This window comes from Mesorhizobium sp. B2-4-12, from assembly GCF_006441575.1.
Lineage (GTDB): Bacteria > Pseudomonadota > Alphaproteobacteria > Rhizobiales > Rhizobiaceae > Mesorhizobium.
This window is the reverse complement of sequence record NZ_VFVC01000003.1, coordinates 1-113,238: the sequence shown is the minus strand read 5'-3', so window position 1 is coordinate 113,238 and position 113,238 is coordinate 1. Positions and strand designations below refer to the sequence as shown.

General features: G+C 62.5%; 106 protein-coding genes, 1 tRNA gene and 5 pseudogenes (1 of these 112 only partly in view). 50 read left to right on the top strand and 62 right to left on the bottom strand.

The window, feature by feature from the left end; translation table 11 throughout:
* From FJ934_RS03080 to FJ934_RS03040, 11 genes are all read left to right on the top strand, one after another.
* Nucleotides 1–517 carry the 3' end of an acyl-CoA dehydrogenase gene (locus FJ934_RS03080; RefSeq protein ID WP_140607178.1) on the top strand. It extends 680 nt beyond the left edge of the window, so the window shows 517 of its 1,197 coding nt (coding positions 681–1,197); the start codon falls outside the window, past its left edge; the stop codon is at nt 515–517.
* A 344-nt stretch (nt 518–861) separates the two neighbouring features.
* Nucleotides 862–4,221 (top strand): transglutaminase family protein, encoded by a 3,360-nt coding sequence (locus FJ934_RS03075; RefSeq protein ID WP_140607177.1) that lies wholly within the window; start codon nt 862–864, stop codon nt 4,219–4,221.
* A 6-nt stretch (nt 4,222–4,227) separates the two neighbouring features.
* Nucleotides 4,228–6,633 carry a circularly permuted type 2 ATP-grasp protein gene (locus tag FJ934_RS03070; RefSeq protein WP_140607176.1) on the top strand — a complete coding sequence of 802 codons (2,406 nt, stop codon included), beginning with the start codon at nt 4,228–4,230 and terminating at the stop codon, nt 6,631–6,633.
* A 59-nt stretch (nt 6,634–6,692) separates the two neighbouring features.
* Complete coding sequence (locus FJ934_RS03065) at nt 6,693–7,577, top strand: transglutaminase family protein (protein WP_140607175.1); 885 nt, start codon at nt 6,693–6,695, stop codon at nt 7,575–7,577.
* A gap of 147 nt (nt 7,578–7,724) precedes the next feature.
* Nucleotides 7,725–8,099: a glycosyltransferase gene (locus tag FJ934_RS28285; protein WP_246671424.1), complete on the top strand. Its 375-nt coding sequence runs from the start codon at nt 7,725–7,727 to the stop codon at nt 8,097–8,099.
* Nucleotides 8,096–8,266, top strand: coding sequence for a hypothetical protein (locus tag FJ934_RS28280; RefSeq protein WP_246671423.1), 171 nt, complete (start codon nt 8,096–8,098; stop codon nt 8,264–8,266). Before FJ934_RS28285 ends, FJ934_RS28280 begins: the two co-directional genes overlap by 4 nt.
* A 28-nt stretch (nt 8,267–8,294) precedes the next feature.
* Nucleotides 8,295–8,666 (top strand): hypothetical protein, encoded by a 372-nt coding sequence (locus tag FJ934_RS28275; protein WP_246671422.1) that lies wholly within the window; start codon nt 8,295–8,297, stop codon nt 8,664–8,666.
* Between the two features lie 102 nt (nt 8,667–8,768).
* Nucleotides 8,769–9,860: a DNA topoisomerase IB gene (locus FJ934_RS03055; RefSeq protein ID WP_140607174.1), complete on the top strand. Its 1,092-nt coding sequence runs from the start codon at nt 8,769–8,771 to the stop codon at nt 9,858–9,860.
* 91 nt (nt 9,861–9,951) lie between these two features.
* The gene (locus FJ934_RS03050) at nt 9,952–10,326 is read left to right on the top strand and encodes a YciI family protein (protein ID WP_140607173.1); all 375 of its coding nucleotides are present in this window, start codon (nt 9,952–9,954) and stop codon (nt 10,324–10,326) included.
* Nucleotides 10,323–11,597: an RNA polymerase sigma factor gene (locus tag FJ934_RS03045; RefSeq protein ID WP_140607172.1), complete on the top strand. Its 1,275-nt coding sequence runs from the start codon at nt 10,323–10,325 to the stop codon at nt 11,595–11,597. Before FJ934_RS03050 ends, FJ934_RS03045 begins: the two co-directional genes overlap by 4 nt.
* 183 nt (nt 11,598–11,780) lie before the next feature.
* On the top strand, nt 11,781–13,295 hold the full coding sequence (locus FJ934_RS03040) for an aldehyde dehydrogenase family protein (RefSeq protein ID WP_140607171.1): 1,515 nt from the start codon (nt 11,781–11,783) through the stop codon (nt 13,293–13,295).
* Between the two features lie 285 nt (nt 13,296–13,580).
* Here the strand turns inward: FJ934_RS03040 and FJ934_RS03035 are convergent, their stop codons facing one another.
* The 4 genes from FJ934_RS03035 to FJ934_RS03020 form a co-directional block, all read right to left on the bottom strand.
* Nucleotides 13,581–14,429 carry a hypothetical protein gene (locus FJ934_RS03035; protein ID WP_181165500.1) on the bottom strand — a complete coding sequence of 283 codons (849 nt, stop codon included), beginning with the start codon at nt 14,427–14,429 and terminating at the stop codon, nt 13,581–13,583.
* Between the two features lie 175 nt (nt 14,430–14,604).
* Nucleotides 14,605–14,922, bottom strand: a complete 318-nt coding sequence (locus FJ934_RS03030; RefSeq protein WP_140607169.1) for a hypothetical protein — start codon at nt 14,920–14,922, stop codon at nt 14,605–14,607.
* Nucleotides 14,923–15,045: 123 nt separating this feature from the next.
* The gene (locus FJ934_RS03025; RefSeq protein WP_140607168.1) at nt 15,046–15,846 is read right to left on the bottom strand and encodes an endonuclease/exonuclease/phosphatase family protein; all 801 of its coding nucleotides are present in this window, start codon (nt 15,844–15,846) and stop codon (nt 15,046–15,048) included.
* Nucleotides 15,847–15,943: 97 nt separating this feature from the next.
* Nucleotides 15,944–17,392, bottom strand: a complete 1,449-nt coding sequence (locus FJ934_RS03020; protein WP_140607167.1) for a phosphatidylserine/phosphatidylglycerophosphate/cardiolipin synthase family protein — start codon at nt 17,390–17,392, stop codon at nt 15,944–15,946.
* A gap of 191 nt (nt 17,393–17,583) precedes the next feature.
* Here FJ934_RS03020 and FJ934_RS03015 point away from each other — a divergent pair.
* Nucleotides 17,584–18,040 (top strand): annotated as a pseudogene (locus FJ934_RS03015) (YadA-like family protein); the annotation flags it as partial.
* A gap of 19 nt (nt 18,041–18,059) precedes the next feature.
* A pseudogene (locus FJ934_RS03010) lies at nt 18,060–18,642 on the top strand (invasion associated locus B family protein).
* Nucleotides 18,643–19,385: 743 nt separating this feature from the next.
* On the opposite strand, the gene FJ934_RS03000 reads toward FJ934_RS03010, so the two are convergent.
* From FJ934_RS03000 to FJ934_RS02990, 3 genes are all read right to left on the bottom strand, one after another.
* On the bottom strand, nt 19,386–19,682 hold the full coding sequence (locus FJ934_RS03000) for a DUF1236 domain-containing protein (protein ID WP_140607164.1): 297 nt from the start codon (nt 19,680–19,682) through the stop codon (nt 19,386–19,388).
* Nucleotides 19,683–20,398: 716 nt separating this feature from the next.
* The gene (locus tag FJ934_RS02995) at nt 20,399–20,617 is read right to left on the bottom strand and encodes a hypothetical protein (protein ID WP_140607163.1); all 219 of its coding nucleotides are present in this window, start codon (nt 20,615–20,617) and stop codon (nt 20,399–20,401) included.
* 218 nt (nt 20,618–20,835) lie between these two features.
* Entirely contained in the window at nt 20,836–21,102 is a 267-nt protein-coding gene (locus FJ934_RS02990; RefSeq protein WP_140607162.1) for a hypothetical protein, read from the bottom strand.
* Between the two features lie 48 nt (nt 21,103–21,150).
* On the opposite strand from FJ934_RS02990, the gene FJ934_RS02985 reads away from it, so the two are divergent.
* Complete coding sequence (locus FJ934_RS02985; RefSeq protein WP_246671421.1) at nt 21,151–21,744, top strand: inorganic diphosphatase; 594 nt, start codon at nt 21,151–21,153, stop codon at nt 21,742–21,744.
* Nucleotides 21,745–22,447: 703 nt separating this feature from the next.
* Nucleotides 22,448–22,666 (top strand): hypothetical protein, encoded by a 219-nt coding sequence (locus FJ934_RS02980; RefSeq protein WP_140607161.1) that lies wholly within the window; start codon nt 22,448–22,450, stop codon nt 22,664–22,666.
* Between the two features lie 482 nt (nt 22,667–23,148).
* Here the strand turns inward: FJ934_RS02980 and FJ934_RS02975 are convergent, their stop codons facing one another.
* The 5 genes from FJ934_RS02975 to FJ934_RS02955 form a co-directional block, all read right to left on the bottom strand.
* Entirely contained in the window at nt 23,149–23,430 is a 282-nt protein-coding gene (locus FJ934_RS02975) for a DUF982 domain-containing protein (protein WP_140607160.1), read from the bottom strand.
* Between the two features lie 21 nt (nt 23,431–23,451).
* Nucleotides 23,452–23,751 carry a DUF982 domain-containing protein gene (locus FJ934_RS02970; protein ID WP_140607159.1) on the bottom strand — a complete coding sequence of 100 codons (300 nt, stop codon included), beginning with the start codon at nt 23,749–23,751 and terminating at the stop codon, nt 23,452–23,454.
* A 275-nt stretch (nt 23,752–24,026) separates the two neighbouring features.
* Nucleotides 24,027–24,557, bottom strand: a complete 531-nt coding sequence (locus FJ934_RS02965) for a DUF1003 domain-containing protein (protein ID WP_140607158.1) — start codon at nt 24,555–24,557, stop codon at nt 24,027–24,029.
* Between the two features lie 179 nt (nt 24,558–24,736).
* Complete coding sequence (locus FJ934_RS02960) at nt 24,737–25,681, bottom strand: alpha/beta hydrolase (protein WP_246671420.1); 945 nt, start codon at nt 25,679–25,681, stop codon at nt 24,737–24,739.
* 204 nt (nt 25,682–25,885) lie between these two features.
* Nucleotides 25,886–28,207 carry an FdhF/YdeP family oxidoreductase gene (locus FJ934_RS02955; RefSeq protein WP_140607277.1) on the bottom strand — a complete coding sequence of 774 codons (2,322 nt, stop codon included), beginning with the start codon at nt 28,205–28,207 and terminating at the stop codon, nt 25,886–25,888.
* Nucleotides 28,208–28,640: 433 nt separating this feature from the next.
* Here FJ934_RS02955 and coxB point away from each other — a divergent pair, with 433 nt between their 5' ends.
* From coxB to FJ934_RS02935, 4 genes are read left to right on the top strand one after another with little or no spacing between them, the layout of a single operon-like run.
* Nucleotides 28,641–29,654, top strand: a complete 1,014-nt coding sequence (gene coxB, locus FJ934_RS02950; RefSeq protein ID WP_181165491.1) for a cytochrome c oxidase subunit II — start codon at nt 28,641–28,643, stop codon at nt 29,652–29,654.
* The gene (ctaD, locus tag FJ934_RS02945; RefSeq protein WP_140607156.1) at nt 29,651–31,582 is read left to right on the top strand and encodes a cytochrome c oxidase subunit I; all 1,932 of its coding nucleotides are present in this window, start codon (nt 29,651–29,653) and stop codon (nt 31,580–31,582) included. The genes coxB and ctaD overlap by 4 nt, the downstream gene beginning before the upstream one ends.
* On the top strand, nt 31,579–32,181 hold the full coding sequence (locus FJ934_RS02940) for a cytochrome C oxidase subunit III (protein ID WP_140607155.1): 603 nt from the start codon (nt 31,579–31,581) through the stop codon (nt 32,179–32,181). Before ctaD ends, FJ934_RS02940 begins: the two co-directional genes overlap by 4 nt.
* Before the next feature lies 1 nt (nt 32,182).
* Nucleotides 32,183–32,746, top strand: a complete 564-nt coding sequence (locus FJ934_RS02935; RefSeq protein WP_140607154.1) for a c-type cytochrome — start codon at nt 32,183–32,185, stop codon at nt 32,744–32,746.
* On the opposite strand, the gene FJ934_RS02930 is transcribed toward FJ934_RS02935, so the two are convergent.
* A complete protein-coding gene (locus FJ934_RS02930; RefSeq protein WP_181165490.1) occupies nt 32,731–34,095 on the bottom strand; it encodes a cytochrome c in 1,365 nt (454 codons plus the stop codon). The two genes, FJ934_RS02935 and FJ934_RS02930, sit on opposite strands and share 16 nt — an antisense overlap.
* Before the next feature lie 357 nt (nt 34,096–34,452).
* Here FJ934_RS02930 and FJ934_RS02925 point away from each other — a divergent pair, with 357 nt between their 5' ends.
* Entirely contained in the window at nt 34,453–34,668 is a 216-nt protein-coding gene (locus tag FJ934_RS02925; RefSeq protein ID WP_140607153.1) for a hypothetical protein, read from the top strand.
* Nucleotides 34,669–34,685: 17 nt separating this feature from the next.
* Here FJ934_RS02925 and FJ934_RS02920 read toward each other — a convergent pair whose 3' ends face one another.
* A complete protein-coding gene (locus tag FJ934_RS02920; RefSeq protein WP_319022920.1) occupies nt 34,686–35,039 on the bottom strand; it encodes a low affinity iron permease family protein in 354 nt (117 codons plus the stop codon).
* 91 nt (nt 35,040–35,130) lie between these two features.
* Between FJ934_RS02920 and FJ934_RS02915 the strand changes: the two genes are divergently transcribed.
* Genes FJ934_RS02915 through FJ934_RS02895 form a run of 5 tightly spaced genes read left to right on the top strand, consistent with a single transcriptional unit; the run spans nt 35,131 to nt 38,035 of the window.
* Nucleotides 35,131–35,484, top strand: coding sequence for a DUF768 domain-containing protein (locus tag FJ934_RS02915; RefSeq protein WP_140607152.1), 354 nt, complete (start codon nt 35,131–35,133; stop codon nt 35,482–35,484).
* A 55-nt stretch (nt 35,485–35,539) separates the two neighbouring features.
* Nucleotides 35,540–36,124 carry a hypothetical protein gene (locus FJ934_RS02910; RefSeq protein ID WP_140607151.1) on the top strand — a complete coding sequence of 195 codons (585 nt, stop codon included), beginning with the start codon at nt 35,540–35,542 and terminating at the stop codon, nt 36,122–36,124.
* Nucleotides 36,121–37,341 (top strand): Nramp family divalent metal transporter, encoded by a 1,221-nt coding sequence (locus FJ934_RS02905; protein WP_140607150.1) that lies wholly within the window; start codon nt 36,121–36,123, stop codon nt 37,339–37,341. Before FJ934_RS02910 ends, FJ934_RS02905 begins: the two co-directional genes overlap by 4 nt.
* Nucleotides 37,341–37,700, top strand: coding sequence for a hypothetical protein (locus FJ934_RS02900; protein ID WP_140607149.1), 360 nt, complete (start codon nt 37,341–37,343; stop codon nt 37,698–37,700). The genes FJ934_RS02905 and FJ934_RS02900 overlap by 1 nt, the downstream gene beginning before the upstream one ends.
* Nucleotides 37,701–37,702: 2 nt before the next feature.
* Complete coding sequence (locus FJ934_RS02895) at nt 37,703–38,035, top strand: hypothetical protein (protein ID WP_140607148.1); 333 nt, start codon at nt 37,703–37,705, stop codon at nt 38,033–38,035.
* Nucleotides 38,036–38,054: 19 nt separating this feature from the next.
* On the opposite strand, the gene FJ934_RS02890 is transcribed toward FJ934_RS02895, so the two are convergent.
* The gene (locus FJ934_RS02890) at nt 38,055–38,933 is read right to left on the bottom strand and encodes a cytochrome c oxidase assembly protein (RefSeq protein ID WP_140607147.1); all 879 of its coding nucleotides are present in this window, start codon (nt 38,931–38,933) and stop codon (nt 38,055–38,057) included.
* A complete protein-coding gene (locus FJ934_RS02885; protein WP_246671419.1) occupies nt 38,930–39,187 on the bottom strand; it encodes a hypothetical protein in 258 nt (85 codons plus the stop codon). Before FJ934_RS02885 ends, FJ934_RS02890 begins: the two co-directional genes overlap by 4 nt.
* 416 nt (nt 39,188–39,603) lie before the next feature.
* Here FJ934_RS02885 and FJ934_RS02880 point away from each other — a divergent pair, with 416 nt between their 5' ends.
* Entirely contained in the window at nt 39,604–40,179 is a 576-nt protein-coding gene (locus FJ934_RS02880; protein WP_140607145.1) for a sigma-70 family RNA polymerase sigma factor, read from the top strand.
* Here the strand turns inward: FJ934_RS02880 and FJ934_RS02875 are convergent, their stop codons facing one another.
* From FJ934_RS02875 to FJ934_RS02830, 10 genes are all read right to left on the bottom strand, one after another.
* On the bottom strand, nt 40,180–40,365 hold the full coding sequence (locus FJ934_RS02875) for a hypothetical protein (protein ID WP_140607144.1): 186 nt from the start codon (nt 40,363–40,365) through the stop codon (nt 40,180–40,182). It lies immediately after the preceding gene.
* Nucleotides 40,366–40,645: 280 nt separating this feature from the next.
* Nucleotides 40,646–41,566: a class I SAM-dependent methyltransferase gene (locus FJ934_RS02870; protein ID WP_140607143.1), complete on the bottom strand. Its 921-nt coding sequence runs from the start codon at nt 41,564–41,566 to the stop codon at nt 40,646–40,648.
* Complete coding sequence (locus tag FJ934_RS02865; RefSeq protein WP_140607142.1) at nt 41,563–42,558, bottom strand: GNAT family N-acetyltransferase; 996 nt, start codon at nt 42,556–42,558, stop codon at nt 41,563–41,565. The genes FJ934_RS02870 and FJ934_RS02865 overlap by 4 nt, the downstream gene beginning before the upstream one ends.
* The gene (locus FJ934_RS02860; protein ID WP_140607141.1) at nt 42,555–43,619 is read right to left on the bottom strand and encodes a glycosyltransferase; all 1,065 of its coding nucleotides are present in this window, start codon (nt 43,617–43,619) and stop codon (nt 42,555–42,557) included. Before FJ934_RS02860 ends, FJ934_RS02865 begins: the two co-directional genes overlap by 4 nt.
* Nucleotides 43,620–43,631: 12 nt before the next feature.
* Nucleotides 43,632–44,564: a beta-xylosidase gene (locus FJ934_RS02855; RefSeq protein WP_140607140.1), complete on the bottom strand. Its 933-nt coding sequence runs from the start codon at nt 44,562–44,564 to the stop codon at nt 43,632–43,634.
* Complete coding sequence (locus FJ934_RS02850; RefSeq protein WP_140607139.1) at nt 44,557–45,318, bottom strand: TIGR04290 family methyltransferase; 762 nt, start codon at nt 45,316–45,318, stop codon at nt 44,557–44,559. The genes FJ934_RS02855 and FJ934_RS02850 overlap by 8 nt, the downstream gene beginning before the upstream one ends.
* 1 nt (nt 45,319) lies before the next feature.
* Nucleotides 45,320–46,123, bottom strand: coding sequence for a sugar phosphate nucleotidyltransferase (locus FJ934_RS02845; RefSeq protein ID WP_140607138.1), 804 nt, complete (start codon nt 46,121–46,123; stop codon nt 45,320–45,322).
* Complete coding sequence (locus FJ934_RS02840; RefSeq protein WP_140607137.1) at nt 46,123–47,223, bottom strand: glycosyltransferase; 1,101 nt, start codon at nt 47,221–47,223, stop codon at nt 46,123–46,125. Before FJ934_RS02840 ends, FJ934_RS02845 begins: the two co-directional genes overlap by 1 nt.
* A gap of 13 nt (nt 47,224–47,236) precedes the next feature.
* Complete coding sequence (locus tag FJ934_RS02835) at nt 47,237–47,833, bottom strand: histidine phosphatase family protein (protein ID WP_140607136.1); 597 nt, start codon at nt 47,831–47,833, stop codon at nt 47,237–47,239.
* Nucleotides 47,830–48,933 (bottom strand): inositol-3-phosphate synthase, encoded by a 1,104-nt coding sequence (locus FJ934_RS02830; protein WP_140607135.1) that lies wholly within the window; start codon nt 48,931–48,933, stop codon nt 47,830–47,832. The genes FJ934_RS02835 and FJ934_RS02830 overlap by 4 nt, the downstream gene beginning before the upstream one ends.
* Before the next feature lie 152 nt (nt 48,934–49,085).
* Between FJ934_RS02830 and FJ934_RS02825 the strand changes: the two genes are divergently transcribed.
* Nucleotides 49,086–50,834, top strand: a complete 1,749-nt coding sequence (locus tag FJ934_RS02825) for a hypothetical protein (RefSeq protein ID WP_140607134.1) — start codon at nt 49,086–49,088, stop codon at nt 50,832–50,834.
* Between the two features lie 10 nt (nt 50,835–50,844).
* Here FJ934_RS02825 and FJ934_RS02820 read toward each other — a convergent pair whose 3' ends face one another.
* The 9 genes from FJ934_RS02820 to FJ934_RS02780 form a co-directional block, all read right to left on the bottom strand.
* Nucleotides 50,845–51,030, bottom strand: a complete 186-nt coding sequence (locus FJ934_RS02820; protein ID WP_140607133.1) for a hypothetical protein — start codon at nt 51,028–51,030, stop codon at nt 50,845–50,847.
* Nucleotides 51,031–51,240: 210 nt separating this feature from the next.
* Entirely contained in the window at nt 51,241–52,287 is a 1,047-nt protein-coding gene (locus FJ934_RS02815) for a UDP-glucuronic acid decarboxylase family protein (protein WP_140607274.1), read from the bottom strand.
* Between the two features lie 23 nt (nt 52,288–52,310).
* The gene (locus FJ934_RS02810; RefSeq protein WP_140607132.1) at nt 52,311–53,420 is read right to left on the bottom strand and encodes a glycosyltransferase; all 1,110 of its coding nucleotides are present in this window, start codon (nt 53,418–53,420) and stop codon (nt 52,311–52,313) included.
* Nucleotides 53,417–54,511: a glycosyltransferase gene (locus FJ934_RS02805; protein ID WP_140607131.1), complete on the bottom strand. Its 1,095-nt coding sequence runs from the start codon at nt 54,509–54,511 to the stop codon at nt 53,417–53,419. Before FJ934_RS02805 ends, FJ934_RS02810 begins: the two co-directional genes overlap by 4 nt.
* Complete coding sequence (locus tag FJ934_RS02800; protein ID WP_140607130.1) at nt 54,508–55,638, bottom strand: glycosyltransferase; 1,131 nt, start codon at nt 55,636–55,638, stop codon at nt 54,508–54,510. Before FJ934_RS02800 ends, FJ934_RS02805 begins: the two co-directional genes overlap by 4 nt.
* 2 nt (nt 55,639–55,640) lie before the next feature.
* Nucleotides 55,641–56,702, bottom strand: a complete 1,062-nt coding sequence (locus tag FJ934_RS02795) for a glycosyltransferase family 4 protein (RefSeq protein ID WP_246671418.1) — start codon at nt 56,700–56,702, stop codon at nt 55,641–55,643.
* A gap of 23 nt (nt 56,703–56,725) precedes the next feature.
* Nucleotides 56,726–58,018: a TIGR04295 family B12-binding domain-containing radical SAM protein gene (locus tag FJ934_RS02790; protein WP_140607128.1), complete on the bottom strand. Its 1,293-nt coding sequence runs from the start codon at nt 58,016–58,018 to the stop codon at nt 56,726–56,728.
* On the bottom strand, nt 58,015–59,079 hold the full coding sequence (locus FJ934_RS02785; RefSeq protein ID WP_181165489.1) for an NAD-dependent epimerase/dehydratase family protein: 1,065 nt from the start codon (nt 59,077–59,079) through the stop codon (nt 58,015–58,017). Before FJ934_RS02785 ends, FJ934_RS02790 begins: the two co-directional genes overlap by 4 nt.
* Complete coding sequence (locus tag FJ934_RS02780) at nt 59,076–60,182, bottom strand: SDR family NAD(P)-dependent oxidoreductase (protein WP_140607126.1); 1,107 nt, start codon at nt 60,180–60,182, stop codon at nt 59,076–59,078. The genes FJ934_RS02785 and FJ934_RS02780 overlap by 4 nt, the downstream gene beginning before the upstream one ends.
* 188 nt (nt 60,183–60,370) lie before the next feature.
* Between FJ934_RS02780 and FJ934_RS02775 the strand changes: the two genes are divergently transcribed.
* The 4 genes from FJ934_RS02775 to FJ934_RS02760 all read left to right on the top strand — a co-directional run bounded on the left by FJ934_RS02775 (nt 60,371) and on the right by FJ934_RS02760 (nt 62,678).
* On the top strand, nt 60,371–60,643 hold the full coding sequence (locus FJ934_RS02775; RefSeq protein ID WP_140607125.1) for a hypothetical protein: 273 nt from the start codon (nt 60,371–60,373) through the stop codon (nt 60,641–60,643).
* A gap of 61 nt (nt 60,644–60,704) precedes the next feature.
* On the top strand, nt 60,705–61,727 hold the full coding sequence (locus FJ934_RS02770) for an SDR family oxidoreductase (RefSeq protein ID WP_140607124.1): 1,023 nt from the start codon (nt 60,705–60,707) through the stop codon (nt 61,725–61,727).
* A gap of 364 nt (nt 61,728–62,091) precedes the next feature.
* On the top strand, nt 62,092–62,463 hold the full coding sequence (locus FJ934_RS02765) for a hypothetical protein (RefSeq protein WP_140607123.1): 372 nt from the start codon (nt 62,092–62,094) through the stop codon (nt 62,461–62,463).
* Nucleotides 62,464–62,492: 29 nt separating this feature from the next.
* Nucleotides 62,493–62,678 carry a hypothetical protein gene (locus FJ934_RS02760; protein ID WP_246671417.1) on the top strand — a complete coding sequence of 62 codons (186 nt, stop codon included), beginning with the start codon at nt 62,493–62,495 and terminating at the stop codon, nt 62,676–62,678.
* A 48-nt stretch (nt 62,679–62,726) separates the two neighbouring features.
* Here FJ934_RS02760 and FJ934_RS02755 read toward each other — a convergent pair whose 3' ends face one another.
* From FJ934_RS02755 to FJ934_RS02745, 3 genes and pseudogenes are all read right to left on the bottom strand, one after another.
* Nucleotides 62,727–62,966 (bottom strand): hypothetical protein, encoded by a 240-nt coding sequence (locus FJ934_RS02755; RefSeq protein WP_140607121.1) that lies wholly within the window; start codon nt 62,964–62,966, stop codon nt 62,727–62,729.
* Between the two features lie 90 nt (nt 62,967–63,056).
* Nucleotides 63,057–63,308, bottom strand: a pseudogene (locus FJ934_RS02750) (alcohol dehydrogenase catalytic domain-containing protein); the annotation flags it as partial.
* 59 nt (nt 63,309–63,367) lie between these two features.
* Nucleotides 63,368–64,153, bottom strand: a complete 786-nt coding sequence (locus FJ934_RS02745) for an SDR family NAD(P)-dependent oxidoreductase (RefSeq protein ID WP_140607120.1) — start codon at nt 64,151–64,153, stop codon at nt 63,368–63,370.
* Nucleotides 64,154–64,581: 428 nt separating this feature from the next.
* On the opposite strand from FJ934_RS02745, the gene FJ934_RS02740 reads away from it, so the two are divergent.
* On the top strand, nt 64,582–65,013 hold the full coding sequence (locus FJ934_RS02740; protein ID WP_140607119.1) for a hypothetical protein: 432 nt from the start codon (nt 64,582–64,584) through the stop codon (nt 65,011–65,013).
* Between the two features lie 54 nt (nt 65,014–65,067).
* Here the strand turns inward: FJ934_RS02740 and FJ934_RS02735 are convergent, their stop codons facing one another.
* Nucleotides 65,068–65,649 carry a response regulator gene (locus tag FJ934_RS02735; protein WP_140607118.1) on the bottom strand — a complete coding sequence of 194 codons (582 nt, stop codon included), beginning with the start codon at nt 65,647–65,649 and terminating at the stop codon, nt 65,068–65,070.
* Nucleotides 65,650–66,051: 402 nt separating this feature from the next.
* On the opposite strand from FJ934_RS02735, the gene FJ934_RS02730 reads away from it, so the two are divergent.
* Complete coding sequence (locus FJ934_RS02730) at nt 66,052–69,162, top strand: CheR family methyltransferase (RefSeq protein WP_140607117.1); 3,111 nt, start codon at nt 66,052–66,054, stop codon at nt 69,160–69,162.
* Between the two features lie 5 nt (nt 69,163–69,167).
* Nucleotides 69,168–69,548, top strand: coding sequence for a response regulator (locus tag FJ934_RS02725; protein WP_140607116.1), 381 nt, complete (start codon nt 69,168–69,170; stop codon nt 69,546–69,548).
* A 442-nt stretch (nt 69,549–69,990) separates the two neighbouring features.
* Here the strand turns inward: FJ934_RS02725 and FJ934_RS02720 are convergent, their stop codons facing one another.
* A complete protein-coding gene (locus tag FJ934_RS02720; RefSeq protein WP_140607115.1) occupies nt 69,991–70,281 on the bottom strand; it encodes a hypothetical protein in 291 nt (96 codons plus the stop codon).
* A gap of 677 nt (nt 70,282–70,958) precedes the next feature.
* On the opposite strand from FJ934_RS02720, the gene FJ934_RS02715 reads away from it, so the two are divergent.
* Complete coding sequence (locus FJ934_RS02715; protein WP_181165488.1) at nt 70,959–71,471, top strand: hypothetical protein; 513 nt, start codon at nt 70,959–70,961, stop codon at nt 71,469–71,471.
* A 395-nt stretch (nt 71,472–71,866) separates the two neighbouring features.
* On the top strand, nt 71,867–72,844 hold the full coding sequence (locus tag FJ934_RS02705) for an ATP-binding cassette domain-containing protein (RefSeq protein ID WP_246671416.1): 978 nt from the start codon (nt 71,867–71,869) through the stop codon (nt 72,842–72,844).
* Between the two features lie 160 nt (nt 72,845–73,004).
* Here the strand turns inward: FJ934_RS02705 and FJ934_RS02700 are convergent.
* The 6 genes and pseudogenes from FJ934_RS02700 to FJ934_RS02675 all read right to left on the bottom strand — a co-directional run.
* Nucleotides 73,005–74,453: pseudogene (locus FJ934_RS02700) on the bottom strand (NAD(P)-dependent oxidoreductase); the annotation flags it as partial.
* Nucleotides 74,454–74,586: 133 nt separating this feature from the next.
* Entirely contained in the window at nt 74,587–75,918 is a 1,332-nt protein-coding gene (locus FJ934_RS02695; RefSeq protein ID WP_140607113.1) for an FAD-binding oxidoreductase, read from the bottom strand.
* A complete protein-coding gene (locus tag FJ934_RS02690; protein WP_140607112.1) occupies nt 75,915–77,432 on the bottom strand; it encodes an aldehyde dehydrogenase in 1,518 nt (505 codons plus the stop codon). Before FJ934_RS02690 ends, FJ934_RS02695 begins: the two co-directional genes overlap by 4 nt.
* Entirely contained in the window at nt 77,425–78,336 is a 912-nt protein-coding gene (locus tag FJ934_RS02685; protein ID WP_140607111.1) for a dihydrodipicolinate synthase family protein, read from the bottom strand. The genes FJ934_RS02690 and FJ934_RS02685 overlap by 8 nt, the downstream gene beginning before the upstream one ends.
* 482 nt (nt 78,337–78,818) lie before the next feature.
* Complete coding sequence (locus tag FJ934_RS02680; protein WP_140607110.1) at nt 78,819–79,505, bottom strand: GntR family transcriptional regulator; 687 nt, start codon at nt 79,503–79,505, stop codon at nt 78,819–78,821.
* Nucleotides 79,506–79,658: 153 nt separating this feature from the next.
* Nucleotides 79,659–80,657, bottom strand: coding sequence for a helix-turn-helix domain-containing protein (locus tag FJ934_RS02675; RefSeq protein ID WP_181165487.1), 999 nt, complete (start codon nt 80,655–80,657; stop codon nt 79,659–79,661).
* Nucleotides 80,658–80,787: 130 nt separating this feature from the next.
* Between FJ934_RS02675 and FJ934_RS28740 the strand changes: the two genes are divergently transcribed.
* From FJ934_RS28740 to FJ934_RS02665, 3 genes are all read left to right on the top strand, one after another.
* Complete coding sequence (locus tag FJ934_RS28740; protein ID WP_348642477.1) at nt 80,788–81,921, top strand: hypothetical protein; 1,134 nt, start codon at nt 80,788–80,790, stop codon at nt 81,919–81,921.
* A complete protein-coding gene (locus tag FJ934_RS28735) occupies nt 81,831–82,592 on the top strand; it encodes a hypothetical protein (protein ID WP_348642478.1) in 762 nt (253 codons plus the stop codon). Before FJ934_RS28740 ends, FJ934_RS28735 begins: the two co-directional genes overlap by 91 nt.
* Nucleotides 82,593–82,748: 156 nt before the next feature.
* Nucleotides 82,749–84,401 carry an ABC transporter substrate-binding protein gene (locus FJ934_RS02665; RefSeq protein WP_140607108.1) on the top strand — a complete coding sequence of 551 codons (1,653 nt, stop codon included), beginning with the start codon at nt 82,749–82,751 and terminating at the stop codon, nt 84,399–84,401.
* A gap of 212 nt (nt 84,402–84,613) precedes the next feature.
* Here FJ934_RS02665 and FJ934_RS02660 read toward each other — a convergent pair.
* Nucleotides 84,614–84,893, bottom strand: a pseudogene (locus FJ934_RS02660) (leucine zipper domain-containing protein); the annotation flags it as partial.
* 205 nt (nt 84,894–85,098) lie between these two features.
* Entirely contained in the window at nt 85,099–86,130 is a 1,032-nt protein-coding gene (locus FJ934_RS02655; protein ID WP_140607107.1) for a LacI family DNA-binding transcriptional regulator, read from the bottom strand.
* A gap of 362 nt (nt 86,131–86,492) precedes the next feature.
* On the opposite strand from FJ934_RS02655, the gene FJ934_RS02650 reads away from it, so the two are divergent.
* The 5 genes from FJ934_RS02650 (at nt 86,493) to FJ934_RS02630 (ending at nt 92,330) form a co-directional block, all read left to right on the top strand.
* Entirely contained in the window at nt 86,493–87,395 is a 903-nt protein-coding gene (locus FJ934_RS02650; protein ID WP_140607106.1) for a substrate-binding domain-containing protein, read from the top strand.
* Between the two features lie 150 nt (nt 87,396–87,545).
* Nucleotides 87,546–89,090: a sugar ABC transporter ATP-binding protein gene (locus FJ934_RS02645; RefSeq protein WP_246671415.1), complete on the top strand. Its 1,545-nt coding sequence runs from the start codon at nt 87,546–87,548 to the stop codon at nt 89,088–89,090.
* Nucleotides 89,087–90,082 carry a ribose ABC transporter permease gene (locus FJ934_RS02640; protein WP_140607104.1) on the top strand — a complete coding sequence of 332 codons (996 nt, stop codon included), beginning with the start codon at nt 89,087–89,089 and terminating at the stop codon, nt 90,080–90,082. Before FJ934_RS02645 ends, FJ934_RS02640 begins: the two co-directional genes overlap by 4 nt.
* 11 nt (nt 90,083–90,093) lie before the next feature.
* Nucleotides 90,094–91,041, top strand: a complete 948-nt coding sequence (locus tag FJ934_RS02635) for a sugar kinase (RefSeq protein ID WP_140607103.1) — start codon at nt 90,094–90,096, stop codon at nt 91,039–91,041.
* The gene (locus FJ934_RS02630; protein ID WP_140607102.1) at nt 91,038–92,330 is read left to right on the top strand and encodes a D-tagatose-bisphosphate aldolase, class II, non-catalytic subunit; all 1,293 of its coding nucleotides are present in this window, start codon (nt 91,038–91,040) and stop codon (nt 92,328–92,330) included. The genes FJ934_RS02635 and FJ934_RS02630 overlap by 4 nt, the downstream gene beginning before the upstream one ends.
* Nucleotides 92,331–92,848: 518 nt before the next feature.
* On the opposite strand, the gene FJ934_RS02625 is transcribed toward FJ934_RS02630, so the two are convergent.
* From FJ934_RS02625 to FJ934_RS02595, 8 genes are all read right to left on the bottom strand, one after another.
* Nucleotides 92,849–95,515: a nitrate reductase gene (locus FJ934_RS02625; protein ID WP_140607101.1), complete on the bottom strand. Its 2,667-nt coding sequence runs from the start codon at nt 95,513–95,515 to the stop codon at nt 92,849–92,851.
* A gap of 4 nt (nt 95,516–95,519) precedes the next feature.
* The gene (gene nirD / locus FJ934_RS02620) at nt 95,520–95,849 is read right to left on the bottom strand and encodes a nitrite reductase small subunit NirD (protein ID WP_140607100.1); all 330 of its coding nucleotides are present in this window, start codon (nt 95,847–95,849) and stop codon (nt 95,520–95,522) included.
* A 5-nt stretch (nt 95,850–95,854) separates the two neighbouring features.
* Nucleotides 95,855–98,305, bottom strand: a complete 2,451-nt coding sequence (gene nirB, locus FJ934_RS02615) for a nitrite reductase large subunit NirB (protein WP_140607099.1) — start codon at nt 98,303–98,305, stop codon at nt 95,855–95,857.
* 19 nt (nt 98,306–98,324) lie between these two features.
* Nucleotides 98,325–99,626: a nitrate/nitrite transporter gene (locus FJ934_RS02610; protein WP_140607098.1), complete on the bottom strand. Its 1,302-nt coding sequence runs from the start codon at nt 99,624–99,626 to the stop codon at nt 98,325–98,327.
* Between the two features lie 60 nt (nt 99,627–99,686).
* Entirely contained in the window at nt 99,687–99,857 is a 171-nt protein-coding gene (locus FJ934_RS27890) for a hypothetical protein (protein WP_181165486.1), read from the bottom strand.
* Between the two features lie 359 nt (nt 99,858–100,216).
* Complete coding sequence (locus FJ934_RS02605; protein ID WP_181165498.1) at nt 100,217–101,455, bottom strand: CmpA/NrtA family ABC transporter substrate-binding protein; 1,239 nt, start codon at nt 101,453–101,455, stop codon at nt 100,217–100,219.
* Nucleotides 101,456–101,457: 2 nt separating this feature from the next.
* Nucleotides 101,458–102,060: an ANTAR domain-containing response regulator gene (locus FJ934_RS02600; RefSeq protein ID WP_140607096.1), complete on the bottom strand. Its 603-nt coding sequence runs from the start codon at nt 102,058–102,060 to the stop codon at nt 101,458–101,460.
* Between the two features lie 454 nt (nt 102,061–102,514).
* Nucleotides 102,515–102,591 (bottom strand) — tRNA-Met (locus tag FJ934_RS02595).
* Nucleotides 102,592–102,831: 240 nt separating this feature from the next.
* Here FJ934_RS02595 and FJ934_RS02590 point away from each other — a divergent pair.
* The gene (locus FJ934_RS02590; RefSeq protein ID WP_140607095.1) at nt 102,832–103,797 is read left to right on the top strand and encodes a Gfo/Idh/MocA family oxidoreductase; all 966 of its coding nucleotides are present in this window, start codon (nt 102,832–102,834) and stop codon (nt 103,795–103,797) included.
* A gap of 66 nt (nt 103,798–103,863) precedes the next feature.
* On the opposite strand, the gene mnmA is transcribed toward FJ934_RS02590, so the two are convergent.
* Nucleotides 103,864–105,054: a tRNA 2-thiouridine(34) synthase MnmA gene (gene mnmA, locus FJ934_RS02585; protein ID WP_140607094.1), complete on the bottom strand. Its 1,191-nt coding sequence runs from the start codon at nt 105,052–105,054 to the stop codon at nt 103,864–103,866.
* A gap of 285 nt (nt 105,055–105,339) precedes the next feature.
* On the opposite strand from mnmA, the gene FJ934_RS02580 reads away from it, so the two are divergent.
* On the top strand, nt 105,340–105,615 hold the full coding sequence (locus tag FJ934_RS02580; protein WP_006203587.1) for a DUF1153 domain-containing protein: 276 nt from the start codon (nt 105,340–105,342) through the stop codon (nt 105,613–105,615).
* A gap of 89 nt (nt 105,616–105,704) precedes the next feature.
* On the opposite strand, the gene FJ934_RS02575 is transcribed toward FJ934_RS02580, so the two are convergent.
* On the bottom strand, nt 105,705–106,631 hold the full coding sequence (locus FJ934_RS02575) for an NADP-dependent oxidoreductase (protein ID WP_140607093.1): 927 nt from the start codon (nt 106,629–106,631) through the stop codon (nt 105,705–105,707).
* An 89-nt stretch (nt 106,632–106,720) separates the two neighbouring features.
* Here FJ934_RS02575 and FJ934_RS02570 point away from each other — a divergent pair, with 89 nt between their 5' ends.
* Nucleotides 106,721–107,119, top strand: coding sequence for a helix-turn-helix domain-containing protein (locus tag FJ934_RS02570; protein ID WP_140607092.1), 399 nt, complete (start codon nt 106,721–106,723; stop codon nt 107,117–107,119).
* A 108-nt stretch (nt 107,120–107,227) separates the two neighbouring features.
* Here the strand turns inward: FJ934_RS02570 and FJ934_RS02565 are convergent, their stop codons facing one another.
* The gene (locus tag FJ934_RS02565; RefSeq protein ID WP_140607091.1) at nt 107,228–107,605 is read right to left on the bottom strand and encodes a flagellar export protein FliJ; all 378 of its coding nucleotides are present in this window, start codon (nt 107,603–107,605) and stop codon (nt 107,228–107,230) included.
* 451 nt (nt 107,606–108,056) lie between these two features.
* Between FJ934_RS02565 and ctrA the strand changes: the two genes are divergently transcribed.
* Nucleotides 108,057–108,752 carry a cell cycle two-component system response regulator CtrA gene (ctrA, locus tag FJ934_RS02560; protein ID WP_006203583.1) on the top strand — a complete coding sequence of 232 codons (696 nt, stop codon included), beginning with the start codon at nt 108,057–108,059 and terminating at the stop codon, nt 108,750–108,752.
* A gap of 114 nt (nt 108,753–108,866) precedes the next feature.
* Here ctrA and FJ934_RS02555 read toward each other — a convergent pair whose 3' ends face one another.
* On the bottom strand, nt 108,867–109,235 hold the full coding sequence (locus FJ934_RS02555) for a response regulator (protein WP_140607090.1): 369 nt from the start codon (nt 109,233–109,235) through the stop codon (nt 108,867–108,869).
* Between the two features lie 249 nt (nt 109,236–109,484).
* On the bottom strand, nt 109,485–110,114 hold the full coding sequence (locus tag FJ934_RS02550; RefSeq protein ID WP_140607089.1) for a histidine phosphotransferase family protein: 630 nt from the start codon (nt 110,112–110,114) through the stop codon (nt 109,485–109,487).
* A 389-nt stretch (nt 110,115–110,503) separates the two neighbouring features.
* Between FJ934_RS02550 and FJ934_RS02545 the strand changes: the two genes are divergently transcribed.
* Together FJ934_RS02545 and FJ934_RS02540 are read left to right on the top strand one after the other, a co-directional pair.
* Nucleotides 110,504–111,040, top strand: a complete 537-nt coding sequence (locus FJ934_RS02545) for an EipA family protein (RefSeq protein ID WP_246671414.1) — start codon at nt 110,504–110,506, stop codon at nt 111,038–111,040.
* A gap of 156 nt (nt 111,041–111,196) precedes the next feature.
* The gene (locus tag FJ934_RS02540; protein WP_140607087.1) at nt 111,197–112,348 is read left to right on the top strand and encodes a hypothetical protein; all 1,152 of its coding nucleotides are present in this window, start codon (nt 111,197–111,199) and stop codon (nt 112,346–112,348) included.
* Between the two features lie 33 nt (nt 112,349–112,381).
* On the opposite strand, the gene FJ934_RS02535 is transcribed toward FJ934_RS02540, so the two are convergent.
* Entirely contained in the window at nt 112,382–113,179 is a 798-nt protein-coding gene (locus FJ934_RS02535) for an RNA methyltransferase (RefSeq protein ID WP_140607086.1), read from the bottom strand.
* Nucleotides 113,180–113,238: the final 59 nt, after the last annotated feature.

Sequence of the window (113,238 nt, the reverse complement as noted above, 5' to 3'; positions counted from 1 at the left end):
GGTGATGGAAGGCGTCGAGGTCGGCGAAGACGCGCTGCTGCCCAATGTCTCCGGGCTGAAGGGCCCGTTCGGCTGTCTCAACCGCGCCCGCTTCGGCATTTCCTGGGGCTCGATGGGTGCGGCGGAAGATTGCTGGCATCGCGCCCGCCAGTATGGCCTGGACCGCAAGCAGTTCGGCAAGCCGCTCGCCGGCACGCAGCTTTACCAGAAGAAACTCGCCGACATGCAGACCGAGATCGCGCTCGGGCTGCAGGCATCGCTGCGCGTCGGGCGTCTGCTCGATGGAGGCAAGATGGCGCCGGAGATGATCTCGATCGTCAAGCGCAACAATTGCGGCAAGGCCCTCGACATCGCCCGTCAGGCCCGCGACATGCATGGCGGCAACGGCATCCAGATCGGCTATCACGTCATGCGCCACGCGCAGAACCTGGAAACGGTCAACACCTATGAAGGCACGCATGACGTGCACGCGCTGATCCTCGGGCGGGCGCAAACAGGGATACAGGCCTTTTTCTGAGCCAGGCAGTGCCATAAGGCAATTCGCCCCTGAATGGATTACTGATCGGGTTACTACAATGCCTGCGCGATTGAGAACCGCCTTCCCCCACTCCGTCTCGGCTTCGCCGAGCCACCTCTCCCCCCTCCGGAGGGAGAGGAAAGGAGCCAGTTTGGGATAGGTTCACGCCCTTCCTCTACCCCGTCGATCGGGGGAGAGGTGGCTCGGCGAAGCCGAGACGGAGTGGGGGTCGACCTGCTCGGGAGAAGGCGTTCGACTGGGTGCACCGCAACATCCGCTTGGAGATCGGCTACCATCTGTGTCAGGGTCTAGTGTTCGTTTGAAACGCCGACCTCCGGGGCCCCATGGCAATTCTGGCAGCCGTCTACCACCTGACCCACTACAAATACGACCGGCCGGTGGTTCTCGGCCCTCAAATCATCAGGCTGCAGCCGGCGCCGCATTCCCGCACCAAGGTGCTCAGCCATTCGCTCAAGGTCGAGCCGGCGAACCATTTCGTCAATCTGCAGCAGGATCCCTACGGCAACTTCCTCGCCCGCTTCGTCTTTCCCGAGCCGGTGAGCGAGCTGAAGATCGAGGTCGATCTCGTTGCCGACATGACGGTCTACAATCCGTTCGATTTCTTCGTCGAGCCTGCGGCCGAGACATTTCCGTTCGAGTATCCGGAAGAGATCAGGGACGACCTCGCCATCTACCGGACACCGGAGCCGGCGGGACCGCTGCTCTCGGCCTTCCTGAAAACCGTCGATCGCAGTGCGCCCAATACGGTCAATTTCCTCGTCGACCTCAACGCCCGCCTGCAGCGCGAGATCGCCTACATCGTGCGCATGGAAACCGGCGTGTTCTCGCCGGAGGAAACGCTGGCCGCCGCAAAGGGCTCCTGCCGCGATTCAAGTTGGCTGCTGGTGCAGATCCTCAGGAATCTGGGCATCGCCGCACGTTTCGTCTCCGGCTATCTGATCCAGCTCAAGCCAGATCTTGTCGCGCTTGACGGTCCGGCCGGAACCGCTGTCGACTTCATCGATCTGCACGCCTGGTGCGAGGTCTATCTTCCGGGCGCCGGCTGGATCGGCTTCGACCCGACCTCCGGCCTGCTGACCGGCGAAAGCCATGTGCCGCTGGCGGCAACACCGCATTTCCGCAACGCCGCCCCGATTTCGGGCATGGCGAGCTTCGCCAATGTCGAGTTCGGCTTCGACATGCGGGTCGACCGCATCGCCGAACATCCTCGCATCACCAAGCCGTTCTCGGACGAAAGCTGGCAGGCGCTCGACGCGCTAGGCAACCAGGTCGATGCGGCACTCGAGGCCGGGGATGTGCGGCTGACCATGGGGGGCGAGCCGACCTTCGTGTCCATCGACGATTTCGAGGCGGCCGAGTGGAACACTGCCGCCGTCGGTCCGACCAAGCGCGAAAAGGCCGATGCGCTGATCCGACGCTTGCGCGAACGTTTCGCGCCGGGTGGCTTTCTCCACTACGGCCAGGGCAAGTGGTATCCCGGCGAGAGCCTGCCGCGCTGGACCTTTTCGCTCTACTGGCGCGCCGATGGCCAACCGGTGTGGAGCGATCCGTCGCTGATCGCGCGCGAGACGAGCAACGCCGAGGTCGGGCCGCAGCAGGCGGAAAGCCTGCTCACGGCAATCGCCGATGAACTCGGCATCGACAGGTCGATGGTCAGCGAAGCCTATGAGGATCCGGCCGAATGGCTGCTCAAGGAAGGCAAGCTGCCCGACAATGTCGATCCGTCCAACTCAAGGCTGGAGGATCCGGAGGAACGCAGCCGCATGGCGCGTGTGTTCGAGCGCGGGTTGACCAAACCGTCGGGCTATGTCCTGCCGGTGCAGCGCTGGAACAGCCAGGCATCGGAACCGCGCTGGCGTTCTGAGAGATGGACGACGCGGCGCGGCCGCCTGTTCCTGGTGCCGGGCGATTCCCCGGTCGGCTATCGCTTGCCGCTGGGCACACTGCCCTATGTGCCGCCGGCACAGTTTCCCTACATCGTGCCGGTCGATCCGTCACTGCCGCGCGGGCCGCTGCCGGCGCGCGAGGCGATTCTGCCCGCAGCGGCCCCGGCCGAACGCGAAGGCGCCGACGAAATGGCCCGCCGCCAGCAGGCGGCATCCTTCACGGCGGCGACCGGGCAGCAGGACCGGGTCGAGCAGGAGCTCACCGAGATCGGCGGCGCGGTGCGCACAGCGCTTTCGGTCGAACCGCGCGACGGGCGTCTGTGCGTGTTCATGCCGCCCGTCGAGGCGCTGGAAGACTATCTCGAACTGGTTGCGGCGGCCGAGAATGCGGCAAAGGCAATAGGGCTTCCCGTGCATATCGAGGGCTATGGCCCGCCTCATGATCCGCGCCTCAACGTCATCCGCGTCGCGCCCGATCCGGGAGTCATAGAGGTCAATATCCACCCGGCTTCCAACTGGCAGGATTGCGTGGCGACGACGACGGCGATCTATGAGGAGGCGCGGCAGACGCGGCTTGGTGCCGACAAGTTCATGATCGATGGCCGCCACACCGGCACTGGCGGCGGCAACCATGTCGTTGTCGGCGGCGCGACGCCGAACGACAGCCCGTTCCTGCGCCGGCCAGACCTGTTGAAGAGCCTGGTTCTGCAATGGCAGCGGCATCCCTCGCTGTCGTACCTGTTCTCGGGCCTGTTCATCGGGCCGACCAGCCAGGCGCCGCGCTTTGACGAGGCGCGCCATGACTCTCTGTACGAGCTCGAGATCGCGATGGCGCAGGTGCCGCATCCGGACCAGGGTGCGGCACCCTTGCCGTGGCTGGTCGACCGGTTGTTCCGCAATCTTCTGACCGATGTCACGGGGAACACGCACCGCTCGGAAATTTGCATCGACAAACTATTCTCACCGGATGGGCCGACCGGGCGGCTGGGGCTGGTGGAGTTCCGCGGCTTCGAGATGCCGCCCAATGCGCGCATGTCGCTGGCGCAGCAATTGCTGGTGCGCGCCATCATCGCACGGGCCTGGAAGGCGCCGCTCGACGGCCGCTTCGTGCGTTGGGGCACCTCTCTGCATGACCGGTTTATGCTGCCGCACTATGTCTGGGCCGATTTCCTCGACGTGCTCGACGACCTCAAGCTCAACGGCTTCGAGTTCCGGCCTGAATGGTTCGACGCCCAGCTCGAATTCCGCTTCCCGTTCTGCGGCGAGGTCCGGCATGCTGGCATCAAGCTGGAACTGCGCCAGGCGCTGGAGCCTTGGCATGTCATGGGCGAACAGGGCGCCATCGGCGGCACCGTACGCTTCGTCGATTCCTCGGTGGAAAGGCTGCAGGTCAAGACCGAAGGGCTCAATCCGGAGCGTCACGCGATCGTCTGCAACGGCCGCGTCGTACCGATGAAGGTGACCGACAACAGGGAGGTCGCGGTGGCCGGCGTGCGCTTCAAGGCTTGGCAGCCGGCTTCTGGCCTGCATCCGGCGCTGCCGGTCAACACGCCCCTGGTCTTCGACATTTACGACCGCTGGTCGGGCAGGGCGATTGGCGGTTGCGTCTACCATGTCGCGCATCCGGGCGGGCGTAACTACGACACGTTCCCGGTCAACGGCAACGAGGCCGAGGCCCGGCGGCTCGCCCGCTTCGAACCGCGCGGCCACACGCCATCCGGCTATGTGATGCGCGAGGAACAACCGGCACAAGATTTCCCGATGACCCTTGACCTTCGGCGCCCGCCAAGACTGTGATCCGACATGGCAAAGGGGAATCACAAGAGGGTACGCGGCAAGCCGCAGACCCACAGCCTGCTGGAGCACTACCAGCCGATCGACGGCGTTGTCGACGAGATGGTCGACGCGTCAGGCAATCCCCGCCCGGCCTGGAAGGATTTCATCGAGGCGCTCGACGAATTGGGGCCTGAAAAGCTCGGTCAGCGCTTTGCCCGCGCCGACCAGTATCTGCGCGATGCCGGCGTCTACTACCGCGTCTACGACAAGGCAGGCGCCAATGAGCGCGAATGGCCGCTGGCGCATGTGCCCCTGCTCATCGAAGATACCCAATGGGCCGCGATCAGCGCCGGCCTCGTCCAGCGCGCCGAGCTGTTCGAGGAAACCGTCGCCGATATCTATGGCCGCAACCGGCTGATCGAAAAGGGCGTCCTGCCGGCAGGGCTCATCGCCGCCAGCCCTGAATATTTGCGGCCCGTCGTCGGCACCAGGCCGGCCGAGGGACATTTCCTGCATTTCTGCGCCTTCGAGCTTGGCCGCGGGCCCGACGGCCGCTGGTGGGTGCTGGGTGACCGAACGCAGGCGCCGTCCGGCGCCGGCTTCGCGCTGGAGAACCGCGTCGCCACCACGCGCGCGCTGTCGGACATCTATGGCGAGATGCATGTGCACCGGCTCGCCGGCTTCTTCCGCCGCTTCCGCGATGCGCTGCTCGGCATGGCCACCGACGGCCGCGTCGCGATCCTGACGCCGGGACCGCTCAACGAGACCTATTACGAGCACGCCTACATCGCCCGCTATCTCGGCATCATGCTGCTGGAGGGCGAGGATCTGACCGTTTCCGGCGGCAGGCTTATGGTGCGGACCGTTTCCGGCCTGATGCCGATCAGCGTGCTCTGGCGGCGCCTCGATGCCGCCTTCGCCGATCCGCTCGAACTGCGCTCGGATTCGCAGATCGGCACGCCGGGTCTGGTCGAGGCGATCCGGCAGGGCTCCGTGTCCACCGTCAATGCGCTGGGGTCCGGCCTGATGGAAACGCGGGCGCTGCTCGCCTTCCTGCCCAAGATCGCGCGCGAACTGCATGGCGAGGAATTGTTGCTGCCGAGCGTCGCGACATGGTGGTGCGGGCAGGAGGCCGAGCGCGCCCATGTGCTTGCCAACATCGACCGTATGGTGATCGGCCCGGCGCTGTCGACCAGGCTCGCCTTCGAGGATGACGGCCAGACCAAGCTCGGCTCGGCGCTGTCGGCCGGGGAGCGGGCGGAGCTGGTGGCGCGGATCGAGCGCGATGGCGACGCCTTCGTCGGCCAGGAAGCAGTGACGTTGTCGACGACGCCCGTCTATGTCGATGGCTGGCTGGAACCAAGGCCAGCGAGCCTGCGCGTCTATCTGGCGCGTACGCCTGAGGGCTGGACGGTGATGCCGGGCGGGTTCGCCCGCGTCGGCCTGTCCCTAGACCCGACCGCGATCGCCATGCAGCGCGGCGGCCAGGCAGCTGACGTCTGGGTGGTCAGCGACAGGCCGGTGGAGCGCGAGACGCTGCTGCCGCAAGAGGGCGACAGCTTCAGCCGCACCAGGCCGGGCAGCCTGCCCAGCCGTGCGGCTGAGAACCTGACATGGCTCGGCCGCTACATCGAACGCTCGGAAGACACGGTGCGTATATTGCGCGCCTATCACGTGCGGCTGGCCGAAACGTCGGACCCGGACATGCCGCTGCTGGCCGACGTCAGAGACTATCTCGAACCGTTCGGCATCGATGTCGGCACGGCGATCCCGTTGGGGCTGATCGGTACGCTGGACAGCGCGGTTTACAGCGCGGGCCAGATCCGCGACCGTTTCTCGCCCGACGGCTGGCTCGCGCTCAAGGACCTGTCGAAGACCATCCACCAGTTCGCCACGACGGTGGCGCCGGGGGATGACGCGACACGGGCAATGACCGTCATCCTGCGCAAGCTCGCCGGGTTTTCCGGCCTGCTGCACGAGAACATGTATCGTTTTGCCGGGTGGCGGTTCCTCGAGATCGGCCGGCGGCTGGAGCGCGGCATCCAGATCGCCCGCACGCTCGCGCGGCTGACCGGCGCCCAGGCGCCGGAAGGGGCTCTAGACATGATGCTGGAGATCGGGGACAGCGTGATGACCCACCGCCGGCAATATCCGGTGCAGGCCGGCCGGCGCACGGTGATCGATCTTCTGGCGCTCGATCCGCTCAATCCGCGCTCCATCCTGTTCCAGCTCGAAAGGCTGAAAGCCGAGATCGGCCTCTTGCCGTCGATCGGCGGCGAGGGGCACATGTCGCCGGCGGCGAAGGAGATCCTGCAGCTCAATACGGCCATCGCCATCAAGGAGCCTTCGGACATGACTGCCGCCGCACTTGACGATCTCGCCAACGAGATAGGCGGTCTCTACAACAGCCTCGCCAAGGCCTATTTCGGCTAGGCAGGTTCCGCAAAGCCTCGCGCGGTCAGAAACCTGCTCCAGGACAAGAAAAATAGCGCATGCTTTACGACATCAGGCTTCATCTCCACTACGACTATGCAGCCGCGGCCGGCGGCGGCCGCCACCAGATCCGCGTCCTGCCGTCGACGATTTCCGGTGTGCAGCGCGTCATCGCGGCATCCCTGTCCTGTGTGCCGGCGCCCAACGAACGTTCCGATTTTTCGGACTTTTTCGGCAACAACGTCACCTCGATCGCATTTCGCGATGCGCATGACGCGCTCGACATCAGGATGAGCGCGCGTGTGTCGGTGTCGCGGCCTGAGCCGGGGCTCGACGTGTCGCCGGATATCGGGCGGCTGAGGCAGGAACTGGCGGCGGTACGGTCGCTGGCGCCGGATGCACCGCATCACTTTCTGTCCGCCAGCAGCCATGCCGGCATCGACGCGGCGATCACTTCATATGCGCACGATAGCGTCGGCAACTCGGCCGCCGGCACGGCCATGAACCTGTGCAACCGCATTCACCGCGATTTCACCTATGATGGCGAGGCGACCACGGTGCGCACCCGGGCCAGCGATGCTTTTAGGCTGAAGCGCGGTGTCTGCCAGGATTTTTCGCACATCATGATCGCCGGGCTGCGTGGACTGGGCATACCGGCCGGCTATGTCAGCGGCTTCCTGCGCACCATCCCGCCGAAGGGAAAGCCCCGGCTGGAAGGCGCCGACGCCATGCATGCCTGGGTCAAGGTCTGGTGCGGACGCGATGCCGGCTGGCAGGAGTTCGACCCGACCAACGGCATGCGGGCCAGCAACGACCACATCACCGTCGGCTACGGCCGCGACTATTCCGACGTCGCACCGATCGTCGGCGTGCTGAAGACCACCGGCGGGCAGGTCGGCGAGCAGGCCGTCGACGTCATCCCGGTCGCGCTCGAAAAGGCGTGAAAGCGGGCCTGTAAGTGCAAGGCGCCCCGTTGCTGCAATTCAAGGTGAACAAGGCGACTTCTCAAACATCGACGAGGCCGTTACTCTATGCTCGTTTTGAGGCGACAGTCATTGTATTGCTAAAGCGCGCAGGCGCGGGGTTCGTAATTGAGAGCAGTCAGCATCGTCATCCCTGCCCACAATGCGGCCGCAACTATCGCGACAACGCTGGCGTCGCTCAGCAGTGAGGCCGAAGTCATCGGCCAGATCCTGCTGATCGACGATGCCTCGACGGACGACACGGCTGATGTGGCACGGCAGGCGACGGCACAACTGTCTCTGCCGTTGCGTGTGCTGCCGGCCGTTTGCGGCGACGCCGGTGCTGCGCGCAATGTCGCCCTGGCTCAGGCGCTCCATCCCTGGGTGTACCTGATCGACGCCGACGATCTGCATCTTCAGGGCGGATTGCGCGCGCGCTGCTGCGGCAGGCGGACAACCAGCCGAAAGCCGACATGGTGGTTGGCGCCTACCGGCGACGCGTGAACGGCCAGGATCGGCAGATCAAGGTGCCGAACGGCTACCAGGCCGCGTGCCTGGCAAACGCTTCGGCCTATGTGAAGGGCGATATACGCTCGGTCGCGGTGGGCAGCGTGCTGGCATCCCGGCGCCTGATCGGGGGAGACGCGGTTCCCGGTCGGGCTGGCCTATGACGAGGACACGCTGTTCTGGGCAAGGCTGATGAGCAAGGCATCGCTGGCCATGATTCCGCAACCCGTGATGGTTTACGAGGTTTCGCCGGCCCGTTCCGACGACCGCTTTACGATCAACCCGGCGCGGCGCTTCCTCGAGTGGCGCCGGGAATTGCGCACGCTCGCCGATTGCGACATCCCGATATCGGCACTCAAGACCAGGGAAGGGCTCGTCGCCCTCAAGATTGCCCGCGTCCACTATGCACGCGGCGACCTGAACACGGCCGCGCGCTTCCTGGCGGTGGCCGCCGCCGCACCAAAGCGGCGGTCGGAGGCTTGGCGCTGCCTGCGCTACAGGCTCAAGCTCGCTGCAAGGCGCCGCCTGTCGGCTCCGCAGATAGAACTGCAAGGCGCCCTTTAGGCAATATCCCATCATCGGCGGACGATATCGCGCAGCTTTCGGGCAGCAGTGGAACCAGCTGTCAACCAGCGGCTTATTTACGGATACCTCCGTGGAGCCCTCATGCTGCAAAGATCCGTATCGTCGCCCAGCCGGCCAGCTGACGGTGAGGCTGTCCCAAGGAAGAGTGGGCAAAGCTCGGCCGACCACACCGCGCTGACCTATGTCAGCGATGCCGAGCCCGGTATCCGCCGGCTGAGGGCAGGCAAGCGATTTTCCTACAAGGGACCGGACGGGCGGCCTGTCTCGGATACCACTAGGGCGCGTATCGAGGCGATCGCCATTCCGCCAGCCTGGACGGACGTCTGGATTTCGCCCGACGCCGATGGCCACATCCAGGCGACCGGTAGGGATCAGCGGGGACGCAAGCAATACCGCTACCATCCGCAATGGGCGCAAGAACGCGACAGCGCCAAATATTCGAGCCTCGTTGCCTTTGCCGAAAGCCTGCCGGACCTGCGGCGCACGATAGACAGCGACCTGCGCCGTCACGGCCTGCCGTTCGAGCGTGTCGTCGCCGCGGTCGTCTGGCTGCTCGACAACACGATGATCCGTGTCGGCAATACCGCCTATGCACGCGACAACAAGAGCTTCGGCCTGACGACATTGCGCGACCGCCATGTCGACATCAGGGGATCGAGCTTGCGGTTCGCCTTCAAGGGCAAGTCCGGCAAGGAGTGGAGCCTAAAGCTGGTCGATCGGCGCATCGCCGGGATTGTGCGGGGCGCGCAGGACCTGCCGGGTCAGAAACTGTTCCAGTATCTCGACGAGCAGGACAATAGGCGCCCGGTCCGCTCCGAGGACGTCAACCGCTATGTCCGGGACGCCGCCGGCGATGCGTTCAGTTCGAAGCATTTCCGCACCTGGGGCGGCACCATCCATGCCGCGTCGCTGTTTGCGCAAACGGAGCTGCCCGAAAGCCAGGCTCAGCAGAAGCGGGTGATGAACAGCATCATCGACGAGGTGGCCAAGCGGCTGGGCAACACGCGCGCCGTCTGCCGCAAATGCTATATCCACCCGCAGGTTTTCGAAGCCTGGTCGCAGGGGCGGCTGCTTGCGGAAATGGCGGAAGCCAACAAGCGCAAGCGGGCGATAGATGGCCTCGACGACGAGGAAGCCCTCGTGCTGAGATGGTTGAGAACCCACGAAGGTTGACCGCTGGCGGAATTGGCGTCGGGATTTTTTTATCGACGCCGTGTCGGGATCGGTCCTACTGTTTCGTCCTTTGATACAGAAAGGACCGACCATGCTCTACGCCATCCTCTGCTATGCCTCCGAAGACGTCGTCAGTTCCTGGAGCAAGGCGCAGGACGATGAAGTCATGGCCAATCTCCTCAACGTTCAGGAGAAATACGCCCAGGCTGGGCGGCTTGGTCCGGTGGCGCGTCTCTTGCCCACGACAGCGGCGACGACGCTGAGGAAAGTCAAGGGCGAGCCGGTCGTCATCGACGGGCCGTTCGCCGAGACCAAGGAACAATTCCTCGGCTTCTACACGCTCGAATGCGCAGACCTCGATGAGGCGGTCGAGTTCGCCCGCGAGCTTTCCGAGGTCAACCCGAGCGGCGGCTCCTACGAGATCCGGCCGGTCTCCATCTTCAATCCCGCCAGGATTCCCGCATGACCGAACTCGCCTGGATCAGCTCCGCCATCAGCGCCGCCCGCCCGCAGGCGATGGGCGCGCTGCTGCGCTATTTCCGCGATCTCGACACGGCGGAGGAAGCTTTCCAGGATGCGTGTCTCAGGGCGCTGAAGAACTGGCCTCAGAACGGGCCGCCACGCGATCCGGCGGCCTGGCTGATCTTCGTCGGCCGCAACAGCGGCATCGATGCGGTGCGCAAGCGCGCCAAGCAGGCGCCGATGCCGGAAGAAGATCAGATCTCCGATCTGGAAGATGCTGAAAGCGATATCGCCGAGCGGCTGGACGGCGCCCATTACCGCGACGACATCTTGCGGCTGCTGTTCATCTGCTGTCATCCTGATTTGCCTGCGACGCAGCAGATCGCAGTTGCGCTGCGCATTGTCTCCGGCCTCACCGTCAGGCAGATCGCCCGCGCCTTCCTGGTTGGCGAAAGCGCCATGGAGCAGCGCATCACACGCGCCAAGGCGCGCATCGCGGATGCCGGCGTGCCGTTCGAGACGCCAGGCGCGGTCGAGCGCTCGGAACGGCTCGCCGCTGTGGCGGCCATGGTCTACCTGATCTTCAACGAGGGATACTCGACCAACAGCGGCGAGGCACCCGCCCGTGCGCCGCTGTGCGAGGAGGCGATCCGGCTGGCCCGGCTGCTGCTCAGGCTGTTCCAGACCGAGCCGGAAATCATGGGGCTGACGGCGCTGCTTTTGCTGCAGCACGCGCGCGCACCGGCCCGTTTCGACGCAGAGGGCGAGATCGTGCTGCTCGAGGATCAGGACCGTAGCCTTTGGAGGCGCAAGATGATCGACGAGGGACTGGCTCTGATCGATAAGGCATTGCGCCATCGCAAGCCCGGCCCCTACCAGGTGCAGGCGGCCATCGCCGCCCTGCATGCCCGGGCTGACAAGGCCGAGGACACAGACTGGGTGGAGATCGACCTGCTTTATGGCCTGCTCGAGCAGATGCAGCCGTCGCCGGTGATCACGCTCAACCGCGCGGTGGCGGTCTCCAAGGTGCGCGGGCCTGAAGCGGCGCTTGCCATGATCGAACCGCTGGAGTCGAGGCTTTCCGGCTATTTCCACTTCTTTGGCCTCAAGGGTGGGCTGTTGATGCAACTCGACCGGGGTGAGGAGGCGCGTATCGCCTTTGACCGCGCCATCGCGCTTGCCAACACGGCGGCGGAAGCGGCCCATATCCGCATGCATATCGACCGGCTGATGAAGGATGGCGCCGTGCGGACGCTGGCGAAAAAGGCCAACTGACCACCATCGCCTGGCTGGCTCAATCGTGCAGCTTGGGCTTGGACCATGCCGGGGTGGCGATTTTCCCCTGAAACAGGTAATGGCACGCCATGACAGCACCTCCTGTGCCTGACGGCACCGGGAAGGCATGGCGGCAGGCCGTGGCCGACGCCATATGAGCGATGGGATCTGAAAGGAATAAATATGATCATAGCGAAGGAAACGGCCGAACTGCTGGCAAAACTGGGCGTGGCCAAGGACGCGCTTGCGGGCGGCGACCTCATCGTGCGCAGTCCGGTGACTGGTGAGCAGATCGCGGCGCTGAAGACGATCTCGCCGGCCGACGCAGCCAAGACCATCGGTGCCGCGCACAAGGCATTCCAGTCCTGGCGGCTGGTGCCAGGCCCGAAGCGCGGCGAACTGGTGCGTCTGCTCGGCGAAGAATTGCGCGCTCACAAAGCCGAGCTTGGCCGGCTGGTATCGATCGAGGTCGGCAAGATCCCCTCCGAAGGGCTGGGCGAAGTGCAGGAGATGATCGACATCTGCGATTTCGCCGTCGGTCTGTCCCGGCAATTGTATGGCCTGACCATCGCCACCGAGCGTCCGGGCCACCGCATGATGGAAACCTGGCATCCGCTCGGCGTGGTCGGCGTCATCTCGGCCTTCAACTTCCCGGTCGCGGTGTGGTCGTGGAACGCCGCCCTTGCCCTGGTCTGCGGCGACGCGGTGGTGTGGAAGCCGTCGGAAAAGACGCCGTTGACAGCGCTTGCCTGCGAGGCGATCTTCAAGCGTGCGGCCAAGCGGTTCGGAGCCGACGCGCCGGACGGGCTGGCGCCGGTGCTGATCGGCGACCGCGCCGTCGGCGAAATCCTGGTCGACCATCCCAAGGTGCCGCTGGTTTCGGCCACCGGCTCGACCCGCATGGGCAGGGATGTCGGGCCGCGCCTGGCCAAGCGCTTCGCGCGCGCCGTGCTGGAACTCGGCGGCAACAATGCCGGCATCGTCTGCCCGACCGCCGACCTCGACATGGCGCTGCGCGCTATTGCGTTTGGCGCCATGGGCACGGCCGGGCAGCGCTGCACGACGCTGCGGCGCCTGTTCGTGCATGACAGCGTCTACGACGCCCTGGTTCCGCGCCTGAAGAAGGCTTATCAGAGCGTTTCGGTCGGCAATCCGCTGGAGACCTCGTCGCTGGTCGGTCCGCTGATCGACAAGGCCGCCTTCGACGCCATGCAGAAGGCGCTGCAGGAAGCCACCGCCCATGGCGGCAAGGTGACCGGCGGCACGCGGGTCGAGAACGGCCACCCGGATGCCTATTATGTGCATCCGGCGCTGGTCGAGATGCCGAAGCAGGTTTTGCCGGTGACCGAAGAGACCTTCGCGCCGATCCTCTATGTGATGAAATACTCGGATTTCGACGCCGTGCTCGACGAACACAATGCGGTCGGCGCCGGCCTGTCGTCGTCGATCTTCACCCGCGACCTGCAGGAATCCGAGCGCTTCCTCGGCGTCGACGGTTCGGACTGCGGCATCGCCAATGTCAACATCGGCACATCGGGAGCCGAGATCGGCGGTGCTTTCGGCGGTGAAAAGGAAACCGGCGGCGGCCGCGAAAGCGGCTCCGACGCGTGGAAGGCCTATATGCGGCGCGCCACCAACACGGTGAACTATTCCAAGGCCCTGCCGCTTGCCCAGGGTGTCTCGTTCGACATCGATTGAGAGCGCCGGGGCTTAGCCAAAGCCAGTGTCGTTCAGGCTCGGCGAGCATCAATCGACACAGGTGGAAGGCGTACACGCCGCTGTAACACTGGACAGCTCTTGAGTTTGTCCAGCGTCGGCTTTGCGACGCTGGCCGAGCCAGTCAACGCAGCCGAGATCCCCGGCATCGCGCAGCTTGCGTGCCAGCGGGACCGCGACAGCTCCAGTCATCTGGCGAATCACTTTTCGAGGCGATGCCGGTCGGGATTCGGTCGAGGCCGGCATGCTCGGGATCGACACCCGATATCAGCCAAAGCAGGCTTCGAAGGCGCTGTCGACAACGGCAAGCTTGGCCGCCTGGACGGTCATGTATTCCTCATAGAACCGGTGCGATACCCACATCACTGAATGGCCGCGCTGACCAAGCCAGCCAATGCTGCCGAGTTCCTCGGCCATGCGCAGTTTGCGGCCGAGATGGGTCCGCGACAATTTAAGCCATTTGGCGAAGTCGCCGATCGAAACCACACTGGTTGGAATCCGCTCGAGGCCAGCATGATCGGGATCGATGCCCGACATCAGCCAGTCCATGACTATGCCGCCATTGTTGAGCCAGATGAACAGGGAAAAGGTCTGGTTGGGCTCGCGCACCGGCTTTGAAGCGAGCAGGCCGTCGGCGACCAGGGGCTGCAGCGTCGCAAGCATGTCGGGCCGCTCCAGGTATCTGGCCAGCCGGTCGCCGCCGTCGATATGGTCAAGCGTGCGCAGATGGGCGATGACCCAGCCGGTGAACCTCTCGATGGTGGCCGCCGTCGGTTGCAGCGGATGCGTGCGGCCATCCCCGCCCGCCACATACTCGGCGATATTGTAGTGCAGCATCTCCTTGATGAAGGCGTCGGCCGTATTGCGGCTGGCCACCGCGTTGCGGTGCACGACCTCGATGAAACGCGATACCGTCAGTTCCTTGCGGCGGTCGTTCGGGTCGCGCCTGAAATGCATGGCAAGGCCGACATGACCCATCAGCCAGCGCTGCTGCGTGGCAAAGATGGAAGCCAGTCGGGGGCTTTCCTCATAGATTCGGATCAGGGACTGCGACTGTTCCTGAACGTAGCGGTGCAAGGCCGGATGGGCGGCTATGTCTTCCAGATGCAGGGCTATTCTCCCGATGCTTTGAACCACCCGGATGGCGAGGTTGCGTTCCCTATTTTTCAGCCTTCAACATTTGTGTCCAGACATAGCAAAAGCGGCGTACAGGGCCAGTCAAGCACATAAGGCCTATCCCGACTGATACGGGATAGGCCTTATGTGCTCTTCGAGATGAGTTCCTAAGCGGTCAGCCGCAGACGCGAACGTCTTCGATCACCTTGTGATGGTGGCGCCAGTGCACGACCGTTTCGATATGGCAGCGGTGGCGCCGATGATAGCGGCGATAATCGCCATTGCCATAGTCGTCATATTGCACATTCTCGTCACCATACTGATTATAGTGCCGGTGATGGTGGCGGCGAATGACGATTCCACTATCGGATTGGTCATCCGAATATTGGTTGTCGTCGTCGGATTGGATAACCAGACTTGCGGCTTGCGTCGGCGCGATGACTGCGGCTGTTGCGGCCAAAGTCAGCACGGAAGCCAAAATGAATTTTTTCATGTTTCGTCCTCCTGCGGTTCTAAGCCATATCAACTCGTGGAAAGACTTAGCGTTCCAATACCAATCGGTAGGCTACTCGTCGCCGCGGACGCCACGCCGGTCGGAGCGGCCGGGACTGTGGCCTTACAGCCGAACAAAGGCCGTCAACGGCAGGTGATCGGAAGCCACGCGCGAAAGCGGCGTGTCATGCGCTTCCACAGCCGAGATCATGCCGTGCCGGTTACCCATGATGCGATCGAGTGCCAAGAGCGGCAGGTTCGACGGGAAGGTGGGAACGGCCGGCGGCAGCGGTCCAAAGGTCAAGTGCAGCGTGTTCAGCGCGGAGCGGTTGCCGAGCCGCCATTCGTTCAGGTCGCCGAGCAGCAGCGTCGGCGTTTCGTCGGGGCTGTTCATGATATCCAGCACGACCTGGGCCTGCTGCGAACGTGAGCGGCGCAGCAGGCCGAGATGGGCGGCGATGACGCGCAATGTCCGGTTTCCGTCGAGATCGATCTCGGCCACCACCGCGCCGCGCGGCTCCAGGCCCGGAAGCCTGATCTGATGCACGTCGCGAACGACGCCCTTCTTGAAAAGCAGGACGTTGCCATGCCAGCCATGGCCTTTGCCATTGGCTGCGATCGGCACCGGCACCAGGCCTGTTTCCCGTTCGAGGTGGGGCAGGTCGAGGAGTCCGTCACGGTCGCCGAAACGGTTGTCCGCCTCCTGCAGCGCAATGACGTCGGGGTCGATTTCGCGAATGACGCGGCTGGTGCGGTCGGGATCGAACCTGCGGTCGACGCCGATGCATTTGTGGACGTTGTAGGAAGCGACCAGCGTCCCGGTGGCGCCGGCCTTTTTGGGCGACGCGGCATTGGCCTTGCGCATCCGCCGGTCACGGATGGACAAAAGCATGCTCGCCGGCAGGCTGCGCCCGTTCATCCGCATGGCATGCCTGTCCCTGCTTTTCTCACCATGCACCTCAAATAGAGTCTTCCGGCCGATGTTCCATGGGTGCACGCTATCCGCCAAACACGTCGTTTTGTTAAAGATAGGGTGAACCGAGCCACAATATACGATCGAAGAGGCGGATGATGAACGGGCGGGCCTGCAACGCTTCCAGCGTCACGGGTGTGGCCGTTTCGATCGCTGCTTCAATGCGAGCCTCGATCTCCTCGGCAAAGCCGGCATCGAGAACCTCGAGATCGATCTCGAAATTCAGCCGCAACGAGCGGGCGTCCAGGTTGGACGACCCGACATAGGCCCACAGCCCGTCGATCGAAAGCAGCTTGGAATGATCGAACGGCCCTGCGGTACGCCAGATCCGGCAATAATTCTTGAGCATCTGGTCGAATTGCGCGGTCATGGCGCGATCGACGAGGAAGAGATTGTTCTTCGCCGGCACCACGATGTCGATCTCGACTCCGCGCCTGGCAGCGGTGATCAGCGCACTGATCAACTCGCGGTCCGGCAGGAAATAGGGCGACATGATGCGGATCGACTTGCGGGCGATGGAGAAGGCGCCGATCAGCAATTTGTGGTTGGTTTCGTTGCTTGCATCGGGCCCCGAGGCGACCGCACGCACCATCATCGACTGGCCGGCGGTGGACGAAAATGGTGTGATCCGCCAGGCATCGCCCTTCAGCCTCTCATTGCCGGCGAAACGCCAATCCTCGGCAGCGACCGAGAACAGGTCGGTCACAACAGGCCCGCTGACCTGAAAATGCGTGTCCCTGGCGCTGGCAAGGCCGGCGAACTCGGCCGAGAATCCCTTGCGTATGTTCATGCCGCCGGTAAAGGCGATCGCGCCGTCGATGACCAGGATCTTCCTGTGGGTCCTCAGATTGGCGTAGGGCAGGCGCAGGCCCATGACGATGTTGCCGTTGAAGAGATCGGCGGTGATGTTGGCGCGGCGCAGATGGCCAAGGATACTGGGCACGGAATAACGGGCGCCGACGGCATCGATCAGCACGCGGACGGTGACGCCGCGCTTCACGGCTTGTGCCAGCGACTCGACGAAGAGCAGGCCGACGGCGTCATTGTCGAAGATATAGGTTTCCAGAAGGATGCTGTGCCTGGCCCTGTCTATGGCCAGACACATCGCCGCATAGGCCTCGTCGCCGGTTCTAAGCAGGGTGATCGTGTTGCCGGAGGTGAGCGCGCGCCGTGCCACCCGGTCGCCCAGCGTCTTCAGGCCGGTGAAGCGCTGGCCATATTGCTTGCCGATCAACTCCTCGACGGCGGCGTCGCGAACGGAAGCGTCACCGGCAAGTGGCCGCTGCGCGCTGATCGAGGCGCGGCGAATGCGGTTTATGCCGGCCACGGCATAGATCAGCACACCGATGATCGGCGACAGCAGCATGACGCCGACCCAGCCGGTGGCGGCACGAACGTCCTCCTTGGTCATGACGGCGTGGGCAATGCCGACGGTCGCCATGATCACCGAGATGATCGCCAGGATTCGGGGCCAGTGAGTCGCCAGGGTCTCGAACATTTTGCGGACTATCCAGCGGGTGGTCGCAGAAGGCAATGCAGGCGCTTATGCCTGGGCTTTTGCCGGATGACGGTCGCGACGCTCAGCCGAAGAATTCCGTTTCCTGAGACAGATTGAGCGAATCAAGCGCCGATAGAACTCCATCCAGGAGAGCGGAGCGTGACCTCAAGCATATGGCCGACGGATCGACGACCAAGACCAATAAAATAACGCTGCAAGGCGGCGACCCGAATGCGCCTGTCGTTATCTCCAATGTCGGCCCAGGCGTTACCGGCACCGACGCGGTCAACGTCAACCAGTTGAACCTGAACCTGGCCCAATCCAGGAGCTACACCGACCAGGTGGCGGTCACGACCCTGCCGCAGGCTAAAAACTATACCGACCAGAAGTTCAGCCAGCTCAATTCCGACATAAGCGGCATCAGGGACGAAGCACGGCAGGCGGCGGCAATCGGCCTCGCTGCGCTACGACGATCATCCCGGCAAGCTGAGCGTGGCGGCGGGCGGCGGCTTCTGGCGGGATTCGAGCGCCTTCGCCTTCGGCGCGGGCTACACCAGCGAGGATGGCCGCATCCGCGCCAATGTGTCGGGCACGGCCGCCGGTGGAAACGTCGGCGTCGGCGCCGGCCTGAGCTTCACGCTGAACTGAAGAGGGATTTGAGGCGGGAATGGACAGGCGAACAGGCCATGCCGGCCTAGATGCAATTGCCGTGGCCGTGCTGACCTGCCTGGCGCTTGCCGGCGGGCTGGCGCCGGTTGCAGATGGCTCCGCCCTTCAGGATCAAGCCTTCGGATGTGGTCGTGCCTCCCGACGTGAAGCTCGGGCAATACCAGCGCACCATCCGTCCCTTCGAGAACTGGACGCTGATCTGCGACGAGAACCTGAAGGCCCGCAAGAAGGTGTGCAATGTCTCGCAGGTGATCGAGGACCGAGCCGGCAAGATGGCCTTCAGCTGGTCGCTTGCCGCCACCCAGGACGGCAAGCCGAACATGATCGTGCGCACCGCGCCGAACGCCAGGAGCGACGGCCCGGTGTCGCTGAAGTTCGATGGCAAACAGCCGATCGACATGCATCTCGACGGCTGCAACGAAATGGTCTGTGTCGGCATGCTGCCGGTGGGGCCGCTGATGCGCCAGCAGATAGCGCAGAAGGCAACGCCGGCGATCTCCTATGCAACCGTCGACGGCCAGACCATCACCGTGACCGCAACGCTCAAAGGGCTGTCGGAAGCCCTTGCGCCAATCAAGTAACGAGGCATCGCCATGAGCCAGCAACAGGATTCGTTCATATCCGCGACACACGGCAGTCCGAATGTCGAGGCGGATCGGCGAAGGGTGATCGAGCCCGTGCGCGCGCCGCGGCGGTGGCCGCGCGTCATTGGCGCGAGGCGGCCTTCGATGGCGGACCAGAGCCGCTCGCTGGCCTTCCGCATAGGCGCGGGCACAAGGCTCGAGTTCAAAAACCAGGATGTAACTTTTCCCGCCGCGTACAAGGCGGACAAATCATTCGCCCATGTTTCCGGTAACTTCGACGGAGCGGGGACCGAGATTGACGGCATTTTCAGAAGTCAAAGCGTCCTGCCAGGGTTGGGCGAAACCTCGACGCACCCCCAGGCGTCGGTTTGCGATGCAAATTGCGCAAAAGCCGGTTCGTCATTCACTTCATCGGGTAGTTGCCACGTCCATTCTGTGCCGCAGCCGGGGACGCTCGGTCGTCGGGCCCGGCGCCTGCTGATACCTGGCGAAGAGTTTGAGCTTGTCGGGATAGGTGATCCGGATCCGGCGTCGACAACCCTCGCACTCATACCACGAAACACTCTGAAACCAGCTACCGTGCTTTACGAATGCGAAACCGCATTCGGGACATTGGAATGTCATTTTGCAAGTCAACAATGCTGCGGAGAGCGGCATCCAAGTTCTCACACCATGTTAAAGATTTTTGTGGATCTGGTCCGCCGCCTCGCCGGGCGGCGGGCCAAATGCTGCGATCGCCCCTACTGGATGACCTTGACGATCTTGCGGGTGCCCGGATCCACGACAACCGTCCGATTGTCGATCACGGTGTAGCGATATTTGACATTGGGAACTTCGTGGAGTTCGACGGTATCGGGCAAAGCCGTGCCGACGTTGAGTTCCACACCGGGAACCTTCACTGAAGCCAGCGGCTGCTTCTTCACGTATTCCTTGATGACTGTTTCCTGCTCGGGCTGGATGACGACGTCCTCCGCCGCGGCTGCGCCAATACCCGCAAGCAACAGAGCCGCAGCGGCGGCGGCAAGATGCATTCTCATGAGTTCCTCCTTCGCAAAAATAAGCGCGGTACGACTTCCATTGCCGCGCCCGGACCGAACTTGGCCCGAGGTCAAACGTTCCCGAATTAGGGCTTCGGTCGGGCGGATACCGGACTTAGGTCCGATCGCGAAACGCAAAAGTCCTGCCAAACCCCTTACCGGGAACAGCCGCCTTTTGCGGTCGTTGTTCGCTGCAAGTTTGTGGGAGGAAGGTGATGGATAGGAGTGTCGGACAAGCGCGCTGGTTGCTCGCACCAATATTCGCGGTGGCCATCACCTTCTTGGTGGTTGGCATTGTCCTCAGTTGACCCTCCAGGAGAATCGACCACCAAGGTTATGCAGATTGGCGCAGCTAACGTCCCTTCCTGCGCCGATAGGGTTCGCACGCCGCTCCGATGCGGCGGCGAGCGAACCCTCAATCCCCCGGGCGTACGGCACCGAGATGTGAGGTTTGGCCTAATGTTCAGAGACAAGGAAACCCGTTTTCTGGAGGCAGCACTGTTCATGGCGGTGCCGTTATCGATCTTGGTGGCCGTGTTGCTCGTAAGCCTTACGGCAGGCTGAAAATGGATGAGCGCTCACTCACACGAGCGAGCGGAGATTGCTCTTTCTGGGTTAATGCATGTCGCCCAAAAGTGACCTCGGTTCTGGGCGAACGACGTGCGTAAAAACAAAGACCTAAGACGTCGCATGAATCCGTTTCGACGCGACGCGCTTTAGTCGAGCTTCTTGATGCGCCCCTTGTCGAGACGGAACACCCCATCGGTGCCGCCTTGCAGCTCGAAATCGGTTTGCAACTCATCCCATGTGCCGAGATATTTGCCGCAATCGGCGCAAGTGATCGGCGTCAACGGCTGGGCGTCGCTGGGAATCCGCAACCGGATAGTGCCGCAAAAGGGGCACTCCAAAAGGTGGTTCAGATATTCGCTGGCCATGGCTACTTTCAGAGCGTCCCGAAGAGACTATCGGGCGGGCGAGATGCAAACACAAGGGCGTCGTGGGGCCTATCGTCGGCGGGCGCCCTGGCAATCAATCAAACCATTCATGCCGTTGTCGGCGAGGTATTTTCAGGCGCTTTGGCATCTTTGGATCACGGGCACGGCAGCGGCAACTGGCTGCGCCGGCGCGGGGAGTCATTGAGGTCGACCAACAGTCATACGCTCCCCAAAGCATCCCGTTGCATGCGCTTGTGGCGCCTTTCGATCGCATAGGAAGTCCAGCGGCAACACATGCCAGCTATCGAGGTTACGGCACCACCAAACAGGCATGCGGCAAGCATCGGATCCTGCGAGGCACTTTTCCAGCTGACCACCGCCAGCAATATGACGCTTATGGTTGAAATCCCGTAGCCGGCGCCTTTCAGCGCATGCGGTGAAACCTTAGCCATCAAACTCTCCCTTTTCGCTGCAATGTTGAACATTCGCTTCCAAAGCTGGTTCCATTTGTCGGCTGGCAAAACGGGAACCTTTTGCTTCGTCGCGCGTGCTACTGCGATGGCGCTTTCGGATGTATGGCTATGACAAACTTCTTGAAACTACCGACGAAGTCCCGGAACCTGTTTCGCGTCGTGATCGAAACGCCAAGGGGAGCAGCGGCAAAGCTCGCCTACGAGCCGAAGATGGGTGTCTTTCAATATTCAAGGCCGCTGCCGGTCGGCAACACATACCCGTATGATTGGGGTTTCGTACCCTCCACCCTCGGCGATGACGGTGATCCGCTTGACGGCATGGTGATCCACCAGGCGGCGACGGCCCCAGGCGTGGTCATTCAATGCGACCTGCTCGGTGCGCTGCGGGTGCAGCAGAAGGATCCGCACGGAACCGTGCTCAGGAACGATCGCTATATTTTCTGCCCGCGCAGGGAGGACGCCCTTGACGAGCCCATCGCTGCCGACCACGTGCCGCAGGATTTGCGCAAGGAGATAGAGCAGTTCTTCTTGTCGTCCGTGCTGGGCACGGGCAAGATAGTCAAGCTGAAGGGCTGGCAGGACGCCGGCGAGGCGGCCAAATCACTCATCAAGGGTGCCAAGGCCTTTCAGCGAAAACAAAAGGTATTGAAGTGATCCCTGGGTCATGACGCGTCGGTCATTCCGAGGTGTTTTTGCCGGCTCGGATACGGCACAATTCAAGCGTTCAGTCCCGTGATTGTCCGTCTCATTGCAATGGCAGGGCTTGACGTGGGATAATCCGACAGTCAGCTGCCGAATAGCCGCCGATGGGGTGCGTATATGTCCACCGATCCGCATACGGTCCCTCGCAATTTCAGGCTGGTGGATGTTGAATCGGGTGCCGACTACACCGATGAAGGCATCGCGATAATTGTCGTTGACAATCGAGGAGAGCGCCTGCGCCTTCACCTAAATGTAGCAACGGGGGAGTTGCTTTGCGAGCGAATAGCTGACGCTCTTGAAGTCAGATACGGCACCTGACGTTACAGCGAATAACTTCCAGATCCCGTGCCCCTGCTGTTGTCGCCCAGCGGTTCGAAAGAACCAGGCCAGCTAGGAGCACGGATATGCCGGGCTGCCAAAGGCGTCCCCGCGGCGGCGGCGCTGGCACTTGGTCTTATCGCCCGCATATCCAGCGGGGAATCGAGAAGGCGACAGCGCTGAAGACGACCGCAAGGCAAGGCCTGGCAGGAGTGAGTTGCATCAGACGCAGCGATCTGTTGAGATGCTGGTCAACCTTTCCATTCCACAACCCCAATTTAGCGGATCTTCCCGAAAGCGTTGATACGCGGGGTCTGATAGCGAGGAGGGCTGAGCGATGTCGCAAGAATTTCTCGACCACCGGCTGGAGTGCCCTTATTGCCTCACTATCCGGCTGAGAATACCGCGTGATGCGCGACCCGAGACACGGATCCTGTGTGCCGACTGTGGGGAGCACCTTGGCACCTGGGATGAATTGCAGACCGATTTTGAGAAACAAGGCGGCAATGCCGGAGTATTCCGCCTCGAGAAGGGCCGCATCAAGCGCCTCGATTAGGCACCCTCACGCTGGATTCTGCTGGAGATTGAAATTGGCGATTCCGCGAGCGATGAGGCTGATCAAGGGCCACGGATTACCGCTTAGGGTCCCGAATCTTCTCGGCTTTGTTAGCTCGGGCGATGAGAGCCGACGCCTCGTCGGTGGTGATCCCACATTTTCGAGCAAAAAATGTGGCTTCGACGATGAGCTCGGGCGAAGGCAGGGATAGAACCCTGATTCGCTTTGATTTGCGCTTTGCCATCTGCGCTTCCGCGCACTCTTCTCCTCAAATCCGCGGTCAATGATTAACAATATTCAACGCAAGATTTACTTGGGCGGCTCAGTCTTCTGGGGAGCTAGCAACCTCAAGGTCGAACAGACGCGCAACGGCGTCGCTCGGCGAGCGCGAGGACTAGTCCCCTCCTGGCCCGTGTCCTGTGCCGGGGCCGCGGTGTCCCGAAGCAGGCGAGGCGGCCGCGTGAGAACGACCGCCCCAATTATCAGGCGTGGTTGCGCCTTTCGTTCTTGATGGGCAGTGGCACCCACTCGTCGGCCACCAAGCCTTTTTTCTCGGCAAACGCCACGAAAACGCCGCGCGCCGTCTCCGCATCGATATCACCGGTTAATGCCGCCTTGCAGGCTCGAATTGCAGCTCTCTGTTCAGGACTGTTGCCGCAATAGTCCATGGCGAACTGGTAGGCATCGACAACGGTGTTCAGTTGACGAGGAAAGCCGAGACCAACCCATACACGGATTGGCTTTTTGAAAGGCTTCGAAAGCATCGTAACCTCCCATCAGCACTGCTAAGCCGCCACGCCGCCTTGGCTGGCCCGGCCGGTCATCCACGCCAGCGGCGCGCTGACCTCTTCGATAATTTTGGCCGACTTGGCAAAACCCGCGAAAGCGTTGCGCGCGGCAGACAACGGATAGTCCCGATCAAACGCTCGCTGACAGGCGCGAAGCGCCGTGTCGTAAATCGGGCCGCGTCTATTCTTCGGCCACTCGTACATAAATTCCAGGGCGTCTTCGAGGCACGCAATCTCTTGAATGGTGTTTTCCCCGCCCTTCACGAATACGGGGCTATCGAACATCCGATCGTTCATCAGATCCTCCAAGTTGAACGAGTTTTGAGTTTTTCGGTTGGTGCAGGCCGGGCTGGCTCGCACCGCAGAACGATATGTGTTCGAGCTTTTCAGGTGTCAAGACAGCCGGACATCTGGCAGGACTGATGAAGGGGGCAGGACACGCGGACTTCTCAGACGGCCCCGATGCGCGGCTGTTGTTGCCGCTCGTTTCAGCGGAGCAAGGCTCGAACAGCTAACCGCAGAGTTCGACCGACGGACAAGCTCGAATTGCCATTTGGATGCGAAACATTTGTTCAAGGTTTCTGCCGATCTCGAGAGGCTTCCTGGATTTGGGTCATTACCTTTCGCGGATCGACGTTCTCGGCCAATTGGGGCAGCTCCTCGTCGGCCGGCGTCGCGACGTTCAAGCGCGCCGTCAAAGCAGCCACCATTTCAATCAGCCGCGTGGTTTCATGCTCGTTTAGAAGGCTGATCTGCAAATCCAGTTCGGCTCGGCGTTCGCTCTGTTCAGTCATCCTGTTCTGATTGATCAGCACGAAAGTGGACAGGAAAATCGCCTCGACTGACGCGACCATGGCCAGGATCACGAAAGTCGGGTCCCAGGCCGGGATGCCTGGGATTGCTCCCACGTTCGCGAGGATCCAGCCAACCAGCGCCGCAAGATGCAAATACACAAAGGTCATGCTTCCCGCGAAACGCGAAATGGCGCCAGCAATCCGCATCTGGATTCCGCGATGCTCCTCCTGTTGGCGCCTGTGGTCGACCAAGGCCTGTATGTTCTGATGAAGGATCGGCTGCATGTCGGCAAAGTGTCGAGCGGTCATGGTGCCACCCCCGGCGACGTTGCTCGCCCCCCGCTTGATACGTCCGGCGCTAGCTTAGGTTCCATCGACCGTTCCCATCAGTTCCCCAAGGTTCGGACCATCTGGACGGCACCGCGCCCGATGCTGTCGGCCCGGCCCGATCGGCAATACCCGCCGAACTGCCTGATCTTGTCGCCTACTCAAGCCTCGCAGGAGGGACCTGGTAGCGACCAGGAATGCATTTGCGCGATCCTGTCGACCATGGCGAGGACTGACTGCGGCGCACTTTGATGAACCATGTGGCCGGCGCCCGGAACGATATCGAGGAGAGAGCCGCCGATCTCCGCGTGCAGTTGTCGCGCATTTCGTTCCGCATCGAACAGCCGGTCAGCCGCGCCCGCCACGATGCCGGTGGGAACGGCAATGTCCTCGTAGGTGGCTTTCGCGAACAGGGCCGCGGTCAACATGAAAGCCGTCTCCGAACAGACTGCGCGTAGCTGTGAAGGGCGGCTGGCGACTTCTTTGGCGAGTGCGGCAAACTCGCTGGCGACCATCGCCGGGAAGAAGATCTCCTTCATCGCCCAAGGCCAGGCCGATCTCACAAGCAATGGCAGCAGGGTGTGCCGAAACGCGGTGCCGACCAACGGTAGGGCCGGGAGTGCAGCCAGTGCAAGATCCAGCCGTGGCTGCGGGTAGTAGTAGCCGGACACCAGAATGATACCGGCGACCGATGCGGAATGCCTGCGCGCCAATTCGATTGCGATCCATGCTCCCCAGGAATGCCCGAGCACCAGATATTCCTCGATGCCAAGCTTGGCGGCGGCGGCATGTATGAGGTCGGCCTGATCGCAAGCCGACCAGCGCCGGCCCCGCGATCGTGAGCTTCTGCCAAATCCCGGACGATCGAATGCCAGCACCCGGTAGGTCCTTGCCGCCTGCTCGAAGATGCCGCTCGACGTGAAATCCTCCGCTATCGACCCGTTGCCATGCAGCAGAAGCAACGGCACGCCAGTGCCGGCTTCCAAAAAATGCAGGCGTGCACCATCGATCTCCACCACATGTCCGTGGGCTCGGCTGGCAAGCGCCCGATTGGCGCGGGCATGATTATATCCAGCCAGCGCCGCGAATGCCGCGGCCACCAGCACTAGCGCGAGTTTCGGTCGATCTCTGCCCAAAAGCATCCCTGTGACTGAACCCGTTTCGCGAGCAACCCTCATGGTAACGTTCGACTGTGCGCCTGGTCTGAGCCTTGGCTCGCTCCGCCAGCCGACGGCAATGCTGCACAGCCGGCTCGAGCGTGGGTGCGTGCCCAGGACCGGTTTGACGAGCGGAAGAGCTCGCGAGGCTCGTTACTTCGATGCCTGACCGGAGACAGGAACCAACCTTACCGGCACCGATTTGGCCGCGGGCACATGCGCCTTCTCCGCCCGATGCCACAAGGGAATCAAAGGATTGAGCTCCGGGTAGTAGCCTGCGCAATTTCCGGGAGGGATCGCGTAAGGCGTGACCCTCAGGCCCCGGACACGTCGCTCGACCCCATCCTCGGCTGCCGATTGCAGATCGATCTCGTCCCCGTCGGAAACCCCAAGCCGTTGCATATCGCGTTTGTTCATCAGCAGAACCATGCGCGTTCCATTGATGCCGCGCAATCTGTCGCGATAACCATAAATCGTGGTGTTGAACTGATCGTTTGAACGGATCGTAATGAGCGTCAGCACATCAGACTGAGAGACGTCGATGTCCGGATCGGTCTCCAACATGGTCGGCGCCTTGAAGTTGGCTTTCTTGTTGGGCGTCTGCCATACCCGCTTCGACGCCTTGATGTCGCGGTGGAACCCTCCCGGCGCCAAAAAACGTTTGTTGAAGTCCTTGAAGTGGTCCGGGTAGCAACGCTCGATCTCGTTCCTGATAAGGCTGTAGTCGCCGACCCATTCGTCCCACGGGACAGCGCTTTTGCCGCCCACCGTAGCCTTGGCGAGTTCGGCGACGATCCTTGGCTCGGAAAGCAGATCGGGACCCGCCGGCGGCCGGTAGCCGAACGAACCGTGAATGCAGGCCGTCGAGTCCTCCATCGAGACATGTTGCTCGCCGCCCGCCTGGCTGTCCCGCTCGATCCGTGACAAGCACGGAAGCAGATAGGTGACCGTGCCGGGGATGAGATGGCTGCGGTTGAGCTTCGTTGCGATCTGTACGTGCAGTCGCAGACGCCGCCACGCCTCCTCGATGAGACCCGTCTCCGGAACCGCGCGCACGAAATTACCGCCGAGGCCGATGAAGGCCTTCACGGATCCGTCGATGACGCCTTCGCACGTCTCCACCGTATCGCGGCCCTTTTCTCGGGGTGGCTCGAATTGGTAGAACGCGGCGAACTTGTCGAGCGGCACCAACTCGGGTTTTTCGGAAATGCCCACCGTGCGCTGGCCCTGCACATTGGAATGACCACGTAGCGGCGAAACGCCGGCGCCCGGTTTGCCGACATTGCCGCGCATCAGCAACAGATTGCACAGCATGTGGACGTTTTCGGTGCCGTGCCGATGCTGTGTCAGGCCCATGCCGTAATTGCCGATCACCGCGGAAGCCTCGCTGTAGATCCTGGCGACACGTTCCAGATCCGCGCGCGCGATGCCCGAACGTGCAACGATCTTGTCCCATGGCGTGCGCCGCAGATAGGCTTCGAATTCTTCGAAGCCGGACGTGTGTTCCGCGATGAAGCCCGTATCGAGAACGCGCCGGCCGCCGTTTTGCACGGCGGCATCATCCAGCGCGAGAAGGGATTTCGCGATTCCGGTCATGGCCGCAATATCGCCACCGCCGCGCACCTGGAAGAACTCGCTCGACATCTTCGTGCCCGGTCCGGGCGACAGCATTTCGACGGGGCTTTGCGGGTTCTTGAATCGCTCGAGACCGCGCTCGGGGAGGGGATTGAAGGTGATCACCGGAATGCCGCGCTGACGCGCCTCTTCGATCGGATGCAGCAGTCGCGGCGCGGTGACCCCGGTGTTGTGCCCGAAGAAGAACATGAGGTCACAATGTGCGAAATCTTCCAGCTGCACGGTGCCGACGGGCGAGCCGATCGACTCCGGCAGTCCCACGGATGTCGACTCGTGACACATATTCGAGGAATCCGGCAGGTTGCTCGAACCGTAAATGCGGGCGAAGAGCTGATACATGAACGACGCTTCGAGCGACGCCCGCCCGGAGGTGTAGAAGACGACGGATCGCGGATCGAGCTTTCTCAATTCCTTGCCGATTTGACGGAAAGCCGCGTCCCATGACACTGGCTCGTATTTGTCGGTAGCCTCGTTGTAGCGCATTGGCTCGACCAGCCGGCCCTGCTTTTCGAGGTCATGATCGGGCCAGTCGAGCAGCTCATTCACCCGGTGAGCGGCGAAGAATTCCGGCCCGCAGCGACGTTTGGTCTGGTCCCAGAGCGTGGCCTTGGCGCCGTTCTCGCAGAACTCGAAAGGCCGTGGCTCCGCTGGCTTGGCCCAGGAGCAGGACACACACATGTAACCGTCGGACTTGTTCTGCCGCATCAGCGTGCTCCAGATGCCCGACACGAGAAGACCTTCGCCGTGTGCCTTGCGTATGAGCGACTTCAGCGATCCCCAACCGCCGGTTGGGTGATTATATCGTTTGATTTTGACGTGGTCGGTGACGGACGGTTTCATGTGGGTGCTCGGCTGTTTGATGACGAACATCAACCTACCTTGGTCAGCTAGGTTCCCGCGTCCGGACCTCCGTTGCCGCGCCAACAGTTCACGGATTGGTGAAGTGCTCAGGAAACCAGGCCGGCATTCCTCCACATTGCGCCCCGTTCGGGAGGATGCCTGCAGCCAATTCCTTGCCACCGCGGCGTGATAAGCACGCTTGTGAGAGACGAGGCGTCCTGCCCAAACCACGCGACCGGAACTTATTTTCGGGCCCGTCGTTGCAGCTGGCATCACCGAGCAGTGTTTCCTCAGGCTGACTGACGATGTCTTCTATCCGCTATCTCCAGATGGCCTCCGAAGTCCTGTCGAAGCGGATGCGTTTCGAGAGACCCCGTCACGCGGGTAGTGATCGAGAGTGACACATCACCATCGCGGAACGGCGGTGTCGGACATGGGCAAACTGCGCTGCGCAGGGGGGATGGGGGCGTTGGCAGTCCTGCTTTCAGGGTGCAGCCAGTGGCAGTCGGCATTGCATCCTCAAGGCGGCGGCGCGCGAGCCATCCTCGGGCTGATCTGGCTTTTTACGGCCGTCTCCGTGGTGGTGTGGGTCCTTGTCGTGATGGCTCTGGCAATGGCTGTCCTTCACCGTCGGCGGGGTCGGCAAACAGGAGAGCCGCTTGCGGTCGATCGCAGACGTGAGCAGAACTTTTTTCGTGTCGTTGCCACAGCCGTTGCAGTAACCATCGCTGTCCTCATCGGACTGACCTTCGCCAGCTTCCTGACCGGAAAATCCAACGCCGCTCTCAACGGAGAGGCGTTTACCATCCATCTCACCGGTCATCAATGGTGGTGGGAGGCGCGCTACCAGCTTGACGGTCAATCCGACATTGTGACCGCCAACGAAATCCATCTGCCCGTGGACCTGCCGATCCGGGTCGAACTCGAGTCCGCCGATGTCATCCACAGCTTCTGGGTCCCGAGCCTCGCGGGGAAACGCGATCTCATCCCGGGCCGGCCGAGCGCGATCACGCTGCTGGTGGAAAAGGCGGGGACTTACCGTGGCCAATGCGCGGAATTCTGCGGCTATCAGCATGCGCATATGGCAATGACGGTCGTGGCCGAAAGCCGCTCTGCCTTCGACGCCTGGGTTGCGCGGCAGCGGCTCGATGCCGTGCCGCCGAAGGAAGACGAAGCCCGTCGCGGGCAAGCGGCTTTCCTCGGAACCGGATGTGCGCTCTGTCACAGGATCCGCGGCACACCGGCGGTCGGCGCCGTCGGGCCGGATTTGACGCATCTGGCAAGCCGTGGCTCCCTTGCCGCCGACACCTTGCCGCTGACACGAGGCGCCCTCGCGGCGTGGATCGCCGACCCGCAGTCGATCAAGCCCGGCGCCAAAATGCCGAGCATCGATCTCAGTGCCGATGACCTCAATGCGGTGGTCGCCTATCTGGAGGGGCTGCAATGAGCGCGGCCGAGGTCGAGCTCAACGCGGAGGAGCTCAAGGGCATACGCGACACGGGCCTCGACGACGCCACGCTTCATGCATATCTGTCCAAGACCTGGAAGACACCCGATGGCCTCTACGGTTGGCTGGCGACCGTAGACCACAAGCGCATCGCCCAACGCTACGTCGTCACGGCCTTCCTGTTCCTTATCCTGGCCGGGATTTCCGCGCTCGTGATGCGCTTGCAGCTTGCTTCGCCCGAAGCGGGCCGCGTCGGCCCGGATCTCTACAATCAGCTTTTCACCATGCATGGCACGACGATGATGTTTCTCTTCGCCGTGCCGATGATGGAAGGCTTCGCTATCTACCTAGTGCCGTTGATGATCGGCTCGCGCAACGTCGCGTTTCCGCGCCTCAATGCCTTCAGCTATTGGGTCTATGTGTCCGGCGGATTGATGATCTGGGTGGCGTTTGCCTTCAACACCGGTGCCGATGCTGGGTGGTTTTCCTACGTACCGTTGGCAGGTCCCGAATACGGCACCGGCAAGCGCCCGGATTTCTGGGCACAGATGGTCACCTACACGGAGGTTTCGGCCCTTGCCGTCGCCGTGGAGGTCATTGCCACCGTCTTCAAGCAAAGAGCGCCGGGCATGACGCTGGACCGCATGCCGATCTATGTCTGGTCGGCTTTGGTGATGGCATTCATCATTCTCTTTGCGATGCCGGCGGTGATGGTATCGAGCACCATGCTCATTCTCGACCGGCTCGTCGGGACGCAGTTCTTCAACCCGGCAAGCGGAGGTGACGTGCTTTTGTGGCAGCACCTCTTCTGGTTCTTCGGCCATCCGGAAGTCTACATCATCTTTATCCCGGCGACGGGCTTCGTTTCGGCTATCCTGTCTGCCTTCGTCCGCAGGCCGGTATTCGGCTACCTGGGCATCGTGCTGTCGCTGATAGGCATCGGGCTGCTGTCTCTCGGCCTGTGGGTGCATCACATGTTCGCCACCGGCCTGCCGCAGCTTGGCGAAAGCTTCTTCACCGCTTCCTCCATGATGATTGCCATCCCGAGCGGGATCCAGATCTTCTGCTGGATCGCCACGATTTGGGGCGGGCGGCCGATCCTGGCAACGCCGCTCCTGTTCGTGCTCGGCTTTATCGTGACCTTCGTCATCGGCGGCTTGACCGGCGTCATGGTCGCGTCGGTGCCGCTCGATCTGCAGGTGCATGACACCTATTTCGTCGTCGCCCATTTGCACTACGTGCTGGTGGGCGGGGCGGTGTTTCCGCTGCTCGGCGCGGTCTACTATTGGTTTCCCAAGATCACCGGGCGCATGCTTGGCGAACAGCTCGGGAAATGGAACTTCTGGCTGGTCTTCATTGGCTTCAATGCCACTTTTTTTCCCATGCACATTCTTGGCCTGCAAGGAATGCCGCGACGGGTCTACACCTATCCGCTCGAAAGCGGCTGGGGAGGCACGAACCTCTTCGTCAGCCTGTGCAGCCTCGTCCCGGCTGCCGGGTTCGGAGTTCTCTTCCTCAACGTCGTCCTTAGTCTCAGGCGCGGGCGCCTCGCCGGGGACAACCCCTGGGGCGCGAGCACGCTGGAATGGGCAACCGCCTCGCCGCCGCCGTCGTACAATTTCCCGCGCATTCCGGTGGTCGACCATCGCGAGCCGCTCTGGAAGGATGCCGAAGTACTTCCTGTCGCGGAGGGGCTGCGCATCGACGCACGCGAGGTGATAGCCGGCACCGTCGCCGATGCGGTGCCGCAAATCCGCCAACCCTCGGCCGACAATTCCATCTGGCCGTTTCTCGCCGCCATTGCGGTCGGCGTGGCTTTTCTGGCCTCGATCTATACGCCTTGGGCCGTGGTTTGGGGCTCCTTGCCGGTGGCGGTGACCTTCATCGGCTGGTTCTGGCCCAAGGCTATTCCGGAGGACGAGGAATGAAGCACCGCGCCGTTGCCGATATCAGCCGGCTGCCGACCTATGATTTCGGCGCGAGCACTCCCATGTGGTGGGGAACGCTGGCCTTCATCGCGCTCGAGGCGACCGGTTTCGCCCTCGCGATCGGCGCCTATCTCTATTTGGCGTCGGTCAGTCCGCAGTGGCCGATCGCCGCGCCGCCGCCGGACCTGTTCCCGGGCACGGCCATACTGGTCGTTCTCCTCATCAGCGTCGTTCCCAATCACATGGTCGAGCAATGGGCAAAGAGGCAGGATCTGGCGAAGGTGCGCGTCGGCATGATCGTGATGTCAGCCGTTGGTTTCTTGCCTTTGCTGCTGCGCATCTGGGAGTTCGCGGCACTAGAGATCCGCTGGGACCAGAACGCCTACGGCTCGATAATCTGGTTCATCATCGGATTGCATACGACCCACCTGCTTACGGATGTCGGCGATACGGTCGTGCTTGCGGTCCTCATGTTTACGGACAAGGGCAACACGGGCCGACGTTTCAGCGATGTGGCCGACAATGCCTTCTACTGGGATTTCGTGGTCGCTTCCTGGGTCGTGCTCTATTTCATAATCTACTGGTTCCCGAGGATGTGAGATGCAGGCCATCAGGCACCGGCAGCGTTTCTCGCGCCACCACACTGCGTTGCGTGGTCTGGCCGGGCTTCTGCTGTTTGCCGGAGGCCTCGTTTTTCTGCTGCGCGTGCGTCCACGCGAAGCCATTCCATCGAGCGCCTTGGACGTTGCCTCGTTGCCGCGAGACAAAATCGTGACATGGAGCGCCGCCTTTCTCGTGGGTGCCGTTTTCGTGACCGGTGCCTATCTCGCGCAGGCATGGCGCGCGGAGTTCCTGAGCGAGGCGCAGATCAATCAGCAGACCGGCGGCGAGGCTGCCCGGGCCATCCCGGCAATGATCCGCAACGGTTGCGGCGGATGCCATGAAATTCCCGGCGTGCCCGGCGCCAGAGGGACGGTCGGCCCGTCGCTGGCCGGCGTCTCCCGGCGGTTCTATATCGGCGGCACGGCGCGAACCTCCTCCGATGTGATGATACGCTGGATCAGCCGTGCACGGGACGTGGACCCGAAAACGGCCATGCCCAACACCAACCTGTCGCCGCAGGAGGCACGCGACATCGCCGCCTATCTCTATGCACGAACGTAACCTGGAAGGAGCCGTCCCAAGTAGCGTCGGACAAGCAGCCACACACAAAGCAAAAGGAGCGCGGCGCAGGCGGCGACGAGCGCCTCCACGCAGATCAGCATCAGTGTTTCCGGGGTTTGCGCGCCCGCCCGCATCTGGCGCACATCGGACGCCGCGACGTTGACCTCGGGATTGCCGAAATGGGCGAAAACATAGTTGGCAAGGCTTGCGACCTGGCCATCGTCGAGCCAATCGGCGAACGCGGCCATGGAAGGGCGGCCCGCGACGCCTCCGGCCTGGACGCCATAGAGGATCGTCATCACCACGTTTTGCGATGTCGGCGCCCCCGTCGTCGTGTTGTGGACGAGCGAGGGGAAGCCGCCGTCGGCTGACCCACGCCCATCGGGTCCATGGCAATCGGCGCAGAGCGAGGCATAGAGTCCGGCTCCGTCGGAGGTGATGTTGCCGTGCGGCACGTTTTGGCCGTCCGGCCCGGCACTGGCGGCGATGCCTTGCCGCGAGGACCGCGGCTGCTTCTCCTCGCCGGCTTGGGCCGGTACGCTGCGCAGATAGGCGACGATTGCACGGATGTCGCCGTCGGGCAGATGGCTCAGGCTGTTGGTCACCGTTTCGGCCATCGGCCCACCGGCATAGGACTTGCCGGGCAGAGCGCCGGTCTTGAGAAAACGCCCGAGTTCGGCGTCGCTCCAGCCGCCGACGCCGGCTGTCGGGTCGGACGTGATGTTGTAGGCCTGCCAGATGCCCGCCGAGCCGCCGGCGAGGTTCTTTTGCCTGTCCATCCCCAGTGTCATGTTGCGCGGCGTATGGCATGCGCCGCAATGGCCAAGCACTTCGACGAGGTAGGCGCCCCTGTTCCATTCGTCGTCGCGGGACGGGTCCGGAGCGAACCCGCCGCCGCGCCAGTTCGCGATCTTCCAGAACTTCACGATGGCACGCTGGCTGAAAGGAAAGGGCAGGATGTTATCGGGACGGGGTTGATGCATCGGTGGCTGCGCGAAAAGGTAGGCCTTGATTGCCAGAAGGTCCTCGCGGCTCATCTGCGCGAAGCTGTCGTAAGGCATGGCCGGATAGAGATCGGCGCCGTCCCGCCGCTTGCCCTCCTGCACCGCGCTGACGAACTCGTCATCCGTATAGAGCCCGATGCCGGTGTCGCGGTCGGGCGAGATGTTCGTCGAATAGACCTCCCCGAACGGCGTCGGCACCCGGTAGCCGCCAGCCAGCGGCCGGCTTGGTTCCGAGGTGTGGCAGCCGATGCAATCGGCGGCGCGCGCAAGATATTCGCCCCGGTCGATCTCGGAGGCCCAAAGCGGCGGGACGCCTGCCAGCAGCAGCACCAGGAGGAAAGCCATGGGCTTCGCAAGGAACAATGCCGTCCGGATGCACCAATCCTGCGGCGCAAAATGGGGTCGACCCAACTTGATATGCAGCATGGTCGAAAACCTGAAGCAGATGGCTCCGGCCTAACCACGGACGGCGAGCTATGTTCCTGAGCCTCGGCCAGCATGCAATGGCCACGAATGAGACAGCGGTGCCGCGGCATCGGCAGCAACGGCCTTACGACCGCAAGTGAACCGAAATCCGGTCGACCTCGTCACGGTGGCGCCCGCTGCCGTGCAGGCGGTTCGTTCTCGGCTGAGGAACAGAAGCTTCATGCCAATGGAACGGGTTGCGACGCCTCACGTTGCTGTTGCGAAGAGGAGATCACGATGAGACAAGCGGTCATGGCTGTTGTCACGATGGTTTTGCTCACAGCGTGCAGCAACAGCGATCCGGTGCAATCCAAGAGCGATCCCAACACCCAGCCAGTCGATCAAAACCCCAAAGTCGACAAGGACCCGACGCCTCAGACCTCCACGGGAGGGGATCAGCAGGGAACCCAGCCGGCTCAGGGGACCCTGCCGGCGAAGCCTGCTTCTCCCTGATTCACGAAGAGGTCCGATCAGCTAGCGGACCGCTGATGCTCGTCGTTGCGCCCGTCGACCGAGCGTTTTCGCTCGATTTCCTCCGGCTCTTTCTTGTCGATTTGGGTGAGATCGTTGCGCGCATTACCGGTCGCGCGGATCAGCTCGTCCAGCTTGGCCTGCAAGGCTTGGGTATCGCGGTGCTCCGCCCGCTGGATGAGAAGCGTCATGGCCCAGGTCACGAGGGTGGCGACGCCATGCCAGTCGAGTGTTTCATGCTCGAAGACAATCCACGCGACGGTGTAACCAACAAGAATCAGAAAGGCCCAGGGCTTCGCCGTCAGCGTGCCGGTTGTGGTCAGAATTTCTCGGACGGGGTGAACAGCCATCATCACGAACGTGGTCGGCGATTTTGAGTTCCAGATTGCGTGCGGAATGGAACACCGGTCCTTTGTGCAAGTTGTCCGGTCGAGGAGACCAGATATGAGCGCAACCGTAGAGTTCTTTCGAAGCTGGTTACAGGAGAATGTCGGTAACCTACCTGCCGACACGCAGGTCAGTATAGCGGTGCTGGCGCAACAGTTCGAACAAGATGCCGATGCCGCCGGATACGGACGCGAAATCCGCGAGGAGGAAATCGGTCATATCGAAGATGCCATCCAGCGCGCGCTCGATCAGGCGAGCGAGAATGATCCTGAAGAGGCAAGGATTCCAGCTGAAGAGAGCCCCCTGGCGCCGGTCATCGAAGCCTTGGAGACCTCCGAAGGGGCGGGCGCTCCGGGCTCGACCGCAGACGAGAAGAGTGCGGAACATAATGGTAAGCAACCGGCGAGCTGAGGCCCGCAGATCGGTCTGCCATCTGCGCGTCGCAGGCGAGTTCGCGAGGCAATCTTTGGCCCGTACGGAACTTTCCGCCTTAGCCCGTTTTTTAGCTTCATCAACTTGTCGAGGGGCGAAAGATGACGCCGAAACTCGACCGGCATTGTGCGTGGCCGAGGGAGGATGGCGTTCGGCAGTGAGGCAGTGGAGTTTGAAGCTTTTTAAGAATTGCGTTGAGCGGCTTTTTTGCCGCGCCTGCCTGGTGATGACCGCAGTGGCCCTGGCTGCTTGTACGTCCTCCGACCCCGTCCAACAGCAATCCAGGACGGTCGCATCAGCCGCGCAGACGGCAGCCCTGGTAACCGACGCCTGGATGGCAGGAGCCGCCCCTGCACGCTATACAGCGGCCACATTGCAATCGCTTGCCGAAACCGTCACCGAGGCCGATCGGCAGTTGCGGTCGGACGCCTCGCCCGAACCCGGAAGGAGAAGTGAAGTTTCGGCGGCGATGACACGGCTGTCAACGGCGATGAAAGATGCCGAAGCCGCCGTGAAGACCGGCAGCCGGCCGCAGGCTGACAAGGCGCGGCAGGATCTTAACGGCGCGATGGCGGATCTGACTGTCGCCGCTGCCAGATACGATCAGCCGAAGTCATGAAAAAGCTGCTCGAGATTTCGCTTGGGGTCGTTACCAGTGTTGGCGGCTTTCTGGAGATCGGCTCGATGGCGACGGCCGCTCAGGCCGGCGCATTGTTCGGATTCCAGCTGATCTGGTCGGTCGTTCTTGGCACCGTCTGCATCATCTTCCTGGTCGAGATGGCCGGCCGCTTCGCTGCCGTGAGCCGCCACACGATAGCGGACGGCATCCGCGAGCGGTTCGGCTTCAATGCCTTCCTGTGGCCGCTCCTGACCACGGTGCTGGTCAATTTCATGGTGCTGTCGGCGGAGATCGGCGGCGTTGCCATTGCCGGCGAACTTGCCACGGGCATCAGCTTCCAATGGTGGGCGCTGCCTGTCGCTTTCGTAGCGTGGCTGTTGTTGTGGAAAGGCACGTTCGGCCTAATCGAGAAGGGCGTCTCGACGCTCGGCCTTGTCACGCTCTGTTTCGTCGTCGCGGCGGTGATGCTCAAGCCGGACTGGAAACAGGTTGCTGACGGCGCCGCGCCGAGCCTGCCCAGTCACGATACGGCAAACTACTGGTTCATGGCCGTCAGCATTCTTGGCGCCTCGATATCACCTTATCTCTTCATGTTTTACTCTTCGGGGGCGATCGAGGACCGGTGGGACAAGAGCTATCTCGGCACCAATCGCGCCATTGCCGGCCTGGGTATGAGCTTTGGCGGGACAATTTCCGTCGGCGTTCTGATCGTGGCCGCGCTCGTGCTCGGCGCGCATGGCATAAGTCAGGTGGACGACTACAATCAGCTGCCGCTGATGCTCATCCCTATCTTCGGGTTCTGGGGTTTCGTGCTGTTTGTCGCTTCACTCGGCATCGCCTGCTTCGGCGCCGTGCTCGAAATTGCGCTGCAACAGGCTTACCTGATCGCGCAGGGCTTTGGCTGGACATGGGGCGAGGACAGCAAGCCGCGTGACAATCCGGGCTTCGCCAGCGTCTATTCGGTGTCGATTTTCCTTGCCGCGATCCCGATCGCGCTTGGCCTCGATCCGCTCAGGCTGACGGTCTTTTCCATGGCGATTACCGCTGCCAGCCTGCCGCTGACCGTGGTGCCTTTTCTCTTCCTGCTGAACGACAAGCATTACGTCGGCGAGCATCGCAACGGGATCATCTCGAATATCGCGGTGATCTTCATCATCACGCTGGGCTTTGTGCTTGCTGTGGTGACCATCCCCCTGCAGATATTCGGAGGCACCTGATGAAGCTGCTGCGCGATGTGCTGGACAAACAGGTTGTCGATCGTGAGCAGGTCAAGATCGGCAAGCTGGACGGCTTGGTCGCCGAACTGAGGCCAGGCAAGCCGCCCAGGATCATTGCCATAGAAGTTGGATCGGTTACGCTGGCGCGCCGCCTTGGAAGGCTGCCAGGGCGCTGGATGGCGCGCCTTGCGGCAAAACTCGGTGGCGAACGGCACGCCCGGCCGCATCGGATCCCCTGGAGCAAGGTGCGCGACATCGGCGTCGACATCGAATTCGACATCGACGTGCGCGAGACGGTAATCTTCGACTGGCAGGATTGGTTGCGCGATCATGTCATCGGCCGAATTCCGGGAGCCTGAAGGTGGCGATCGTGAACGTCGACCATCTGGCTGGCCGGAGGGTCCTGTCCCAAAATGGCGAAAGCATAGGCCACATAGAGGAGATCGTCGCGGAATCGCAAGGCGACGACTTCGTCGTCACCGAATTCCACATCGGCATTTTCGCCGCTTTTGAACGCCTGTCCGCTTCCTCCGTAGGTACCGCCGTTCTCGACCTTTTTGGACTTCGCCGCCGCGAGGGGCTCTATCGAATTCCGTGGGACAAGTTGGATATTTCGGATCCGATGAAGCCCAAGCTCCTTTGCACGAAGGAAGAACTTGGTGGCATGAAGGCGGAGCCCGAGAGCGGGACATGAAGCTATCATGCGGGCCGACCTAACTTGGCCGAAGCGCATCGGCGCCTGCTCTGGTTTCGCTTGATCGAATCCAAAGGCCGGCCATGAGAAGCGCTGCTCCGCCATAGACAAGGCCAGCCGGAATCCACATCACCAATCCCGCGAGCTGCTGGTCTTCGATAGGGCTCAGGTTCCACAACGCCGCGCCGACAGCGTTTTGCGGATACCAGAGCTTCGGCGACAAAAGCAGCAGAACGCCAAGCAGACCGGTGTGCAGCGAGGTGACGAACAGATGCATCACGGCGTTGCCATAATTCTGCTGGCGGCCTGGACGTGGCAGCAAGGTCCACCAGAAGAGCAGGCCAGTGCCGAAGAAGCTTGCGTGCTGCGCGTAGTGCAGCACGCCCTGCTGAAGTGCTATCTCGAACAGGGCCGGGATGTGCCAGACCCATATCGCGATGCCGTGGATGACGGTCGCGTTGAGCGGACGGGCGACGAAGGCCCAGGTCATCCGCAGCAGTTTCCCATGCCCGATCGTTCCAAGATTGCGCCGAAACCCGGCGGGCAATGCCCACAGCAAGGCCGCGGCAGGACATGCTGCAACCAGCAAGGGCGCCGCCATGGCCATTAGCAGTTCATGTTCGATCATGTGCGCAGCAAAGACCCGTTGGCCAAGCGCATGGATCGGACTGACCAAAGCCGCCGTCAAGACAATCCAGCCCATGGCGAACCACAGTGCCTGCCGTGCCCGTATAGGCCTGCCGTGGCCACTGCGGCGCCACAGCCGCGTCGCGCCGGTCGCATAGGCAATGGCCACCGCCATCAGCGGCAGGGTAATCGGCAGCGCCAAGGTCCATCCCGCTGCCGGCGCGCCCGCGCCGTAGCAAATCGAACTGGAGAAGAATGCATCGAAGCTCATCGCAGGCAGCCATCGACGATGAGTGCGGCGCTGGCTTGCATGAGGATGACCAGCGCAAACAACAAAGCCGTCCCCATGCCGAGATCGGCAATGAAGCGTTCAGTGTTTTGCTTGCGCCCGGAGGCGCCGTGTAGCCGCCTTGCCCGCCATGATAGCGCACCTCCGACGAGCGAAAGCAGCGTAAGCGTCAAAGCCAAGGGCAGCACGACTGGCACTTGATGGGCGCATTGCCAAGGCACCAGAACGTAGTTCACTTGCGTCGCGATAGCCCAACTCAGCGGTCCTGACAGGAGCCCGCACCAGGAAGAACCCGATAGAACCGTGCGCATCCGAACTCGGTGTCCGCTTCACCAACGTGGGAACCCGCAAAGCGACCATGCTGAAGAATTCCGGCTGTCGCGCGAGCTGCCACTTCCAGCTATGTTGCCACAGCCGCCGCGGATCTAACGACGGTGCGAAAGCAATGTTCCGACAAGGAACAAATGGCCTCGCGGGATCACGTGGACCATTCGAAACGAACCCGGCTTCGGCGGCCCAGTTGACCGGGAGCACGATGGGTCGAAAGTTGGCGGCAGGGATCCTGGAACGAGTTTACGTCCAGACAGGAACGATCCTCATTCTCCTGCATTCTTCCTAGTCTCCGTTAACATTTTTTGCCGAGGGCCGACCATTGTTACTCCAGGACCGCGCGAACCAGGCGGATAGCATTTCCATCGTCGATCTGATCCCGGCGCTGAGGGCTTTCGCGCGCACTTTTTGCCGCGCCCCCGGGGACGCCGACGATCTGGTGCAGGAGACCCTGACCAAGGGTCTTGCCAATCTGGACAAATTCGAGCCGGGAACGCGAATGAAATCCTGGCTCTTCACCATCATGCGCAACACCCACTATACCCGCGTCAGAGCGGCAGCCAGGGAGGCGCCCGGGCTGCTTGACTGCGCCTCCAGCCGCCCGATTTCCGAAGCGTCCCAGGACTGGTCGATGCAGAGCAAGGAAGTACACGGTGCCATCCAGGCGCTTCCCGCGCATCAGCGCGAAGTGCTGATGCTGATCGGGGTGCTGGGGGTCAGCTACGAGGAAACGGCAGAGATATGCGGGTGCGCGGTGGGAACCGTGAAAAGCCGCCTGAACCGCGCACGCGCGGGCGTGCTGGAAGCGCTTGGCGAGACCTCGTCGCAATCACTGGTCGAAAGGCGCAGTTATTTGTCCGAAGACCATTACGATACCGGCGCCGAACGCCACCGATAATCAGCTCAACTTGATCGTCGTCTCGCGTAGGCGCTTTTCGACCAGCGCATTCTGCAGCTCCATCGCAAGCGCGGTCAGGCGATCAGGAACTTTCTCCTGTTCGATGGCTGACAGCAGTGACGCAATCTCCTGGTCCATGCCTAGACTTGCCTGGGGGCCAAGGTTGCGCTGGCTCATGCGAGACATCGCATTCTCTTAACAAATGATATTCCTGTAAAACAGTGTGCACAGGCGGCCGGCGTTTGCAAGGCAATCCCGGCCTGCAATCCGGCCGGCCTCCGGCTCTGCACAACATTGTTCGGCAATCCGAAATTTTCCCTTCGAGCCGTCACGGTAAGGCGACGATTCAGCTCAGCGCGGTCGTCCACCGACGGTCCCTCGATCGGTTGCCATCGAGCCGGCGTTGCAGGGCATGCCGATTCCAACTGGACATCGCTGCGATTCCTCTCGAACACGGGTTGAGGCACTATGTTCCTCCGGCTCGAAGAAGAAATGCAGTTCCGTCCCAGCGGCTGAATGGCATTTCCGCGTCGACGATGATCCGCATGCCGGACGCGTTTGCGAACCGATGGATATCGTAGCGGTCAAGGGCGACCGCCCCCCGGTAGGAGTAGTTCAAAACCGCTGCCATGCCGCCGGGCCTGAGCACCCGCGCCATCTCGCTCAAGTGCCGCTGGGCAAGCCCGGCTAGCACCAGATAGGGAAAACTGTCGATAGCCAGTATGCCGTCGAAACTCTTGTCGGCGAAGTCGGTGAGGTCCAAGCCTGATGTCTGCCGCAGTTCCACATTGGCAAACGAGCATTGCCCGCCTGCGATCGCCAGCATGGTCGAGGAAATGTCGATGCCAACCAAACGGCCGACCATGGCGTGAAGGGCCCTTTCGAACCGACCAATGCCGCACCCGATATCCAGTATGTCCTTGCCGGATCCGGTAAAGCCGTGACCTTCCAGCCAGCCGACAATTTCGGCCGTCGTTGCCGCCAGGATTTCCTCGTCGCCGAGCGAGGACAATTGTACACTCGCGGCAGGCGAAATGGCGGCCGCGCCGTCAAAGCCGCTCGCCAGCCGCTGCACGGTCGCTGCCGCCATTTCACTCTCGTCAATGTCATGGCAAACCGCCGCGGCCGCTGCGCGAAGGTCTTCGAAATCATCCAGCTTACGCAAAAGCAGCGCAGCAACGGATTTAAGCCAATATCGTTCGGCACTGTCGTTTGACCGCATGGTCAAGGCGATATCCGCCAAATCCGCCGCGTCAATTCCTGTGTCCACATGAACCGCCAGCCTGGCGAGGGCGACTTCGGGGGAAACGCCGTCGATCATGCAAATCTCGAGCGTGCGCATTGCCGCTGCCGCCTCATGGACCGATCCGGGACGCGGCGCCGTCATGCCGGCGTGCTCCGCGTCCACATCCTTTGTCTGGTCCAGCGGTCGAGCGCGCCCCAGCCATATTTGTAGCTTTCCTGGCCACGCAGGAAATCGAATTCCCGCGCGCCTTCACGGAGAGCCTCGCCAATGGCGTGACCGATCAGGATCGCTCCCGGGCTCTCGCCGGCATAGGCTGGATCGAAGCCGCCGAGATAGGCATAGGCGCGGCGGCCATGATGGAACCCGTAATAGGCGCCGACAACCGAGCCGCCGATCTCGATCAGCCAGCATCGGGCCAAGCCCTCCGCCGCAAGGCGGGGGAGGGCATTCCGGTGAAATTCCCGCGTGGCGGCGTCAGCCAGCACGCCACCGCCTTGCCCATCCCAACGCGCGCCATGCAACCGGATCAGCTGGCCGAGGAATGTTTCGGGATCGGCCTCGGCGCGCCGGATGTCGACACGGTCTCTGCGGCGTGCGGCTTGGTGGGCGCGGCGCAACTGACGCCTGCGCCGGGCGGGGACGCAACCCGTCAGCGACGCATCGCCAGCTAGCGAGAGTACCGGGCATGCGGCATGGCCCGAATGGCAATTCTCCCGCACGGCCGGCAGTGTCAGGGCCAGCGCGGCCGCCTCGGTCGCGAGATCGGGCAGGATCCATTGCGACCATTCGAGCGAGAGTACAGCCTCGGCGATTGCCGCGTTGACCGCTGATTGTTGTTCCGGTGCGCTCAAAATGTCGAGATAGTCGCTGAGTGAAATGCCGATCGGCAACAATCGCGGACCGGAAGCGTGCGCTTGCTGATAGAGCGGCGCCAGGCCGGCAAGATCGTGTCCGTTCCATACGGCGATCGCCGTCAATTCACCCGGCGCGAATGTCTGCCACCATGGCAGGAGCCAGGCGGGAGACTGGAAAGGCGTCGCGGCGGGACATCGCGACCAGAGCCGCCGCCAGCTCGGTCCAAGCGCCTCCAATGCTCCTTCGTCGCGGATGATCTCGGCGTGGAGACCACTCACTGCTCGGTCTCCAGCGCCGGCTGGCGAGCGCCAAGCCGCGCCAGGCCTTCATATGCATCCATGTAAGACGAGATCATACGCTCGAGGGAGAAGCGGCGGCGCGCCTCGGTCCGGCATGTTTCGTTGTCGAGACCGGCCGAGGCCATGATGGCTCGCGCCATCTCGTCGACGTCGTCGACCAGAAAGCCGGTCTTGCCATGCTCGACGACGTCGGGCAGCGCGCCATTCGGAAAGGCAACGACCGGCGTGCCGCAAGCGAGCGCCTCCATCGCGACAAGCGAGCTTGTTTCGGCGGCGAGGCTGGGGACGACCAGGCAGCGGGCCGCATTGAGAAAACGCCGTTTGGCGAAAAAGCCGAGCGGTCCGAGGAAGCGCCTGTGCCTGTCGAGACGCGGCGCGACTTCATCGTCGAAGTATTGGATATGCGTCTGGTAGGGATAGAGCCTGCCGCCGACGGCCAGCGGCACTTCCGCCTGTTTGGCCGCTTCGAGTGCGAGGTGAATGCCTTTCTCGGGGCATATTCGACTGAGCACCAGCGCGAAATTGCGCCGCGATCGGTTTTCGCTCAAAGCATCGATGTCGACGCCGTTCGGAATCGGCGGCACCAGAATGGAGCCGGCCGGAGCTGTTTCCTGCTGCGCCGCCGATACCGCGTGGAGCCAGAGGTCCTCGCGCACCGGTCGTAGCACCGCCGGCGGGTACCATTGGAGCGGCAGGTGCAGTGTTACCAGCGTCGGGCCAGTGTCCGGCAGGTAAGCATCGAAGTCGATGCCATGCAGATGAACCACATCGACCGGCCAGCGTGCGCGGGCTTCAGCGATTGCCGCACGATGCGCATCCTGAGCCCGCCTCTTGGCTGCTTCATCGAGTACGCCCGTTTCGGCAGGCGTCTCGATCAGGGTACCGGTCGTATCTGAACCCTGGCAAGCGACGACAAGGGAACGATGGCCCATCCGCACCAGCGTCCGGTCCAGCATGGACAGCACTTGTTCCGCGCCGCCGACGGCGTCAGGCCCGACCGGGGCCAGGGGATAGGCTACATTGAGGACCGTGAGGGTCACAGCACGAAGCCCTCATGCGGCCGAGGCCCGGCGCGCCGGAACCGCGCCGGCGCTGATCCCGGGCGCATAGCGCTGGATCATAGCGGCGCAAAATTCAGCGAATTCCTCCGGCACCAAAGGCGGGCTGGTGTGGTGGGGTTGCAGGCCACGATGTTCGGGCGTGAAGCAGAACGTGACCGTAACATTGAAATCCTCAAGCGCCTGCATCTGGCGGTCGAACCAGTCGAGCGCGTTCGGCCTGAAACTGTCGGCCCAGGACAGGCCTGTACGCATATGGGTGACGCCGAGCCGTTTCATCCAGGCAACGGCATCGTCCAGCCGATGGTCTTGGTAGTGGAACCACTGGACCAATCCGATCTGCGGAGCGTAGCGAAGGAATTCCTCGAGTGCCGGCTTCGGCGTGCCGTCTTCGCGCAGCAGGCCCATGTAGAAGTGGCGGTAATAGGAAGATCCTTCCGCTTCGCGGTGGCGCGTGGTGGCTTCCCAGGCACGGGGGAGGTCGTAGAGGCTGTACCATTGGATGCGCGGCGCATTGCCGATCAGCAGTTCGGCCGTACGGCGCAAGCCCCATACCTGGACCTCTTCCGCGCCAAAGGTCGAGATACCAACTTCGCTGACCCAGACCGGGAGGTCGATGACCGCGGAAATCTCGCCGAGCTTTTGCGGCCACTCCTGGATTTGCCAAAGGTTCCAGTCCAGCGGGAAACCGTGCACGGCGACAGCGTCGAGGTGATCGAGCACGCCGAATTCCTTCATCCGGGTCATGAACCCCGCATCGATCGGCGAGATACCGCCGAGGACCTTGGTCACTGCCGGATTTTCCCGCTTTATCGCATCCGCGGCCAGGATCGCCATGGTGGCGAAGCGGCTCCAGTCGGGATCAAGCTCGGGATCCCAATGGGACTTGTTGTTGGGCTCGTTCCAGATCATGGCGGCTTCAATCATCTTGTCTCCCTTTCACCGGATAGACGGCACCGCCGCCGGCCGGCTCGCCGGCCACGCGGCAAAAATAAACCTCCGTTTCAGGATGCCGCACGATCTCGAATCCGGCGCTGCGCAGCATGGCCTCGGCGCAGGCGCGGTTCGGAATCCACCAATTTGTCGGATCGTCGGCGTAGCGGTGCTCGATGAAGTGAAGTTTCGGGAATTCCGGCTGGTCAAACAGCTCATGGCTCCAGAAATGGTAGTTCTGTTCGAGCTCGGGCAAATCGGTGCTGCCGCGCTGCATCGACTGGAAGATCAACAGATCGGCCACGACGTGCTCGCGGATCAGATCGAGCGCCAGCAGCGGATGACGCAGATGGTAGAGCACCCCCATGAACAGCACGATGTCGAAGCTTTCGCCCAGACCGCCGACGTCATAGACCGACAATTGCCGGAATTCGATCTCGCAATCCGCGACTTCGGCGGCAAAACGGGCCTGTGCCAGATAGGCCTCGTCGAAGTCGATGCCGAGCACACGGTCGGCGCCACGCCTTTTCATTTCGATCGAATAGAAGCCGGCGTTGCAGCCGATATCGAGCACGGACTTGCCCGTCAGGTCGGCCGGGATCGCGTCCGCGAACTTGCGCCATTTGATCAGCGGATAATTGCCGAGGAAATGATCGGGCGCGGTCTCGACGCCGGCCAATTCCATATTGTGGAACCACGGCCCGAGCGCATCGATGCGACGACGTATATCGGCATTGGAATGCAGCATTCTAACCTCCTTCGCCTGGAAAGGACGGTACGTGCGAGCGGCCCTGGGCCGTGAACAGGTGCGAGCCTGCGTCCGCGGGGACATCGTTGTTTTCGAGCAGGCGCAGCGCCGTGCGGTAGCCGTTGAAGGTCCCGACATCGACGTAGGCGGTGCCTGCCTTGACACCATAAGCCTCACCTCCAGAAGCCAGGTAGGCATTGATCAGCGTGCCCAGATATTCGTCGTAACGGTCCCGCTCGCGCCACAGCGCGGCAAGCTGGTGGAAGATACGGCCCGGCATCTTGAACGCGCCCCAGATCCAATTGGTCGCGGCGTCGCGCTGCTTGACCTGAATTTCCCTCACCCGGTCGCCCTCGTCGACAACCACGGCGTCGAAGAGTTCGGGACGATCAACGGGGAACAGCAGGAAGGACAGCCGGTCGTCGGCAAGCCGGCAGAAACCATCCTCGGGAAACCAGATGGTGTCAGGGAGACCGACGAGAACCGTCTCCTGTGGCGAGACCAGCGGCTCCGCGCGGAAGATCGCGTCGCAAAGACCGACCGGGGAGGGCTGGGCCACGAAGATGGCGGTCGCGTTGTCGTAGCCCGCCGCGTAATATTCCAGGATGTCCGATTTGCCCGACCCGATGACGAAGCAGATCCTGTCGACGCCATTGAGCACCATGCGCCGCACGAGATATTCGCTCACCGCGCAAGGACGTTCGGTCTGTCCGTCCAACCTGCTGCCGACCGGCAGCAACTCTTTCGAGAAGCCGAGCGGTTGAATACGGCTGCCGCGTCCGGCGGCCGGCACTATGCCCAGCATCAAACGGCTTCCTTCATCTGTTCGCGCGCCGGCGCATGCAATGCGTCGTTCAGCATCTGGTCCAGATCCGCGGCGCGCCGCGCGGATGTGTGTTCGTCAAGCACACGCTCGCGGGCGCGCATGCGCAGGGTGTCAAGCTCCCGGTCCGACAGGCTCAAGGCGGCGACCACGTCGTCAGTGGTGTCGGCGAGCAGGATCTCGCTGCCGGGTTCAAAGAAACTGTCCAGGCCCGGCCATCTGTCGCTGATGATTGCGGCGCCACAGGCTGCCGCCTCGAACAGCCGGCCCGAGGGGCACCAGCCCTTTTTCGCCATCGCCTCGCGGGTGACATTCAGCGTCAGCCGCGATGAGCAGAAGAAGGCTGGATGATCGGCTGGCGGCAGGTGTCTGACAAAGAAGATGTTGTCGCTCCACGGGAATTCCTGCGGATACTGCGCGCCGCCGATGATGAAGCGGCGATCGGGGAGCCGGACCGCGGGCTGCACCAGCAGCTTCTCGACGCCGGCCTGACGGTCCGCGGCATAAGTGCCGAGATAGGACAGGTCGCCGGCAAAATCGGCTCTTGCCTGAGCCGGCCGGTGGCGTTTCGGATCGACATGGCCGTAAAGCGGAGCGACGAAACCCGCGCCGAGCACCGTCTTCAGCGCATCGAGCGCCGGCCCGCCCGTATAGCTCAGCACCAGATCGAAATCGCGCAGGCCTTCCGGACCGAAATAGGGCGGCCATTCGCCTTGCTCGATCCTTGTCAACGTGACGGGCGTGTCGAGATCATAGAACACCTTCAGTCCACGGCAGGCTTGCTGCGCAAGCCGCGAGGCTTCGACGGCGTCGGGGCAATAGGAGGTGACGATGACCACATCGGCATGCTGGATCGTGGCCTCGGCGACACGGCGGATATTGTCCCAGTCGGGATACAGGACGAGGTGACCGCCATCGAGATGGTCGAGATCCCGGGTTCCGGCATAGTAGGGCGTATCATGTTCGAAGAAGCTGACAGACCAGCCCAGCCGCGCCAGCGCCCGTATAAGCCCGCGCCATAGCGTGGCATGGCCGTTTCCCCATGAAGAGGTAACGGTGAGGCCGAAAATGACCATCCGCATTTCATAACTCCTGTCAGGCGCTTTCATTGAGGCGAATGAGTTTCGAGCCCCAGTCGCCATGCACGATCGTGGTGATCGACGCCGGCTCGATGTCGAAGCGGAAGCAGTCGCCGAGCTGGAGACCGAGCACCTTGCATACCGCTGCCTTGATGACGTCGGCGTGGCTGACAAGCGCAACGCACTGGCCCTGGGTATTTTGGCGCAGAGCGTCCATCAGGCCGACGATGCGCTGCTGGACATCCAGCATCGTTTCACCGCTCGGCGTGCGCGCCTGTTGGCGTTGATCATTCCACAGGCGCCAGCTGGCGTCCGCATTCAGCTCGTCGAAAGTCTTGCCCGACCAGACGCCGAAGTCGATTTCGTCCAACTCCTGGCAGATCGCGATGTGGTTGACGCCGCAGGCAAGCGCGATCGGTTTCGCGGTTTCCAGCGTGCGCTCGCGCGGACTGCTGCAGATGGCGGCAAGGGGTTCGCGGGCCATGCGACCGGCGAGATGCTGAGCCTGTGCCTTGCCGGCTTCGCCGAGGCGGATGCCTTCCATTCGGCCCGCCAGATAGCCGCCGACATTGTCGTGCGCCGCATGCCGGATCAGAAAAAACGTCGTTGTCATTCGGCGGCGTCGAGCATCGGCTCGTCCTTGCCGGAGATGAAGGCGAGGGTGCGCAGGCGTGCCTCGGCGTCCGTGAACTGCTCCGGCGGCGATTTCATGAAATAGCTGCAAGGCCCGGTCAGGGCGCCTGCAATGCCGCGGTCGAGCGCGAGTTTGGCGCAACGCACCGCATCGATCACCACGCCGGCGGAGTTGGGCGAGTCCCACACTTCGAGCTTGAGTTCAGCGTTCAGCGGCACGCCGCCGAAGGTCGTGCCTTCGACACGAATATAGGCCCATTTGCGGTCGGTCAGCCAAGGCACGTGGTCGCTTGGGCCGACATGGATGTTGCCCGCCTCGAGCGGAACGTCGAGTTGGCTGGCAACGGACTGGGTCTTGGAGATCTTCTTCGATTCCAGCCGCTCGCGTTCCAGCATGTTGAGGAAGTCTGTGTTGCCGCCGAAATTGAGCTGGTAGGTGCGGTCGATGCGCACCCCGCGCTCACGGAAAAGATTGGCCAGCAACCGGTGCACGATGGTCGCGCCGACCTGGCTCTTGATATCGTCCCCGACCAGGGGAAGGCCACGCTGCTCGAACCGCCGCCGCCATTCAGGACGCGAAGCAATGAAGACGGGGATGCAGTTGACGAATGCGCAGCCGGCATCCAGCGCGCATTCGGCGTAAAAACGCGTCGCCTCTTCGGAACCGACCGGCAGATACGATACCAGCACCTCGCAACCACTGTCGCGAAGCGCCCCACAGATGTCGGCGACCGGCTCCTTCGACTCCTCGATTTCGTCTCGCAGATATTTGCCGATGCCGTCGAGCGTGGGACCACGCTCGACCCGAACGCCGGTCGGCGCCACATCGGCGAAGCGGAAGGTGTTGTTGGGCGCGCTGTAAATCGCTTCGGCGACGTCGCGCCCCACCTTGGTCGTTGCGACGTCGAACGCGCAGACGACCTCGACGTCATCGACATGATAGCCGCCGAGGTCGGCATGCATCAGTCCGGGTATCGGCTCGTTGCTCTTTGCGTCGCGATAATAGGTCAGCCCTTGCACCAGGGAGGATGCGCAATTGCCGACACCGACGATGCCGATACGAACTTTCTTCGATGCCACGAAACCGACGCCTCTGTTGGTTGGAGGTAAGTTCCTCGCTGCCGAACCGGGAGCGGCCACGAATGTTCCTTCAAATCGTGAAAAATTGCGGCGCCCGGCACGGATCAAACAGGGCTAGTCGGCGTTGGCGGCGGGATAGTCCGGCAGGAACGATGATCGTCTTTGGTGACCACAAGCAGGTGCACAGCGCGTCGCGGCTCAGAGAAGCCGCCTGCGAAGCAGCGGCGGACATCGGCTCGATGCCGGCCGGCATCGAGCGGCATGCTGCCCTGGTGGGCCTGTTCATAAGCGTTTCGGAGCTGGCCCAGGGCCTTGCCGACATCGAGTTCCGGGCCTCTGGGCTCGACAGCAATTCACTGCGTCAACGGCAAGGCGCAAAAATCCTTTTCGGGCTGGCGCAGGAAGTTGCGTGGTCCTGGCAATGCGGCTTTGTCGCTAGCGGAGCGCTGAACGATGATATTCTCGTTATGCTTCGGGACCTGGATTGCCAGAGCGAAGTCGTCACCGGGGCCGCCGAAGGCTATGCCTTTTACGCGCTCTACCCCGAAACCTATCTTGTCGCCGCCCGACGTTCCGGGCTTGCCGCGAACACCTGCGTCATCGGCATTCGCAGCATCGGTCTCGGGCTCGCCGCGATGGTCGCGGCCGCCATCGGCGCCCCACCGCCAGTCAGCGTGCGGCCCATTGGGCATCCTTTCCGCCGCGGCATCGCTGCCGATCCCGAATTGATTGGCGGTTGGCGCCACGATCCGGCCGCCCGATTTGCCATCGTTGACGAGGGGCCTGGCCTTTCCGGCAGTTCGTTCCATGCGGTGATAGCGTGGCTGCTTCACCTTGGCATCGACATCGAGCGCATCCATTTGTTTCCCAGTCATTCTGGCGAGCCGGGTGCCCAGGCGTCGCCCGACATACGTGCGCTCTGGCTCCGCTGCCGCCGCCATGTTGCGGATTTCGAGCACGCTTTCGACCGTTCGACGGCGCCGTCGCTGCGAGACTGGGTCGCCGAGCTTTTGGGCAGGCCAGACATCCGGCTGCGCGAGATCTCCGGCGGAGCCTGGCGCGAGTGCCTCCGAACGCAGCCTGAGTGCTGGCCTCCGGTTTTCGGCGGTTTCGAGCGGCGCAAGTTCATGGCCTCGGAAGGCGCGAAGCGATGGCTGGTCAAGTTCGCCGGAATTGGCGAAACCGGCCGAAGCAAGCTGCAGTCCGCAAAGTCGCTCCAAGAGGCCGGCTTCGGTCCGCCGGTCGTGGGGCTCCGCCACGGTTTTCTGATCGAGCGCTGGGTCGACCCGGAAACTGCTGATGAGGCTCATATATCCAGGGACAGGCTCATCGAGCATCTGGGGCGGTACCTCGCCTGGCGCGACGCCAATTTGCAAACCACGCAAGCCGGCGCTTCATTGGCAGAACTCGCAGGCATGGCAGTCTTCAATTGCGCCCGGGCGCTGGGGGAGAGTCATGGGACGCGATTGCGCGATTGGTTCGCCAGCCGGCAGCTGCCACAAACCCAACGCAAGGTCGAGATCGATGGGCGGCTGCATCGCTGGGAATTCTTGGCGCGCGCCGATGGCACGCTCATCAAGACAGATGCTGTCGATCATTGCCGCTCGCATGACCTCGTGGGCTGCCAGGCTATAGAATGGGACGTCGCCGGAGCCTGCATCGAACATGGCCTGACCAACCTGGAGGTTTCGAAGCTCGTCAGTTGCATGGAAACCGGAACACGGTCTCTCATCGACCTTGACCTGGTTGCCTACATGGAGCCCTGCTACCTGGCTTTTCAGCTCGGCTTGTGGACCATGGCGACCCAATCCTGCAACGAGCGGGAGCGCACCCGGCTGGCCGATACCGTCCGGCGTTACCAGGCGGGGCTGCTGCGTTTCGTCGAACTGGCAAGGGCCTGAAGCCGCGAGCTCAATCCAAATTGCGCAGCATGTCGGCTTCTTGTTCCAGAATCGAGGCAACCTCCTCGCGCTGCAGATGCGTCATCATCAAGCTGATGCAACATTCGAGATAGGTGATGGAGGCCCGCCGCAAATAGGCGGCCGTTTCGCTGGCGGCGATCTGATCGATGTCTCTGGCGGATCGTTTCGGTTGCACGGGTCCTTCTCCATCCGGGCTTCCCAGAGCGGTTCAGCGTATGATCGAACCGTCGACCGGCTAGGTTGCTGTTTCGCGCAATTCCGGACGGAAAACCGCTTCGCACCTTTCCCGGAATTGCTACAGCCCAACCCCGAGAGCCCGTGGATGTTCCCGGCCGTGGCAGAATTGAACACCGCGAACCATGTCATTGCGCCAGCCCGGCAGTCTTCAAACCGGCAGGTTCTGCGCCTTGCCTGCCCTTGAACCGCCAGTGGCGGCAATCGGGGTCAGGGAGGCATCCATCCGATCCGTGTCGAGCTCGGCGAAGTAACCGATCGTCTGCAGCAGGCCCTGTCTGAGAGGCACCTTGGGCGCCCAGCCGAGCAGCGTTTTCGCACGCGTTATATCGGGCCGGCGCCGGCGCGGATCGTCTTGCGGCAAGGGCAGGAACGTCACGGCCGACCGCGTGCCTGTGATCTCGCGTACCAGGCTTGCCAATTGCAGGATGGTGAATTCCCCAGGGTTGCCCAGATTGACCGGCTGGCGCGGATTTGGATCGATGTCCATGAGGCGCAGCAGCCCGTCGACGAGATCGGTGACATAGCAGAACGACCTGGTTTGATGTCCGTCGCCGAATATCGTCAGCGGCCGTTTCTCGATGGCTTGCATGACCAGGTTGGAGACGATGCGGCCGTCGGCCGGATCCATCCTCGGCCCGTAGGTGTTGAAGATGCGCGCAACGCGGATATCGGCTTTGTCGGCACGCAGGTAATCGAAACAAAGGGTCTCGGCCGTCCGTTTGCCTTCATCATAGCAGGCCCGCGGCCCCGTGCAGTTGACATGGCCGACATAGTCCTCCTTTTGCGGGTGCTGTTCGGGATCGCCATAGACCTCGCTGGTTGAAGCCTGCAGGAACCGGGCGCCGTTGTCCGCCGCGAGTTCAAGCAGATTGAATGTGCCGATGACGCATGTGCGTGTCGTGTGAACCGGGTCCGCCTGATAGCGTGGCGGGGACGCCGCGCAAGCCATGTTGAAGATGCGGTCGACCGGTTCGCCGAGTTCCAGCGGGGTGCAGATGTCCTGTTCGATCAGCCGGAAGCGCGGCCGGCCGACAAGTGGCCTGATATTGTCCATTCGCCCGGTAAGGAAATTGTCGACACAGATCACCCGGTGACCATCCCGGAGCAATGTTTCGCAAAGGTGCGAACCGAGGAAACCCGCGCCGCCCGCGATAAGCACCGTCTGCGTCCGTTGCGCCTTTCTTGATTGCCGCATCTGTATCTTCTCCTGTCTGCCAGTCATGCCGCACTTCCAACGTCCAGGCCGAGGCCTGAACGCATCCGAGCCGGTGGTGCCAGCCGGGATATGAATTCACGGGCCCGGGCGATGCCGGTGTGTCTCGTCAGAACAAGCTTGCGAGCCCGGTCCGCCATGGCGAGCCTTGCACGATCGTTCTGTCCGCTCAGGATCGCGATCACGTCGTCGGGTTTGTCGGCGGTTTGAATGGTCGATTCGGGAAAAAAGCTGTCGAGGCCCGGCCACCGGTCGCTGATGATCGGCGTGCCGCAGGCGGCGGCCTCGAACAGCCGCACGCTCGGCGACCATCCGGCCGCGATCATCGATGCGCGGGTGACATTCAGCGTGCAGCGCTGGCGGCTGTAGAAGGCGGCATGCTCGGCCGGAGGCAAATGTTCTATACGCTCGACATTGCCGGGCCAGGCGATATTAGACGGGTATTGCGAGCCGGCGACCACGAAGCGCCGCCGCGGCAGCCGGCGCGCTGGCTCCAGCAGCAGCGCTTCAAGAGCCGGCTGCCGGTCCGAACTGTAGGTGCCGAGATAGCCGAGATCCCATTGGATGGCATTGTCCGTCCGGTGGTGCCGCTCCGGATCGACGGAACAGTAGAGCGGCTCGGCTCTTTGCGCGCCGAATTCGGACTGCAACCGGTCGAGCGTCGGCCCGCCTGTGAAGGAGAAATAGACGTCGAAATACGGGATCTGTCGCCTTGCCAGATAATCGCAGTCGTCTTCGGCGATCTGCGCCAGCGTCACCGGCGTGTCGATGTCGTAGAAACACAGTTGCCCGCCGCAGAGCGACGCCACAGTGTCGATCACTGCCTTCCCCTCGGGCACAAAGGATCCGACCACCACAATATGGGCTCGCCGCAGGCGCCGCTCGTGGGCACGACGCAGTTCATCGAGCGTTTCGTAGTAGAGCAAGGTGCAGAAATCGGGCTCCCGCAGATCACGATGGCGCGCGTACCAGGGCACGTCGCGTTCGAGGAACGTGATGCGATGGCCCAGTTCATGAAGGCCTCTCAGCAACCCGCGGAAAGTCGTTGCATGACCGTTCCCCCAGGACGAGGACAGCGAAAGGCCAAGGAAGACGATGTCGAGTTGCTTCGTCATTCCGCCGCCTCCACGGTAGGGCGTCCGACGTGCTCCTTGAAGACGGTATCGACCAGGGCCCCCCTCAGAGTGTAGGTGTGCTCGCCAAGAACACGTCGCAGTGCTGCCTCGCCGATCGCCTTTGCCCGGGCGGACGTCAGTGTCCGCACGATCTCCGCGACGTCGGCACCGTCTCTCGCGACCAGTATTTCCTCACCGGGGGTCAGGAACATCTCGACACCGAGCCAGGCATCGGTGACGATGCAGGCACCTGCCCCCGCCGCTTCGAAAATCCGGGTCGCCGGCGAAAAGCCGTTGGCGGCCATGCTGTCGCGGCTGATGTTCAGCACCGCTTTCGGCGTGACGTTGAAGGCATTATGATCCCTGGTCCCGACATGGCCGAGCCAGGAGACGTTGCCAGGCAGAGGTTTGTCTCCCCACCCGGATCCGCCGAGCAGGAAACGCTTGCCGTCCAGCGCTCGGGCCGGTTCGAGGAAAAAGGCGTCGACGCGCGCCTCGCGGTCGGGCAGGCGGTTGCCGAGAAAGGCAAGATCGCAAGCAAAACGCCGGTCGCCGGCGACCGGATGGTGTGTCTCGGGATCGAGCGCGTTGTAGATCGGCACGCATTCGGCCGCGCCGAGGGCGCGATATTCCCACACCACGGGGTCACCGCCGCCATAGGTCAGCACGAGGTCGATCCTGCGCAAGGCATCGTGCAGCGGATGGTCGGCGTCGGCGCGCAACTGGCTGATCGTTGCAGGGGCGTCGACGTCCCAGAATACGGTGATCGCATCGGCGCGGGCATGCTCGAGCACCGCGCTCAGCAATGCGTCATCCTCGAAACCGACGCCACTTGCCTTGACGACGATGTCGGCCTGCGCCGCGCAAGCCGCAACCTGCATCAACGCATGCGGCGCCGGCTCGTAGACCACGACGGTGCACCAGTCGGGGGCCTCGATGTCGCGGTTCTTCTGCCGGTCGTAGACGTCGGGTTCGTAGAAGGTGATGTCGTAGCCGCGGCGCGACAACGCCTTGAGCAGCCCGCGATAATAAGTCGCCGCCCCATTCCAGTACGACGACAACAGGCTTGATCCGTAAAAGGCGATTTTCATGCGGCGGCCTCCTTTGCGGGCATTCGAGTGGCTACATGACGGTTGCCACATGCGGCCAGTATGTCGAACAGTTCGTCGGCTCGGTGCCGGCATGTGTGTCGCGCCAGGATGGTTTCGAGCCCGGATGCGGCAAGCGTCAGCGCAAGCTCTCCGTCATGCAGCACGTCGCTGAGGTGACGGCGCATCTCGTCGCCGTCCCGCGCGAAAAGGAAATCCTGTCCGGGACGGAACAGGCCTTCGGCGTCGGACCAGGGCGCCGACACAAGGGGAATGCCGCAGGCCAGCGCCTCGAACATGCGGATCGTGGGGATACCCGGCAGACCCTGCCGATAAGGCCGGCGGGGAATGTGCACGGTGACGCGATGCTGCGCGAATATTTTCGGCACATCGGCATTGGCGACCCAGCCCTCATAGTGCAGGCCCGCATCGGCGAGCGCGTTGAGCGCGGCCGGCGGGTAGCGCACGCCGTGCACCGTTCCCGACAAGATAAGCTCGCGTGCTGGATCGATCAGGAATTCGCGGATTTCGGCGCTGCGCTCGTCATCCCCCCAATTTCCGACCCAAACCAGATCCGCGATGGGCTTCATGCGCCGGCAGGGTTTGAACAACCGCACATCCGCCGCCTCGTGCCAGGTGAAGGCACGCTTGCCCCAGCCGGCCCGAAGATAGCTCTCTCGCAAGGCTTCGCCAAAGGCGAGCACGCCGTCATAATGCTCCAGCGTGAGGGCCGAGATGGCTTCGGTCGCAGACACAGCCCGGTGGTGCGTATCGTGGAACAGGAGTGTGAAATCGCCTCCATTGGCCCGCGCGCGTCCAACGCGCGCGATGAGGTCCGGCGCCGTCCATTCGTGGACGATCACGACATCGGCGTCGGCGATCCGGGCTTCGTGATCGAACGACGCATCATAGGTCACAGGCATCAGCTCCGGGAAATCGTTCCTGAAGCGCTCCACCGCGAAGGACCCTTTCTCCGCCAGCAGGTTGCAGCGGCTCCAGCCGTCCGCCGGCTCGAGCGCGATCACATAATGTCCCCGAGCGATGAGTTCGCGCATGATGCCGCGCTGGAAATGCGCATTGCCGTGGTTCCAGTCCGAGACGGCGGAATGGGTGTAGAACAGGAAGTGCATGGCTACCGTTCCGTGGCGGCCATCGCCGCCTGCTCGTGGATTTCCCGCATGGCCGTCGCTTGCGAGCGCGGCGAGAATTTGCGCGCCCGCCGGGCCGCGCGCTGGCCGAGTTGTCTCCGCAGGACGTCGTCGTGGACAAGGCGGGCGATGCAGCCGGCAAGGGCATGCTGATCACGCGCGTCGAAGAACAGCGCCGCGCCGTTCCAGATCTCGCGATAGGTGCCGATGTCGGCCAGGACCAGGGGGGTGCCCGCCATCGCCGCCTCCAGGGCCGCAAGCCCGAAAGGTTCATAGCGAGACGTCGACACGAAGATTCCGGCGCGTGCCATCAGCCGCCTGACCTCTTCGTGAGGGATCGGCCCGAGCGACACGCAATGCTGGAGACGCGCGTGCTGTCCTTCAGGCCCGTCGAGCGGACCGGCGGCAAAGAAGGGCCATTCCGCGATCGCGGCCGCGCCATCCAGCACCGCGGGATTCTTTCCCTCGTCCCACCAACGGGCCGCTGCAAAGACGAATGTCTCGCGATGCTCGGCCGCCGGGCCTGGTGCCGCACTGTTGTAGACGACGCTCAGGCGGGGGATCGGGCCATAGCAGATCTCGAGCATATCGGCGTGGCTCTGGCTCGGGGCCACGACCGCATCGGCCCGATCCAGGCCCGCTCTGTTGCGATCCCTTTGCCAGGCCCAATCGTTCGCGACCGCCTCGCCGCGCACCGCGTGCAGCCATGTGACGACACAGGAATGCGATACGGCGACAACCGGGCAGGGCAGGTCGAGCCCGGCCGCCTGCGCCGGGGCGTTCAGGTGAATGAGATCGATGGCGTAGACCCTCGCAAGCTCCCGCAATTCCTCGGGAAGCTGATCAAGGTCGCGTTGATCGTGCGTCATCCAGTCTGGCGGGGTCTTGAGCCATTCCAGGGCGGTGAAGGATCGTGCCTCTTCCGCCTGTTCGGCAGAAGGCGGTGGCCCCAGGCCGGCAAGCACGACGCTGTTGCCCGCGGCAGCGAGCTCGCGTGAAAGATCGAGCGAATATTGCCACACGCCGCCGACGGCATCGGTGGTCATCAAGATACGCCTTGGACGGTTGATCAATGACTGCAGCATGAGGCTTCCAACTCGGCCAGCGGGCGCGGCCGCTTGTCCTGGATGTCGCTGAACGAGGCGAAAGAGGCGAGGTAATGTTCATGGGCCCGCTCCCAGGCGAGGTCGTCGGGCTCGCCCCACAGCGCGCGATAGCTGGGCGAACTCGGGTAGGGGTAGAGCGGCACCGGTTCGTTGGCCCAGACGCCGTTGTCGATGAGGTGCCCGCGCCAGTGGTCCACCAGCGCGGGATCATCCTCGACCACGCCGATCAGGTTGGCCTGGACGAACGGAACGTGGCGGCGGGCATTGACCAGCAGCGCGGCCAATTCCTCGGTACCCAGCCGGCAGCGCTTTGCCAGCATCTCGCGGCCTTCGACGGTGAGGCTTTCGAGGCCTGCTTCGATCGACACGCAGCCGGCGGCGCCCAGGAGTTCCAGCAGTTCCGGCTTCCACAAGTCGATGCGGGTCTGAACGCCGAACTGGACATCGCGGCCGACCAACGCCTCCAGCAGCGCCTTCTGCGGCAGGAATATCTCGTCGATGAAGTAGATGTAGCGGACGCCTTGTCCGATCAAGCCGTCGATTTCGGCAATGACGGCCTCATGGTTCCTGCGGCGATAGGCGTCGCGGAAATCGATCTTGGCGCAGAAGCTGCAATTGTAGGGACAGCCTCGCGACGCTTCGACCTCTGCTCCAGCACCGTGCTGTGGGGAGTCGAAACGGTGATGGTGGTGCGTGTGGGTGGCTATCCAATCGGTCGGCCAGCGCAGGGCCGGATGGTCGATGAAACGGCTGGCATGTACGCCTCCATTGGTCGCCAACGCGCCGTCCTCAAGCCGGGCAGTGTAGGACACCGTGCCCCAGTCGCCCTCCCGGGCAAGCTCGGCCACCACTTCCTCACACTCGCCCCGAACGACCAGGTCGACGCCGAGCTTGCGCAGGGTCGGAACCGGCGTGGCCGAGCCGTGCGGTCCGACCGCCACCGTGCGGCCGCCGCGTCCCGCGAGGTGAGCCAGGAACTCCGCTGGCACGCGAAGTTCGGGCGGAGCGCATCGCCAGAACAGATAGGTGGGCGCCGTCGTCACCACCGACATGTCAGGAGCGAAGGCGGCGACCCGCTCCGCCAGCATCACATTGTCGAGGTTCTGCAACTGCCCGTCGAGCATCAGGACCTCGTGACCATCTGCCTCCAGCAGCGCTTTGGAGTAGCCGAGTTCCAAAGGCAGATGCGGCTGCCGGCAGCCGAAATAGATGCTGTGCGCGTATGTCCAGTGCGGATTGACCAAGGCGACTTTCATGCGACGTACCTCGTGACTTCCGTTTGCGGCGTGAGACGATGCTGACGCAGCCAATCGGCAAGGTCGCGAATGCCATCGCGCCACGACACATGGGCCTTCCAGCCCAGCGCGGCTTCTATCTTGCGGGTGTCGGCGACGAAGAACGGTTGGTCGCCGGTGCGCTCCTGGTCGTAGCGGAGTGTGACCTCGTGGCCGGTCATGCCCGCGATCTCCGCCAGAAGCGTGCGCAGGCTTATGGCGTTTCGTGGCCCGCCGCCCAGGTTGAAGGCGCGACCCTTGAACTCGCCGATCCTGGCCAGCACGCCGCGATAGGCGGCCACGGCATCGGAAACGTGCAAGATGTCGCGCACCTGCCTGCCATTGCCGTAGATGGTGATCGGCCAGCCGCGGAGCGCACTCAGCAGGAAATGAGCAACCCAGCCCTGGTCCTCGGTGCCGAACTGGCGCGGACCGTAGATGCAGCTCATGCGCAGCACGGCGGTGGGCAGGCCGTAGGACTTGGCGTAGTCGAGCACATACTGGTCCGCGGCACCCTTGGAGCAGCCGTAGGGCGTGCAGAAATCAAGGCCGATCGTCTCGTCGACACCGTTGGCGCCGATCGTCTCGTCGCAAGGCTCGTAGCGATCGTCCACTTCCCTCACTGCAATCTGCGGCAGGCCGCCATAGACCTTATTGGTGCTGGCGAAGATGACTGGGGCGCCAGTGCGGCGGGCCGCTTCGAGCACATGGAATGTGCCCCGCAGATTAATGTCGAGGTCTTCTCCAGGCTGCACCAGGCTCGTGGTGACCGCCGTCTGCGCGGCCAGATGGAAGATCGCCTTGGCCGGGGCCAGAGCCGCCTGCATGGCGCCGGCGTCGCGCACGTCCACCGTCTTAACGGTGAGGCGGCTACCATGTTTACCTGCAAGCCATTCGAGGTTCTTTTCGACGCCCGGCCGGCTTAGATTGTCGACAACCAGCACCGGCTCGCCATCCGACAAAAGGCTGTCGGCAAGGTTCGAACCGATGAAGCCGCTGCCGCCGACTATGGCCACCGGCGCCATGCGCGGATGCTGCGTCATGATACCAGCCCCCGCTCTTCCAGCTCCCGCTTCATGTCGGCGCCGCGGTCGACTGCGCCGGTGTTGCGAACCCAGATAACGAACTCGTCGAGTGCGTTTTCCAACCGGTGCCGGGGCTCGAAGCCGAGCAGCTCACGTGCCTTGGAAATGTCGGCGAAGCAGTTGCGGATGTCGCCGGAGCGCGCCTTGCCGAGAATCTCGGGCGAGCGCCCTGGCTGTCCCATGGCTTCGGCAAGCAGGCGCGCGACCTCGCTGATCGGGTAGGCGTGGCCGCTGCCGATGTTGATCGCGTGCCCGGCCGCCTGGCGCTGTTCCAACGCCAGGCGGAAGGCTCGGGCGACATCGAGCACATGGACAAAGTCGCGCTTCTGGCGGCCGTCCTCGAAAATCATCGGCCGCTTGCCATTGGCGAGCCGCGAGGCGAAATTGGCGAGCACCCCGGTATATGGATTGGACAGCGCCTGCCCGGCGCCGAAGACGTTGAACAGGCGCAGCGCCACCGCATCCATGCCGTAGGCCTGGCCGAAGATAAGCACGGCGCGTTCCTGCGCATATTTGGTCAATGCGTATATCGACGCGAGATCGGCCTGTTTTTCCTCGTCGGTGGGGATCGGTGAAAGCCTTTCGCCTTCGGCCGACAAGGGGTCCCACTGGCCGCTCTTGATCTCGTCCGGCCTGCGACGTGCATTGTCGATGCGCCGTCCGTCCGGCGTTTCGTAAAGGCCCTCGCCATAGATGCTCATCGAAGACGCCACGACGATGCGTTGGACCGGCCGCTTGATCAATGCCTCGAGCAGGGTTGCCGTGCCGAGATCATTGGTGCCGACATAGCGCGCGATCTCGTACATGGATTGCCCGACGCCGACCTCCGCCGCCAGGTGGATGACGGCATCGACATCGGAGACAGCCTCGGCCACCGCCTCCCGGTCGCGGACGTCACCCTTTATCAATTCGCTGCCGGCGGGCAGGCTGATCGCCTCGGCGCCATGCACCTGTTCCAGAAGGACATCCAGAACACGCACCGTATAACCATGTTCGACGAGTTCCTGGGCGACGTGGCGGCCAATGAAGCCGCAGCCCCCCGTAACCAATACACGTTTCACGATAGCTCCCTTGCAGAGTAGGCGTTGGCGCCCCGAACTGCCGGGCAAAAGGTTTGTTCCCTGACTTCAACAAAGTTCCTTCCCGTTGAGGGCCAAAATGGGCGCCGTCTTCCGTTCCGGCACCGGGAACAATGCCGTATTTGCGCTGTTAGGCCGCCAATCAACCTGCACCGAGAAAGGGAACCGGCATGTCCGAGGCCAAGACGACCACCAATCACGATGAGATCCGCAAATGGGTGGAGGAGCGCGACGGCCATCCGGCCGTGGTGCGGACGGGAGGCAAGGGCGGCATCCTGAGGATCGACTTCGGCGAGCCCGAGGAGACGCTTGAGCCCGTGGAGTGGGACGAGTTCTTCCGGATATTCGACGAGAATGACCTCGCCTTCCTGCACCAGGACAGAGCGGGCAGCGGCGGAACCAGCCGCTTCAACAAGTTCGTCGAGCGCGGCTCCAAGGGCTGAGCCCAAGGCCGACCCGACAGTTTCGGAAGCCCGGGTCCCGGCAATACGTCAGGAGTGAGACATGACAGAGAAACCCAGGACAGCCGGTGCATCCCGGCGCCGCGTGGTTGGCGGCATGGCTGGCGGCGTGCTCGCGGCGATCACAAATCCGGTCCAGGCACAGCAGGCGAGCGCCGCCGCGGCTTCGGCTCCGGCAGGCCCGGTTTCGAAACAGGATCCGACCAAGCAATATCCCCAGCCACCCTTCAAGGCGCAGCAGCAGGAATGGCCGGGTCTTGCCGGCAAGATGGAGCCGCGTCCGGACCACGGCGAAAAGAGCTACAAGGGATCCGGCCGGCTTGCCGGACGCAAGGCGCTGATCACCGGTGGCGATTCCGGCATGGGGCGAGCGGGGGCGATCGCCTTCGCGCGCGAGGGCGCCGACGTCGCCTTCGGCTATCTGCCTGCGGAGGAGCCGGATGCGAGGGAGGTCGTGCAACTGATCGAAGCCGAAGGCCGCAAAGCGGTGCCGCTGCCCGGCGACATTCGCGACGAAGCCTTTTGCGAAAAGCTGGTGGAAGACGCCGTCAGCCGGCTCGGCGGGCTCGACATCCTGGTCAGCAATGCCGCGCGCCAGCATCCGCAGAAGGAACTCGCCGCGATAACGACAGAAGCGTTTGACTGGACGTTCAAGACCAATGTCTACGCCATGTTCTGGATCACCAAGGCGGCGTTGAAGCACATGGAGCCAGGCTCCTCGATCATCATCACAAGTTCGGTGAATGCCTGTGATCCAGACGAGTCCCTGGTCGACTACGCCATGACCAAGGCGTGCGGGATGAACTTCGCCAAGAGCCTTGCCAAGCAGGTCGCCAAAAAGGGCATCCGTGTCAACGCGGTCGCCCCGGGGCCGATCTGGACCCCGCTGCAGCCAAGCGGCGGCCAGTTTCCGGAGAAGCTTCCCCAGTTCGGTTCCGATACGCCGATGGGACGGCCGGGTCAGCCTGGCGAGCTCGCGTCCATCTACGTGCTCCTCGCTTCCCAGGAAGACAGCTATGCGACAGGCCAGGTTTACGGTGCCGTCGGCGGGAGAGGCGGCCCCTGAGGGCGGCTTCCGCCGACCAAGGGCCGAAGCACTCGCAGTTCTGAATTCGCGGTCTTATGTAGCAAACGCACCAAGTTCCAGGCTGCTCTTGCCACAACTTCCAGATCGGCCAGCTCGCCCGGCTCCAAATCTAGATATAAATTTATGTGCTGATCCATGCGGTTCCCCCCTCGCAGTTGAATACTAGAATGAGGGCGGCTTTAATTGCAACTGTCGGTGAAAAACTCGGCTAAATTGTTCCCGGAGGTTATCTAACACCATTTCGGACGATCCTGCCGAATGGCCCGCGCGCCCTTGGCATAAAACCGACGTTGAATCCCGTTGCTAAAGGAGTAAATAGAACCTGAGCTGCGGGGAGGTAGCAATGGTTGAAGGCCATACGGACTTGGCCCAGACGACGATGGACGCCAGCATCGTGTTGCAGCGCCGATCTCGGGGTGAAATTGCCTCACTGCGCGTCGATATAGCTCAAACCCGGCGAGCAATCGCGGCATCACGCGAGCTTCTAAAGCGGTTTCGCCAGCGCAAGTTAGATGAGGCGATAACGGAGGTTGAGCAACACCCCTCGGTATCAGCGTTCGATGCAGACATTCTCCGGTCTGTTTTTCGAGATTTGGTCTTGGAAATGAAGGCACCGGAGTGCCAATGGCGCGCGCTCGCTCAGAGCCTGGTTTACGAGTTTTGCCACTGCGAGCGGGTTGAGCCCGGCTTGGTGGACTGGATCATCAGTAAATAAGTATCCATGAAGGGGCTATGATTCGCGTCATGGCCAAGAAGGCGAAGCACAAAGCAAAGCAGGCGATCATTGCACTGCCGTTGGATGACGAAGTGCAAACGGAAGCGACCTACTATGCCCGCAAGTGCGGGATTACCCTGGAAGAAGCCGCCAAGATCATTCGGGAAACCCGCGCACCGAACCTTTGGATAGTTCCCAAGGACAAGGCGAGCTAGCGCCACCTTTGGTGCCTTTGCTCCATAAGACCGTGAATTCGAGCCCGCTTATTCCAGCGGCTCGTCGGTCGGTCGTGGCGTGGTGCCAGCCTGACGCCGGCGCCCGGCATTGCGGTTGGCGACCCGGTTGTCGAGCGGCGACGCGTCCGGCTGCGCGGCGCCCGCGGTCTTGGGAACCGTCGGCGCCGCGCCCGCGTCGGTGTCTTGAGCATCGCGGCCTGGGTGCGGAAGGCCTTCTGTTTCAGGCGTTCTCGGTGCGGGCTTGGACGTGTTCTTGGACGTCGACATTTCGGGGCCTCCATGGCTTTGGTTGGATTGGCGCCAGGTTTCATACAGCGATCTGCAATCAACCGTGCGGGCGCATCACCGTTTTGATGCAGGCGCGACGACGCGGTCGCCCTTCTTGAATTTCGTGTGGCCGCGCCCGACCTCCACCGCTTCGCCCATCTTTTCGTGGCCAAGCACATCGCCTGATTGCACGGTGGGCATGTGGCCGTCCATCAGGTGCAGGTCAGAACCGCGGGTGGCGCAGGAGATGACCTTGATGATGTCGCGATCGTCCTCGATGGCCGGATCGGCGACCTGATTGCAACGTATGTCGCCCTTTCCATGCCATGTCAGCGCTTTCATGGGATGCTCCTTCATCCGAACCTGCGCTTTTCAGAAATGTCATTGGCGTGTCGCCGGGCTCAGCTTCTGCTGGCTGAGCCGGGTTCGGCCACGCGGCGATGCCGCTCGGCCAATATCCCTGCCGGCATGAAGCGGGAGCCGGCGACCTGCATCCTGTTGGTCCAGCCGCTAATGACCTGTTCTTCGCCGGCCATCAGGGCGTCGTAGCCGTCCCTGGCCACGTCGGCGGGATTGTCTTTCTCATCGGTTCCGATTTTCGTATCCATCATGTCGGCGCGTTCAAAAAAACGGGTCTGTGTGGCGCCTGGCATCAGCAGCGTGACCGTGACGCCGCTGTGCTTCAGCTCGTGACGAAGCGCGATCGCGAACGAATCGATGAGTGCCTTGGTGCCGTTGTAGATGGCGTGGAAGGTGCCGGGCATGAAGCCCGCGATTGACCCGGTGAACAGGATCCGGCCGCGGCCCCGCCTCACCATCCGGGGGGTAAGTCGGTGCGCGAGGTGGACCGTGCCGGTGACGTTGGTGTCGATGACGCGGCGCACCTTGGCCCAATCCTGATCCACGAAGCCTCGGCCCAGCCCGCGTCCCGCGTTGAGGAACAGCAGGTCAATGTCACGGTCGCCGATCCTCGAGATCAGCTGGTCAATGCCGTCCTCGGTGGCAAGGTCCGCTTCCACCGCGTCGACGGCGACACCTCGAGATCGAAGCGCCTCGCCGACCTCCTCGATCGCCGGTTCATCGGCGACAATGACGAGATCATAGCCGTCTTTCGCGCACAGTTTCGCAAGTTCCTTGCCGATGCCGCTCGAGGCGCCTGTGACGACGGCGAGTTTCGCGTTTCGCATTCTGTCCTCTCGATTTGGAGTGTTGGCCAACCTGAAGTGTTTGGCCGAACAAGCAGCTGGCTCGAATGTTCCAAGCAACTGGAAGAGACACGCGGATCGTCTATGTGACGGAACCAATTTGGCCACGGCTGTCCCCGCGTCGGTGGGGAGCGCGGCCGTGGGGCTCTTTTCCGACCTGAACAAGAAACTGAGCGAGGGCCGGTCAGGAGCCCGGCACAAAATCTTCCTGCCGGTGGAACATCGATCGGTGTCGACAGTTTTGTCCCGCCTCAGACACCGCGTCCCGATGTCTGTTGACATCTGTGGGCCACAGCCGACGGCCAGGTGCCACCGATATTCTCGCTGCGGTTTCAGGGCGGCTTGGGGCCGCCTTTCGCCGCGACAACTCTTGATGAGCGTGCGCCGACAAACGACGACAGGAGCCAGTCATGAAACACCAGACACTCGAACAACTGGAATCAATAGCCGACATCACACCGCTTGCCCCGGTCCCGCTGACGACCAGAGCGCAGCGAATGGAGCGTTGGGCGGAAGTGCTCGACCAGCATCCGTCCCGTTGCCTCGCCGCGCTCTCCGGGACCGAACATCTGCACCCGGCGGTGCGGGAAGAGGCGCGGGCGGCTGGATCGCCGCTTACCGTTGCCTTCGAGGACCCGCTGCTGCGTGCATCCGGCTTGAAATCCGACACGTACGGAGAAGCCAAGCGTTTCTTCGAACTGTCGGATTGGGAATTGCACGACATCGTCTGCAGCTGCCATGTAGGTACAATGATGCAGGCAAACTGGGTTGCAGGCCGGGTCCGCAGGATTGTTGGCGGGAACAGGATTGTCGCTTGGCTGAGACGGCTGATGGTGAATTGACGTTTTCATGCGCCGCATGATTGAGGCTGCAACGGCACAGGTGACAGGCATGGGCTAATTGAGCAGGTCGGCGGCTTTATCGGCGGATATTTGCAGCAGGTAATTCAGCCATCGTTCCGTCGAGATATCAGCAGGACGATCCCCGACTTCGCGGATGGCGAGTTCCAGTGTCGTTTCCACCAGCCGGTCCGCGGCACTGGCATCGCCAAGCATCAGGCGCGCTGCCAATCGAAGTTTGGGCAGCAGCGACAGGACATCGGCAGGTTCGTCGATTTGATCCTGTCGGGTCCCTGCGGGGAAAAGCGCCGCGATGATCTTTCTGCGATCGGCTGACTTCAAAAGATTGGCGGCGTGCTCAAGGCGGGAAGGGATGACGTTGCGGTCGTGGGCACTGAAGAAGACGAAGGGAACGCCACGTTCGACCAGGCGGTCGGCGATTGGAAAGACGGGGGTTCCATTCAAGTCTATGTCCAGTACGGCGGCATCCGCCTGCTCGGCATAAGGCCGGGCCTGCACAACGCTTTGGGCTGGCCCCAGGATGGTGGCCCCGAGCCCGGAGAAGTAACGCGCGAGGTCGTCGGCGACGACGAATTCGTCCTCGACGATGAGAACCTTCGCGCCGATAAGAAACTGCACCTCGGCCCTCCCGTTTAGGTCTCAACAGGCCTCGCCGGGACATCCAGCAGGCGTGTCACCGGATGATGGCACTGTAAGAACGGTAGCTTGCTGCACGAAGCCTGAACGTTGATACCCTCGGTCGATTCAACGCCGCGCACCATGCGAGGTTCCAATCTTCGGCTCAACCCGGTCTCCCTCGAACCCCGTGGGACACACGGGAAAGCTGTGGCCGGACTTCAATCGTATGGATTACCGCAGGACCAGTCGCATGCAACGCTGTCGCCCGACATGGCTAAGGTGAGCTACGGCTTATGAAAATCTTGCGCCTAAATTTCTGGCAGGCGCGAGAAAAAACGCATAGGGTAGCCTGCTGTCGCTGCCGCCTTATCTACCTTGGGCTGCTCAGAGAAAGACGGCCTTATGTCGCAAAAACCGAGACACCCCATTGTCGGCATTGGCGCGTCCGCTGGTGGCGTCCCCGCCATGGAAAGCTTCTTCCGAGGCCTGCCCGAGGCTTCCGGCATGGCTTTCATAATCATCACCCATCTCAGTCCCGAAAGGGAAAGCCTGCTCCACGAGGTGCTGGGGCGATACACCAGCATGCCGGTGGCGGTCGCGAAAGACGGGGTAGGAGCGGAGCCGGATCACGTCTATGTCATGCCGCAGAACGCCGTCCTGTCGATCAAGGACGGCACGTTGAAGCTCCATCAAACCAATGTGAGCAATCGGGAGCGCAAGCCCATCGACGTCTTCTTCAGCGCTCTGGCCGAGGACCAGGGCGAATACGCGGTCGGCGTTATTCTGTCAGGTGGCGACGGCGATGGAACCCTGGGCGCCAAGATGATCAAGGAGCACGGCGGCTTTGTGCTGGCTCAGGCCGGCGACGGCTCTGGCCCCCGCAACCCCGACATGCCGCAAAGCGCCATTTCCAGCGGCGTCGTCGATATTGCCGTTCCGGCGGAAGAGATGGGTGAGAAGCTCGTCGATTTTACACGCGGCTTCGGCGTGCTCGATCTGTTGAGCGAAGGCGACGGCAAGGTCCCGGCGGAGCACACCGACCGCGCCCGCGAGGAAATCTACGGCATACTGCGCGACCGCTCCGGCCACGATTTCTCCGGATACAAGACCAAGACCTTCATTCGTCGGGTCAAGCGGCGCATGCAGATCAACCAGATGAAGTCCATGAATGGCTACATTGACCTGCTGCGAAAGGATCCGCGCGAGGTCACGTCGCTGTTTCGCGACCTGCTCATCAACGTCACCAATTTCTTTCGCGACGCGGAAGCCTTCGATTCGCTGGAGCAGAAGGTCATTCCGACCTTGTTCGAGGGCAAAACCGCTTCCGACACGGTCAGGGTCTGGGTTCCGGGTTGCGCCACCGGCGAGGAGGTCTATTCGCTCGGCATCCTGCTGCGCGAGCATATGGACAAACTCTCGATGGTGCCCAAAATTCAATTGTTCGCGACCGACATCGATGAACCGGCGCTCACCGTCGCGCGCGCGGCACGCTATCCGGCCAACCTGCTCGAGGGCGTCTCGGAACAAAGAAGAGACCGCTTCTTCGTCCATGAAGGAGGCAGCTTCGTGCTGACCAGCGAAGTGCGTGAACTCTGCATCTTTTCGCCGCACAGCGTCGTCAAGGATCCGCCGTTTTCGCGCATGGATCTGGTTTCATGCCGCAATCTTCTGATCTATTTCGGGCCCGACGTTCAGAATCGGGTTCTCCCCATCTTCCATTACGCCTTGAAACCCGGCGGCTATCTTTTTCTTGGTACGTCGGAGAGCGTAGGCCAACACTCCGACCTCTTCTCCACCGTCGACAAGAAGCAGCGCATCTTCAGGGCCCGCAAGGACGTCGTGCCGAAATCGCGCCTTCCGCTGCTGGTAGGCGAGAACGTCAAAGGCGCTCACCTCTTCTCGGACGGAAGGATGGGGAAGGGCAGCGAGATCGGCAATGGCGCGTTCCGCCAGTCCGTTGAAGCGCAGGTCTTGGACCGCTATGCGCCGCCGCATGTGGTCGTCAACGCCGAAGGTGACGTGGCCTACTATTCCGCGCGGACCGGAAAATATCTCGAAGCCGCTCAAGGCATACCCAGCCGCCAATTGCTGAGCATGGCGCGGCGGGGGCTCCGGCTCGATCTGCGGGCGGCCTTGCGCGAGGCCGCCGCAGGCCGTCAAATCGTCATGCGCGAACACATCGCCATGGATGGCGAGGACGAGCGGGTGCAACTGGTCAACATCATCGTCGAGCCGCTGTCCGAACAGGGCTCAGGCGAGACGTTTTTTCTTGTCCTGTTCCAGCCGGTCGGTCCGTCTCGCGACAAGGCCGAAGCCCAGCACGGGAGTCAGAGCCCAGACGAAATCGCACATATCGAGCGCGACCTGCGCGACACCCGCGAACGGCTGCAATCGACGATTGAAGAGTACGAAACGGCCTTGGAGGAGGTGAAGTCCTCCAACGAGGAACTGGTCTCGGTCAACGAAGAAGCCCAGTCGACCAACGAGGAGCTGGAGGCCTCGAAGGAGGAGATGCAGTCCCTCAACGAGGAGCTGAACACCATAAATGCTGAGCTGACGAACAAGATCGAGGAGCTCGACCACGCAAACAGCGACCTGAAGAACCTGTTCGAGAGCACGGAGATCGCAACCGTGTTTCTCGACCGCGATCTGGTGATCCGTACCTTCACGCCCGCGGCGTCTGCCTATTTCAACCTGCGCGCCTCCGACGTCGGGCGTCCGCTTACCGATCTGTCCAGCCAGTTGGATTATCCGGAAATGCACAACCAGATCCGGCGCGTGTTCCAGACGGGCGAGCCGATCGTTCATCACCTTGCGCGCGACACGCAGGGCCGCTTTCACATGGTCCGGCTTGTTCCCTATCGTGACAAAGGCGGCCGCATCCAGGGCGTCGTGGTGACCCTAGTAGACGTCACGACGCTGGCCGAGGCAGAGGAGCATCAGAAGGTGCTGATCTCCGAACTCAACCACCGCGTGAAGAATATGCTGGCGGTCATTACCAGCATCGCAAACCGCACGGTCGAGAGTTCCACCACCAAGGAAGGTTTCGCCACAGCCCTGCTCGGCCGACTCAACGCGATGGCACGCGCCTATGGCGTGCTCTCGCGGGAGAACTGGACGGAGGTTTCGCTCGGCGAACTGCTCGCTCAGGAAGCAGCGGCCTTCGATCCGGAACGCTTCTCGCTCCATGGCCCGGCGCTTAAATTGAGGCCCCAGCAGGCTTTATCGATCGGCATGGTAATGCACGAACTCGCCACCAATGCGACGAAATACGGCGCGCTGAACAAGGAAGGCGGTGGGGTTGAGGTCGAATGGTCGGTGCATGAGCAGACACTTCAGCTCATCTGGCGCGAGATCGGAGGGCCGCCCGTCACGGAGCCGAAGGAAGGGGGCTTCGGCCTCTCCCTGGTTAGGGGCGAGATAGGCTATCGATTGGGCGGCACGGCTGAAACATTTTTCCATCCGCAGGGTTTGGAGGTGAAGATCTCGTTTCCGCTCGACCAAAAGGCCTGAACGCGATGACGCAGTTGCGCATTCTTATTGTCGAGGACGAGTGGCTGATCGCCGAGGACCATGCGGCGATGCTTAGAGCCGCCGGACACCTAGTCGTGGGACCGGCCGCTTCGGTCAAGGCTGCGATCGATTGCATGGAAGGAGAAGAATTCGATGCCGCGCTTTTGGACGTTCAACTGAGCGGCGAGGTAAGCTATGGGCTGGCAGACACACTGCGTGAGAAAGTCATACCGTTCGCATTTGTGACCGGTTATTCCCCCTCCGAGATGCCGGCCCGATTTGCAGGGGTTCAGGTGCTGCAAAAACCTGTCGTGCCGGCAGTGCTGATCGCAGCGATCATGACACTCTTCGACCAGCAGTCCGCGGGAAAGCAGGAGGCTGGCTAGATGGATGGGAATTCCTGACGGCCAAACGTCCTTGCTCCCGTCCTTCGGTACGACCTTCCCGCTCCGGATTTCACGAGCGCGTCATTTGACGCGCTCTGTCCTTATTTCCTGCCTGGGCCGCTGCCTAATCCGGCCCGCGGCGGTCCGTTCGACGGCAACCGACTCCCATTCCAGCGACAGAGAAGACCCGGAGCAGGTCCTTCGATCGCCGAACATTCCAAGGAAGCCAAGGCGACGAAGAGTGGTCGGCAGTCTGAAGCTTATGTGAGGGACCGACGCGAAGTCGATCCGGTCGTTCGGCACGCTTCCGGCTCGCCGCGACACCTCATGCCTCGACACCTCATCAAGAGATGGAGCAGGGTTCAATTGAGGCCCGCCTGATCCCGGCGGGCCTTGCTCGCGCGTATCAGTTCCATGCCCCTGGCCGGCATTGGCACACGGGCTACTTATTGCAATTCTGAATGTCCGACGTGGTATTGCCGCTGGCGGTGTTGTTGTCGGTGTCGCTGGCGCCGGTGTCCTTGCAACGGTCGGTCATTCCGTTGGAATTCGTCGTCGAATTGGTGGCATTGGTATCGGTAGTGCCGGTGCCGCTGCCGGTGCCGGTTCCAGTGCCCGCAGTGGTGCCGCCGGACCCAGTGTTTGTCCCGGTGCCACTGGTGCCGTTGGATTGGGCCATGGCCGAAGTCGCAAGGATGATGGCAAATACCGATGCTGAGAGAAGTTTGATCATTGGGGTAGCTCCTACGTTGATCGCTCGATTGCGACATCGACCCAACCTTGATCCATCGGGGATGTTCCAGACAAAATTGGGATCGAGATCGGGCCCGTTACTCTGCCGGATGCCTCAGAACGATCAACGCCTGCTGTCTTCGTCGTACAGGCGTTCCGTGGCCTGCTTGCTCGCCTGACGCTCGGCGGGTCCCCGCCGCCGCCGCATGAGCAACACAAAGGCCAGCAGGATTGCCAGCAAAACCGGGCCACCAGCTACGACGACCAGCCAAAGGCTACTCTCCAACATCGGGGGCATCTCCTTGCATTCCGGCCATGGCGGCTTGCATACCGGCCATGGCGGCGAGACGTGACACGCTCACCGAGCGCTATTTGTCGGCCCGCTGCCGGGGCTTATTGGCGGCTGTCGATCCGCGCTCGATGCGGCCTCATCCCTGAAGCGCGCCTTTCCCAACAGGCTGGGGCGTCGAATGTTCCAATTCCGACAACGGGCGAGCCCTCCGCAGCTGTCTTAACGGCATTGTTTCAGCCTGACCTCAGCCGAAGCAACATGGCAAAGAGATCGAAGCGCCCAACGCCGTGCTGACCGGTGAGCCTGACGCGCCGTGGCAGTGCAGCAAGGCAGCTCCTTTTACGTGCACACATCCAGGCCCCGTGCCGGCCAACGGCAAGCTCGACATGCGCGTTGTCTTCGCGCCGCACACGGTGCCCAAGGCGAAGGAGTTGAGGAATTGCGCGTCCATTGCGGGCGCTGCGGCGAAGCCGGTTGGAAATCAGCAGAAGGCGCAGGCCGTGGCGCCGGTTGCGCTGCCGCCGCCGACGGCCAGCAATGCGGGCGCCCTCGCCGTCCAGGCTTCGGGCGTGCCGACCCAATGCTCACCGAAGGCCGGAACTTGCGAGTTCGAGGTCAAGGTCACCAACACCAGCCCCAACCCCGTGACCTTGCGGGTCATTCAAACCTTGGCGGTCGGCACGCAGACTCAGGCAAAGAACCAGCCGGCATCCAGCAGCCTGCCGCCGGGACTGACGTGCCAGCCCGATGGAAGGGAACTCGATTGCCAGCAGCCCGAACTCACTCTGGCGCCGGGCGAAAGCCGCACCATGCGGGTGCCCGGCCCCATTCCCTTCACGGACAAGCGAGGCGAGCTGGCTGGGCGTGCCGCGATCCAACGGCAGCACTTGCCGAGCTAGAGGCGCAGACCGCGGCAAGGTGATCGGGATCTACGACCCGGAATGGAAGCCGGAGGAGCAGTCGCAAAAGCGCCGCGGCCGCCCGCCGATGGCCATGAGCGCGAAGGCGCGTACCCAAGTTCTGTAAATTGAGCGGACATCCACAGAGCCAGTCGGGACGCGTGAGCTTGGACAGGAAGTCTACACATCGCTCGCCCGGGGTGAGACGGGCCCGGGAATTGTTGCGGGCCTCTGCGTCGCATGCATCGCTCTCGTCGCCGATGCACTGCTGAAATCCGGTGCGGCTCGCGCCGCCAGACACGAGGGAGGGATGCATGTCTGAAGTCCGTCGCCTTTCGGCTAACGGCACTGCCCGCCAAGCGCCTGTTGCGCTGGAAGCAAAGGGGGTTTGGAAGGTGTTCGGCTCCGGCGCCAAGACCTTTGGTCGGCTCCCTGCGGCCGAACGCACCCCAGACGCGCTGGCGGCGGCCGACGTGATCGGCGCGGTGCAGGATGCATCTTTCCGCATTGTCCGCGGCGAGGTATTCGTCATCATGGGGCTATCGGGATCGGGAAAATCCACCCTTCTTCGTTGTCTCACCCGGCTGATCGAGTCCACCGAGGGCGAAATCCGCTATGACGGCGAGAATATCCTGGGGCTTGACGAGAAGTCGCTGGTGGAGCTTCGCCGTCGCCGCATGGGAATGGTGTTCCAGCATTTCGCGCTGCTGCCCAACCGGACCGTGCTCGGCAATGTCGCGTTTCCGCTGGAGGTCCAGGGAATGCCGCGGGTCAATGCCGAAGCCCGCGCGGCCGAACTGATCGAAACTGTCGGGCTCAAGGGCCGGGGGGATCGTTTTCCCTCGGAACTTTCAGGCGGCCAGCAGCAGCGCGTCGGCATTGCCCGATCGCTGACCACCAATCCGGAATTCTGGTTCCTGGACGAGCCGCTTTCAGCGCTCGATCCGCTGATCCGAGCGGACCTCCAGGGCGAGGTGCAGCGGCTTCAGCAGACCCAGACACGCACGGTGGTCTTCGTCACCCACGATCTCGACGAAGCGATTCTCCTGGCGGACCGGATCGCGATCATGGAGGGCGGGAGGATCGTCCAGATCGGCACCCCGGAAGAACTGGTGATCCGGCCAGCGACCGACTATGTCCGCCGTTTCGTCGCCAAGGTGTCGCCTGCGCGGGTGGTTCGCGTGTCCTCTCTGATGGCACCCGCCGATGGAGGCACTGCCACCGCAGGTGTCAGGGCCGATGCGACGATCTTCGAGATAGCGCGTGAACTCGTCGCAGCAGAGGGGCCATTGCCCGTCCTGAATGTCGGCGGCAGGCAGGTCGGATATCTGGACCGACAGCGGGCGCTCGCAACACTTGCCGCAGGTGCCTGACTGTTTGCTCTGGCCGTAGGGTGCGTCGCCGACCAGAGCGTGCTTCGGAAGGGGTATATAAAGTTGGCGCGCATGCCCCGCGGAAGGGCAGGGCCAAGACCATTAATCATAAGCTGTGCGATAACCGGATTTCCGGTTATCGCACAGGTCAGCAAACCACTTATTCTGCCGAGGCCTTTGCAGCCGGGGCGAAGAGCCCGGCTTCGTCAAGGATTCGACGGTGCTTAAGGAGATCGAGCGCGAAGTCGCTGCGATATCTGGTGATCAAGGCCGCGCGCCGCTCCGGATCCGATGTCGCATCGATCCCGCCAACTACAGCCGCAATCCTCTCAGAGAGCTGACGGAGCGCTTTCAACTCGTCGGCTTGATCCGAGAGGGTGCGAAGGTTGGCTGAGGTCGATTGGCCGATGCCTACCGGGACGGTTGGGCCAAGGTCGACGTACCCTTCGGGCAATGTGCCCTTCAAGTTTCGCACGGCCTTGAACTGGATGGCGTCGTGGATCTGGTCAACCGCCTGCTTGGCTCCGGCGACACGAGTTGGATGATCGGTGTCGGCCGCGACGTGCGGAAGAAGCTCGAGCTTGCCAGGAAACCGCTCGCTCAGCGGCAGATAGGGTACGAGAGGCCCCCGCAATGTGCCGTTGTCCGCATTGCTGAAGATGTCCGCATCTATCGAAGCATAGCTCACCTTGCCCGCCACAAACGCTGCATCGAGGGCATCGATATCCACGAGTTCGCCGCGATCGTAGTTGATGAGCACCGCCCCGTCGGCGAGCCCGGAGAGCACTTCATGGTTGACCAGACCGGCATTGCTGAACTTGCCAGTTGACGCATCGAGGCGGCCAAGGCCGACATGCACCGAGAGGACGTTGGCATCGATCGCTGCCTTCACCGGGCTGTCGGCGTATTCGAAACCCTCCGCTTCGATCCAGTCTCTGTGAGCTTCACGGGCGTATACGCAAACGCGCATGCCAAACGCCTTCGCCAGCTTGGCCACCTCCCTGCCGATGTTGCCGTATCCCAGGACGGCAAGTTTCTGCCCTTCGAGTTTTGCTGTCGGGAAGTCCTTCAGGTCGCGCCCCGTGTCGAAATTCCCGGCCACCGTCCTGCCATGCAGTTCATCAACCGGAAGATTGGGAACGACCTTGATAAGGGCCTTCATGACCATCTGGGCCGTGGCGCGGCTGTTGATGCCCGGGGTGTTCATCAGCGGCGCGACACCGCCGACACCGTCAGGGCCGCCCCACGAGGCAGAGCCCATGTTTCCCGTTCCGGCGCCAATCCTCACGCCGCCAAGCGGAAACACCGACTGCTTGGGAATGAAAGTGGCCGCCGTGATCAGGGCATCGTACTCTCCCTGGGCCGTGCATCCCAGAAGCTCGGCTTCCGTGCTTAGCCCCGGCTGATAGAAGAAGTGGATTCTCCCTCCTTCCAGTGCGCTTCGATCCTGGAGCGGACCAAAGTGGAATTCGCCTCCCTTCTCACGGATGTAGGCCGCGATCTCACTGCAGTCGGGCGAGCCGTCCTTCCCCATTCGCAGGCCGAGCAAATCGGCGATCAGGACCGTGTAGGCGCGCTTCGGATCATCTTTCCTGGCCAAGCCGTCGGCGGAGGCGGCGCGGTCGAACCGCTCGCAGAGCGCTTTCCACAACGTCTTCATGTTCCTCACTCCTTAGTTCTCGTTTCCATTCCCATTTTGAAGACTTTGCGCCTGCTCAGCCTTCACATTGCGCGGCCAGGGCTCATCCCTCGCGGCCAGCACGCAATTCCTGCAGTCGGATCACCGTGTTCACGCCCAGCCACGTAAGCGGCTCGGGGGGAAGCCGTGCGGGCTGAGGCTGATCCGAATATCTGTCGAGCATGCCCGAGCGGGTGCCGGTCGCGAGGTCCGCGGCCATGACGCCAGCGAGCGTGCTTTTGACGGTGCCAAGGCCGTTCTCGCAGCACGCCGAATAGAGGCCTTCTTCGATCTCGCCGAAGGCGGGCACGTGATTGCGGCTGAGGCAAAGCCTCCCGGCCCAGACATATTCGAACGGCACGTCCTTGAGGTCCGGGAACCTGGCATTGAGCGATGCCCGTTGCTCGGACGCGATCCCGTCCAGGCGTTTTTCGCTGACCCGGACGGGCCAGTCATAGGTGAACCGGGTGCGGATCACGATCCGCGAGAGGCCGTCACTGCTTATCTTCCTGACGGTGGCGCCCATCGGGTCGGCGGGAAGCAAGGCCCACCGGTCCTTTCCCGTCGACTTCGCGGTGAAAGGGGCAGTCATCGACGCATAGGTGAAGATGTGCATCAGGCGGCCGCGGAAGTAACCGAAATCATCGATATGGCCGTTGACGCCGAGGATCACTTTCGGCGCGGTGACGCTTCCGGTGCGCGACACCGCCTTCCAGGCCCCCGCAGCCCGGGTGAGCTTGAGCACCGGCGAATGCTCGAACATGTCGACTTTCGAGGCCAGTCCGGCGGCGAGCCCGCGGATGTAGTCGGCGGGCTGGATCATCACGGCGCCGGGCGTGTAGAGGCCGCCGAGATAGTAGGACGATCCGGTGATCTCCCGCATCTCGTCCGAACTCAGCAAGCGATGCTCTTCGCCGATCGCCTTGAGCGAGCGGCCGTAATTGGCATTGAGCGTCATGCCGCGCTCGGTCGCCGCCGCATTGATCTTGCCCGACGGATCGAAGGTGCGCGCGGACATGCCGTATTCCGCCGCCGCCTCGGCGGCGAAGGCGATCGCGAAACGGTTCTCGGCGATCTCCGCCTTTGTTTCGGCCTCGCCGGCGACGGAATATTCGCCCGACGACAAATTGTGCGGGGTGTCGATCATATAGCCGGAATTCCGGCCGGCGGGGCCTTTGGCGATCTCTCCGGCTTCCATGAGCACGATCCTGTCGCCGGGCCGCAGTTGAGCCAGCCGCCGCGCGGCGGAAAGGCCGGCGAAGCCGCCACCGATGATCAGCCAGTCCGCCTTGATATCGCCGTCAAGCGTGCGGACAGGGAAGCAGCGCCTGCTGATCGCCTCCCAGCCCGAGGTTCCGGATTCAGCCGGAAGCCGCTTGATGACGAGATCGCTCACCGGATGGTCTCGTCGACGGAACGGTCGGAGAGATCGATCCAGACCGTCTTCAGCTCACAGTAATTGTCATGCGCGAAGACCGACTTGTCGCGCCCGCCGAAGCCGGATTCCTTGTAGCCGCCGAACGGCGTGGTTGCGTCGCCTTCACCGAAGCAGTTGACCGTGACCACGCCGGCCCGAATTTCGCGCGAAAGCTTGATCGCCTTGCGCAAGCTTGCTGTGTAGACGGATGCGGTGAGCCCGTAATTCGTATCGTTAGCAAGCGCGATCGCCTCGGCCAGCGAATTGAAGGTCGTGACCGAAAGGATCGGCCCGAATATTTCCTCCTGGAAGAGGCGGCTCGCAGGTGTCACCCCGTCGACGACGGTCGGCTCTATGTACGCGCCCTTGTGCATGGCACCGCCATGGGCGATCGAGAGCTTCTCGGCCTTCACGTCGGCGAGGAAGGATTTCACCTTCTCGAAATGGTTCTTGCTGACCAGCGCACCGATGCGATTTTCCGGGTCGAGCGGATCGCCCATCTTCCATTCCCGCATGTAAGCGCCGATGCGCTGCAGCAGCTCGTCCTTGACCTTGGCGTGGACGATGAGCCGCGACGTCGCCGAGCAGTTCTCGCCCATGTTCCAGAACGCGCCGTTGACCACCTGCTCGGCGACAAGGTCGAGGTCCTCGGCATCCTCGAGAACCACTGCAGGGTTTTTGCCGCCGCATTCCAGCACGACGCGCTTGAGGTTGGAGTCGGCGGCGTAGCGCAGGAAACGGCGGCCTGTCGGCGTCGATCCGGTGAAGGCCACCATGTCGACGCCCATATGCATACCGATCGGTTCGCCCACGTCCTTGCCGCCGCCGGGGACGACATTGAAGACGCCGGGCGGGACGCCGGCCTCATGGGCGAGCTCGGCGACACGCAGCGTGGTCAGCGTCGTCTCCTGCGCCGGCTTGACGATCACCGAGCAGCCGGCGGCCAGCGCCGGGCCGATCTTCCAGGCCAGCATCAAGAGCGGAAAATTCCAGGGCAGGACACAGCCGACGACGCCGACCGGCTCGCGCACCACCATGGTCAGCGCCTTAGAGCCGACGGGCGCGGTGTTGTCGTAGAGCTTGTCGATCAGCTCGGCGTGCCAGCGGATGGTATGAATGGTATCGGGAACATCGACCGTCTGGCATTCGCGGATCGGCTTGCCGCTGTCGAGGCTTTCCATGACCGCCAGCTCGTGGCGGTTGCGTTCGAGCAGCTTGGCGAACTTCAGCAGCGCTGCCTTGCGCTCGCCTGGCGCGAGGTGCTGCCAGCGCCCATCGTCGAAAGCCTCCCTGGCTTTTGCCACGGCAAAGTCGACGTCACTGGCATCGCACGCGGCGATCTCGGCGAGAACCTCGCCCGTTGCCGGATTGGTCGTCTTGAAGGTCTTGCCGGAATTCGTCGGACGAAACGCCCCGTCGATGAAGGCGTTGGTCGGGAATTGTAGCTCCGCGGCGAGTGCCTTGTATTCGGCGGCGGTCAAAGGCTCATGCATGGTTGGCTCCCGACGTGATCTGGGCGACCGTGCGCTTCAGCGTGGCGACGACAGTCTGCAGGGATCGCTTTTCTTCAGAATTCAAAGACCGCAGCGGCGCGCGCACGCCGCCTGTCTTCAGGCCGATCAGCTCGCATCCGTGCTTGATCGACTGGACGAACTTTCCGCATTCGAGGAAGTCCATCAGCGGCAGCATCGCGCTCATGATGGCGCGGCCCTTGTCGAAGTTCTTTTCGAGCACGCAGGCTTCGTAGAGCGCGACATGCTCGCGCGGCAGGAAGTTCGAGCCGGCGCAGACCCAGCTCCTGGCGCCCCAGGCGAAGAATTCCAGCGCCTGATCGTCCCAGCCGCAGGAAAGCGCGATGTGCGGAAACTTGCGGGCTAGCCGGTGGAGGTTGCCCATGTCGCCGGAGCTTTCCTTGATGGCGACGACGTTCCGGGACTTGCCAACGCGGGAGAAATACTCCTCGCCCATCATCACGCCCATACGAGCAGGATAGTTGTAGAGCATGATCGGAAGGTTGGCCGCGCGGTCGACGGTGAGCGCATGCACCGCATTCTCGCGCTCCGTCGGCAGGGCGTATGGCGGTGAGGATACAAGGATCGCGTCGGCGCCGATCTCCTTCGCCGACTTGGCGTATTCGACCGAGTCCTCGGTCCTGATGGCGCCCGTGCCGATGATCAGCGGAAGGCGGGTGCCGATCACTTGCTTGGCGTAAGCGCCGAGATCGAAGCGCTCCTGCGCGGTTTGGGCATAATATTCACCGGTCGATCCGCCGACGATGATGCCGTGCACCTTGGCTTCGATGAGTGACTCCAGAACGTCCGCGAAAGCGGCGTGATCGATTTGACCGTCCGGGCCGAGCGGAGTGACCGCCGGCGTGTAGATGCCCTCGAATTTCAAGACAATGTCTCCGTCGATGGAGTGGCCGTTTCGACCAAAGCGTCATTCAGCCAAAGGGGAACTGTCCGCGAACTCTCCGGTGAGAATCCCCAGCGCCCGAAACCGGTCGATCGCATTTGATGCCGTGCAGGATTGCACAGCGGAGAGCCGGAGTCAACGGATTGTATTATTTGAGTACACAAATTTTATACGGATAAAACACAGATCGACAGAAGGCTCTGAACCGAAGCGCCGTCCGGAGCCACAAATGCGACAGCGGTCCTGCCGCTGGCGAAGCCGACCAGCCCGCGAGGAGAGAACCGCTCGCGACCGAGGCGTGTCAGATCAGAACTGAAGCGCGAGGTGCGCCTCTTTAGGGACCGGCGGACGTGTCTTGTGGATGCTGAGGCAACCTTCGCGAGCAAGGCCTGCCACACCCCGACCGACAGGCCAGACGAGCTATGAAGCGGCAAAGGGCCGATCTGAAAATCGCGGCGATGCCGTCAGTTATCGCCGACCAAGGCGTCTGCCTTCATGCCCTGTGGCGCGATGAACATCTCCATGTTCTCGCGTGACAATTCCCAGTGCTCGAACACCAAGTCGACGACGGCATCCTCGTCATGACCGCTGATGGCCGAGATGAAACAATCGTGGTGTTCGACTGCAATTTTGAGGCGCTTGCGCATGTCATCATTGCGCGGGCGGAAGAAGGTATGGCCGATACGGGCATGATCGATCAGCAGGCGGCCGAGGCTGGGCTGCAGATAGACGTTGCCGGACATCTCGCCGATGATCTCATGAAACCTGTTGTTCTCGACTACCATGGAAAGTGGGTCGCCCGACTTGCTCGCCTCGCGGAAACGCTCCTGCGTGTCCTTCAAGTCCGACATTTGTGAAGGCTTGAAATTCTGCACCGCCAGCCGGCCGATAGCGGCGTAGACCATAGGGGCTACCAAGAAGAATTGTCGAAGGGTCGAATGGTTCATAGGGACGACCCGGGCGCCCCGGTTCGCGCGGATTTCGATGTAGCCTTCGCCTTCCAGCCGACGAAAGATTTCTCTCACCGGGGTGCGCGACAAGCCATAGCGCTCGCTCAGCGCCACCTCATCCAGGTCCTCGTCCGGATCGAGTTCCATCGTCAGGATGCGGCGCTTCAGATCGTCGTAGAGACTGCCCTTGCTTCCCTTCATCGCGCACCTTCGGAATCATCTCTGCCAGTCGATCATGCTCGCACAGAGTCGCATGGGCTCCTGCGTGAGTCAACGGATTGTATTTTCCTCGTACACAATATGGCCGGAGAGCGAGGTCTGTTCCGATGCGCCGACGTTTGCATCCGCATCATCTTATTTCCCTATCCGCCTGAATTGCTGGGGTGTCATCGAAAAGTGCTTCTTGAAACAGCTGCAGAAATGCGCCGTATCGCTGAAGCCAGTCTCATATGCAATTTCGGTGACGCTGCGCCGTCGGCTCGCCAGCAGCTCACGCGCGGCGAGAAGACGTATCCGCCGCCAGAATATGGCTGGTGCGGTTTGCAGATCTGCCAGGAAAGCCCGGTTCAGGCGTGTCTTAGAGGTGTTCAGAGAACGCGCGAGCTCGTCGATCGAGCACGGCGCGTCGATACGCGTCTCCATCACCTTCACGGCCTCCACAGTCAGCCGCGACGCCGCCCCGAGCGCCTCCTCGTAAGGTTTCGTTCTGAGAGCGATGCGAGGCTCCTCGGGTTTGAAGAGGAGATAGTTGAGGGCCTTTTGAGCTCTGCCGACATTGCTGTAGTGCGCAATGAGGAAGGCCGCGACCTCAATGGCCACGATGCTCCCCGGACAGGTGAGGATGTTGCCATCAATAACATAGTTCTGGTTGGTGACGGGGCTGACATTCTGGAACCTGGCCACGAATTCGCCCAGGGTATCGAAGTGCAAAGCGCATTCCCGATGGTTGAGAAGGCCCGCCTGTGCCAGAACGAAGCTGCCTGTGCACAAACCGATGATGGGGATGCCACGTTGGTCCGCAGCCTGCAGATAGTCATACGTCCTTTGCGGGATTCCCCCCATGTCTCGCACGAGGCCGCCGCATACGGCAACGCAGTCATATCTGCCTGGATCGTCTAGATTTCCGCTCGGAACCATCTGCAGACCGCAGCTCGCACGCACCGGATGCTGCCCTGCTGAAATGAAGTCCCAAGAAAAATAAACCTGGCGGCTCTGATCCTCCCGGTCGGCAGCCAGTCGAATGGCATCCACGAAGCTCGCCATCGGGGTCAGCGTGAAGCTCGGGCATAGGATGATGCCGATCTTCAGGTAGGGAAGTCCTACGCGATCAGGTGCCTTCAGCGCGGTCGTCAAAGCCAGCCCCTCCTTGCGGATCCGTCCAATTCTTATGAAAAACATATCGAAATCACAATTCGTGAATTTCGCGAACCGCTAATGTTCGGTCATCCCAATCAGGTGAGCGCTCACGGCGCGGAAACCAAAGATGACGCTGAAGTCGGCATTCCCGAAAATTCTCGAGCCGCTCCAGCTGCGCCACAAGACGCTCCGCAACCGGATCAATTTTGGTGCCCATACCGCCAACATGGCCGACGACGGTCTGCCTGGAGCGCGGCACCTGGGCTACTATCTGGAGCGGGCCAGGGGAGGCGCGGCCATGATCGTGGTCGAGCCGATGCCGGTCCACCGCACGGCTCGGTTGACTCGGGGCAATTTTCGCCACGACGACGATGCGGTGGTCCCCGGCTTCAGGGCGATCACCGATGCATGCAAGGCCGAAGGCACGGTTATGGTCCACCAGCTTTACCACGTCGGCCAGCATGGGGATTACGACAATTCCTACTCGGCGAACTGGTCACCATCGGGCCTGCCGTCCTACCACGATGGAGACGGCAGCCATCGGATGCGGGAAGCCGAGATCGAGGAGATAATCGAGAGCTTCGTTCGCGCCGCTGTCCGAGCCAGGGAGTGCGGCTTCGACGGCGTGGAATTGTTCGGCCCCTATAATTCGCTCATCGAACAATTCTGGTTGCCATGGTCGAACCGGCGCGAAGACCGCTGGGGCGGCTCCTTCGAAAACAGGATGCGTTTCTCGACCGAGATTACCTCGCGCATTCGTGCGGCGGTTGGTGACGAGTTCATCATCGGTCTCGCCTCGAGCATCGATGCCTCGGTCGATGTCGGGATGAATACGGAACTGCTCCAGGAGATCGCCGCCTACCATGATACGCGCGCCCTGATCGATTACATCAGTTGCGGCACGGGCAGCTACTTCGACCACTCCTCCGTCATGCCGACCTTCTTGTTTGCCGACAAACTGGGCGCCCCCAACGCCCAGGCGTTGAAAGAGGTCTGCAAACACACTCGCGTCCAGGCGGAAAGTCACATCCGCACGCCGGAAAACGCCAACGAGGTTATCTCGTCGCGTCAGGCCGACATGATCAGCATTGTGCGCGGCCAGATCGCGGATCCGCACTGGGTGAACAAAGTGGCGAGTGGCCGCGACACTGACATTCGCGGCTGCATCTCATGCAACCAGACGCCGAGGCAGGCCCGCAACTCGGCGGGCAGTTCAGGCTCGCTGGCCTGCAAGCGCGCCGGTCTCAAATCCTGGAACTGATTGACTGGTACGAACGACAGTTGACCAGGCTGGGCGTAAGCCTGCTCTTCAATACCCCGCTTGATGCCCACGAGATTACCGGCCGCGACTTCGAGGAAATCGTCATCGCAACGGGCTCGCAGCCTTCGGGCACGGGGTTCCAGCGTGGCCTGCCTGGGCAAGACCGCCTTCCGGGTGTTGACTTGCCCAATGTCTGGTCAGTCGAGGACGTGATGACGAGGACAGCACGCTTGGGCGATCATGTGCTGCTCATCGACGACACAGGTGACTGGCGAGGTCTCGGCACCGCTCTCGAAATCGTGGCGCGTGGCCATCGCGTCACCGTCGTCACGTCCTGGCCTGTGCTCGGACGTTACCTGCAGCGGACGGAAAGCGACGGCGTCGCTCGCGCACGCCTGAAAAATGCAGGTGGCCGCTGGATAACTGACGCTGTGGTCAAGCAATGGCACGGGGACGGAGCGACTGTCAGGAGCCATCTCGATGGGACCGAAACGGTCATAAAGGCCGATACCCTGGTCCTTGCAACCACCAACGTCTCAGATACGTGGGTGCTGGATGAACTTGAAGAGCAGGTACCCGCGCTGAGACCGAAGGTCATCGGCGACGCATTGGCGCCGCGGCTCGCCGTGGCGGCAATCTACGAGGGGAGGGTGCTCGGCCAATCCATCTAGACTGCCAGACACTGACCATCTTCAACTGGCCATTCGCGGAAGTTGAGGAGACGCAACCGTCCCGAATCGGAGGCCCGCTCGCCGATGCCCAGGGATCCCACGGTTGGTTGGGCAAATGCGTGAGAGACAAGAAATCAACAACAGGGAGCACTCGAAATGAAGTTTTTCAAAAGCGGAGGAACCCGCGTGCCAAAGGCGATCACGCGCATGGCGAAGGACGTTCGTGATGGCCACATGGACCGGCGCGAATTCCTTGCGATGGCTAGTGCGTTCGGCGCATCGACCGCGGTCGCTTACGGCATGGTCGGCCTGGCCGCGCCGGTGCCCGCGTTCGCCGCAGAAGGCAAGAAGGGCGGAACGCTCCGCGTTGCCATGGTGGTAAAGCAGCAGAAGGACCCGCGTACCTATGATTGGGTCGAGATGGCCAATATCAGTCGCACCTGGCTGGAGCCGCTGGTCCGCTACACCCGCGAATTCACTTTCGAACCGGTGCTTCTGGAGAGTTGGGAAGTCAACAGCGACGCCACCGAATACCTGCTTCATGTCCGCAAGGGGGTGACCTGGAACAACGGCGACCCATTCAATGCCGACGATGTCGTCCACAATTTCAGCCGCTGGTGCGACAAGAAGGCTGAGGGCAATTCGATGGCGGCACGTGTCAACAGCCTGGTTGACCCGAATACGGGCAAGGTGCGCGAGGGCGCCGTTACCAAGGTCGATGACTATACGGTCAAGCTCTCGCCGAGCGACCCGGATATCGCGCTCATTGCCGGTCTCACCGACTACCCGGCCTTGGTCGTGCACAGGAATTTCGACGCAGATGGCGCCAATCCGATCACGAAGCCGATTGGAACCGGTGCATTCGAGCTCGTCTCCTACGACGTGGGCCAGAAGGCAGTGCTGAAGCGGCGCGAGAGCGGAAAATGGTGGGGCGGAGAAGCACTGCTGGACGGGGTCGAGTTCATCGACTACGGGACCGATCCAAATGCAATGGTGAGTGCGTTCGAGTCCGGTGAGGTTGACCTCAATAATGAAACCGGAGCGGACTATGTCGAGATTTTAGACAAGCTTGGACTTCACCAGACGGAGATCCAGACCGCGACCACCCTGGTTGCCCGCACCAACGTCACGCAGAAGCCGTATGACGATAAGCGCGTGCGCAACGCGCTCCAGATGGCCGTTGACAACAACGTTGTGCTTCAACTCGGCTATGCCGGGCGCGGCACGGTGGGCGAGAACCATTTTGTCAGCCCGATTCACCCCGAATACTACCCTCTGCCTAAGAAAGCGCGCGACGCGGCTGGCGCGAAAAAACTCATAGCGGAGGCGGGTCAGGCGGATTTCGAGCACGAATTGATCACCGTCGACGATGATTGGAACAAGAGCACTGGGGATGCGATCGCCGCCCAGCTTCGCGACGCGGGCATTAAGGTCAAGCGCAGGGTAATGCCCGGGTCGACCTTCTGGAACGATTGGACGAAGTATCCTTACTCCGTGACCGTTTGGTACATGCGTCCGCTTGGCGTCCAGGTTCTGGCACTGGCCTTCCGTACCGGCGAGGCGTGGAACGAGACGGGTTACTCCAATCCGGAGTTCGACAAGAAGCTCAAGGAGGCCCTGTCGGTGAGCGCCCCCGAGAAGCGGCGTGAGGTGATGAAGGACATCGAGACCATGATTCAGGACTCGGGGATCATCATCCAACCCTATTGGCAGAAGCTCTACAATCACATGAGCAAGAAGGTGAAGAACTATTCCATTCACCCGACCTTCCAGATGGATCTGCAGAAGGTCTGGCTAGAACAGGCCTGACGCATTCAAGCCTCAGCCTAAACGGCTAGCTGGCGGCCGCGGAATTTGCCTCTTCGGATGGAGATTTTCGCGGTCGTCACGGATGTTTCCCCCCGAGGAACATCCAAAACCATCGGAGCCGTCATTTTTTGGCCGGCCGAACTGACCACTCCAACTATGCCAGCCACCACAGCCGTGGGTCTCAACTGCGGCCACGCTGATCGAGCATGAAGCATAGCGATGTGCTTGCCGGTCACGCGCTGCCGGCGCAGCGCCATGATCGCATCCGCCACCGCGGCTTCGGTTCGCCCTGGGCTTGTCTTGGGCCGCGAGGAACGGTCGAGCGTGCCGGCGCTTCCCTCGATCCGGAAGCACTCCACCCAGCGCGCCACCACCTTCGCCGTCACCCCGTATGTCCGCGCCGCATCGGCTTTGGAAGGACGGCCTCCAATAACGTCACGGGCCATTTCCTCGACGCAGCGGCTTCGGACGGGCATTCTTGTGGATGTTCAGTCGGTCCTCCGAGAATCACTGAAGCTTCCTCAGTTTTCTTGGTCGGGGCCGAACAGACAACCTCCTGAAGGCTCACAGCTAGTACGAGGTGGGCGACGCCGACATGCCGACCTTGATCGCGCGGTCTCTGAGCGACAGATGCCGACAACACGAATGGAGCAGAAGGTTTGTACGAGACTGGTGGAGTATGCGACACCCGATCGGTCTATGCGGAACCGCGCATGATCAACTTGGCTTCGAGTCGTATGACTTCCGATCCGCCATCAAGCGCTTGAGGGTCATCCCCGATCCGCGCGAAAAGCATGTCAACCCCGGCGGCGGCGATGCCCCGATAGTCCTGCGCCACTGTCGTCAGCGGCGGGCATGTGAAGCGGCTCAGTGGATGGTCGTCATGACCCGCGACGCGCAATCCGCCGTCCTCTTCACGTCCGACCGGCCGCTTGCGCTCGTAGGCAGCGGCGATGACGCCGAAAGCGAGGCGGTCGTTGGCGCATAGAACCGTCCGGGTGGGGAAGCCGCCACTGTCAAGGATACGGCCGGCTTCCCGGTAGCCTAGTTCCTCGAAATCCCAGCCCCCGGCTCGGATCGGCAGCATGATGGGCTCAATCTTGAGCCGCTCCATGGTTGCGATATACGCCGCCCGGCGCTCCAGCGCGTTCTGATTGACCGCCGGCATTTCCAGGAAACAGGGATGCTCTCCCGTGCGGCACAGATACTCGGTAATGTCGCCGATGCTCTGTCGGTTGTCGGTTCCGACGAACGGTTGATCGGCATTGACGCGATTGTCGAGGAACACGATCGGCACTGAATTCACGAGGCTGGCCAATAGGGTCGCGTCCGTCTCGAAACCCAGCGGCGCCATAAGCACACCAGCAATATTGAGCGACATCAGCGTGCGCATCGCGCGGGCTTCCAGCTTGCGTTCCCCATGTGAGGACAGAACGATCGCCCAGTACCCTTCGGCAAGGCAGCGCATTTCGATCTGGCGAACGACCTCCGCGTAGAACGGATCGGAAATGTGGGGAACGATGACGCCAATATTCTTCGGCTGCTTCCGGTTCATGCTGACAGCGAAGATGTTCGGTCGATAGTCGTAATCCTTCAGCGCCTTTTCGATCCGCGCCCGGGTCGACGGCTTCACGCTATCGGGATTGTCGAAATATTTCGAGACCGTCGGCCGCGACAGACCACTGGCGGTCGCAAACTCTTCCATGGTCCTGATCTTCGGCTCGCTCATGTTCGACTTCCCGCGCTTGAGACGCCCGCAATGGGCGAACAGGATTTTTCATGCGTAAATTTATTTTTTTACCAAGACAACCCATAAAAGCGGTCGGGAAGCGATCATTCCCGCTCATGGCAGATCGAGAACGGCAAAGGCCGTGTAATCCCTCGTGCATCTATCAATTTATTTTTTATCGCGTGTAAAGAAATAAATTGACACGAAGAAGGAGGCATGACATTTAAAGCCGCAGCTCGGGTTCCGGGCTGAATTCTCGCCATGGAGGTTGCCGCCTGGCGGCGGCAAGCAGGCGGGAAACGCATCGTTCATGTTCAGATCAACAACGAGCCGGCCAGCACCGGCTCCATTCGGAGGAAATCATGTTTCGTAAAACGCTCGGCCGCATTCTTCTGTCCGCGACAGCCCTCGCCGTGATGGCGGGCGTCGCTTCCGCTGACGGCATCGGCGCATCGCTTCTGACCCAGCAGCACCCGTTCTACATTTCACTCGCCAACGCGATGAAGAAGGAGGCCGATGCGGAGAAGGTGCCGCTCGAAATCGCCATCGCCAATCAGGATCTCAGCAAGCAGCTTGCCGATGTCGAGGACTTCATCACCAAGGGCGTCAGTGTCATCATCATCTCCCCGGTGGACAGCAAAGGCGTACGCGCGGCCATCACCAAGGCCGAGAAGGCAGGCATCAAGGTCATCACCGTGGACATCCCGGCCAATGCCGCGGAAGTGACTTCCTTCGTCGGCACCGACAATTTCGCCGGCGGCGAAAAGGCGGCCGAGCTGATGGCGAAGTCCATTGGCGACAAGGGCAATGTCGCCATCATCGACTATCCGACGGTCCAATCGGTGGTGGACCGCGTCGAGGGCTTCAAGAAGGGCCTCGAGAAGCACCCTGACGTCAAGATCGTCGCGATCCAGCCAGGCATCACCCGTCCGGAAGCGCTGGCCGCCGCGCAGAACATGCTGCAGGCCAATCCCGACATCGTCGGCATCTTCGGCTTCGGCGACGATGCGGCCCTCGCCGCGGCGGCAGCCGTCAAGGCGGCCAAGCTCGAGGCCCAGGTCAAGGTCATCGGCTTTGACGGCATGGAAGAGGCCCGCAACGCTGTGAAGAACGACCCGGTGATGGTAGGCGTCATCGCCCAATATCCGGACGAGATGGGCAAGGTCGCGGTCGAGACCGCGGCCAAGGTGATCAAGGGCGAGACCGTTCCGGCCAAGCAGCCGATCGTTCCGGGCGTCGTCACCAAGGACGGTGAAACCAAGTAGCCAGTTCGACGACGGCGGGGGAGGTTTGTCGCCGTTGCCCTCCGAGCGATGATGCCGTCGGATTGCCGGCACCATAGCGCCTGGAGAAGGGAAAAGTGGTCGCTCGCCATGCCACCGGCGGGCGAGCCGCAAGGCAGGGAGGAACAACTCGTGACAGTCATCAACCCAAATGCCGATGTCGACACGTCGCGCGCCGCCGACACGGTGCTCGAAATTCGCGATATCGCGAAATCATTCGGCCCGATCGTGGCGCTCAAGCGTATGAACCTGACCGTGCGGCGTGGGCGCGTGCACACGTTGCTCGGTGAAAACGGTGCCGGCAAGTCCACCCTGATGAAGATCCTTGCCGGTGTCTTCAAGCCTACGTCAGGCAGCATCGTCCTGAACGGAAAACCCTATGTGCCGCAAGATCCCCGCGACGCCCGCGCGCACGGCATTTCCATCGTCTTCCAGGAACTCAGCCTTTGCCGCAACTTGTCGGTAGCGGAGAATATTTTCGCCAGCCACGAGCCGAGCCATTTCGGCTTCATCCGCGACCGCGAGTTGAATGCGGCCGCCCAACAGCTCATCCGCGACCTCGGCCTGCCGGTCGACGTACGAGCCAAGCTCGGCGACCTTTCGATCGCCCAGCGCCAGCTTGTGGAGATCGCCAAGGGCCTCAGCCTGCCCGCCGACGTGATCATCCTCGATGAGCCGACCTCGTCGCTTTCGGACAGCGAGGCCGAGATCCTGTTCACGATCATCGACCGGCTGAAGGCGCGCGGCAAGGCCGTCATCTACATCTCGCACCGCATGGAAGAGATCATGCGGCTGTCCGATGACATCACCGTCGTGCGCGACGGCGAGTATGTGACCACCACCGAGAAGAGCCAGACCAGCATCGACCGGCTGATCGCCCTGATGGTCGGACGCGAGATGAACAACATCTACCCACCGCGCCAGGCGCCGCGTCCCGCTGCTGAAACGCCTGCGATGCTGGCGACCAGGAATCTCACCGTTCCGGGCAAGTTTCGGGATGTCTCGATCGACGTCAAACCCGGCGAAGTCGTCGGTCTGTTCGGCCTCGTCGGCTCAGGCCGCTCCGATGTCATGAAGGCTCTGTTCGGCATGTACCAGCCGCAGGGCGAAATCGTCCTTGACGGCAAACCGCTGGCGCTTGCCTCTCCGACGGAGGCGATCCGCAACGGCATCGCTTTCGTGACCGAGAACCGCAAGGAAGAAGGCCTGGTGCTGCCTCATAGCGTGGAGCGCAACATCAACATGGTGGCGCTCGGCCAGCTTGCGGGGCCTCTCGGCCTGATGCGCAGTTCGGCCGAGCGCGAGGCCGCCAGGAGCGAGGTGCGACGCCTGGCCATCAAGACCGCATCGATCGACACCATTGCCGGCTCGCTGAGCGGTGGCAACCAGCAGAAGATCGTGCTGGCCAAATGGCTCTTGATCAAGCCGCGGGTGCTGATCCTGGACGAGCCGACCCGCGGCGTCGATGTCGGCGCCAAATTCGAGATCTACCGCATTATTCGCGAGCTTGCCGCCAACGGCGCCGCGATCCTGATGGTTTCCTCGGAGCTTCCTGAAGTTCTGGGCCTCAGCGACCGCGTCGTGGTGATGCATAACAAGCACATGGCCGCCGTGCTCGAAGCCGATGGCCTCACACCGGAAACCGTCATGAACTACGCAGCGGGGATGCACGCATGAGCAACGTCCAAGACATTCAGAAGAAGGCCGCGGATGCCGAGGTCCGCCGCTCGTTTCTCAGGTCGCCGATGGTGCGCCAATATGGCGGCATCATCATCTCCCTGGCCGTGCTCTGCGTCGTGTTCTCGGTGCTGAACCCGCGCTTCCTGGCCTTCAACAATTTCATGAACATCGTGCAGCAGGTGGCCGTCATTGCGGTCGCAGCCTACGGCATGACCTATGTCATCCTGCTGGGCGACATCGACCTGTCCATCGGCTCCATCATCGCCGTCGCCGGCATGGTGGCCGCGCAAGCCTTCGGCATGGGCTTCGGTTTCCTGCCGACGGTGCTCCTGACCTTGGCTGCCGGCGCGCTGATGGGCGCGCTCAACGGCGCGTTGTCGGCCAAACTTATGCTACCATCCTTCATCGTGACGGTAGCAACGATGGGCATCTACCGCGGCGCGGTCAGCCTGCCGACCAATGGCGCGCCGGCAATGATCGACAACGAGGCATGGCTCTCGATCGGCGCCGACAGCTGGCTGGGCATCCCGATCATCATCTGGATCATGGCCGTCCTGTTCGTGATCAACCACGTCGTGCTGTCCAAGTCGATCTTCGGGCGGCAGATCTACCTGACCGGCGGCAACAGAGAGGCGGCGATCTATTCCGGCATCCGCGTCGACCGCGTCAAGATCATCGTCTTCATGATCTCGGGCGTCATGGCCGCGATCAGCGGCATACTTCTCTCCTCGCGCCTGTCCTCGGCTCAGACCAACGCCGGCATGGGCTACGAGCTCGACGCCATCGCCGCCGTGGTCCTGGGTGGCACCTCGCTTGCCGGCGGCGTCGGCACGATGATCGGCACCATTCTCGGCGCTCTCATCATCGGGGTCATCAACAACGGCATGAACATGTTGTCGGTCCCTTACTTCTTCCAGCTCATCGTCAAGGGCGTTGTCATTCTCGTAGCCGTCTGGCTCGATGTGCGCAGCAAGTCCGCCAGCACGTGATTGGGTGAAACATGAAGAAGATCATCACGATAGGCGAGATCCTCGTCGAGATCATGGCCGTCGAACCGGGCCATGGCTTCACCGCCCCGATTCAACTCGTCGGCCCCTTCGCCTCCGGCGCGCCGGCGATCTTCATCGATCAGGCGGCGAAGCTCGGCCAACCCTGCGGCATCGTCAGCACTGTCGGCAAGGACGATTTCGGCACGCTCAACGTCGAGCGTTTGCGCCGTGACGGCGTCGATGTCTCGGCCATTGGCATCCATCCAACCGCGGCCACCGGCAGCGCCTTCGTGCGCTACCGGCCGGACGGTAATCGCGACTTCATCTACAACATCCGCCACAGCGCCTGCAGCGCCATCGGCCTCACGTCGGAGGCGGAAAGGCTCATCGACGGCGCCGACCACCTGCATATCATGGGCTCGGCGCTGTTCTTCGACGGCATCGTCACCGCCATCTTCGAGACCACCTCGCGCATCAAGGCCAAGGGCGGCACGGTTTCCTTCGACCCCAACATCCGCAAGGAAATGCTCGAACTGCCCGGCATGCGTGAAGCACTCGCCCATGCGCTGGAGAATACCGACCTGTTCATGCCGAGCGGCCAGGAAATCTTCCTTTTTACCAAATCGACCGACGAGAAGGCCGCGGTCGCGGACCTGCTCGACCGCGGCATCAAGGCCGTGGTGGTCAAGCGTGGCGCGCAGGGCGCCAGCTACTTCGACAGGTCTGGCGAAGCCTTCGCTCCGGCGTTCAAGGTGGAGGAAGTCGACCCGACCGGCGCCGGCGATAGTTTTGGCGCGGCCTTTGTGACGTGCTGGCTGCGCGGCATGGAACCGCGCAAGGCGTTGATCGTCGCCAACGCCACCGGCGCGCGGGCGGTAAGTGTCAAAGGGCCGATGGAAGGCACGTCCACCATGGGCGAAATCGAAGCGTTTCTGAACGAGCATGGAGTTCCGGCATGAGCACCGACATCCTGAGCGGCCTGCCCGCACGCCACGCGAGCGGACAGCGTAGCGGCATCACCTCGATCTGTTCCGCGCATCCGCTCGTCGTGGAGGCCGCTCTCCTGGAGGGAATCGCGACCGGCTCACCGGTGCTGATCGAAGCCACCTGCAATCAGGTCAACCAGGAAGGCGGTTATACCGGCATGACGCCCGCCGACTTCCGCCGTTTCGTCGAGGCCATTGCCGCTCGGCTGGGATTTGACGCCGGGCGCCTGATTCTAGGAGGCGATCACCTGGGGCCTAACCCATGGAAGCATCTCCCGGCCGAGGAAGCGATGCAGCGCGCCGAAGTCATGATGGATGCCTTTGTGCGGGCAGGCTTTACGAAGATCCATCTCGACACGTCGATGGGTTGCGCGGGTGAGCCGGTGGCGCTGCCCGACGCCCTGACCGCCGTGCGCGCCGCGCGCCTGGCGAAGGTCGCCGAAAGGGCGGCGGCCAAAGCCGGCTACGACCTGCCGGTCTACATCGTCGGCACCGAGGTGCCGATCCCCGGTGGGGCGATGGAGGCGCTCGATCACCTGGAACTCACCAAGCCGGAAGCCGCGCTCGAAACCATCGAGGTTCACCGCCGGGCCTTCGCCGCGCTCGGGCTTCAGGATGCCTTCTCCCGCGCCATCGGCGCGGTGGTGCAGCCGGGCGTCGAATTCGGCAACGAGAATGTCGTCGTCTACGACGGTGCCAAGGCTGTCGCCTTGCGCGGCGTCCTCAAGCAGATGCCGCAATTCGTCTTCGAGGCACATTCGACCGATTATCAGCCGCAGGAGGCGCTTTCCGCTTTGGTTCGCGACGGCTTCGCGATCCTCAAGGTTGGCCCGGGCCTGACCTTCGCGCTGCGCGAGGCGCTGTATGGCCTCGACCAGATCGCGGCCTTCCTGGACCGTCTGCCGGAGGAGGAAACTCTGCGCGGCAAGATGGAACGGCTGTTGCTGGCCGAGCCCAGGAACTGGGATAAATACTATCATGGCGATGCGCAGGAACAGCGCCTGCAGCGCCATTTCTCCTACAGCGACCGCATCCGCTATTACTGGCCCCATCCGCAGGCATCGGCGGCGGTCGACGCCCTGCTTCAGCGGCTGGACGGCCGCCCAATCCCCGAGACGCTGATCAGCCAGTATCTCGGCACGCTCTATCCCGCGGTTGCGGCGGGCAAGGTGAAAGCGACTCCAAAAGCGCTGATGGTGGAAGCGGTGCGCAACGTTGTGCGCAGTTACAACCACGCGTCATCACCAACTGCAAAGGTCTAATCTAGTCGGCCATAGCCGGAGGGATCAAAGGTCGAATGCCTCGCTTGCGGATGTCGGCGAAGCGTTGGTAGCGGAGCGCGCATAGGATGCGCGATCAAGCGACAGACTTCGTCGGCCCGTGTCGCGACAATGGCGCGTATCTGACGGTAGTTGCCTCGATGCCCGGCTGTCCCAGCGCGCAGAGGCTACAAGGCTGTGCGGAGGCTTCACTGAGCGGTCCATCCGTGTCCACCGCGTCGCCTAGCGGGGGCGGTCACGCCATCGCCGACATCAGCCGCAAACTAAAATCCCCATAGCCATCAACTGTGGCCCGCGGGTTCCTGCATGAGAGGCTTTCGTACGCCTCACGGCACCCGAAACCCTTCAGCATGTCGGTCGTAAGGGCGACTGTGCCTATTGCCCAAAGCAGACAATTTTGGTGGCCACTCTGGAGGTCGCGATGTCGCAGGAGCAGCATTTGCCTAACTTGCTTCGCAACCGACCACTCGCCACCGACAGTTGGCAGCACCCAGCAACTCTCACTCCGCTGCCTGAAATCTTGCTGCCCCGAGGATGACACGAATCTCTGCACGGCAGGAGCCGCAATTGGTGCCGGCCTTCAGCGCCCCGCCGATGGCTTCGACGGTGGTGCAACCGGCCGCCACCGCTGCAACGATCTGGTTGGCTCCGATGTTGAAACAGGAGCAGACGGTGGCACCGGCATCGGGCCGTTCGACACCGGCGCGGCCGGCGACGATCGTGAAGCGGTCGCGCTGGCTGGCGTGGGTCGCTTCCAATTGTTCAACAGCCCAGCTGCGCGACACCGCGACCGGAGCGGGCGCAACGAAAAAGGCGCCCACGAGGCGCTCACCGTCGAAGGCGGCGATGCGGTGCTGGCCGGCGTCCCGGTCGTGATAGGCGAGCATTTCGGCCAAGGGGGCATCGAAGAGTGACCCGGCGAAGGCAGTCCAGTCGGCAGCGGCGTCGGCAAAGGCCAGTTCGACCCGCCATCCGCCCTTGCAGCGGGCTGCTGCCCAATAGTCGGCACTGATCGCTTCGGGTCGTTGCCGTGTCACGGCAAAACCAAAGACCTTGGCGGCAAATTTCTCGATGCGGGCCGCGACGTGTTTTAGCGCCGGCTGGCCTGAGATTGGGTCAGTGAGCGGCGCGGTGAGCACGTCGAGCCGGCCTTTTGCTGCAAACTGATCGGTCCAGTGCATCGGTGCGAAGACGCTGCCCCGACGCTGTCGGGGCGTGATCAGGGCGCGGACCAGCACGTCGCCGCGCGGGCTGGAAATCCGCACGATATCGGCGTCGCCGAAGCCGTGGTGCAGCGCATCCGCGGGATGGATTTCGACAAACGGCTCGGCGATGTGCTGTGACAGGCGCGGGCTTTTACCCGTCCGCGTCATGGTGTGCCAGTGGTCGCGGATGCGGCCAGTGTTGAGGATGAGCGGGTAGTCGGCGGTGGTGCGGACTTCCGTCGCGGCGCGAATAGCGATGAAGCGCGCTTTGCGGTCGGGGGTGTAGAAATTGCCGTTGGTGAAGAAACGTGTGCTGGTTAGGGTGCTTTGGCGCGGCGTTGGCCATTGAAATGGCGCTAGCGCGTCGTAGTCCTCAACATCGATCGCAGCATAAGCGCCGATATCGAAATCACGCTCGCCATCATTTTCGAACCCCGACAGCGCGGCATGTTCGACAAAAACTTCCGCCGGGGTCTCATGCGAAAACGCCTCGTCAAAACCCATCCGTTTCGCCACCTCGACGATAATCCGCCAATCCGACCGCGCCTCGCCGGGCGCGGCCAAAAAAGCGCGCTGGCGCGAGATGCGGCGTTCGGAATTGGTGACCGTACCGTCCTTTTCGCCCCAGGCGGTGGCCGGCAGGGATACATGGGCGTGACGCACTGTGTCGGTCTCTGCCAGTACATCCGAAACCACGACGAATGGGCATGCCTTGATCGCGGCTTCGACGGCATCGGCATCCGGCATGGAATCGACCGGGTTGGTGGCTATGATCCACAGTGCCTTGATGCGCCCGTCGGCCACCGCCTCGAACATGTCGACCGCCTTCAGGCCGGGTTTGTGGGCGACGGCGGGCGCCTTCCAGAAACGCCGCACCCGCTCACGATGCTCGGGGTTTTCGATCTCCATATGAGCAGCGAGCATATTGGCCAGGCCGCCAACTTCGCGGCCGCCCATGGCATTGGGCTGGCCGGTCACCGAGAACGGTCCTGTCCCCGGCTTGCCGATGCGGCCGGTGGCAAGATGGCAGTTGATGATGGCGTTGACCTTGTCGGTGCCCGACGTCGACTGGTTGACGCCCTGGCTGTAGACAGTGACGGTCTTCTGCGTCGCGGCGAACAGGCTGTAGAAACGGACGAGCTCTTCCTCGCTCAGGCCCGTGGCGGCGGCGACGGCGGCAAGGTCGAGCGCCGAGGCCGCAAAAAGCGCCTGCCCGAAGCCGGTCGTGTGCGTGGTGATGTAGGCGCGGTCCAGCGCATTTTGCTGGCCGAGATGAGCAAGCAGCCCGGTGAACAACGCGACGTCACCATCCGGCGCGATGGCCAGATGCATGTCGGCGATATCGGAGGTCATGGTGCGGCGCGGATCGACCAGCACGATCTTCATGTCAGGCCGCTTTTCCCGCGCCGCGGCAATGCGCTGGTAGAGCACGGGATGGCACCAGGCGAGGTTGGAGCCGACCAGAACGATCAGGTCGGCGAGTTCGAGATCCTCGTAGGTGCCGGGCACGGTGTCGGCGCCGAAGGCGCGGCGGTGGCCGGCGACGGAGGAGGCCATGCAGAGGCGTGAATTGGTGTCGATGTTGGCCGAGCCGATGAAGCCTTTCATCAGCTTGTTGGCGAGGTAATAATCCTCGGTCAGTAACTGGCCCGAGACATAGAAGGCCACCGCATCAGGACCATGCTCAGCGATGGTTTGCGAAAAGGTCGAGGCGACAAGGTTGAGTGCTTCATCCCAGCCCGCGCGCCGGCCGTGGATTTCGGGATGGAGCAGCCTGTCGTCGAGGCCAATGGTCTCGGCCAGTGCGGAGCCCTTGGAACAGAGCCTGCCGAAATTAGCGGGATGGTCGGGGTCGCCACGGACGGTGACTTGTCCATCCGTGGCGACCTTCGCCAGCACGCCGCAACCCACCCCGCAATAGGGGCAAGTGGTACTCACCTCGCGCGCTGCGTCGATTTCCATGGGTTCAGGCCGCGCGGCTCGCCAGCGCTGCCAGCGCGATGAACAACTGTCCGTCCTCGGTCTTCACCTGGATAGTGCGCACCGCGCCCTCGTCGGCGCCGACCGCCTTGCCTGTCTCCAGCGAGATCACCCAATTGTGCAAGGGACAGGTTACCGCCGCGCCATGCACGATGCCTTGGCTCAGCGGCCCGCCCTTGTGTGGGCAATGGTCGTCGATGGCGAAGACCGCGTCGTCTGCGGTGCGAAAGACGGCAATCTTGCCTTGTGGCGTCGCGACACAGCGCGCGCCGCGGCGCGGGATGTCGGAGAGCGTGCCGATAGCGATCCACTCCATGATTGTCACTCCGCCGCCTGCGCAAATCCAACCGAAGCCATCGGCCGGAATTCGTGCTTGTCCTTGCCGGAGACGCGCTCCGACCACGGATCGACCTGGGCGAATTTCTGGGAAAAGACGAAGCGCTCGTAATAGGCCTGGCGCTTGTCCGCATCGTCCATGATCTGGCGCTTGATCTCGGCGATGCCGATGCGCTTGGCCCATTTGTAGATGCGCTCGAGATAGCGGCCCTGCTCGCGGTACATCTGCGTCAGCGCCACGATATGCTGCAGCGCTTCGTCCTCGGTCCTGACCATGCCGAGCACTTCGGTGCCCTTGATGTCGAGGCCGGCGGCACCAGCAAAATGAATCTCGTAGCCACTGTCGACGCAGATGACCCCGACGTCCTTGCAGGTCGCCTCGGCGCAATTCCTCGGACAGCCCGACACCGCCATCTTGACCTTGGCCGGCGTCCACGAACCCCACATGAATTTTTCGATGCGGATGCCGAGCCCTGTCGAATCCTGCGTGCCGAAACGGCACCAGTCGGAACCGACGCAGGTCTTCACCGTGCGCAGCCCCTTGGCATAGGCATGGCCGGAGATGAAGCCGGCCTTGCCGAGATCGGCCCACACCGCCGGCAGGTCCTCCTTACGGATGCCCAGCATGTCGATGCGCTGGCCGCCGGTGACCTTGACCATCGGGATCTCGAACTTGTCGACGACATTGGCGATGGCACGCAGTTCCGCGGCGTTGGTCACCCCGCCCCACATGCGCGGCACCACCGAATAGGTGCCGTCTTTCTGGATGTTGGCATGGACGCGCTCGTTGATGAAGCGCGATTGGTAGTCGTCGGCATATTCGTCCGGCCAGTCGCAGACGAGGTAGTAATTGAGCGGGGGCCGGCATTTGGCGCAGCCGCAGGAGGTCTTCCATTCCAGCTCCTGCATGACGGCCGGAATCGTCTTCAGCCCCTTGGCCTTGATCAGCCGGCGCACCTCGTCATGACCGAGCGAGGTGCAGGCACACATCGGCTGCACGGCGGCGGGATTGTACTTGTCGCCGACGGTCAGCACCATCAGCTTCTCGACCAGCCCGGTGCAGGAGCCGCAGGACGCCGACGCCTTGGTGTGGGCGCGCACATCGTCGAGCGAGGTCAGGCCCTTGGCCATAATCGCTGTGGTGATCTTGCTTTTACAAACGCCGTTGCAGCCGCAGATTTCCGCATCATCCGGCAAGGCTGCAACGGCCGCCATAGGGTCCAGCGGGGCACCCCCCTGGTAGGACTGGCCGAAGATCAACGTGTCGCGCATCTCCGATATGTCGGTCTGCTTCTTCTTGAGATCGTTGAACCAGGCGCCATCGGCTGTCTCACCGTAAAGCACTGTGCCGATGATGCGGTCATCCTTCAGCACCAGGCGTTTGTAGACGCCGGCCGATGCATCGCGCAGCACGATCTCCTGGCGGTCGTCGCCGTCGGCGAAGTCGCCGAGCGAGAACAGCTCGATGCCGGTGACCTTGAGCTTGGTCGGCGTGTCCATGTGGACGAAGGCGGCGGTCTCGTCGCCGGCAAGCTGGGAGGCTGCGACGCGCGCCATCTCATAGAGCGGCGCCACCAGCCCGTAGACCATGCCGTTGACCTCGGCGCATTCGCCGATGGCGTAGATGTCGGGGTCGTTGCTGCGCATCCCGGCATCGACGACGATGCCGCGATTGATGGCAATGCCCGCCTCCTTGGCGATCGCCGCATTCGGGCGGATGCCGACAGCCATCACCACCAGTGTTGCCGGAATGATGGTGCCGTCGGCGAGCTCGACCTGTTCGACCTTGCCGTTGCCCGTGATCGCTTGCGTGTTGGCCTTGGTGATGACCTTGATGCCACGCTCTTCGACCGCGCGCTGCAGGAGATAGCCGGCGGCGGGATCGAGCTGGCGCTCCATCAGCGTCGGCATGACATGCAGCACTGTGACATCCATGCCCTGTGCGTTGAGGCCGGCTGCTGCCTCGAGCCCCAGCAGGCCGCCGCCGATAACCACCGCCTTGGCCCGCGACTGTGCGGCCAGCATCATCGCCCGGACATCGTCGAGGTCGCGATAGGTCAGCACGCCCGGCAGGTTGTGCCCGGGCACCGGAATGATGAACGGCACCGAGCCGGTGGCGATGACGAGCTTGTCATAGGGCTCGGTGACGCCATGGTCCGAAGTGACGGTCCTCGCCGGGCGGTCGATGGTGACGATTCGGTGGCCCTTGTAGAGGGTGATGCCGTTCTTGATGTACCAGCCGTCGCCATGGATGATGATTTCCTCATAGGCCTTTTCGCCCGACAGAACCGGCGACAGCATGATGCGATCGTAGTTCACCCGGGGCTCGGCGTTGAAGATGGTGACCTGGTAGCGGCCGGGCGCCTTTTCCAGCAGATGCTCCAGCATGCGCCCGGGGGCCATGCCGTTGCCGATGATGACGAGTTTCTCGGTCATGTCGTGATCCGCTCCGCTGTCACTCTGCCGCGTAGGAAAGGCTTGAAGCACTGGCGGCTGCCGCGCGCTCCATGCGCCGGATGCTGAAATGCATCCAGGCCAGGCAGGAAACGACGATCACGAAGAGCAGCATGAAGCAGCTCGACCAGACGCCGGTGAGATCGTTCAGCGCACCGAAGGCGATCGGCAGGATGAAGCCGCCGAGCCCGCCGATCATGCCGACAACGCCGCCGACTGCGCCGACACTCTGCGGATAGTAGGCCGGGATGTGCTTGTAGACCGCCGCCTTGCCGAGGCTCATGAAGAAGCCGAGCACGCTGGCAACGGCAATGAAGGCGAGCGGGCCGATCTCGAAATGGAAGGCGATCGGCCCGCTGATGCCGCGCACCACATAGTCTGCCGAGGGGAGAGACAGAACGAGGGCGGCGACGGCACACACGGTAAAGGTCCAGTAGAGCACGGTGCGCGCGCCGATGCGGTCGGAGAGCACGCCGCCATAGGCGCGGAAGACGCTCGCAGGGATGGAATAGGCTGCGCCGATCATGCCGGCGGTGGCGATGCCGAAGCCGTAGACGCCGATCAGATAACGCGGCAGCCACAGCGACAGCGCGACGAACGCGCCGAAGGAGAAGAAGTAGTAGAAGGCGAAGCGCCAGACCTGCAGGTTCTTCAGCGGGGCAAATTCCTGCCAGAAACCTCTCACAGCTGCTGCCTTGCCGGCACGGCGCTCACGGATGACCGGATCGTCGCCGGTCGTGAACCAGAAGATGGCCGCCATGACGACGAGTGCCGCCGCCCAGATCAGCGCCACCGACTGCCAACCCCAGGCGAGCAGGACGAACGGCGCTAGGAATTTGGTGACTGCGGCGCCGACGTTGCCGACACCGAAAATGCCGAGCGCGGTGCCCTGCTTGCCGGACGGGAAGAAGCGCGAGACATAGGCGACACCGACGGCAAAAGACCCGCCCGCGAGCCCGACGCCGAGCGCCGCGACCAGCATCTGCCCGTAAGTATGCGCAAAGGCGAGCAGGAAGGTTGCAACCGCCGCCGCAAGCATGGTTGCGGTATAGACAAGCCGCCCGCCAAAGCGGTCGGTCCACACGCCGAGCACCATGCGCACCAGCGAGCCGGTGAGGATCGGCGTACCGACCAGCAGGCCGAATTCCGTCTCGTTCAGTCCGAGCTCCTGTTTTATGCGCACGCCGATGATGGAAAAGATCGTCCACACCGCGAAGCAGACGGTGAAGGCGATGGTGGACATCACGAGTGCTTGCCGCGGGGTGTTGTCCTGGCTGGAGGTGGCTGGGAGATTTGCGGTCATCGTCGGCTCCGGTTTGCGGCGTGGGAGGCGCCGCGCATTGCGTTGATGAGAAGCGCGCGGTCAGCGCGACGGGGCTTGTGCAGTCACCACGGGGCGCGTGACCGTGGTTTTGGGCTCATTGGGAAACAGAAACAGCGCCGCGGCAACGAGCGCGGCCGTCAGCGCGCTGCTCAGCAGGAAGTCGCGGCGGGCGAAATCCTTGAAAGATGTTATTCCGATCCGTTTGGTCATCATTGTCTCCGGCCGGCCGCCGCTTGGGTCGGCACCGTCGATTGCGTGTTCGGGTCCAAAACAAAAAAGCTGCCGGCCAGGCCTCGCGCGTCCGTACATCCGGGATCGCGTCGTGACCTGAGCGGCAGCTTTGCCTGTGGCGCCCGCCATTGGACGCCGATTACTTTGCCCAAGAAGGGCTCGGCTACTTCAAAGCAGGAACCGTGCCAGTTTCTGTTGGGATGAAAAAACTCTGTAGAATCAATAACAATCGGTCACGGCTAACGTTTCTGCCGACGCAGTATGCAGTTCAAACATTGGTCAATGGCGCAACCAAGCGCACAATTTTTGTGCAATGCACAAGAATGCCACGGAAATGATCAGGCCTGCGACGGAGCCGACCTTTGGCTTGCAATGTAGTCTTCGATCTCGTCGGGATCGAAGATCTGGCCATCGAAGAAACCGTCGGGGCCGAGCACGAGGCTCGCCCCTGCCGAACCGACCGGCGTCGCGGCCTTCAGCGCGCCCTCGACCTTGGCGTTGGCGCCGGGCAGCGCCACGCCGAGCGGCTTCAGCGCCGCGCGGTAGAGGTCGGGCCGGTAGCAGTCGCGGGCAATGGCCAGGTTTTGCGGCGTATGCGCCGACTGCCCCCAGCGCACCATCTGTGTGTAGAACCACAGCGCATGGCTCTTCCAGGGAAAGTTCGCCGCCTTGTCGAAGGGCACGAAGAAATCCTCGACACGCCGCACCGCGCCGCCGCCCAACGGGAGATGGCCGGTCAGAACCGGCATCTGCACCGCCGGCGGCAGGCCGAGGAAGCCTGGCTGTGCCATCACAGCGGCCAATTCGCCATGGTTCGCCGGGTCCTGGCACCAGCGCGCCGCGTGATGCAGCGCGCGCAAAAGTGCGGCCAGTGCCTCGGGATTTTGCTCCGCCCAGGCCTTGCGCGCGCCGAGCACCTTTTCCGGGCTGTTGCGCCATATCTGCGCCTTGACGGTGACGATATGGCCGGTGCCGACGGCAACCGCAGCGCTGTTCCAGGGTTCGCCGACGCAGTAGCCGTCAATGCGGCCGGCGGCCAACGCGTCGGCCATGAAAGGCGGTGGCACGATGACGATTTCGATCTCGCGCCGGGGATCGACGCCACAGGCGGCAAGCCAGTAGCGCAGTTCGTAATTGTGTCCCGAATGCGGGTGCACGACGGCGAAGCGAAGCGGCTCGCGGCCAGCGGCCGCGCGCTCGCGGATAAAGGCGCCGAGTGCTGCTCCGGCGCGTGCCGGATCGAGATCCGATACGGCGCCATGCGCCGCCATGCCGGCCCAGACGGCGTTGGCAATGGTGACGCAATTGCCGCCAAGCCCCAGCGAGAAGGGCACTATGGTCTCGGAAGCGAGCGGGCTCAGTCCGAGATTGCAGGCGAGCGGCATCGGCCCCAGCATATGGGCGACATCGAAATGGCCGATGGCGATGCGGTCACGGATGTTGGCCCAGGAGGTCTCGCGATGCAGCGTCAGGTCTATGCCCTCGCGCGCGGCAAAGCCGAGCTCGCCGGCCGCCACCAGCACGGCGCTGTCGAAAAGCGGCATGAAGCCGGCGGTGATCTGGTACGCAGCGCCCATGCTCATTCGTCCTCCGCCGGTCCCAGCAGCCCTGCGGCTGTCACCAGGCTCTGGGCGATCTCGCTGATCTTGCGGTTCTGGTTCATCGCTGTCTTGCGAAGCAGCGTGTAGGCGGCCTCTTCCGTCAGGCCGCGCGACTTCATCAATATGCCCTTGGCGCGGTCGATCAGCTTGCGGTTCTCGAGTTCGCTGCGCGCTTCTTCCAGCTCGCGCGCCATGCGCGAGAAGGCGTTGAAGCGGCTCACCGCCATGTCGAGGATCGGCTTGACGCGCTCCTGCCTGAGGCCATCGACGACATAGGCCGATACGCCCGCCTCGACCGCCGCTTCGATCGAGGCCTGGTCGGAACGGTCGACGAACATGGCGATCGGCCGCTTCACCGCGCGCGACAGCTGGAACATGTTCTCCAGCATGTCACGGTTCGGGTTTTCGAGGTCGATGACGATGACATCCGGCTCGATCTCGGCGATGTGCCGCGCAATGCCGACGACATCATGGATGACGGTGACCCGCTCATGCCCGGCCTCGCGCAAGCCGGCCTCGATGATCGAGGCTCGGATGCGGTTTTCGTCGATGACCAGGACGGTGAGCGAGGATCGGACCATGCCTCAATATCGCCAAGCTGCGAAATTGTGCAATGCGGGATAGCGCGATGTCAGCAATGCGCCGAAGCGGTCTCTCGTTGTTGCCTTTCGAGAACGACGGCTCTTGGCGCTGCTTGCTCGTTCCGTGCGCGCTATTGAACGCGGGGACTCAACGCCTTGTACGACGGTCAGCCTCGCTGAGGGGCGGCGGCCGCTCTGGGTCAATTCACGTCGACGCTCCAAGGGTACATGAAGGTCCGCTTTCGACATTCCGAGCTTTGAAGCTGCAAGTCCGCTTCCGGCCCAAAGGCGACATCAGAACATCTGCTCTCCAAAGACCGCTTCGGGCGCATTTGCGACGTTCGTTGGCACCACAAGGTAGCAGGCTCGGCCCTGAAATCATTGAAGATTTTCCGGACAGGGCGCCACCAAAGGCTCATGTTTTTATTGTGGTTTCAATAGCTTATAAGTAGGTTGGTAGCGGGAGAGGGACTTGAACCCCCGACCCCAGGATTATGATTCCCGTGCTCTAACCAACTGAGCTACCCCGCCAGGGCGGCAGAAGGCCTGAAATCCGCTTTCAATCGAAAGGCAGTTCGAGGCGTTCGCCAAGGTCGCGCGGATATAAGATTGCGAGGGCGAGCCTGTCAAGCTTCGAAGCATTCTATATCGGCGCATATTCTCATTGCGGAAAAAGCTTTGCCGCGTGGCCATTTGGTTGCAACCGCCGGGGTTGAGTTCGAAGAGGCACGTCGCTATGTCTCGGCCACGAGTTTTTAGAGTTTGAAACAGATGAAGCCGCGCATTGCAGTCCTCGGTTGCGGATACTGGGGCAGCAACCATATCCGCACCCTCAAGGCGCTCGGCGCGCTGCATGCGGTTTCCGACGCCAACCGGGCCCGCGCCGAAGGCTTTGCCAGCGAACAGGACTGCCTGGCGATCCAGCCCGACCAGCTGTTCGTTCGCGACGATATCGACGCCATCGTCATGGCCTTGCCGCCGCAGTTCCATGCCGATCTTTCCGTGCGCGCCGTCGAGAGCGGCAAGGACGTGCTGGTGGAAAAGCCGATCGCGCTGACGGTGCCGGACGCGGAGCGCTCGGTGCAAGCGGCCAAGGACAATGGCCGCGTCTTCATGGTCGGCCATGTCCTACGTTTCCACCCCGCCTTCGAGACGCTGAAGGGGCTGATCGACAAAGGCGAGCTCGGCGAGGTCCGCTACATCCATTCGCACCGGCTCGGCCTCGGCAAGTTTCATACCGAGAACGATGCGCTTTGGGACTTGGCGCCGCACGATCTGTCGATGATCCTCGCCATCACCGGCACGGAGCCGATCGAGGTGCGCGGCGAGGGCGCGGCGCTGCTCGATAGCCTCAGCGATTTCGCGCATCTGCACATGCGCTTTCCCAACGGCTTGCGCAGCCATCTTTTCACGTCGCGGCTCAACCCCTATCGCGAGCGGCGGCTGACCGTGGTCGGCACCAAGGCGATGGCGGTGTTCGACGATGTCGAGCCGTGGGAACGCAAGCTTGCCGTCTATCGCCACGCGGTCTGGCAGGACAGCGGCCAATGGGCGTTCACCACCAACGAGCCCTCCTATGTCGCGGTCGCGCAAGGCATGCCGCTGACGCGCGAGCTGGAGCATTTCATCCAGTGCATCGAGACGCGGGCCGAACCGCGCACCAGCGGCGAGGAAGCGATCAGGGTGCTGCGCATCCTGACGGCGGGCACGGTCACCCACACCAAGTCCAGATCCTGAGACCGTTTGGAAATTCTACCCTGGCGGCCAGAGCGGATTTCGCACGGCCTTTGAGAGGATAGAATCCTATTCGGCGGGAACCTGCGCAGGCTGCGCGGCAAGCCGGCTCAGCATGGCTTCGGCCTCTGCGCCGCGCTCGGAACGCTCGATGAAGCCGCCGCCGAAGACGCGGGCCTCGTTGCCGTCGTCGGAATAGAGCACGCAAGCCTGTCCGGGCGCGATGCCGGACTCGCCATCGGCCAGTTCGACCGAGGTCACGCCGGCCTCATGGCGCAGCACCGCGGGGCGTGGCGGCCTGGTCGAGCGCACCTTGGCGAACAGCTCGAGGCCGCCGGCGGGGACATCGGCCAGAGGTCCGTCGCCAAGCCAGTTCATGTTGCGCAGGTAGATCTTGTGCGTCTCCAGCGCCTCGCGCGGACCGACCACGACGCGCGCCCGTTCGGCGTCGAGATGGACGACATAGAGCGGCTCGCCGGACGCGATGCCGATGCCGCGGCGCTGGCCGATCGTGTAGCGCAGGATGCCTTCATGGCGGCCAAGCACGCGGCCGTCGATGTGGACGATGTCGCCCGGATTGGCGGCCGCCGGCTTCAGCTTGGCGATAATGTCGGAATATTTTCCCTGCGGCACGAAGCAGATGTCTTGGCTGTCCTGCTTGGCGGCCACCGTGAGCCCCATCTCCTCGGCAATGGCGCGGACCTGCGGCTTCGACAGGCCACCGAGCGGAAAGCGCAGATAGTCGATCTGCGCCTGCGTGGTGGCGAACAGGAAATAACTCTGGTCGCGGTCGGCATCGACCGGCCGGAACAGCGCACGGTGTGCGCCATTGGCGCCGGAGCGGATATAGTGGCCAGTGGCGAGCGCATCGGCGCCCAGCTCCTTGGCGGTGGCCAGGAGATCGGCGAACTTCACCGTCTGGTTGCAGGAGACGCAAGGTATCGGGGTCTCGCCGGCGACATAGCTTTCGGCAAAGGGATCGATGACGGCCTTGCGGAAGCGCTCCTCGTAATCGAGCACATAGTGGGGAATGCCCAGTGTCTCGGAGACGCGGCGGGCATCGTCGATGTCCTGCCCGGCGCAGCAGGAGCCGGCCCGGTGGGTCGCAGCACCATGATCGTAAAGCTGCAAGGTGACGCCGACGACATCATAGCCCTCGCGCTTCAGCAGGCCGGCGACCACGGACGAATCCACGCCGCCCGACATGGCGACGACGATGCGGGTGTTTTCGGGACGTCCGGGAAGATCGAGACTGTTCATGATGCTTTCATTCTGCGCGACGCCTGAATGCCAATGTCGAGAATATAGGTCAAGCTTTCCCACGGCGCCAGCTGCGGGGCGATTCACTGGACTGGCCAATGCCGGGAGCGGACAGGTTTCCCCAGCCGATTCAAGGCTTGCAGCCGGATGTTTCAAATGCTTGCGAAAAGACTAACGCCGCGTTCACGATCCTTACCTAGTCATTACGGACTGCTTAGGCAATTTTTAAAGCTGTGGCGGTAACGTGGCGGGGATTGGGTCTTTGATGTTTTTGTAGAGAGTACGATGACCGATCTGGTTAGACCTAGAGTTAAATATGTTATCGGGCCCGACGGCAGCCCACTTACGATCGCCGATCTGCCGCCGACGAACACGCGTCGCTGGGTTATCCGGCGCAAGGCGGAAGTGGTTGCGGCGGTGCGCGGCGGGCTTTTGAGTCTCGAAGAGGCATGCCAGCGTTACAAGCTGACCACCGAGGAATTCCTGTCCTGGCAGGCGTCGATCGACGAATACGGCCTCGCCGGGCTGCGCACCACGCGCATCCAGCAATACCGGCACTGACTGTAGAGAGTTTGGAAAAAGGGCGCGGACTCCGCGCTCTTTTGTTTTCCATCGCGATTCTTCATTCCTGGAAGCGCGCCTTCTGGCGGTCAGACCGCCAGCACCACCTTGCCAATCGGCTTGGTGGCCAGGAAAGCGTGGGCGGCACCGGCCTGCTCAAGCGGAAAGCGCTTCGCCACATGGACGGTGAGCTTTCCGGCATCGATCAACCGGCCGAGTTCCAGGAGGGCTTCGCGGTCGGGCACGACCGACATGCGCTCGACCCGGATGCCCTCAGCGCTGGCCTTCGCCTTCGCGGCATCGCTGACATTGAGCAGCGACACCAGCACGCCGCCGCGCCTGAGCACTTTCAACGAGCGCTCGGTCTGGTCACCGCCCACCGTCTCCAGCACCAGGTCGACGTCACGAACTTTCTCAGCGAAATCACCGCTGGTGTAGTCGATCACCTCGTCGGCGCCGAGCTTGCGGACAAAGTCGAGCTTGTCAGGGCTGGCCGTCGAGGCGACCCAGGCGCCGCGCGCCTTGGCGATCTGCACCGCCAGATGGCCGACGCCGCCGGCACCCGCATGCACCAGCACGCGCTGGCCGGATTTCAGCCCACCATGGCGGACAAGGCCTTGCCAGGCGGTGAGGCCGGCCAGCGGCAATGCGCCGGCCTGGGGGTGGTCGGCGCTCTTCGGCTTCAACGCTATCTCATTGGCGGGCACGGCCGCCAGCTCGGCATAAGCCGCCGCCTGCTTGGGGAAGCGCGGCATGCCGAACACCTCGTCGCCGACCTTAAGGCCGATGACACCAGGCCCCAGTGTCTCGACCGTTCCGGAAATATCCCAGCCGAGGATGAAGGGCGGTTCGCCAAGCAGCTTATAACGGCCGGCGCGCACGGCGCCATCGACCGGATTGATGCCGGCTGCCCGGACGCGGACCAGCACTTCGCCCGCCTTCGGCGTCGGATCTGGCTGATCGGCAATGACGAGCACGTCGGGTCCGCCAACGGAATTCTGGATAACGGCACGCATGGGATGTCTCCTGCTGGTATGGTGCCACTATCATTTGGAAAGTAATGTTCTCTTGTCCAGTATGCACCTTTTCGATATATAGGCACCTCATGGATAGTGACCTTGACACCCCCTTCGGCTATGACGCGTTCCGGCGGACTTGTCCTTCGCACACCGTGCTCGAAATGCTGGCCAGCAAATGGGTGTATCTGGTGGTCTGCGCGCTGCGCAAAGGCCGTCACCGCAATGGCGAGCTTGCCCGCAAGCTCGAAGGCATTACGCCCAAGATGCTGACGCAGACGCTGCGCGTGCTGGAGCGTGACGGCCTTGTGCGGCGCGAGGTTTTTGCCGTCATTCCGCCGCGCGTCGAATATGAATTGACCGAGCTTGGCCAGAACCTGGCGGGGCTGCTCACCCAGATCAGGTCATGGGCCGAACAGCACACGCCGGACATCAAGGATGCCCGTGCAAAGGCGATTGCCGCGAATGAAGGGGAATGGGCCGCTTAGATCGGAAATCTTCCGCGGCAATTCGGCCGGAGCCGGTTCGAAGTCGCCGCTCGAGAACCGCGCGGAGCCGCGCGCCGGCGGGCGCGCTCGACGATATGGTCGGCCGGTTCAGCCGATCATCGCGCTGCGGCCGCCGGTTTCGGCGTCGCGGATCTTGGTGTCGCGCGATTCCAGCATTTCAGCCTTGGAAAGCTCCGCTTCAGCTTCGCCGAGTAATGATTCGGCAGTGCTTCGCTGTTGGGCGAGGTCGCTCTGCGAGTTTCTGAGGTTGTCGCGGCGCAAGCGCGCCGCCTTGGCGAAGGTCGGATAGGCGAAATGATTGATGTCGGTGATGCCGGCTTTCTTTTCCTCGGCGGTGATCTGAAGCTCCAGTTCGACAGCCATGCGCTCGAACTCGGCGATCATCATGTCGAGCTGCAGCAGCTGCCGCCGCTTCTCATTCACCTGAAACTGTTTCAGCCGAACGAGGTTTTCACGTGACTTCATGATTCGGTACTCCCGGAAACGCACACCCGCACATATCGTCCAAACCACTTGGAAAGGCCCAAGCTCTGCCCGTGTCCACCGGCTTTCCCCGCACTATGGGAAACAAAACCCTAAAGTTTTTTGCCGACGGTAACCATTCGTTTACGGGCATTGTTAATCATACGGGTCAGGGCTTAAGGCCGGGTAAAAATTCCGGCCGCCGAAGCGAAGGCGCGTCGATGAGTCCCTAGAGTCGCTTAGTCCAGGTTGTTAATGTGTTGCATTAGGAATTTGGGTCCGTGATTCATTATTGGATTCAAGAGGGTGTAGCAAGAGGTTAAAAAATCTGATACCGTCATGGACGAGAAATTAGGTTTTGTTAACCATTCGATGGCAGCCTCTGCAAAGGCAACCACTGCTCCGGGTTCAGGACGGGTCGTGAAATGGTCCGGCGGCAGAAAAGGGGAATGAAATGCGTGTTCTGCTGATAGAAGATGACAGTGCAACCGCACAAAGCATCGAGCTGATGCTGAAATCGGAAAGTTTCAACGTCTATACGACCGACCTCGGTGAAGAGGGCGTCGATCTGGGCAAGCTCTACGACTATGACATCATCCTTCTCGACCTCAACCTGCCCGATATGTCCGGCTACGAGGTCTTGAGAACGCTCCGCCTCTCCAAGGTGAAGACGCCCATCCTCATCCTTTCCGGCATGGCCGGCATCGAGGACAAGGTGCGCGGCCTCGGTTTCGGCGCCGACGACTATATGACCAAGCCGTTCCATAAGGACGAGCTGGTGGCGCGCATCCACGCCATCGTGCGGCGCTCCAAAGGTCACGCCCAGTCGGTCATCACCACTGGCGACCTGGTGGTCAACCTTGACGCCAAGACCGTCGAAGTCGGCGGCCAGCGCGTGCACCTCACCGGCAAGGAATACCAGATGCTGGAGCTGCTCTCGCTGCGCAAGGGCACCACGCTCACCAAGGAAATGTTCCTCAACCACCTCTATGGCGGCATGGACGAGCCGGAACTGAAGATCATCGACGTCTTCATCTGCAAGCTGCGCAAGAAGCTCGATGCCGCGTCCGGTGGCCAGAACTACATCGAGACGGTCTGGGGCCGCGGCTATGTGCTGCGCGAGCCCGAAGACATCCGCGTCAGCGCCTGAGCGGCGAGCGCCGTCCGAATATCCAATTCGACAAAAAACCCGGCTCCGGCCGGGTTTTTTGCGTCCTTAGCCGGTGATAGGTGGGATCGGCACTAAGGGTGGGCTGCTGCCGTATCAGGCGGCGATCTTCAGCGTGCGGAAGCGCTCGAGCAGCTGCGGGCGATTGAAGGGCTTCAGCAGATAGCCCTGGGCGCCGGCGCGCTTGGCCCGCATGATCGACGCGATATCGAGCTCGACCAGCGAGATCAGGATCTGCGGCTTTATCGGGCTTTCCATGGCGCGCACGCGGCGGATGAGGTCAACCGCCTGCACATCCGGCAGGGCGCCGTCGACGACGATGATGTCGGGCATATCGGCGGCGCACATCTCCAGCGCGTCAAGCCCGCTGGCTGCCTCGATGACCACCATGTCGGAACCGCCCAGGATGCGTTTTGCAACTTTCCTGATGACGCTTGAATCGTCGACGAACATGCAGCGTTTCATTTTTCCGGGTCCTCTTTGCCCTGGGGCAATCCGGTCGTGTCGGGGCACCTGGCGTGCACCCTAGACCGATCCGGTAAAGAAGCCGAAAAGCCTTTGGGTAAAATTTTTGCAAAGATGCCATCCGGCTGGCTTTTCTTTGCGGATGCTTGGATGCTGCCCCTTAGGAAAAGCTTAACGCTTCCGGTCGAGCTGTCACGGCAATATTTCGCCGCTGAAATACTTTGCGCTCCCGTCAAACCGGCCGGGTACTCAGGCTACCGAAAGCACGATTTCTTCCGCCGTCGCATGGATCGATATCGTCATGCCGGCCTCACGAGCCAGAAGCAGCGTGTAATAGGGCTGCACCGAATGCGCATCGATCGGCTCTTCCGGCTTGTGCCCGGAATGCAATTCGAGGAATTTGGGCGGCACGCGCAGCATCGGCCCGCTTGCCGAAAGGGAAAAGCGCGGCTCGGTTTCGAGATTCTCGAGGGTCACGACCAGCTTGCCGCCGCGCGGAATGGCGGCATTGGCAACCAGAATCAGGTTGAGCAGAAGCTTGACCTTGTTCTTGGGCAGCAGCGCGCGGGTCCCTTTCCAGGTCAGTTCCGGCTTTTCATTCTTGAGGAAAGCAATGGCAACCGCTTCGGCGTCGCCAGTGTCGATCAGCATTCCAGCAGAACCGGCCGCGCCGAAGGCGATGCGGGCGAACTGCAGGCGGGCCGAGGCATTCCTGGCGCTCTGGCGGATGAGCCGCATGGCGTCTTCGTCGGCGCCGCCTTCGTCGAGCAGTTCAAGCCCGTTGTTGATCGCGCCGACCGGCGAGATGATGTCGTGGCAGACGCGGCTGCACAGAAGCGCCGCCAGGTCAGGGGCGGAAAGGGTGAACAGATCGGCCATCGGTGAAAATCCCTGCAAAATTCCACAATTCGTGGCCGAGCGATCGATTGTCGCGCCTGCCCACACGAATCACGCTCCAACCCGAGGCTTTCTGAATACACAGCACTCGTATGTACAGCAACAAATCCAAAATTGTCGTCGGGCCAAATGGCGTGTTCGCGCCGGCTGCCAGCGCCGGGCGCGCCTCAAAGTCAGCCTTCGAACCGCCATCTTCCTGTGGGAGTTAATGGTTGAAAAAGAATTACGGCATAGTTTGCCCCTAACAGTCATCCTTAACGGCCGCCTAAAGAGCCGGACCGGGTGCGAGGCGTCGGCGAAAGTGCTCCATGACGGAGATTGGAAGCATGTTTTCCCGATTCTATGACCGGAGTTTCCTCCGCGTCCTTACAATGGCGATCACGCTCATGGGCGTTCTCGTCTTCTCGACTTCAGCCCTGCGAGCCCAGGAATACACCGCTCAGGAGATTATCGATTCCGGCCACAAGTTCTTCGGCGCGACATCGGGCGGGCTCGCCACGGTCATCGAGAAAATCTTCGCTTCTTACGGGCTGCCCAATGGCTATCTGCTTGGTGAGGAAGGGTCGGGCGCTCTGATCGGTGGCCTGACCTATGGCGAAGGTACGCTCTACACCAAGAATGCCGGCGATCACAAAGTGTTCTGGCAAGGCCCGTCGCTGGGCTGGGATTTCGGCGGCGAGGGGTCCCGGGTGATGATGCTGGTCTACAATCTCGACGATGTCGGCAACCTCTACAACCGCTATGGCGGTGTGGCCGGTTCGGCCTATGTGGTGGCGGGTATCGGCTTCAACGTGCTGAAAAACAACAATGTGCTTCTGGTGCCGATCCGCACCGGTGTCGGCGCCAGGCTCGGCGTCAATCTCGGCTACCTGAAGCTGACCGAGCGGGCGACCTGGAACCCCTTCTGATCCCAACTCGTCGTGATCGCAAAGCCGGCTTTTCGATGGGATTTGTAGGCCCGTGCCCAATGCGCTGTGGCAAGACCTTGCCGCAGCGCCGGATTTCCGCCATGCCAGTATGATGCGGTCCAGTTCAGGCGGTTGCCGCCAATAGCGGGTGGTCCTTTGGTTCAGTCAGTCCTGTTCTTCGCCCTCGGCTTTCTCTGTGCCGGCTTTCTGGCGCTGATCGTGGCTCCGGCCGTCTGGCGGCGCGCCGTCACGCTGACCCGCAGGCGCATCGAAGCCTCGATCCCGTTGACGAAATCCGAGATCCAGGCCGACAAGGACCGGATCCGCGCCGAGTATGCCATGACCACGCGCCGCCTCGAAATGAACGTCAAGGCGCTACGCGAGAAGGCGGCCGAACAACTCGTCGAGATCAATCGCGGCCGCGAGGCGTTGAAGGGGCTGGCGGTCGAGCGCACGGACAAGAATCAGGCGCTCGCCGAACTCGGCGCCAAGAACGAGGCGCTGCGCCAGCGCGAGGAGGAATTGCATCAGCTTTCGGAGCGGCTCAAGGAGACCGAACGCAAGCTGGAGAAGCGGGCGCTCGAGTTCGAAAAGCTGGAGCTCATGTATGATGACGCCAGCTTCTCCTCCAGCAGCCGCCAGATCGAACTCGTGGCGCGCGAATCCGAGTTGCAGAAGCTCGCCAGCGACATTGCGCTGCTGCGCGGCCAGCGCAAGGATGCAGACCGGCGCCATCAGGAGATCGCGGCTGAAAGCAAAGCTGTGCGCGATGCCCTGAAGGCCGAGAAGAAGAGGGCGGCGGAACTCGACAAGAAGGTTGAACGGCTGCTCGCGACACTCGCCGACCGCGAAGACAAGCTCGATCGCCGCGAAAAGGAATTGGCCCGGCTGCGTGAAAAAACGAAGACCGAGGACGGCGCGCCGGCCTTGCGGCTGGTCGGCAAGCCGGATGAAGCGGACCGGCATGACGAGGCCAGCAGGCGCGACGACGTGGACCGGGCGATCGCCAAGCTCGACAGTGATCGCGAACGGCTGGAGGCCAGGCTGACGGCGCTGGCGCGTGAGAACAAGCGGCTGAAGGCGGATCTCGCTGCCACGGCATCGTCAGGGTCGACGAATGGCAGCGCCGCGCTGCGCGAGCAGATGAACGAGCTGGCGGCCGAAGTCGTCCACCTGACGGCGAAGCTCGAAGGACCTGACTCGCCGATCGCCAAGGCGCTGGCAGCGCCGACGGACAGCCGGTCCGATAGCGGCGACCGCAGCCTCGCCGACCGTGTGCGGGCCTTGCAGAAAGCGGCCGCGAACTGAGGCGGTAGTGCGGCTATCGGCGTTGTGGCCTGCCTAACGACGCGAGAAATGATCCAGCGCAATAGCTGAGGCCGCCGCGACATTCAGGCTATCGAAGCCTTCCGACATGGTGATCCGCACGGTCCGCAGGCGCTCAAGCAGGCTTTCGGGCAGGCCTTCGCCCTCGGTGCCGAGATAAAGCGCCAGGCGTGCGGCTGGCCTTGCATCGCGTATATCGGTCTTTCCGCGGGGCGAGAGCGCGAATTGTTCAAAGCCCCGTTCGGCGAGCGTCGCCGTGAACCCCGCCGTGTCGGTGAAGGAGGCGAATGGGATCTTGAGCGCGGCGCCGACCGAAACGCGGATCGCCTTGCGATAAAGCGGATCGCAGCATGTCGCATCCATCAATACCGCATCGGCGCCGAAAGCGGCGGCGTTGCGGAAGATCGAGCCCATATTGTCGTGATTGGCAATGCCGACGAGCACCACGACCAAGGCTTGAGCCGGCAAGGCGTCCAGCAATATCCCGGCCGGCTGCGGCGTTCCCTTGCGGCCGATGGCCAGGATGCCGCGATGCATGTGAAAGCCGGCGATCACGTCCATGACCGCGCCGGCGACGACGTAGACCGGCAGGTCCGAAGGCGCCTTGTGCAATATGTCCTTCAGGCCGCCGAACCGGTTTTCCAGAACCAGCACGGATTCCGCCCCGAAGCGACCGGACGACAAAAGCAGGTCGAGCACCACCTTGCCTTCGGCGACGAAACGGCCTTGCCGGCCCGCGAGATCGCGTTCGCGGATATCGAGATAGGCTGTGACGCGTGGATCCCGTGGATCGTCGATGCGGATTGGGTCCAAAGATGTCCTCTGCTCAAAGATCGAGAGCGCGGTTGGTGCGTCGGGAAAGACGCACCAAC

Excerpts from the sequence above, each read along its gene's own strand:
- FJ934_RS03075 (WP_140607177.1), top strand. The coding sequence starts at position 862 with ATGGCAATTCTGGCAGCCGTCTACCACCTGACCCACTACAAATACGAC.
- FJ934_RS03070 (WP_140607176.1), top strand. The coding sequence starts at position 4,228 with ATGGCAAAGGGGAATCACAAGAGGGTACGCGGCAAGCCGCAGACCCAC.
- FJ934_RS03065 (WP_140607175.1), top strand. The coding sequence starts at position 6,693 with ATGCTTTACGACATCAGGCTTCATCTCCACTACGACTATGCAGCCGCG.
- FJ934_RS28275 (WP_246671422.1), top strand. The coding sequence starts at position 8,295 with ATGAGCAAGGCATCGCTGGCCATGATTCCGCAACCCGTGATGGTTTAC.
- FJ934_RS03055 (WP_140607174.1), top strand. The coding sequence starts at position 8,769 with ATGCTGCAAAGATCCGTATCGTCGCCCAGCCGGCCAGCTGACGGTGAG.
- FJ934_RS03050 (WP_140607173.1), top strand. The coding sequence starts at position 9,952 with ATGCTCTACGCCATCCTCTGCTATGCCTCCGAAGACGTCGTCAGTTCC.
- FJ934_RS03045 (WP_140607172.1), top strand. The coding sequence starts at position 10,323 with ATGACCGAACTCGCCTGGATCAGCTCCGCCATCAGCGCCGCCCGCCCG.
- FJ934_RS03040 (WP_140607171.1), top strand. The coding sequence starts at position 11,781 with ATGATCATAGCGAAGGAAACGGCCGAACTGCTGGCAAAACTGGGCGTG.
- FJ934_RS03030 (WP_140607169.1), bottom strand. The coding sequence starts at position 14,922 with ATGAAAAAATTCATTTTGGCTTCCGTGCTGACTTTGGCCGCAACAGCC.
- FJ934_RS03025 (WP_140607168.1), bottom strand. The coding sequence starts at position 15,846 with ATGCGGATGAACGGGCGCAGCCTGCCGGCGAGCATGCTTTTGTCCATC.
- FJ934_RS03020 (WP_140607167.1), bottom strand. The coding sequence starts at position 17,392 with ATGTTCGAGACCCTGGCGACTCACTGGCCCCGAATCCTGGCGATCATC.
- FJ934_RS03000 (WP_140607164.1), bottom strand. The coding sequence starts at position 19,682 with ATGAGAATGCATCTTGCCGCCGCCGCTGCGGCTCTGTTGCTTGCGGGT.
- FJ934_RS02995 (WP_140607163.1), bottom strand. The coding sequence starts at position 20,617 with ATGGCCAGCGAATATCTGAACCACCTTTTGGAGTGCCCCTTTTGCGGC.
- FJ934_RS02990 (WP_140607162.1), bottom strand. The coding sequence starts at position 21,102 with ATGTTCAACATTGCAGCGAAAAGGGAGAGTTTGATGGCTAAGGTTTCA.
- FJ934_RS02980 (WP_140607161.1), top strand. The coding sequence starts at position 22,448 with ATGTCGCAAGAATTTCTCGACCACCGGCTGGAGTGCCCTTATTGCCTC.
- FJ934_RS02975 (WP_140607160.1), bottom strand. The coding sequence starts at position 23,430 with ATGCTTTCGAAGCCTTTCAAAAAGCCAATCCGTGTATGGGTTGGTCTC.
- FJ934_RS02970 (WP_140607159.1), bottom strand. The coding sequence starts at position 23,751 with ATGAACGATCGGATGTTCGATAGCCCCGTATTCGTGAAGGGCGGGGAA.
- FJ934_RS02965 (WP_140607158.1), bottom strand. The coding sequence starts at position 24,557 with ATGACCGCTCGACACTTTGCCGACATGCAGCCGATCCTTCATCAGAAC.
- FJ934_RS02955 (WP_140607277.1), bottom strand. The coding sequence starts at position 28,207 with ATGAAACCGTCCGTCACCGACCACGTCAAAATCAAACGATATAATCAC.
- coxB (WP_181165491.1), top strand. The coding sequence starts at position 28,641 with ATGGGCAAACTGCGCTGCGCAGGGGGGATGGGGGCGTTGGCAGTCCTG.
- ctaD (WP_140607156.1), top strand. The coding sequence starts at position 29,651 with ATGAGCGCGGCCGAGGTCGAGCTCAACGCGGAGGAGCTCAAGGGCATA.
- FJ934_RS02940 (WP_140607155.1), top strand. The coding sequence starts at position 31,579 with ATGAAGCACCGCGCCGTTGCCGATATCAGCCGGCTGCCGACCTATGAT.
- FJ934_RS02935 (WP_140607154.1), top strand. The coding sequence starts at position 32,183 with ATGCAGGCCATCAGGCACCGGCAGCGTTTCTCGCGCCACCACACTGCG.
- FJ934_RS02930 (WP_181165490.1), bottom strand. The coding sequence starts at position 34,095 with ATGGCTTTCCTCCTGGTGCTGCTGCTGGCAGGCGTCCCGCCGCTTTGG.
- FJ934_RS02925 (WP_140607153.1), top strand. The coding sequence starts at position 34,453 with ATGAGACAAGCGGTCATGGCTGTTGTCACGATGGTTTTGCTCACAGCG.
- FJ934_RS02920 (WP_319022920.1), bottom strand. The coding sequence starts at position 35,039 with ATGATGGCTGTTCACCCCGTCCGAGAAATTCTGACCACAACCGGCACG.
- FJ934_RS02915 (WP_140607152.1), top strand. The coding sequence starts at position 35,131 with ATGAGCGCAACCGTAGAGTTCTTTCGAAGCTGGTTACAGGAGAATGTC.
- FJ934_RS02905 (WP_140607150.1), top strand. The coding sequence starts at position 36,121 with ATGAAAAAGCTGCTCGAGATTTCGCTTGGGGTCGTTACCAGTGTTGGC.
- FJ934_RS02900 (WP_140607149.1), top strand. The coding sequence starts at position 37,341 with ATGAAGCTGCTGCGCGATGTGCTGGACAAACAGGTTGTCGATCGTGAG.
- FJ934_RS02890 (WP_140607147.1), bottom strand. The coding sequence starts at position 38,933 with ATGAGCTTCGATGCATTCTTCTCCAGTTCGATTTGCTACGGCGCGGGC.
- FJ934_RS02875 (WP_140607144.1), bottom strand. The coding sequence starts at position 40,365 with ATGTCTCGCATGAGCCAGCGCAACCTTGGCCCCCAGGCAAGTCTAGGC.
- FJ934_RS02870 (WP_140607143.1), bottom strand. The coding sequence starts at position 41,566 with ATGACGGCGCCGCGTCCCGGATCGGTCCATGAGGCGGCAGCGGCAATG.
- FJ934_RS02855 (WP_140607140.1), bottom strand. The coding sequence starts at position 44,564 with ATGATTGAAGCCGCCATGATCTGGAACGAGCCCAACAACAAGTCCCAT.
- FJ934_RS02850 (WP_140607139.1), bottom strand. The coding sequence starts at position 45,318 with ATGCTGCATTCCAATGCCGATATACGTCGTCGCATCGATGCGCTCGGG.
- FJ934_RS02845 (WP_140607138.1), bottom strand. The coding sequence starts at position 46,123 with ATGCTGGGCATAGTGCCGGCCGCCGGACGCGGCAGCCGTATTCAACCG.
- FJ934_RS02840 (WP_140607137.1), bottom strand. The coding sequence starts at position 47,223 with ATGCGGATGGTCATTTTCGGCCTCACCGTTACCTCTTCATGGGGAAAC.
- FJ934_RS02835 (WP_140607136.1), bottom strand. The coding sequence starts at position 47,833 with ATGACAACGACGTTTTTTCTGATCCGGCATGCGGCGCACGACAATGTC.
- FJ934_RS02825 (WP_140607134.1), top strand. The coding sequence starts at position 49,086 with ATGATCGTCTTTGGTGACCACAAGCAGGTGCACAGCGCGTCGCGGCTC.
- FJ934_RS02815 (WP_140607274.1), bottom strand. The coding sequence starts at position 52,287 with ATGCGGCAATCAAGAAAGGCGCAACGGACGCAGACGGTGCTTATCGCG.
- FJ934_RS02810 (WP_140607132.1), bottom strand. The coding sequence starts at position 53,420 with ATGACGAAGCAACTCGACATCGTCTTCCTTGGCCTTTCGCTGTCCTCG.
- FJ934_RS02805 (WP_140607131.1), bottom strand. The coding sequence starts at position 54,511 with ATGAAAATCGCCTTTTACGGATCAAGCCTGTTGTCGTCGTACTGGAAT.
- FJ934_RS02800 (WP_140607130.1), bottom strand. The coding sequence starts at position 55,638 with ATGCACTTCCTGTTCTACACCCATTCCGCCGTCTCGGACTGGAACCAC.
- FJ934_RS02795 (WP_246671418.1), bottom strand. The coding sequence starts at position 56,702 with ATGACCACCGATGCCGTCGGCGGCGTGTGGCAATATTCGCTCGATCTT.
- FJ934_RS02790 (WP_140607128.1), bottom strand. The coding sequence starts at position 58,018 with ATGAAAGTCGCCTTGGTCAATCCGCACTGGACATACGCGCACAGCATC.
- FJ934_RS02785 (WP_181165489.1), bottom strand. The coding sequence starts at position 59,079 with ATGACGCAGCATCCGCGCATGGCGCCGGTGGCCATAGTCGGCGGCAGC.
- FJ934_RS02775 (WP_140607125.1), top strand. The coding sequence starts at position 60,371 with ATGTCCGAGGCCAAGACGACCACCAATCACGATGAGATCCGCAAATGG.
- FJ934_RS02770 (WP_140607124.1), top strand. The coding sequence starts at position 60,705 with ATGACAGAGAAACCCAGGACAGCCGGTGCATCCCGGCGCCGCGTGGTT.
- FJ934_RS02765 (WP_140607123.1), top strand. The coding sequence starts at position 62,092 with ATGGTTGAAGGCCATACGGACTTGGCCCAGACGACGATGGACGCCAGC.
- FJ934_RS02760 (WP_246671417.1), top strand. The coding sequence starts at position 62,493 with ATGGCCAAGAAGGCGAAGCACAAAGCAAAGCAGGCGATCATTGCACTG.
- FJ934_RS02755 (WP_140607121.1), bottom strand. The coding sequence starts at position 62,966 with ATGTCGACGTCCAAGAACACGTCCAAGCCCGCACCGAGAACGCCTGAA.
- FJ934_RS02745 (WP_140607120.1), bottom strand. The coding sequence starts at position 64,153 with ATGCGAAACGCGAAACTCGCCGTCGTCACAGGCGCCTCGAGCGGCATC.
- FJ934_RS02740 (WP_140607119.1), top strand. The coding sequence starts at position 64,582 with ATGAAACACCAGACACTCGAACAACTGGAATCAATAGCCGACATCACA.
- FJ934_RS02730 (WP_140607117.1), top strand. The coding sequence starts at position 66,052 with ATGTCGCAAAAACCGAGACACCCCATTGTCGGCATTGGCGCGTCCGCT.
- FJ934_RS02725 (WP_140607116.1), top strand. The coding sequence starts at position 69,168 with ATGACGCAGTTGCGCATTCTTATTGTCGAGGACGAGTGGCTGATCGCC.
- FJ934_RS02720 (WP_140607115.1), bottom strand. The coding sequence starts at position 70,281 with ATGATCAAACTTCTCTCAGCATCGGTATTTGCCATCATCCTTGCGACT.
- FJ934_RS02715 (WP_181165488.1), top strand. The coding sequence starts at position 70,959 with ATGCGCGTTGTCTTCGCGCCGCACACGGTGCCCAAGGCGAAGGAGTTG.
- FJ934_RS02690 (WP_140607112.1), bottom strand. The coding sequence starts at position 77,432 with ATGCATGAGCCTTTGACCGCCGCCGAATACAAGGCACTCGCCGCGGAG.
- FJ934_RS02680 (WP_140607110.1), bottom strand. The coding sequence starts at position 79,505 with ATGAAGGGAAGCAAGGGCAGTCTCTACGACGATCTGAAGCGCCGCATC.
- FJ934_RS28740 (WP_348642477.1), top strand. The coding sequence starts at position 80,788 with ATGACGCTGAAGTCGGCATTCCCGAAAATTCTCGAGCCGCTCCAGCTG.
- FJ934_RS28735 (WP_348642478.1), top strand. The coding sequence starts at position 81,831 with ATGCAACCAGACGCCGAGGCAGGCCCGCAACTCGGCGGGCAGTTCAGG.
- FJ934_RS02665 (WP_140607108.1), top strand. The coding sequence starts at position 82,749 with ATGAAGTTTTTCAAAAGCGGAGGAACCCGCGTGCCAAAGGCGATCACG.
- FJ934_RS02655 (WP_140607107.1), bottom strand. The coding sequence starts at position 86,130 with ATGAGCGAGCCGAAGATCAGGACCATGGAAGAGTTTGCGACCGCCAGT.
- FJ934_RS02650 (WP_140607106.1), top strand. The coding sequence starts at position 86,493 with ATGTTTCGTAAAACGCTCGGCCGCATTCTTCTGTCCGCGACAGCCCTC.
- FJ934_RS02640 (WP_140607104.1), top strand. The coding sequence starts at position 89,087 with ATGAGCAACGTCCAAGACATTCAGAAGAAGGCCGCGGATGCCGAGGTC.
- FJ934_RS02635 (WP_140607103.1), top strand. The coding sequence starts at position 90,094 with ATGAAGAAGATCATCACGATAGGCGAGATCCTCGTCGAGATCATGGCC.
- FJ934_RS02630 (WP_140607102.1), top strand. The coding sequence starts at position 91,038 with ATGAGCACCGACATCCTGAGCGGCCTGCCCGCACGCCACGCGAGCGGA.
- FJ934_RS02625 (WP_140607101.1), bottom strand. The coding sequence starts at position 95,515 with ATGGAAATCGACGCAGCGCGCGAGGTGAGTACCACTTGCCCCTATTGC.
- nirD (WP_140607100.1), bottom strand. The coding sequence starts at position 95,849 with ATGGAGTGGATCGCTATCGGCACGCTCTCCGACATCCCGCGCCGCGGC.
- nirB (WP_140607099.1), bottom strand. The coding sequence starts at position 98,305 with ATGACCGAGAAACTCGTCATCATCGGCAACGGCATGGCCCCCGGGCGC.
- FJ934_RS02610 (WP_140607098.1), bottom strand. The coding sequence starts at position 99,626 with ATGACCGCAAATCTCCCAGCCACCTCCAGCCAGGACAACACCCCGCGG.
- FJ934_RS27890 (WP_181165486.1), bottom strand. The coding sequence starts at position 99,857 with ATGACCAAACGGATCGGAATAACATCTTTCAAGGATTTCGCCCGCCGC.
- FJ934_RS02605 (WP_181165498.1), bottom strand. The coding sequence starts at position 101,455 with ATGGGCGCTGCGTACCAGATCACCGCCGGCTTCATGCCGCTTTTCGAC.
- FJ934_RS02600 (WP_140607096.1), bottom strand. The coding sequence starts at position 102,060 with ATGGTCCGATCCTCGCTCACCGTCCTGGTCATCGACGAAAACCGCATC.
- FJ934_RS02590 (WP_140607095.1), top strand. The coding sequence starts at position 102,832 with ATGAAGCCGCGCATTGCAGTCCTCGGTTGCGGATACTGGGGCAGCAAC.
- mnmA (WP_140607094.1), bottom strand. The coding sequence starts at position 105,054 with ATGAACAGTCTCGATCTTCCCGGACGTCCCGAAAACACCCGCATCGTC.
- FJ934_RS02580 (WP_006203587.1), top strand. The coding sequence starts at position 105,340 with ATGACCGATCTGGTTAGACCTAGAGTTAAATATGTTATCGGGCCCGAC.
- FJ934_RS02575 (WP_140607093.1), bottom strand. The coding sequence starts at position 106,631 with ATGCGTGCCGTTATCCAGAATTCCGTTGGCGGACCCGACGTGCTCGTC.
- FJ934_RS02570 (WP_140607092.1), top strand. The coding sequence starts at position 106,721 with ATGGATAGTGACCTTGACACCCCCTTCGGCTATGACGCGTTCCGGCGG.
- FJ934_RS02565 (WP_140607091.1), bottom strand. The coding sequence starts at position 107,605 with ATGAAGTCACGTGAAAACCTCGTTCGGCTGAAACAGTTTCAGGTGAAT.
- ctrA (WP_006203583.1), top strand. The coding sequence starts at position 108,057 with ATGCGTGTTCTGCTGATAGAAGATGACAGTGCAACCGCACAAAGCATC.
- FJ934_RS02555 (WP_140607090.1), bottom strand. The coding sequence starts at position 109,235 with ATGAAACGCTGCATGTTCGTCGACGATTCAAGCGTCATCAGGAAAGTT.
- FJ934_RS02550 (WP_140607089.1), bottom strand. The coding sequence starts at position 110,114 with ATGGCCGATCTGTTCACCCTTTCCGCCCCTGACCTGGCGGCGCTTCTG.
- FJ934_RS02545 (WP_246671414.1), top strand. The coding sequence starts at position 110,504 with ATGGCGATCACGCTCATGGGCGTTCTCGTCTTCTCGACTTCAGCCCTG.